Consider the following 114,440-nt stretch of genomic DNA (forward strand, 5'->3'; position numbering starts at 1 on the left):
GCGCGGTGAGTGCGCCCCGGTCCGCGGCGGCGACCCGCCCGGCCTGCGACAGCGCCTCCCCGACGAGCCGCCGGGCCCACATCGAGAGCCGGCCGGCCACCCGCGCGTCCGCCGCGATCGCGGCACGGATCTCGGCGGCGGCGAACTCGGCGTACCGGGACTCGTGCAGGACGTCGAGGACCAGCCGGCGCTCCGGCTCGTCGAGCGCCCCGGCGATCTCCTCCAGGAAGTCGTCGCTGATGGCGTCCCCGACGTACGCCTTCGTCACCGCCTCCAGCCAGTCCTTCGGCTCGGTCGAGTCGTGGTACGCCTGCAACGCGCCGACGTACGGCTGCATCGCCTCCTCGGGCAGCGCGCCGAGCGCGACGATCCGGTCGGCGACCCGCCGGTAGTTGGCCATCTCGGCCGCCGCCATCTCGCTGAGCGCGGCTCGACGCCGCAGGTCGGGGGCGAGTCGGGCGTCGGCGGCCAGCCGGTCGAAGGCGAGCAGTTCGCCGTACGCGACGAGGCCGAGCAGGTCGACGAGGGCGGGATCGGGCGCGGTCACCAGCGCACGCTACCGCCCGGCCGGGCCGCGCAGGGGGCGGGCGATTTCTGTGACCCAGGTCACTCCAATTGCCCCTGGACGCGTCCCGGTCAGCGGAATCGGGACGAGGTCGGGGCGGTTCAGGTAAGGTGAGGCAGTTGCCGTGGGCGCCGATCTGATCGAGACCGATCCGACCGACCGCCGACCCACGGAGCGCGTGCGGCCCGGTCCGGCTCGGCTCTCGCCCCCGACCGTGTGGCCCGCGCCATACCGTTCGCGCCCTGAGGACATGACGGGGCGCACCACGAGAGGGCACCCCCAAATCCATATGAGCGAGCAGATTCAGGACAACACGGGCCAGGAACTGGCCCCCACCGCTCCGGTCCGCCCGGAGGCACCCACCTTCGCCGAGCTCGGCGCCCGCGCGGAGACCGTCGAGGCGCTGGCCGCCGCCGGCATCACCCGCGCCTTCGCCATCCAGGAGTACGCGCTGCCGATCGGGCTGCGCGGCGTCGACCTGATCGGCCAGGCCCCGACCGGCACCGGCAAGACCCTGGGCTTCGGCATCCCGCTGCTGGAGCGGGTCTTCGCCCCCTCCGAGGGCGGTGACGGCGTCCCGCAGGCGCTGGTCGTCGTACCCACCCGCGAGCTGGGCATCCAGGTCGCCAAGGACCTCGCCGCCGCGGGTCGCACCCGGGGCGTCCGGGTGCTGCCGATCTACGGCGGCGTCGCGTACGAGCCGCAGATCGAGACGCTGCGCAAGGGCGTCGAGATCCTCGTCGGCACCCCCGGCCGGCTGCTGGACCTGGCCAAGCAGAAGCACCTCCGGCTCGACCGGGTGCACGCGCTGGTCCTGGACGAGGCCGACCGGATGCTGGACCTGGGCTTCCTCGACGACGTCGAGAAGATCCTGGCGATGCTGCCGGAGGACCGGCAGACGATGCTCTTCTCGGCCACCATGCCGGACCCGATCGTCGCCCTGTCCCGGCGCTTCCTGCGCCGGCCGGTGACCATCCACGCCGGCCACACCGCCGAGACCGGCCCGTCGCCGCAGACCCAGCAGCTGGTCTACCGCACCCACTCGATGAACAAGGTCGAGATCGTGGCGCGCATCCTCCAGGCGGAGGGCCGCGGCCTGACCATGATCTTCACCCGCACCAAGCGGGCCGCCGACCGGGTCGCCGAGGACCTCGACTTCCGCGGGTTCGCGGTCGCCGCCGTCCACGGCGACCTGGGCCAGGGCGCCCGGGAGCGGGCGCTGCGCGCGTTCCGGGCCGGCAAGATCGACATCCTGGTCGCCACCGACGTCGCGGCCCGCGGGCTCGACGTCACCGGGGTCACCCACGTGATCAACTACGACTGCCCCGAGGACCAGGACACCTACACCCACCGGATCGGTCGGACCGGCCGGGCCGGGGCGAGCGGCGTCGCGGTGACCTTCGTCGACTGGGACGACATGCCCCGCTGGCGGATCATCGACAAGACGCTCGGCCTGGAGATGCCCGAGCCGCCGGAGACGTACCACACCTCGCCGCACCTCTACACCGACCTGGACATCTCGCCGGACGTCAGCGGCACGCTGCCGACCGCCGAGCGGACCCGGGCCGGGCTGTCGGCCGAGGTCGAGGAGGACCTGGGCGGCACCGGCCGGCGCGCGGCGCGGCGAGCGCGGCTCGCGGCGCGGCGACGGTCCGGGGCGCGGCGAGCGCGGCGACGGCCGGGGCGAGCGCGGTGAGCGCGGCCGGGGTCGGAGCCGGGGCGGCGACGCACCCGCCGCGGACACCACGCCCACCGAGGCCAACGGCGAGGAGGGCACCCGTACCCCGCGCCGCCGGCGTCGTCGTCGGGCCGGCGAGGCGGTCTCCGGCGAGGCGACCACGGTGATCTCCGCCGAGGGCGGCACCGAGCCGGCCCCGGTGGCGGCCGCCGCCGAGGGTGAGGCGTCGACCAAGCCGCGCCGCCGCCGGCGCCGTCGTGGTGGTGCCTCGGGCTCCGGCACCGGTACGCCGGCCGAGGCGACCGCCGACTGACCCTGCGACTCGACATCCCCCGTGCCGTCCTCCGGTACGGGGGATGTTCGTTGTCCCGCCCTGCCCCGACCCGCCCCGGGACCCTCCGCAGAACCGTTGGTCCCGCCGGCAGTGCGTCGACGAGACCCGAAGGATGATGGAACGATGCCGGAACCGCTCGACGCCGCCCTGACCGAGGTACGCGCCCTGCTGCTCGATTCCGCCCTGACCCGGGCGGTCGCCGCCGGCAGGCGGAAGGGGCAGCGCCCCTCGGTGGTCCGCGCCGAGCTGCGGCCGGTCACCCTCAAGGCCGGCCCCCACCTGCAGATCGCCACCTCCGACGGCAACCGGCCGTACACCCGGAACGTGGCGCCCGGCGCGGAGGCCGACTCGGCGGTCGACGCGCTGCTCGCCGAACCGTTCGGCAACTGGCACGTGGAGACCGCCGACGTCACCCTGCAACTGCGGGTGACGAAGTCCGGCGAGGCGCAGGTGCACCGGGCGGCGGCGAGCCGACCGGCACCGGAGCCGGGCGGTCACGACCGGCCGAAGGACTACCTGCTCGACCCCGGCGATCCGATCTTCGCCGAGATCGGCGGCTCGGCCGCCAAGCGCCGCCAGGTGGACGCCTTCCTGCGGGCGCTGGCCGCCACCCTCCCCGACGACCTGACCGGCCCGCTCCGCGTGGTCGACCTCGGCTGCGGGAACGCCTACCTGACCTTCGCGGCGTACCGCTATCTCGGGCAGCGCGGGCTCGACGTGGAACTGGTCGGCGTGGACGTACGGGAGGACCAGCGGCGGCGCAACACCGAGCTGGCCGAGCGACTGGGCTGGGCCGACCGGGTCAGCTTCGTGGCCGGCACCATCGCCGACGCGGTCGTCGAGCCGGCACCGGACCTGGTGCTGGCCCTGCACGCCTGCGACACCGCCACCGACGAGGCGCTGGCCCGGGCGGTCCGGTGGGGGGCGCGCTGGGTGCTCGCCGCGCCCTGCTGTCACCACGACGTTGCGGCGCAGCTGCGCGCCCGATCCGCTCCGGCGCCGTACGAGCTGCTCACCCGGCAGGGCATCCTGCGCGAGCGGTTCGCGGACGTGCTGACCGACGCGCTGCGGGCCGGGCTGCTCCGGTCACACGGCTACCGGGCCGAGGTGGTGGAGTTCGTCGACTCCCGGCACACGCCGCGCAACCTGCTGATCCGGGCCCGCCGCACCGGCACGCCACCGACCGACACGCAGCGCGCGGAGTACCGGGAACTGGTCGACCAGTGGGGGATCACGCCCCGGCTGGAGACGCTGCTCGCCTAGCGCCGGCGGTCGGAGCCACCGCCGCGACCGCGGTCACCGCGGTCCAGGAGGGTGAGCCGCTCGCTGTCGGGGGGCAGCGTCGGGAACGGCACCACCTGGCCCGAGTGCTCGGCGTTGCCGGCGGCGGTGAAGGCGTTCCAGGAGATGTCGACCAGCAGCCGCTTCAGCTCGGCGTGCCGGACGGCGGCGTTGCGTTGGATCGCCAGCCGGACGCCGAGGAGCACGCCGACCAGCGTGGTGGTGGTCGCGCCGGTCGCGGCGAAGACGTGCGCGCCGCTGGCCGCGTCCTCACCGAGCACCAGCACCAGCAGCCAGATCCAGCAGCCCAGGGCGAAGACACCGGCCTTGACCACGAAGAAGAGGCTGACCGCACCGGGACGGTGGGGCACCGGACGGGCGGGCTCGGCCATGCTGCTCCTCATGTTCTCCGAGGGTGCCGCTGCGGACGCGGCGAACATCGATATTAGTTGACCGCGGGCAACCAACGCCGGGTGGCGTCCCGCCCACGGGACGTTCACACCGATGGGTCGGTTACTTCGGGCCTGCGCCGTACTAGGCTCTGGGACGCACCGTCCGGTGCCCCGGCCGGAAAGGGAAGGCCTCGCAGGGATGGGCTCCGCAGAGGTTTCGCCGCAGATGGCATTCGCGCGCTTCGTGCGGCGCGCCATCGACGACGCTCGGGAAGAGCGCGGCTGGACCGTGACCGACCTTGCCTCGCACACCGGCGTCGGTCGGTCCACCGTCTTCCGCTGGCTGGCCGGGGACTGGCAGGACTATCCCGAGCTGGCCAAGGTGCGGGGCTTCTGCGCCGCGCTGGACCTGCCGGTCGCGGCCGCCTTCCGCGCCCTCGGCCTGCCGGACGCCGGCCCCGCCCCGCGCCGCCGCGCCGAGGACGGCCCGGTGGAGGCGGACGTACGGGTGATCCTGGAACGGCTCGCCGACCCCGCGGTCCCCGCCGAGGAGAAGCACCACATCCGCGACCTGCTGCGCTACCTGGCCCGGCGCCCGATCCGGCGGGCCGGCTGAGCACGCCGGCCGGTCAGGGCACCGTGACGGTGAACGCGGCGGTCCGCACCACCCCGGCGACCTGGAAGTCCAGGAACATCCGGTAACGCCCCGGCCCGGGCGCGGTCAGCCAGAAGGTGACCGGGTCGCCGTCGCGCCGGGTCTCCGGGTGTACGTGCAGGTAGCCCAGGTCGCCCTCGCGGAGCGCGACCAGGTGGCCGTACGCGCCGAGGTAGGGCTCCAGCGGGGCGGCAGCGCCGCCCGTGGTGACCCGGAAGCGCAGCGGCACCGACTCGCCGAGCTTCGGGGTGCCCTGGTAGTCGACGGTGAAGGCGTCGACCGTGGCGGTGGTGGCCGGGGCGGGCAGCGGGCGGGGCGCGTACCCGCCGGGCGCGGTCAGGTCGACGCCGAGGGTCGCCGCGGTCTGCCGGCCGTCGTCGGCGACCACGGTGAAGTCCGCGTACGCCCGCCAGACGCCGGGCTCGGGCAGGGTCAGCGGCACCGTCCAGGTGCCGTCCGCCGCCATCGTCGGGTGCAGGTGCTGGAAGCCGGTGAGGTCGCGGCGCACCACGATCAGGTGCATCGGCTTGTCGTGCACCACCGCGAAGCGGGTCGCCGGCCGGCGACGCTCGTCGGTGATCCGGAACCGGAACTCCCCGGCCCGGCCGGCGGTGAACGCCACGGTCGACGGGTCGAGGGTGTAGCCGGCGGAGCTGACCGAGAGCCCGGCGCTGTCCGGGCCGGCCTGCTCGACCGTGGCGCCGCCGTGCGCGTGCGGGGCCGTACCCGGCGGGTGGGTGTGGCCACCACCGGCCGCCGCCGGGGCGGTGCCCGTGCTGGGCGGGGGCGGGTTCGCCCGGCCCAGGCCGAAGCCGAGCAGCACGGCGAGCACGAGTCCACCCACGACGAGCGCCAGTCGCAGCGTGCTGCGGTCCGGCACGGCGGACGGCTCCGCCACCGGGCCGGCCGGCTCGTGCCCGAGGACGGGCTGCTCGGTCATGGCCCCACCGTACCGGCGGACGTGCTGCCGGCCGGCGCACGACGGGTGACCGTGGCGGTCGTCGCAATCCCCCCTGACCGGGAACTTTCCCGCCGCGCCCGACGACCCGCGACCGCCAGGGCCGGACACCGCCCGAGGACCGACCACCCGACCCGACACCGCCGCAAGACCGACCGACCGACCGGACACCGCCGGAGGAGCGACGGCCCGGCCAACCGCCGGAGGGCCGACGGGTGCGGTCAGCCGGCGACGGCGAGGGCGAGCGGCAGCACGTCGGGGGCACCGGCCCGGCGCAGCAGCCGGGCCACCATGGTCATCGTCCAGCCCGAGTCGACCAGGTCGTCGACGAGCAGCACCGGCCCGTCCAGCCCGGCGAGCGCATCGGCCAGGTCGGCGGGGACGGTGAAGGCGTCGTGCAGGGCGCGTACCCGCTGGGCGCTGTTGCCGCGCGGCCCGCCGGCCCCGGCCGGACCGGTCGGGACCACCCGGCCGAGCAGCGGCAGCCGCCCGACCGTGGCGATCCGCTCGGCGAGCGTCCCCACCAGGGTGGGCCGGGTCCGGGAGCCGACGGCGACCACGCCGGCCGGGCGGCGCGGCCACGGGTCGTCGCCGTGCGCCCACGCCTTCAGCACCTCCACCACGGCCGCCGTCACGTCGTCCGGGACCGGCCCGTCGGTCGCCTCCGGCCCGACCAGGCCGCGCAGCCGCCCACCCCAACCCAGGTCGGACAGCCGGCCCACGGCCCGCCCGGGCAGCGCCTGCTCGCCGGGGGGAAGCTTCCCCTTCAGGGGTACGCCCACCGCCTCCAACCCGGTCGGCCAGAGCTTCTTCGGCGGCACCACCACCCCGGGGCGGCCCAGGAAGGTCTGCGCCGCAGTCAGGGCCGCGTCGGAGACCTCCGACGGGAACAGTGGACCGGCGCAGGTGTCGCACCGGCCGCAGTCGACCGCCCCGGCGTCGTCCAGGCACTCCCGCAGGTAGCGCATCCGGCAGCGGGACGTGGTCGCGTACTCCCGCATGGCCTGCTGCTCGGCGGTGCGTGCCTCGGCGACGCGGCGCAACCGGGCCTCGTCATAGACCCAGGGCTCGCCGGTGGCGAGCCAACCGCCGCGCACCCGGCGGACCGCGCCGTCCACGTCGAGCACCTTGAGCATCAGCTCCAGCCGGGTACGGCGCAGGTCGACGATCGGTTCGAGGGCCTGGGTGGAGATCGGCCGGTCGGTACGCAGCGCGGCCAGCACCGCCCGGACCTGCTCCTCCGGCGGGAAGGCGAGCGAGGCGAAGTAGCGCCAGATGGCCGCGTCCTCGACGCCGGGCAGCAGCAGCACCTCGGCGTGCTCGACGGCGCGGCCGGCCCGGCCGACCTGCTGGTAGTAGGCGATCGGCGAGGGCGGCGCCCCGAGGTGCACCACGAAACCGAGGTCCGGCTTGTCGAAGCCCATGCCGAGCGCGCTGGTGGCCACCAACGCCTTGATCTTGTTGTCGAGCAGGTCCTGCTCGGCGGCCCGCCGGTCGGCGTCCTCGGCCTGCCCGGTGTACGACGCGACGGACCAGCCCCGGGCCCGCAGGAACTCCGCCGTCTCGCCGGCCGCCGCGACGGTCAACGTGTAGATGATGCCCGAGCCGGGAAGCCCGTCCAAGTGGTCGGCGAGCCAGGCCAGCCGGTGCGCCGGGCTCGGCAGGTCGACCACGCCGAGCCGCAGCGACTCCCGGTCCAGGGTGCCGCGCAGCACCAGCGCGTCGCTGCCGGCGTCCGTGCTGAGCTGCTCGGCGACGTCGGCGGTGACCCGCTCGTTGGCGGTGGCGGTGGTGGCGAGCACCGGCGTGCGCTCGGGCAGGTTGCCGAGGAAGGTCCGCAGCCGGCGGTAGTCCGGCCGGAAGTCGTGCCCCCAGTCGGAGACGCAGTGCGCCTCGTCCACCACCAGCAGGCCGGTGGTGGCGGCCAGCCTCGGCAGCACGGTGTCCCGGAAGTCCGGGTTGTTGAGCCGTTCCGGGCTGATCAGCAGCACGTCCACCGCACCGGCGTGGATCTCCGCGGTGATCTCGTCCCACTCGTCGAGGTTGGCCGAGTTGATGGTCCGGGCGCGGATGCCGGCCCGCGCGGCCGACTCCACCTGGTTGCGCATCAACGCCAGCAGCGGCGAGACGATCACCGTCGGTCCGGCCGCCTCGGGACGCTCCCGCAGCAGGGCGGTGGCCACGAAGTAGACCGCCGACTTGCCCCACCCGGTGCGCTGCACGCAGAGCACCCGCCGCCGGTCCACCACCAGGGCCTCGATCGCCCGCCACTGGTCCTCGCGGAGCCGGGCGTGCTCGCCGGCCAACCGCCGCAGCACCTCCTCGGCCCGCTCCCGCACGCCCGCCCGCCCCTCACCCATCCGGCATTCCTACCACCGCCCACCCTCCCCCGCCCCCTCTCCCCGCCCCCGCGCCGGTGATCAGGAGGTTTGCGTCACGATCCGGGGGTGCCGGGGACGGAAACCTCTTGATCAACTCCGCTCGGTGGAGGCGGCGGGGGGAGGAAGAGCAGGAGGTCGCGGAGGGAGTCGGTGAGGGCCGCCGGGAGCAGGCAGCGGCCGGCCAGGTCCTCCATCGAGGCGTACGGGCCGTGCAGCCAACGGTCCGCGACGACCCGTTGGTACTGGTCGGGGGTGAGCCCGGGCAGGGTCGCGAGCACCGGGTCGGGCACGCCGTTGACGTCGACCAACCCACCGTCGTCGAAGACGCCGGGCAGGTCGGGGCGGCCGATGCCCAGGTCGTACCGGGCGGCCGGATAGTGGTGCAGCAGATAGCGGGCCTGTTCCCGGCGTACCCGCCGCTCGTCGGTGACCCGCCGGTCGTCGGCCCCGAAGAGCCTCCGCACCGCCGCCCAGACGGCCGGGCTGATCAGCACCACGTGGACGGCGCCCACCAGCCAGCAGAACCCGAGCGCGCCCACCACGTAGAACGCCTCAGCGTCCGTGCCCTCGTCGTTCCCGGACCGCAGCGCGAGGAAGAGCACGCTGGCGACCAGGGCGAGGTAGCCGAGCCCGGCCACCGCGAGCCGCCAACTCCGCCGCCACAGCGCGTACGCGAGGACCACCGCCCAGGTGAGCGAGCCGAACGAGAGCAGGGTGATGGCGGCACCGGTGACGGTCGCGCCGGCGCTCACCCACCACGGCAGCGGCCGCGGCTGGTGCCCGCCGGCGACGCGGGCGGCGGGACCGCTGCCGGCGGCAGCCCCGGGTGGGCGGCGTAGGGCGGCGGCAGCCCGGGCGCGAACCCGCCCGCGCCAGCAGGGTGCGGGTACGGCACGGGAGCGGCGCCGGCCTGCTGCGGGTACGGCACGGGAACGGCGCTGACCTCGACCGGGGCGGCACGGGAACGGCGCTGACCGACCGGGGCGGCACGGGAACGGCGCTGACCGGACCGGGCGGCACGGGGGCGACGTATCCCCTCCGGGCCGTACCGGATCGACGGCGACCGGTTCGGGCCGCGGGACCGGCGGCGACCGCTCCGGGCCGTACCGGATCGACGGCGACCGGTTCGGGCCGCGCGGGACCGGTGGCGACCGGGGTACGCGGGGCCGGTGGTGACGGCTCCGGCGGGTCCTCCGGCGGCGGCAACGGCGCCGGGGCGGGGACCGGCGGGGTGGGTGGCTCGGCCGGTCGGGACGGCGGGGTCAGCGCCGGGTCGGAGCGGAGGATCCGCCGGTGCAGCTCCTGGAGGACCTCACCCGGCTCGATGCCGTAGTCGTCGCGGAGCAGGTCGGCGAACTCCCGGTAGGCGGCCAGCGCCTCGGCCTGCCGGCCGCTGCGGTGCAGCGCGAGCATGAGCTGCTGCCGCAGCCGCTCCCGGACCGGGAACTCGGCCACCAGCTCCACCAGCTCACCGACCAGTTCCCGGTGCCGGCCGAGCTCCAGCAGCAGGTCGGCCCGGGTCTCCAGCGCGACGGCCCGCAGCTCCACCAGCCGGTGCCGGGCGGCCTCGAAGAACGGACCGGCGAAGCCGGTGAACGGTTCCCCCTGCCACAGCTGGAGCGCGGCGCTCACCTCGCCCAGCGCCGCGTCGGGAAGCCCTTCGGCGTGCCGCTGCCGCGCCCGGTGCACGCCCCGCTCGAAGCGGACCGCGTCCACCGCCTCCGGCCCGACCCGGAGCAGGTAACCGGCGTCGGTCAGGGTCAGCACCTGACCGGGGCTGCGCGGGGAGCGGTCCGGTTCGAAGACCCGGCGCAGCCCGGCGACGTACTTCTGCACCACGTTGGTGCCGTTGGCGGGCGGTTCCTCGGGCCAGACCGCCTCGACGATCTGCCCGGTGGACACCGGCCGGCCGGCGTTGAGCAGCAGCACCGCCAGCACGGCCCGCCGCTTGCCGGGGCCGAGATCGAGTTCCCGGTCGGCGTACCAGGCCTTCTGCGGCCCGAGGAGGTCGAAACGCAGCCGCGCCGACAGCGGCCCGGCACCGGCCGGTCCCTCCGGCGGCTTGGTTCCTGACATGCGCGTTTCCGCTCCTGACACCCCCGTGGTCGCCGGACGGCAGTGCCCGGCAGCCGGACGGCAGCATATCGGCAGCGGATCGGCCGTGCCCGGCCCCAGCATCGTCATCGGCAGGAGCCAGGCAACGAAGAAAGAGAACTGCGATGACACAGGCAATGGGCGGCACCGGCACGATCCGACGGATGGTCGGGGCGGTCGCCGTCGCGGTGGCAGCGAGCGCACTGCTCGGCGGCTGCGGGCCGGCCGGGGACCGGACGGACGGCGCAGCGGACACGCCGGCCACCTCGCCGAAGGACGCCCTGCTGGCGACCGTGCCGCAGGGTACGGAGGGGGCGTTCCGGTTCACCGGACGGGACGCGTCCAGCACGCTCAGCGGTCGGGTGGACCCGGCGTCGAAGGCGTTCGAGATGGTGACGCTGATGCCCGCCGACTCCGACGGCGTCACCACGAAGCTCTCCTTCCTGGTGATGGACGACAAGCTCTGGTTGAAGGCCAAGTTCACCGGCCGGCCGGGCCTGCCGAGGTTCCCGGACAAGTGGATGGAGCTGGACCGGTCCAGGCTGAAGGACGCCGCCGGCGCGCCCAGCTATGACGGGGCGGACCTGGGCAACGCCGGTCCGCTGATCCAGGCGGCCACCTCGGTGCAGGAGCAGGGCCCGGGGCGGTATGCCGGGGTCATCGACGTGACCGGCGGTGAGGCGGCGAAGGCGCTGGAGGACGGGGAGGCGGCGGCCCTCGGCGAGGCCGGCAGGCAGGTGCCGTTCACCGCGGTGGTGGGCCCGGACCAGCACCTCGCGTCGCTGACGCTGAAGATGCCGGCGGTCGGGAAGCGCAAGGCGTACGACTACGTGGTGAGCTACGTCGGCTACGGCAGCACCCCGAAGATCACCAGGCCGACGGGGAGCAAGGCGACGAAGGCGCCGGCCACGGCGTACGAGCTGTTGAACGGCTGACCCACCACTCGGCGGATGCCGGGGCGGCGGCCACACGGGGGGTCGCCGCCCCGGCATCCGCCGACCGGGGTGACCGGGGCGACCGCAGCGACCGGGGTGACCGGGGTGACCGGGGTGACCGTCGAGCGTGGGGTGGCCTCAGCGGCCGAGGACGGAGCCGCCGTTGACGCCGAGGACCTGACCGGTGACATAGCCGGCGGAGGGGCCGACCAGATAGCGCACGGCCGCCGCGATGTCGTCCGGTTCGCCGGCCCGGCCGACCAGGGTGGCCGCCACCCGGGCGGCGTGCCCCTCCGGGGTCATCCGGTCGCCGAAGAACTCGGTGTCGGCGACATAACCGGGGCTGACCACGTTGACCGTGATCTGCTCCTTGCCGAGCCGGGTGGCCAGGTCGTACGCCCAGCCGTGCAGCGCCGCCTTCGCCGCCGAGTACGGCCCGGCCCCGCCGCGCTGGGCGGCGATGGAGCTGACCAGGACCACCCGCCCACCGGGCCGCCGCAGCGCCGGCCGCAGCGCCTCGGTCAGCAGCACGGCGGTGAGCACGTTGGCGTCCAGGTTGGCCCGCCACCAGGCGGCCACGTCATCGAGGGTGTCGTCGGAACCGCCCAGGTAGCCACCGGCGTTGTTCACCACCGCGTCCACGGTCCGCTCCCCCACCGCATCCACCACCCCGGCGACCTGCCCCGGATCAGTGAGGTCAGCAGTCACCGCCCGAACCGCCGACGCCCGCCCGCACTCCGCCGAGATCCGCTCCGCGGTCGCCCGCAGCACGTCCCCCCGCCGCCCCACGATCACCACGTCGTACCCGTCGACCACGAGCCCCCGCGCCACGGCCGCCCCGATCCCGGTCCCACCCCCACTGACCACCGCCAACCGCTCGCCCACGCCCTGTCCCCTCCCACTCAGCTCCGTCGATCATGAGGTTAGCGGCGTCGACACCGGCGTGTCGCGCCGCCAACTCCATGATCAACGGGGTGACGGGGGGCGGCGGAGGGAGGTGAGGAGGGGGGTGAGGAGGGGGGTGAGGCGGGATTTGAGGCTGGTCAGGCCGCCGGGGAAGAAGTAGACGGCGAGGATGAAGACCGTGCCGAGGACGAAGAGGGGCTGGCTCAGCGGGCGGCTCAGCACCGCCGGGAGGGCGTTCACCGCGTCGCTGGTGCCGAAGGCGGTGAGGCGGTGGTCGAGGTACATGTAGAGGATGCCGCCCAGGACCGGGCCCCAGCGGGTGCCGGGGCCGCCGAGCACCACCATGACCAGCAGGGACAGGGTCAGCTCGGACGAGGTGACGTGCGGGCTCGCACCGCCCACGATCAGGCAGTAGACCACCCCGCCGGCCGTGGCCAGCCCGCCGGAGAGGGTGAACGCGACCAGCTTGAACCGGTACGGGTCGAGCCCCAGCACCCCGATCCGCCGCTCGTCGTCGCGCAGCCCGGCCAGCACCCGCCCGGTGGGCGAGCCGCTGACCCGGTGCACCACGAAGACCACCAGCGTCAGGTACGCCAGCGCCAGCCAGTAGAGGTTCACCGTGTTGGTCACCCCGACCAACACCGACGGCAGCCCGGACACGTCCAGCGGCAGCCCCTCCTCACCGCCGGTGAGCCCGCCGAAGTCCCGGGCCACCAGGATCGCCCCGACCTGCGCGAAGGCCAGGGTCACCATGGCGAAGGCGATCCCCACCGTACGCAGCGCCACCGCGCCGAGCAGCGCGGCGAGGATCGTCCCGCCGGTGACGGTGAGCAGCGCCGCCTGCCACAGCGGCAGTCCGGCCCGGGTGACCAGCACGTCGGTGCCGTACACGCCGGCGGCGAAATAGAGGGCGTGTCCGAAGGAGAGCATCCCGGTCCGCCCGAAGAGCAGGTCGTAGCCGGCGGCGAGCCCGCCGAAGACCAGGCAGATGGCGAGCAGTTGCAGGGTGCCCGGCGAGTTGAGCGGCCCTTCGAAGAGGCCCGGCAGGTTCACCGTCGAGTACGGCACGATCGCCGCCACCACCAGCGCGACCAGCGGCAGGAACGGCCGCAGCCCGGGCCGGCGGGGGCGCCCCGGGGTCAGCTCGTCGGGCACCCGCGCCGGGGGCGCCTCCACCACGGAGTCGGTCATGCCGTTGCCACCTTTCCGGCGAAGCCCTGCGGACGCAGCAGCAGCACCACGGCGAGCAGCCCGACCACGCAGAGGTCACCCAGGCCGGACGTGCCGTAGTAGTTGACGAACTGTTGCAGCAGCCCCACCGCGACCGCCGCGTACGCGGACCCGACGACCGAGCCCATCCCGCCGATCACCACCACGATGAAGGCGAAGATCAGCAGTGAGCCGCCCTGCCCGGGTGACACGGTGCCGAAGTAGACGCCGCCGAGCGCCCCGGCCAGCGCGGCGGCCGCCCCGCCGATGGCGAAGACCAGGGTGAACGCCTTGCGGACGTCGATGCCGAGCGCGGTGACCATCTCCCGGTTCTCCACCCCGGCCCGGATCACCAGGCCGTAGCGGGTCCAGCGGAGGAAGGCGAGCAGCGCACCGAGCACCAGCACCGCGGCGACGACCAGCAGCAGGCCGGCGTTCGGCACGTTCGCGCCGAGGACGCCGGTCACGTCCCGGGTCCAGGCGGGGCGCGGGAAGGGCCGCGCGTCCGCGCCCCAGGTGGCCTGGAGCAGCGCGACCCCGGCCAGCGACAGCCCGACGGTGACCAGCACCTGTTCGATGGTGCGGGAATAGAGCGGCCGGATCAGCACCAGCTCGACCAGCACCGCCACCAGCGAGCCGGCGAGCACCCCGAAGACGACGGCCAGCACGAAGCCGAGGCCGTCCGGGCCGGCCCCGGGCAGGTTGCCCGCCGCCCACCAGGTCGCGTACGCGCCGACGCCGAGGAAGAGGCCGTGCGCGAAGTTGAGCACGTCGGCCAAGCCGAAGACCAGGGAGAGCCCGGAGGCGACCAGGAAATAGAGCGCCGCCAGGCCCAGCCCGGTCAGCGTCAACAGGATCACCGTGCTCATGAGTGGACCTCCGAGGCGCCGACACCGAGCAGGGACTTCGTCAGCGCGGTCTCCAGCAGCAGCTCCTGCGCGTTCCCCGTCCAGGCCACTCGGCCGGCGGAGAGCACCACCGCGTCGGAGGCCAGCCGGCGCACCACGGCCAGGTTCTGCTCGACCAGCAGCACCGGCACCGTCTCGGCCACCCGTTCCAGCACCTCGGCCACCTCGGTCACCACCTTCGGCGCCAACCCCTTGGTCGGCTCGTCGACCAGCAGCAGCCGGTTGTCGTTGAGCAGCACCCGGCCGATCGCGAGCATCTGCTGCTGCCCGCCGGAGAGCGAGCCGGCCCGTTGCCGTCCGCGTCGGTCCAGCTCCGGGAAGAGCGCGAAGACCCGGTCGTACGCCGGGGTGGTGCCCCGCCGTTCGGCGAGCCGCAGGTTCTCCGCGACGGTGAGCCCGGCGAAGACGTCCCGGTCCTCCGGCACATAGCCGAGGCCGCCGCGGACCAGCCGGTGGGTGGGGCGGGCGAGCAGGCTCTGCGCGCCCATCCGGATGCTGCCGCGCACCTCGCCGCTGCGGGGGGTGAGCCCGACGATCGCGCGCAGCGTGGTGGTCTTGCCGACGCCGTTGCGGCCGAGCAGCACGGTCACCCCGGTCGGCGCGACGTCGAACGACACCCCCTGCAGGATGTGCAGCCCGGCGATCCGCACCGACAGGTCCTCGACGGCGAGGACGGGTTCGACGCTCATAGGGACTCCCCCAGGTACGCCTCCTGGACGGTGGCGTTGGCCATCACCGTGTCCGGCGTGTCGCAGGCCAGCAGCGCGCCGTGGTGCATCACGGCGATCCGGTCGGCCAGCTCCAGGATCACGTCCATGTGGTGCTCGACCATCAGCACCGACCGACCGCTGTCACCGGTCAGCGACTTGATCACGCTCACCAGTTCGGGCACGTCGGAGGTGCTGACCCCGGCCATCGGCTCGTCGAGCAGCATCACCCGGGGTTCGCCGGCGAGCAGCAGGGCGATCTCCAGCATGCGCTTCTCGCCGTGCGCCAGGGTGCCGGCCAGGGCCGTACCCCGGTGGTGCAGGCCGACCTGGTCGAGCGCCGCGTCGGCGGCGGCGGCCACCTCCCGGTCGGCCGCCGCCCGCCGCCACAGCTTCATCGAGCCACCCCGGTGCGCCTGTACGGCCAGCCGGACGTTCTCCCGCACGGTGAGCGACCCGAAGACCGAGGACGACTGGAAGGTACGTCCCAGCCCGAGCCGGGCCCGGCGGTGCGGCGGCAGCTCGGTGATGTCCTTCCCGTCGAGCAGGAGCCGCCCCTCGGTGGGCTTGCGCAGGCCGGTGATCAGGTTGAACAGGGAGGTCTTGCCGGCGCCGTTCGGCCCGATCACGCCGAGGAACTCCCCCGGGGCGAGGTCGAGATAGACGGAGTCGACGATGGCGACCTCACCGATCCGCCAGGTCAGACCGCGGGTGGCGAGCACTTCTCAGCCCTTCATCCGGGTGACCGGCGGGGCGGTCTCGTCACCGGTCAGGCTCTTCTGCGCGGCGGCCGTGAAGGCGGTGCCGCTGCCGGTGAGCTTGGCCTGGTACATCGGCTGGAGCAGCGCGTGGTCCTCGGCGCGGATGGTCATCGGCCCCTTGATCCCGTCGAACTGCCAGCCTTCGAGGGCCTTGACCATCTTGTCGACGTCGTCGCCCCCCTCGGACGCGGCGCGGACGACCATCTGGGCGGCGGCGAAGCCGTCCGGGTGGAACAGGTCGAGCGTCCCGCCGGGAATCTTCGCCTTGGCGGCCTTGGCGGCCTCGGTGTCGCTGGCCCCGTCGAAGTAGTGCGACAGGAAGGAGATCTTGGCGCCGGCCGCGCCGAAGGTGGGCCAGGAGGCGCGGATGTCCAGGCCGGTGACGACCGTGGTGGAGGCGAGCACGCCCTGCTGGTCCAGGGTCTGCCACATGGCCGGGGCGGTGGTGCCGGCCCAGGCGACGAAGAGCAGGTCGGGCTTGGCGGCCTTGATCTGGCTGGCGAACGGGGTGAACTCGGTGGCGCTGGCCGGGGCCCGGACGCTGCTGACGGTGGCACCGGCGCCGCCGATGACCTTCTTGACCGCGGCCTCGTTGGCGTCGCCGAACGCGCCGTCCTGGGCGAAGACGACGACCTTCTTGCCGGTCGCGTCGCCGATGAACGACTTGGCGGTCACCACGTCCTGGTACGACTGCCGACCCGAGCGGAACGTGTACCTGTTCGCCCCGGTCACCGCGTCGGTGGCGGCCGGGCCGGAGATGAAGAGCACCTTGTTCTGGGCGGCGATCGGGGCGACCTGGAGGGCCACGCCGGACGAGGTGGAACCGGCAATGATCTTCGTACCCTTGCCGATCAGGTCCTTGGCGGCGGAGACCGCCTTGGCCGGGTCGCCCGCGTCGTCGACCTCGGTGACCTCGACCTTGCGGTCACCGACCTTGCCGGTGCCCTTGGTGGCATAGTCCAGGCCGGCCTTGAACCCCTCGATGTACTGCTTGCCGTAGCTGGCCAGCGGGCCGGACTGGGAGTAGACCAGACCGACCTTGACCGGGGCGGTGTCACCACCGCCGGAGGCGGTGTCCTGCGGGCTGCCGCAGGCCGTGGTGGCGAGCGCCGCCGCCATCATCGTGGCGGCGGAGAGGAACACCCGCCGCGTGTGCCGGACCGTCATCGCGACTCCAGGTGAGGACAGGAAGCTGACTCAGTTGTCGGCTCACGCTAGAAGTGACGTCACCCACGGGCTATGTGGGCGTAACACACAAGTCATCGGGATCGGGTGGCCGCTCGTTACAAGCGTCGCCGTCACCGCGTAACCCCACCGACTCCGGATGGCCGCTGCCGCCACCGGTGACCGGGCCCGGGTGTCGCGCCCCGCCATCGTCAGCACAACGCCCGCACCCGCCTCGCGCCAGGCCCGCGCTCGCGCCGCGTCGCGCGGCAGGCCGACAGCGCTGGGTGCGTTGGTGGTCGCTCCGGCGTCAACGGACGCACCCCGAATCCCTCGACCGCACCGCGACACGGCGCGAGCCGGGGCAGGGTCGGGAACGACGGCGGCCCGGCGGGGCGGGTCGACGTGGCGTGGTGCGCCGCGCCGACCCGGATCCCACCGGGCCGTCCGTCGATCGGTCAGACGGTCAGCGACCTCCTGCGCCGCCAGGTGACCAGGAGCAGTGCCGCACCGCCGACCACGGCCAGCAGGCCGCCGCCGATGATCCCGGTCAGCTTGACGCCGGTGACCGGCAGGTGTCCTCCGCCGTGGTACCACGGCGGCCCGGGCTTCTTCACCGCCCGGTTGGTGAAGGTGCAGGTGATGTCCTGGCCCCGTTCCGGGGTGACCACCCCGTTCACCACCGGCACCGACTCCCCGCCGGCCAGCACGCACTCGGGCGGCCCGACCTGCTCGTATCCCTTGGGGCCGCCGGACTCGGTGAGCCGGTAGCCGACGCCCACCTGGACCCGTACGTCGGTGACGGCCGGGCTGCCGGTCCGGCCGCTGATCGGGGTCGCGCCGTTGAGCGGTGTCGCGGTGAGCAGCCAGTCGGTGGGCTTGGCCTTGCCGCCACCGTCACCGCCCCAGTTCCCGCCGCCGCCCGGGCCGCCACTCCAGTCGTCCATGCCGCCACTGCCGCCCGGGCCGCCGCCGCTCGGGCCGCCGCTGCTCGGGCCGCCGCTGCCATCCCAGCCGTCCTTGCCGTCGAGCAGCTTCTTGACCAGGGTCAGGTGGGCGCTGCCCGGGTCGAGCTGGCCGTTGCGCCAGGTGCAGGTGTAGCTCTCCCCGGCAGCGGGGGTGAACACGTCGTTCGGCGTCGGGATCGGCGTCTCGGTGCCGTTCAGCACGCAGGTCACCGGGCCCAGTTGCTCGTAGCCGGCCGGGCCCCCGGTCTCACTGAGGGTGTAGCCGACTCCGCCCACGGCCGCCACGTCGGTGACCGTCGCCTGGCCGCTGCGACCGCTGATCGGGGTCGCGCCCGACCCCGTCGGGGGGATCGCGTTCAACAGCCAGTCCTGCGGGGTGGCGGTGCCGCCGAAGTCGTTCTTCACCTGCTTGACCAGGGTCAGCCGGGCGGGCGCGGGCGGCGGGACGAACTGGTTACGGAACGTGCAGGTGACGTCCTGGCCGAACGTCGGGGTGAGCCGGTTGTTCGGCGTCGGCACCGGCGTGGACGTCCCGGTCAGCACGCACTGCGGCGTGCCGACCTGCTCGTAGTCCGCCGGTCCGTCTTTCTCCCCGAGCTGGTACGTCACGTTCGGGAACGCCTCCGCACCGGTCACCGCCGGGGTGCCGCTACGCCCACTGATCACGACCGGGACCGGGAGGTCGTTACGGGGCAGCGGTGCCGCCTCCAGGAGCCAGTCCTGGGGCGTCGCGGTACCGCCGCTGACCTCCTTCACCAGGGTCAGCTTGGCCGCCTGGGCCTGGTTGACCGCGGTGCAGACCGCCGTCTCGCCGAGCGGCACGCTGGCCACGCCGTTGGCGCCGGTGTAGGCCGGACCCACGGAGCCGTCCGCCTGCCGCAGCCCGCAGTTCCAGCTGCCGGTGGCCGGTGGGGTGATCACCGCACCGGTGTTCCTGACCTGGGTGAACCCGGGAACGGTGCTCTCGGCCAGCGAGTGGAGCACGCCCGGGGCGACGTCACCGGTCACCCCGTTGGTCCCCTCGACCACCGTGCTGCCCCCCGTGATCGCCTTCAGCGTCCAGGCGTCCAACGACGGCTCCGGGACGCCGTACGGGTTCTGCAGCTCCTTCGCCAGCGTCAGCCGGGTCGGGCAGGTCACCGTGTTGGTGACCCGGAAGGAGTTCAGGCCCGGCAGGGTGAGCACGACCGGCCCGACATCGCCGGTGACCGCTACGGTGCCGCAGTTGACCGGTAGCAGGTCCTTGTTGATCGTCTCGCCGATGGTCACCGTGGTGCCGGTGGCGAAGCTGTCGTACGGGGTGTTCCAGGCCGGGTCGTTGATGCCGCTGATCGCGAGGTCCGACTGGAACTCCACCGGCTGGTCCGGGTTCTCGAACGACGTGCCGTTGATGACCCAGGTCTTGTGCACCACGATGGTGGACCGCTGCTGTTCCGCCTCCCGGTTGAGGATCACGCAGCTGACGATGGCGGTGGCCTGGGCGTCCACCGTGAAGCCGTTGGCGCCGCTGTTGGTCACCGGGGTCGCCGTACCGTTCGCGGTGCAGGCCGCGTTGTCGCCACCCTGCTGTTCCAGGGTGAAGCCGGCCTTCGGTGTCTCCTCGAGGGTGACCGGCTTGCTGGTCACCCCGGTCAGGTCGACGTCGAAGTTCACCGCACCGGTGAGCGTGTCGGTGACCGCGCTGCCCGGGGTGACCCCGGTGGTGGTGGTGGATATCGTCCAGCCGCCGGCGGGTACCGCGTCGGCGACCGTGCCACCGGCCGGGATCACCTTCTTGACCACGCTGATGGTGCCGGCGCAGGCTTCGAGGGCGAGCCGGCGGAACACGGCGGCCAGTTCCTCGTACCCCGTCTGGATGTAGTCGGAGCCGGCCACCGGGCCTGAGATCGCGGCCAGGTTGTTGGCCGAGCCGGTCACGCCGGCGCCCACTCCGACGGCGACGACCCGGGTGCCCTCGGCCTTGACCGCGTTGGCCGAGAAGACGCCGTTCTCCACCTCCTTGAAGCGGGTGAAGTTGCCGGGACCCTGGGCCGGCGGCGGTCCGTACACCGTGGGGTTGCCGTCGGTCAGGATGATGACCGCGTCGTACGTGTTCGGCGCGGCGGCGACCTGGAAGAGACCGGCGTCCCAGTTGGTGGTGCCACCCGCGGTGAGTCCGTTGATCGCCGCCTTCACCGTGTTCGCGCCCGTGGTGTCGGAGACCGGCACCGGGTTGAGCACGGTGGCCGCGTTGGTGGCGAAGGTGTAGAGCCCGATCTCCGACGGGGTGCCGGTCAGGGCGTCCACGAAGCCGTTCGCGGCATTCTTCACGTCGGGCAGGTTGGGCGAGATGGAGCCGGAGACGTCGATCAGCAACGCGATGCTGAGGCCGCACTGCGACGGCAGGGGCGGGTTGTCGCGGGCGTCCGCCCACACCGCCCCCCGCGCGGTCCGGTTGGTGTTGCCGGTGGTGTTGACCGGGAACTGGTAGGAGACGTTGTTGGAGACCGCGCCGGTGAAGACGCCGTTGTAGGTGGTCGGCGTGGTGGTGCCGCCGCCCGTGTCGAGCGTCTCGAGCAGGCGCCAGCCACTGGGTGCGCTCCGCTCGATGATCCAGTAGCCCTGGTTGGTGCCGGTACGCCCCGGCACGTCGACGCTGCACGAACCGTCCCCGCCGGTGGTGCACGAGGCGGTCGGCGTGTCACCGGGGCCGGGCCGGGTGCCGGAGACACCCGCGTAGAAGTCGAAGACGGCGCCGGCGAGCGGCCCGACCAGGTCCTCGGCCTGGCGGTCGCCGCCCTTGTTGACGGTCAGCGTGGCGGTGGTCGGGCTGGCCGCGTGGGCCGGCTGCGCCGCGTGCGGCCCGACCAGCGGCAGTGCACCGCAGATCAGGGCCAGGGCGGCCGTCGCGCTCAGGCGTCGGCGCGCTCGCGTGATGATCGGAATGGACATTCATGAACCCCCGTGACGTCGTGCGGGACGACGCGACCCCTGACCCACCTCTCTCCGTGGGTCACGTTTCGACAGTATTGGGGTAAATGTCCGTTGCTGCCTGCACTTTCTCGATCGAGAGGATCTTTCCCATCCCGATGCCCGACCGCGCCGCACGGTCCGCAAAGGTGGCGAGACGCGGAAACCCGACCCGCCCTCCCCATACCGATGCTGGTGGCCCTACGAACTTGATGGCAAAGATGAATCACCTGCCCGGTGCGACGCGTGACGGGTGATTCATCTTTGCCATCAAGTCTGTAGCGTTCGCGGCACTCGCCCCGCCCCTGCCGGATGCACAGGCGCCGACGGCGCTGGTGACCCGTTCTTGCCTGTCCACCACTGGACCGTGCGGCCCGACGGACCACTCCGCCGGGCCGCCCTGATCAGCCGAGCGCCGGCCGATCGACATTCGTCAGGCCACCCGTCTCCGCCGCCAGGTGATCATCAACAGCGCCGCACCCGTGGCGGTGGCCAGCAGCCCGCCGCCGATGATCCCGGTGAGCCTCGGACCGGTCACCGGCAGCCGCTCACCCGGTTGCCACGGCGAACCGGGCTGCTTGGCCGACCGGTTGGTGAAGGTACAGGTGATGTCCTGATCCCGGTCCGGAGTGATCGACCCGTTCGCCACCGGCACCTCCGTCCGGGTACCCGTCAGCACGCACTCCGGCGGCCCGACCTGCTCGTACCCTGGCGGGCCGCCCGACTCACCGAGCCGGTAGCCGACGCCCACCCGGACCCGGACCCGGGTGACCTCCGGACTGCCCGACACCCCGCTGATCGGTGTACCGCCGCCGGCCGGCACGGCGGTCAGCGTCCAGTCCGTCGGATCGCCCGTGCCCCACACCTTCTTCACCAGGGTCAGCTGGGCCGCACCCGGATCGAGCTGGGCGTTGCGCCAGGTGCAGGTGTAACTCTTCCCGGCGGCCGGCGTGAAGACGCCGTTGGGTGTGGGCAGGGGAGTCCGGGTGCCGTCGAGCACGCAGGAGACCGGTTCCGACTCCGCATAGCCCTGCGGGCCGCCGGTCTCCCGGAGGGTGTAACCGACGCCTCCGACGGCCGTCACGCCGGTCACCTCGGCCTGCCCGCTACGACCGGTGATCGGCGTGCCGGAACCGGTCGGCGGGACGGCGGTCAAGACCCAGTCCTGCGGCTTCGCCGTGCCCCCGTACCCATTCTCGACCTGCTTGACCAGGGTGAGCCGGGCCGGCTCGGGTAGTACCGCCCGGTTGCGGAACGTGCACACGATGTCCTGGGTGCCCTGCGGCCGGATGATTCCGTCCACCACGTCCACTGTGGTGTCGGTGCCCGCCAGCACGCACTCCGGCGGGCCGACCGGCTCGTATCCCGGCGGGCCGCCCGACTCGGCCAGCCGGTAGGAGGAGAAGGGGTATGCATGCACCGGCGCCCGGGTCACCTCGGGGCTGCCCGAGACACCGCTGATCCCCCCTCCAATGCGTTCTTCCGTGGCGGTCAGGGTCCAGGCCTTCGGGTCGGCTTGGCCCTCCACCTTCTTGACCAGGGTCAGGTACGCCGGCCGGAAGTCCCGATACTGGATGCTGTCGAACATGCAGGTGACGCTGGATCCGTACGACATCGTCAAGTACCCGTGCGACAGGGGAATGTCTATGGACGTGCCGGTGTAGACGCAACGGGGATAGAACGGTGGTCCATAAAACGGCTCGTAGCCGTCCGGGCCCCTACTCTCGGTGAGGTCGTACTCAACCTCGGCCGCGGCGACCACGTCGGTCACCGCCGCCTCCCCGCTCCGGCCGGTGATCGGTGGACGGTCCCCGTACGGGGTGGCCGTCAGCACCCAGTCCTGTGGCGTCGCCGTCCCGCCGTAGATGTTCGCCACCCGCTTGACCAGGGTGAGGTGGGGCGGTGGGAGAGCCCGGTTGTGGAACGTGCAGGTGATGTCCTGGCCGTACGCCGGGGTGAGCTCGTCGTTCGGCGTGGGCACCACCGTCGATGTGCCGGTCAGCACGCACTGCGGCGGGCCGACCGGCTCGTAGCCGCGAAAGCGGCCCAAAAAGTCCTCCATCAGGTGGTACCTGACGGTGGGAACCACCTCGGCACCCGTCACCGACGGAGCCCCGGTCGGCCCGGAGATCCGGGGCGGGGTCGGCACGCCGTCGCGGGGCACCGGCACGGCCTCCAGCTCCCAGTCCCATGGACCTACCTCCGGGCCGCCGCCGGTCAGCACCTTGACGAGGGTCAGTCGGGTTGCCGGTGGGGCGGGAGCCGCTCGGGCGGATGGTGCCGCGTACGGCCCGATCAGCGCCAGCAGACTGCCGAGCAGGGCCGTCGCTGCGGTGGAGCGTCTTCGCGAGCGCGCGCCTCTCGTACGAAAAACAGACATTCAACGATTATCGAGCAATAAGTCACTTTATATATTGAATAGCCAGCTTCGTGGCCACACCCAGCGGCCTCGGCCGCCACCCGGGACCGGACGGCGGCCGAGGTATCCCGATCAGGCGAGGCCGGCGCGGGCGGCGACGGCGGTGTCCGGCTGGTCGGCGAAGGCGCCGTCCAGGCCGAGGCCGAAGAAGAGCTCGTACTCCGCGGTGATGTCGCCGCGGGCGTTCGGGTCCGCGCCGATCCGGAAGTCGACCGGCAGGAACTGGTTCTCCGCGCGGAACGTCCAGGCGTGCACGACCAGCTTCACCCGGTGCGCGTCCCGGACCAGGGTGGTCGGGGCGAGCAGCTTGCCGGCGGCGTCCCGCGGGACGATCAGGTTCTTGTTGACGCCCACGCCGTCGGCGTAGTCGGCGATCCAGGCCAGCCCGGCAGGAGTGGCCAGGTCGGCATAGCTGCGGCTGTCTCCGGCGGCGGTGAAGTCGTACGGGCGGCCGGTGGCGTCCATCAGCTGCACCAGCCGGACGTCGGTCAGGCCGTCGAGCTTGCGCAGGTTGGCGGTCTCGAAGGACTGGATGAAGACCGGGTCGTTGCGGTGGGTCAGCCCGTTCCGACGAAGCACCGCCACCAACGGCTCCTCCAGCGGCAGCCCGATCGAGGCGAAGTAGCTGGGGTGCTTGGTCTCCGGATAGACGCCGATGGTCCGGCCCCGGGCCTTCGACTCGGCCCGGGCCAGGTCGATGACCTCCTGGAACGTCGGCACCGGGAACTTCCCGTCGAACGCGGTGTTGGCCACCCGCACCTGGGGCAGCCGCTCCTTGGCCCGCAGCGTCCGCAGCTCGGCCAGGGTGAAGTCCTCGGTGAACCAGCCGGTCACCGCGACCCCGTCGATGGTCTTCGTCGCCTTCCGGGCGGCGAACTCGGGGTGCGCGGCCACGTCGGTGGTCCCGGAGATCTCGTTCTCGTGCCGGGCGACCAGCACACCGTCCTTCGTCGAGACCAGGTCCGGCTCGATGAAGTCCGCGCCCAACCGGATCGCCAGCCGGTAGGACTCCAGGGTGTGCTCGGGGCGGTAGCCGCTGGCGCCCCGGTGGCCGATCACGATGGGCCGCTGGGTGGCCCGGTGCCGGTCGGCGCCGGGCTCCGGGTCGGCCTGGGCGGCCACGGTCGGCACCACCACGGCCGCCGCGAGCAGCGCGCCGGCCAGACCGAGGGCGGAAAGGGTACGTCGCAACGCCGTCTCCTGTCGTCGAGGGATGCGCCCAGCAGACCGGTCGCGGTTGGCCACCAGTTGGTCGGTTCCTGACCTGCCGGTGAATCTCCGGACGGAAGATGACCTGGTGCGCCGCCTGCTCCGTCATCCCGTGCGGCTGGTGCCGCTCGGGTTCCTGGTGGCGATCCTGGTCGGTACCGGCCTGCTGATGCTGCCCTGGGCGACCAGCGAGCACCGGTACACCCCGTTCGTCGTGGCGCTCTTCACCTCCACCTCGGCCGTCTCGGTCACCGGGATGGCGATCAACGACACCCCGAATTACTGGAACGACTTCGGGCTGGTGATGATCACCGTGCTGACCCAGCTCGGCGGCCTGGGGATCCTGACCATCGCGGCCCTGGTGATCCTGGTGGTGTCCCGGCAGCTCGGCCTGCGCAACCGGCTGCTCGTGCAGGCCGAGACCCAGGAGTACGGCATCGGCGACGTACGCTGGCTGCTGGTGCGGATCGCGGCGACCGTCTTCGTCGCCGAGGCGGTGATGACCGCGGTCGTCACCGGCCGGCTCTGGCTGGCCTACGACTACCCGCTGGGCTCGGCGCTCTGGTCCGCCACCTTCCACTCGATCCAGGCGTTCAACAACGGCGGGTTCACCCTCTACAGCGACGGACTGGTGGCGTTCTCCCGGGACCCCTGGGTGGCGCTGCCGCTGGCGCTCGGGGCGATCCTCGGCGGCCTGGGTTTCCCGGCGCTCTTCGAGGCCGTGCGGACCTGGCGCCGGCCGGCCCGGTGGACGGTCGCCACCAAGCTCACCATCTGGGGCAGCTTCGTCCTGATCGGCGTCGGCTTCGGCGCACTGCTGCTCGCGGAGTGGACCAATCCCGCCACCATCGGCACCTACGACGCCCCGGGCAAGGCGCTGGCCTCGTTCACCCAGATCGCGTTGAGCCGCACCGGCGGCTTCGACGTGATCAACATCGGCCGGCTCCACGACGAGAGCTACCCCCTGCTGATCGTGCTGATGTTCATCGGCGGGGGCAGCGCCAGCACGGCCGGCGGCATCAAGGTCTCCACGTTCTTCCTGCTGGCCTTCGTCATCCGGGCGGAACTGCGCGGCGAGCCGGACGTCACGGTGGGCAACCGGCGGCTCGCCACGGCCAGCCAGCGGCAGGCCCTCACCGTGGCGCTGCTCAGCGTGGCGCTGGTGGTCGGCGGCACGGTGGCGCTGATCCTGCTCACCCAGCGGGTGCGCTACTACGCCGCGCTCTTCGAGGTCACCTCCGCGTTCAGCACCACCGGCCTCACCACCGGCCTCGCCGCGCGGCTGCCCGAACCCGGCGAGTACGTGCTGACCGCCCTGATGTACATCGGCCGGATCGGCCCGCTCACCCTCGGGTCGGCGATCGCGTTGAACACCCGACGCCGGCTGTACCGCTATCCGGAGGAGCAACCCATTGTCGGCTAGGAAGACGGACGACAGCGGCATCGTGGTGATCGGTCTGGGCCGGTTCGGCTGCCACCTGGCCGGCTCGCTGTCCCAGCTCGGCCATCAGGTCCTCGCCATCGACCGCAGCGGCGAGGTGGTGCAGCGCTGGGCGTCGCACCTGGAACGCGTGGTGCAGGCCGACGCCACCGAGGAGGGCGCGCTGCGCCAGTTGGGGGTCGCCGACTTCCGGCGGGTGGTGGTGGCCATCGGGGCGTCGGTGGAGGCCAGCGTGCTGACCGTGCTGGCCCTGACCGAGCTGGGCGTCCCGCAGATCTGGGCCCGGGCCACCTCGGAGAAGCACGCCAAGATCCTCGGCTCGGTCGGCGCGCACCACGTGGTCTTCCCCGAGGCGGAGACCGGCGAGCGGGTGGCGCACCTGATCGTCAGCAAGATGCTCGACTTCATCGAGTTCGGCGACGACTTCGCCATCGCGAAGGTCCGGGTGCCGGACGCCATGGTCGGCCGGCCGCTGCGCGAGCTGACCCCCGCCGACCGGTACGGAGTGATGGTGGTCGGGGCGAAGCTCCCGGGCGAACGGTTCCGCTACGCCGCGCCGGAGACGGTGCTGGCCGAGGGGAGCGTGCTGATCGTGGAGGGCAGCATCAGCGCCGTGCAGCGGTTCGCGGCGCTCAGCTGAGCGTCACTTGCCCTTCTTGCCCTTCTTACCCTTCTTGTCGTGACCGCCCCCCTTTCCCTCGGTCACTTTCCTTTTCCCTTACCACCGTCCTTGCCCTTGGGCTTCTTCTCCGGCTTGGCCCTGCTCCCGCCGGACGTGCCCGAGGAACGGGTGCCGCTGCTCTTCGTGGTGGCCTTCGCGGGAGCCTTTGCCGGCGCCTTCGTCGGCGCGGTCGTCGTCGGCGCGGTGGTCGGGATGGAGCCGGCCACCCCGGAGACCTGCACGTCACACGCCTGGTCGCCCAGCTTGAACCGCACCGGCAGCGGGTTCGCCCCGGTGTAGCTGCCGGTCAGGGCCACCTTCTGCGATCCGCCGGGCGCCAGTGCGGCGGTCCCGGCGGCCGGCCGGACCAGCACCGTTCGCCCCTCCTGCTGCACCGCCGGCTGGGCCTTCGTCACCGTCTGCCGGCCCGGGAAGGTGAAGCTCATCGTCCAGTCCCGCAGCTCCCGGCCGCCGGTGTTGGTCAGGGTCAGCTCGGCGGCGAAGTCCCGGCCCGAGTCGCGGCGCAGCGCGTAGTCGACCTCGCAGGGGGCCGGCTCGGCCAGCCCCATCCGCGCCTCGGTCGGTTCGATGCCACCGCTGGCCGGGCTGCGCGAGGTCAACCCCCACATCGTCGCGGTGACGGCGACCAGGCCGACGGCGGCCACCCCGGCCTCGACCTTGCGGCGGCGGGCCGCCGCCCGGCGCTCCCGGGTGCGTACCGCGGAGAAGGGCAGCGCGTCGGTCGCCGACGACCAGGGCAGGATCGTGGTCCCGGCGTTCTCCAGCAGCGCCGCGTCGAACTGACCGAGCGCCGGGGAGACCGGCACGATCGCCGCGATGCCGGCCGCGTCGGCGAGCGTACGGGCCACCTCGGCGGTGGCGGGACGGTCGGCGGGGCGCTTGGCCAGGCACCGGCCGACCAGCTCGGCGACGGCGTCGGGCAGGCCGACCACCTGGGGCATCGGGTCCGGTTCGTTGTACATGTGCGCGCGGAGCATCTGGGTGGTGGTGCTCGCCTGCCACGGCAGCCGGCCGGTGAGCATCCGGTAGAGCAGCAGGCCGACCGCGTACACGTCGGTGGCCGGGGAGACCTGGCCGTTGTCGAGGCGCTCCGGCGCCAGGTAGGCGGGGGTGCCGAGCAGCGCGCCGTCCGGGCCCTTCTCGCTCTCCCCCACCAGGGCCGAGATGCCGAAGTCGACGACCTTCACCCCGGTCGGGGTGAGCATCACGTTGCCGGGGGTCACGTCCCGGTGGACCACGCCGCGGGCGTGCGCGGTGGCCAGCGCCGAGGCGACCTCCGCGCCGATCGTGACGGCCTCCCGCCAGGGCAGCTGCCCGCCCCGGCCGAGCCGGCTGCTCAGCGGGCCGCCGTCCACCAGCTCCATCACCACGTACGGGACGGTCAGCCCGACCTGCTCGGACTCGCCGTAGTCGTACACGTTGGTGATGTTGGGGTGGCAGAGCCGCGCGGCGGCCTGCGCCTCGATCCGGATCCGGTGCCGGAAGGCCTTGTCGGCGGCCAGCCGGGAGGCGAGCACCTTGACCGCCACCTGCCGGCCGAGCACCTCGTCGTAGCCGCGCCACACCACCGACATGCCGCCCGCGCCGAGCTGCTCGATCAGCCGGTACCGCTCACCGAGCAGCTGCGCGCCGCCGTTCCTGACCGTTCCACCCATGGTGGGTGCAGTTGCCCCAGGCCGCCCCGGCTACACCTCAACGGTCGGAATCGGTCAGCAAAGTCACCCGATCAGGCGGTCGCGAGGAGTTGGTCCACCGGGGCGTAGTCGTCGGTGAGCACCAGCGCGTCCCCGACGTACGAGGTCAGCTCGTCGCCGTGCAGCAGCACCGCCGGCTCCGGCAGGCCGCGCAGCCGGACGATGATCCGCGACAGCGGCAGTGGCGCGTCCGAGGCGACGAGCAGGAAGTTCGCGCCGGCCTCACCGGCGATCGCCCACGGCGGCGCGATCAGCGCGACGTGGTGGAACTCGGCGGCCACGGTGGCCAGTTCGCTGCGGACGAAGCGGCCCGGCGGGGTGTCGATGACGTTCTGCACATAGACCCCGCCCGGCCGGAGCACCCGGCGGATCTCGCCGGCCATCTCCCGGGTCGCCAGGTGCCAGGGCACCACCAGGTGCCCGAAGGCGTCCCCGACGACCAGGTCCCGGCTGTCGGTCGGTTCACCGCCGAGCAGCACCCGGGCGTCCCCCACCCGGGCGCGCAGGTCGGGGCCGGTCCGCACGCCCAGCTTCCGCCGGTCCAGGTCGACCAGGCCGCCGTCGATCTCGAAGACCAGGTTGTCGGTGCCCGGCCGGGTGGCGGCCAGGTAACGGGGCACGGTGAAGCCGCCGCCGCCCAGGTGCAGGGCGTCCAGCCGCTGCCCGTCCGGCGCGGCCAGGTCCGCGACCAGGCCGATCCACCGGGTGTACGCGTACTCCAGGTGCGTCGGATCGGTCAGGTCGACGTACGAGTGCTGGGCCGAGTTCAGGTAGAGCACCCGCCCGCCGGCCCGCTGTGGATCGGCCACCACCCGCGCGCAGTGGTACGCGGTCTCCACGTCGCACGGGTTCGGGGCGACCGTGGCGAGCCCCGCGCCGGCCAGGCCGAGCACCGCCAGGGCCGCCTTCGCCCGCGCCGGACCGGGCAGTCCCGTCCCCGCCCGCCGCCGCAGGTACGCCCCGAGCCCCAGCCCGGTGAGCCCGAGCAGCGCCGCCAGCCCCAGCACGATCACCGTGCTGGACAGCGCCGCCACCAGCACGAAGCCGGTGACCAGGGTGGCGGTGATCCCGCCCAGCGTGCCGATGCCGGAGAGCCGCCCGACCACCTGCCCGGTCCGGCGCAGGTCGGCGAGCTGCAGCTTCACCACCAGCGGGGTGATCCCGGCCAGCAGCGCCGCCGGCACCAGCACGGCCAGCGCGGTCAGCATCAGCACGGCCCCGGCCGCACCACCGCGCAGCACCTCGCCGGTCCAGCGGACGACGGGGAGGGTGACCGCGGTGGCGATGCCGGCCAGCACCAGGGCCGGCGCCAGCAGGGTGCGCGGGTCCCGCCGGTCGGCCAGGAACCCGCCCATCCACGCCCCGTACGCGATGGCGGCGAGCGCCATCCCGATCACCGAGCTGGTGACCTGGAGGGTCACCCCGACGTACGGGCCGACGAGCCGGAGCGACACGGTCTCCAGCACCAGCACGGCCCCGCTGGAGAGGAAGACGAGGAACGCGGCGAGCCCGTTCGGCAGGCCGGCCGCCGGGGCCGGTACGGCCGGCGCGGACCCCACCACGAGGTCGGACGATGAGCTGCTCACCGTCGCGATGCTACGAGCGTTCGGCGCACTCCGGGTCAGTACATCGAAATATGAACATGGTTCGTGTGATCGGCGGCGGGACTGCCACCCCCGCTGTACGCCCGCCAACCGGTGTTCGGCATCCAGATCTGCCGGTACCAGATGACGTACATGATGCCCAGCCGGCTCGCGTTGTTCTTGGCCCACCGCGCCAGGCTGTCGCCGTACGCCTTGTCGCCGCCGGTGGCCGTGACGTCCTCGAAGCCGTCGGTCGCCGCGGCGAAGTCGCAGGCCCGCCCCTTCGGGTGCTCGCCGTCGCCACCGCTGCGGTGACAGGACGCGTAGCGCTTGTAGCCAGCCGCCTTGGCCTGCTGGAGCATGTGCAGGGTGCGCGGGGTGATGCAGCCGTCGGCCGGCGTCGGGTCGTCCACCGAGCAGGACTCGGACGGCCACGAGCCGTCGGAGTTGCGCGGGGCCGGCTTGGCGGAGGACGAGCCGCCGCTGAACCCGGCGCTGCTGCCCGAGCTGACCTTGGCCAGCGCGATCTCCGCGTCCCGCTTCTTCTTCTTCAGCGCGGCGACCTGCTTCTGCTGCTCCCGCACCTCGCCGTCGATGGCCGTCTTGGCCCGGGCCGCCTCCGCCCTGGCTGCGGTGAGGTCCCGCAGCCGGCCGCTGTCCCGCTGGGCCATCACCTCCAGCTCGGCGGCCCGGTTCAGGAACGCCTCCGGGTCGGCGCTGTCCAGCAGCATCGACACCGGCGTCAGCCGGCCCAGCCGGTACGACTGCACGGCCACCTCGCCGGCCTGCGCGGTCAGCCCGACCAGCCGTACCTCGATCTGCTTGAGCTGAGCGGTCAGCGCCACCTGGCGGCGCTTGGAGTTGTCCAGCTTGGCCTGCGCCTCGATGTGGCCCCGGGCGGCCGCGTCGAGGGCCTCCCGCAGCTGCTTGCTGCCACCCTCGTCGGGCGCGCCCGGCGGCGCGGCGACCGCCGGACCGGCCGGGGCGAGGCCGGCACCGAGCAGCAGCGCCGTGGCGGCCAGCAGAGCGAGCAACGGGCGGCGGATGAGTCTGGGCACGAAAGGGTCCTTCCGTCGACCGCCGGTCACAATACCGCCCGCCCCAGCGGAAAGCACGGGCCCCCTGTTAACGCATTCCGTTGTACAGGGGCCCCTTCTTAACAAGTGGGGAGCGGAGGAAGCCGGGGCGCGCGAGGGCTCAGCGGTCGAGGAGAGCCGACCGGACCTCGGTCCAGATCTCGTCGCTCGCCGCCACCAGCAGTCCCGGCGCGTCGTCGGCCGGGTGGTAGTCGGTGCCGTCGAAGCGCCGGGCCACCCCGCCGGCCTCCCGGACCAGCAACGTGCCCGGGGCATGGTCCCAGGGCAGCGTGCGCCAGAAGAGCACGAACTGCTGCGCACCGGTGAGGAGGTCCAGGTATTCCCGGCCGGCGCAGTGCTGACCGGGCAGCAGCTCCCCGATCCGCGCGCCGCCCGCCTCGGCGGCCCGCCGGGCGTCCGGCGGCAGGAACCGGGTCATCGCGGTGCCGCGCAACGCGCCGATCGCGGGCAGGGCGTCGTCGACCCGTACCGTCGTGCCGTCGAGGTGCGTGCCCGCGCCGACCCGGCAGACCGCCAGGTCGCCGGCGAGCGGGTCGAGGACCCAGGAGGCCACCGGCAGCCCGTCGGTCAGCAGCGCGATCATCAGCGCGAACGGGCGGCGGCCGGCGGCGAAGTTGGCCGTCCCGTCGACCGGGTCGACCAGCCAGACGTCGCCGCCGTCGCGCAGGTGCCGCAGCAGACCGGGATCGTCGGCGACCCCCTCCTCGCCGACCACCAGGGAGCCGGGGCGCAGCCGGCGCAGCCCGGCCGAGATCAGCTCCTCGGCCCGGCGGTCGGCGACGGTGACCACCTCACCGGGGGCCTTCTCGGAGATGTCGCCCTCGTCGAGCCGCCGGAACAGCGGCACCACGACCTGGGCCGCGACCTCCCGCAGCAGCGCGCCGACATCGTCCAGCAGGGTGTCAGCCACGCGGCGGGAGCTTGACCACGCTGACGAAGAACTCGTCGATCTGGCGGACCACCGAGATGAAACGCTCGAAGTCCACCGGCTTGGTCACGTAGGCGTTGGCGTGCAACTGGTAGCTGCGCAGGATGTCCTCGTCGGCCTGCGACGTGGTGAGCACCACGACGGGGATGCGGCGCAGCTCCTCGTCGTTCTTGATCTCCTCCAGCACCTCCCGGCCGTCCCGGCGGGGCAGGTTGAGGTCGAGCAGGATCAGGTCGGGCGTGACGGCGTCCGCGTACTCGCCCTCCCGGCGCAGGTAGGCCAGGGCCTCGGCGCCGTCGGAGACCACGGTCAGCCGGTTGCGGAGCTTGTGCTCCTCGAACGCCTCCTGGGTCATCAGCACGTCGCCCGGGTCGTCCTCGACGAGCAGGACCTCGATCGGGCTCTTGCCGTCTGCCGGCGCGGTCATCCCACGGTCTCCTTCATGCCACCCGTTGTACCGCCCTCGGCCGCTGCCTCGGGCGTGTCGCCGCGCGTCGAGGAGTCCGCCGGGTCGTCGGTACCGGCCGGCTCCGCGTCGGTCGCGGTCGCGTCATCCGTACGTGCCGCCTCGGCGGCCCGGGCGGCCTCGACGTCCTCCGGCAGCGCCGGGAGGGTGAACCGGATCGCGGTGCCCTCCTCGGTGCCGGTGTCCACCCAGACCCGGCCGCCGTGATATTCCACGATCTTCTTGACGATCGCCAGGCCGATGCCGGTGCCCGGGTACGCGTCCTTGGCGTGCAGCCGCTGGAAGATGACGAAGATCTTGTCGGCGAACTCCGGCTCGATCCCGATGCCGTTGTCCTGGCAGCTGATCTCCCACTCGTCGTCGACCAGCCGGGCGGAGACGTGCACCTTCGGCGGCACGTCCGGCCGGCGGAACTTGATCGAGTTGCTGACCAGGTTGGCGAGCAGGTTGGTCAGCAGCGGTTCCTCGCCCCGGATGGTGGGCAGCTCACCCCAGGTCAGCTCGGCGTCCGAGTACTGCCGGGCGGCCTCGGTCTGGCCCGCCACGTCGCCCATCACCTTGTTCAGGTCGACCTCGGTGAAGCCGGTGGTGAGCCGGCCGATCCGGGAGAACGCGAGCAGGTCGTTGATCAGGCGCTGCATCCGCTGCGCGCCGTCGACCGCGAAGGCGATGTACTGGTCGGCCCGCTCGTCGAGCTGGCCGGCGTAGCGCCGCTGGAGCAGCTGGCAGAAGCTCGCCACCTTGCGCAGCGGCTCCTGGAGGTCGTGCGAGGCGACGTACGCGAACTGCTCCAGGTCACGGTTGGAGCGGGTGAGCTCCTCGGCCTGCTTCTGCAGCTGGCTGTTGACCCACTCGATGCGCTCCCGGGCCTCGCGTACCTCGGCCAGCTCGCGGGCGATCTTCTGCCGCATGCCGTCGATGTCCTCGGCGAGCACCCGGAACTCGGGTGGGCCGGACCCTTCGATGTGGTGCTGGTAGTCGCCCGCGGCGACCTCCCGCACCTGCCCCACCAGCCCGGCCAGCGGCCGGATCAGCATCCGGTCCAGGGAGAGCACCATGACCACGCCCGCGATCGCCACCACCAGGGCGGCCACGATCAGCAGGACGACCAGCACGTTCCCGGTCTGGTTGACTTTGTCGGCGGTCTGCTGCCGGACCACCAGGATCTCGGACTGGAGTTGGGCGACCGAGGCCCGGACCCCGTCGAACTGCCGCCGCGTCTGGTCGGTGATGAGCGCCTGCCCGGCGGCCGGGCCGCTGCGCGCGGTCGTCGCGATCACCGGCTCGGCCACGTCCGCCCGCCACCGCGCCGCCTGCTGCTCGACGACCTGCAGCTCGCGCAGCACGCCCGGATAGTCGGCGGCCAACTGCTCCATCGTGGCGACGGTGTCCCGCTCCCGGGCCAGGCCGGCCTCGTACGGCGCCAGGTCCTTGCGGTCCGCGTTCACCGCGTACCCGCGCACGGAGGTCTCCTGGTCGAGCAGCGCGCTCAACAGCTCCTGCGCCTTTACCCGCAACGGGCCGGTCTTGAGCAGCACTGCGTCGATGTTCTGCCGGTTCTTGGCCGCGACCACCGCCTCGGCGGCGGCCAGCCCGAGCAGCAGCACCAGGACCACGCTGAGCAGCGCGACCACCCGGCGGCGCAGGGTCCACCCCTGCTGGTACGCCTTCACAGCAAGGTCTCCGTTCGCGACTGCGGGGCTCGCAGAACCGGCTCACTCCTCGCGCTCACCGAGCGATCTCCGTTCGTGACACGCTCACCGGCCGGTCCCCCGGGTGACCAGCAGCATGGCGACGTCGTCGGCGAGCGGGCCGCCGTTGATCTGCTCGGCGCGTCCGACCAGCCAGGCCGGCAGCTCGGCCAGGGGCACCGCCCGGTTCGCCGGGTCGGCGAGCAGTTCGGTCAGCCCCGCCACGTCGAGCCGGTCCTCGCCGTCACCCACCCGACCCTCGATCAGGCCGTCGGTGTACATCAGCAGGGACCAGTCATCGGTCTCGAACTCCAGGTCGAAGGCAACGGGGCGGCGCGGTCGTACGCCCAGCAGCAGGCCGCCCTTGGCCGGCACCGGCGCGACCCTACCCCCACTCAGCAGCACCGGCGGCGGGTGCCCGGCGAGTCGTACGGTGGCCCGGTCGGCGGCCAGGTCGAGGCGGACGGTGGCCACCGTGGCGAAGATCTCCTGGAGCCGGCGTTCGCTCATCAGCACCTGCTCCAGCGCGGGCAGCACCTCGTCGTCGGGTACGCCGGCCAGGATCAGGGCCCGCCAGGCGACCCGCAGTTCGACGCCGAGCGCGGCCTCGTCCACCCCGTGCCCGCAGACGTCCCCGACGATCAGGTCGATCCGGTCCGGCCGGGTCTGCACCACGTCATAGAAGTCCCCGCCGATCAGGGCGGCGTGCCGACCGGGGCGGTAGAAGGTGTGCACCGCGACCTGGTCGGTGGTCATCAGCGGCTGGGGCAGCAGGCCACGCTCCAGCCGGGCGGACTCGGCCTGGCGCAGCTCGACCTCGCGGAGCCGGCGGGCGTTCTCGTCGGCCCGCTTCCGTTCCACCGCGTAGCGCAGTGCCCGGGTCAGCAGGACCCCGTCGACCTGCCCCTTGACCAGGTAGTCCTGGGCGCCCTCGGCGACCGCGACGATGCCCAGGTGCTCGTCGGAGCGGCCGGTCAACACGCAGACCGCGGCGCCGCTGGACATCTCCAGCACCTGGCGCAGCCCGTCCAGCCCCTGTGCGTCGGGCAGGCCGAGGTCGAGCAGGACGCAGTCCACGCCCATCACCCGCTGGCGGGCCTCGCTCAGGCTGGTGGCGACCAGCAGGTCGATCATCGAGTTGGTCTCGGCCAGCAGCTCGCCGACCAGGAAGGCGTCACCCTCGTCGTCCTCGACCAGTAGGACCCGCAGCCGCTCGCCGGGTGGCAGGTTGGCGTGCCGGGCGAGCCCCCCGTGCGGGTACGACACCAGGGAGGAACCGGTCAGACCGGTCCCCCGGTGCGGCCGGGTCACCGCCGCGAGTCGCGGGAGGTCGCTGGTGATGTCGGGGCTCCTTCCGAGTGCCCTGCTGATCCTGTATCAGACAACGGTCGCACACAACACGACGGCGACAGCACGGAGCGGAACGGGCTGGCTCCCACCCGGCCAAGCGACGAAGCGGTCGGCCGATGTTACGCCGCGCCACTGGTCCGGTGGCCGGGACACCCGCCCGGCAGGGTTTCCCGTCTCCGGGGAGTCCCGCCGAGCGCCACGGAGGTGCAGGATGATCCCACCCCTGGCCCCACCCCCGAGGAGTCTCCCGTGGGCGTTACCCCCACCCGCCCCGCCGACCGGGCGCTGGCCCGGCCCGGCAGGCGGCTGCCCGCCGCGCTGGCCGCGCTGGCCGCGCTGCTCGCCGTCGGCGCCGGCACCCTGCTCGACCTGCGTCCGCCGGCACCCCGGCCGGCCGATGCGCCGGCCGGTGACTTCAGCGCCGCCCGGGCGTACGAGCAGGTGCGGGTGATCGCGGCCCGACCGCACGTCGCCGGCAGCCCGGCCAACGACCAGGTCCGGGAGCACCTGGTCGGCGTGCTGCGCGGGCTGGGCCTGGAGACCGAGGTGCAGGACACGGTGGCGCCGGAGGCCGGCCAGCTCAGCGGCGCGGCCGGCGGGGCCACGGTGGCGCGGGTCCGGAACGTGGTGGCCCGGGTGCCGGGGACCGCGCCGACCGGCCGGGTCTTCCTGGTCGCCCACTACGACTCGGTGCAGTCGGGGCCGGGCGGCAACGACGACGCCGCCGGCACCTCGACGATCCTGGAGGTGGCGCGGGCGCTGACCGCCGGGCCCCGCCCCCGCAACGACATCGTCCTGGTGCTCACCGACGCCGAGGAGGCCTGCCTCTGCGGGGCCGCCGCGTTCGCGCAGAGCCATCCGCTCGCCGCCGACGGTGGGGTGGTGCTCAACCTGGAGGCGCGCGGCTCCACCGGTCCGGTGATCATGTTCGAGACGTCCCGGGACAACGCGAAGCTGGTCGACGTCTTCGGCCGGGCCGCCCCGCACCCGGTGGGCACCTCGTTCGCGGTGGAGATCTACCGGGCGCTGCCGAACGACACCGACTTCACCGCCTTCCTGGACAAGGACTTCGTCGGGCTGAACTCGGCCTACATCGACGGCGGCGCGGTCTACCACACGCCGCTGGACACCCCGGCGGCGATGGACCGGCGCAGCCTCCAGATGCACGGCGACAACGCGCTGGGGCTGGCCCGCGAGTTCGGGCGTACCGATCTGAAGGCGCTGCGGTCGGACCACGACGCCACCTACTTCCCGGTGCCCGGCGGGCTGGTCCGCTATCCGGGCTGGCTGACCCTGCCGCTGGCGCTGCTCGCGGTGGCCGCGGTCGGCGTGCTCGGCTGGCTGCTGCGGCGACGCGACCGGGCCACCGCCGGCCGGCTGGCCGCCGGCGTCGGGCTGGCCCTGGTGCCCGTGGTGGCCGCCCCGCTGGGCGCCTGGCTGCTCTGGACGGCGATCACCACGGCCCGGCCCGGCTACGCCGAACTGCTCGACCCCTACCGGCCCACCTGGTACCGGCTCGCCGTGGTGGCGCTCGCCGCCACCATCCTGTTCACCTGGTACGCGCTGACCCGCCGCCGATTCGGGCCGGCCGCCCTCGCGTTCGGCGGGCTGGTCTGGCTGGCCCTGTTCGGGGTGCTGCTCGCGGTGCTGGTGCCCGGTGGGGCGTACCTGACGACCCTGCCGGCCCTGGCCGGCGCGCTGGCCGGACTCGCGGCCCTGACCACCCGGCTCGACGGCCCCTGGCCGGTGCTGGCGGTGACCCTGGCCGGCGCGGTGGCCGTGCTGATCCTGCTGCCCACCGTGGTGCTGCTCTTCCCCGCGCTCGGCATGGCGATGGGCGGCGTCGCGGCGCTCTTCGCGGTGCTGCTCGGGCTGGCCGCGCTGCCGGTGGTGGACCTGCTGCACCCGCAGGCCGGCGGCCAGCGCGGCCTGGGCGCGCTGCGGGCCCGCCGGCTGGGCGCGCTGCCGGCCGTCGCCGCCGGGCTCGCGGCCGTGGTGCTCGCCGGGGTCGGCCTGGTCGTGGACCGCTTCGACGCCGCCCACCCGGTGCCCACCCACCTGATGTACGCCCTGGACGCCGGCACTGGGAAGGCCCGGTGGCTCAGCCGGGAGGACGAGCCGCAGCCCTGGACCGCCGGGTTCGTCGACGACCGGGCGTCGGTGTCGGACGACTTCCCCGGCCTGGGCGACCCCGAACTGCGCGCCGGGCCGGCGCAGGCGGCGAACCTGCCCGCGCCGGCGGTGACAATGCTCTCCGACACCCGCGTGGGCGACCAGCGGGTGCTGCGGCTGCGGCTGGTCCCGCAGCGGCCGGTGCGCCTCGCCACCCTGCACCTCGACACCTCCACCGCCACCGTGCGGTCGGCAGTGGTGGCGGGCCGCGAGGTGCCGGTGAAGGCCCGCGAGGGTCGGTGGGGCTTCGGGGTCGTCTTCCACGCCCCGCCGCCGGAGGGCATCGAGGTCACGCTGACCCTGACCCCGAAGGCGGACCAGGTGGTGCTGCGCGCCATGGACGCCAGCGACGGCCTGACCACCGTCCCCGGTTTTCGTCCCCGCCCCGCCGACGTCGGCGTGGTCGGCTCCCACACCTCGGAGATGCTGGCGGTCGCGAAGACCTACACCTTCTGACCCTCACGACGGACGGCACGGCACCCGGAGCGGCGCGGCTCAGCGGGAGCGTGCGGTGAGCCAGTGCATGACGGAGTCGGTGACCGAGGGGTCGACCGGTTGGCGGACCTCCGTCCGGTAGGCGCGCAGCGACGGTGTTCCGGGCTGACGGCGCAGCACATGGGTGACGTCCGGCAGTCGGAGCGTCTCGACCGGTCCGCCGGCGTTCGCGGCGATCACCGCGAGGTCCGCCGGGTCGACCTGGAGGTCCTTGTCACCGGTCAACGCCAGCACGGGAGCGTGGATCCGGGCCAGGTCCGGCCGGGGATCGTAGGACAGGAACTCGCGGAACCACCGGGCGTTCACCCGCCGGCCGCCCACCCGGGCGACGTCGCCGGTGGTGGCGAGGATCTTCTCGTGGTTGCGCGCCACCTTGGCCACCAGATCGGTGCGGGTCAGCCGCAGCAACAGCCGGACCGGGGCCGGGAGGCTGGGCAGCAGGCGGGCCGCCTGCCAGCGCAGCGCCTCGGTACCGGGCCGGCCGGTGCCCGCGAGCAGGACCAGCCCGGCGACCGGGCCACCCCGGGCGGCGAGGGCGGTGGCGGTGAGGGCGCCCTCGCTGTGCCCCACCAGGAAGAGCCGCTCCGGGTCGACCTCTCCGGCGGCGGTGAGCGCCGCGAGGGCCGCCGCCGCGTCGTCGACGTTGTCGTGGAAGCCGGTACGCAGGAACCGGCCCGAGCTGGCGCCGACCCCGCGCCGGTCGTACCGGAGGGCGGCGATCCCGGCCGTCGCCAGGGCGGTGGCCAGGTCCCGCGAGATGCCCAGCGGGAGCCGGCGGTGGTTGCCGTCGCGGTCGAGCGGGCCCGAGCCGGGCAGCAGCAGTACGCCCGGATGAGGGCCGCCGCCGTCCGGCACGGTCAGCGTCCCGGCCAGCCGGAACGGGCCGGAGGTGAAGACCAGCTCCCGCTCGGTGCTCATCCGCGTACCGCTCCGGCCACCCGCTCGGGCTCGGCGGTGCCGATCAGCAGGCTGGCGTACGGCTGGCCGTCGAGGGTGATCCGCACAGCGGGCTGCCCGGCGCGGACGCTGACCAGCTCGCGGCCGGCGGCGCCCCGCCAGGTGCCGACCTTGCGCACGCCGGGGAGGCCGAGACCGGGAGCACGCAGACCGCGGGTGCCGTGCACGCCGTCGGCCACGATGCTGACCTCGCGGATCGCCGTGCGGGGCACCGTGAGGTCGCCGCGCAGGGCCCACAGCTTCTCGGCGGGGGTGAGGCGCACCCGGAGCAGTTCCGGGGTGAGCTCGATGGTCGCCATGAGGACTCCTCCGCTCGTATAATCTCTCCTACGAGAACGTTATCACCGATGAGAACGAAGGCGAGGGTGTGTGTCCACCGACACTGCCGAGCTGCTCCTGCACCCCGTACGGCTGCGCATCGTCCAGGCGTTCCTCGGCGGTCGCACGCTGACCACGAGCGAGCTGCGGGCCGAACTGCCGGACGTGCCGACGGCCACGCTCTACCGGCAGGTCGCCACGCTCGCCGGACACGACGTGCTCCGGCTCGCCGGGGAGCGCCGGGTACGGGGAGCGGTCGAACGCACGTACCGGCTCGACGAGGCGGCCGCCTCGGTCGACCCCGCGGCCGTCGCGCGGATGACCCCCGAGCAGCACCGACGGGCCTTCCTCACCTTCGTGGCCGGGCTGCTCGCCGACTTCGACCGCTATCTCGACGCCGGGGGCGGTGACCTGGCGCGCGATCTCGCCGGCTACCGGCAGAACGCCTTCCACGCCACCGACGCCGAGCTGGCCGAATTCGTCACCCGCCTCCGGGCACTCTTCGCCGAGTACGCCACCCTCGACCCGGGTCCGGACCGCACCCGGCGACTGCTCACCACCGTCCTGCTCCCCGCCCGGCCGCCGGCCGAGCCGGCTGAGTGAGGGTCCAGACTTCGGGCATGGAGTTCTTCTGTCACCACCGCGACCGGCGGGACTCGCTCACTCTGCGCCACGAGCTGCTGGAACAGCACTGGTCCTACATGGACCGGTACTCGGCGCAGATGATCGCCCGTGGCCCGACCTTCGGCGCCGACGGTGCCACCCCCACCGGCAGCGTGCACATCGTCGACCTGCCCGATCCCGCCGCCGCCCGGGACTTCGCCTTCGACGAGCCCAACTACCAGGCCGGCGTCTACCGGGACGTGCTGCTGCGCCGGTGGCGGAACCTGCTGGGATGCACCATGTGGGACTTCCCCGGAGGTCGGACCGGCGGCAACCGCTATCTGGTGCTCGGCCTCGGCGTGGAGGGGGCCACCGACCTCACCGTGCCACCGGGACGGGACGACCTGATCGCGTACGGGCCGCTGCTCTCCGACGACGGCCGCACCCGGCTCGGCACGGCGGCGCTGGTCCGGGCGGCGGACCCGGACGAGGCACGCGCCGTCCTGGGCCCGGACCGGCACGCCGACGTCGAGGTGCACAACTGGGCCTTCGGCGGACGGCCGTCCTGACACCCGCGCCGGTCTGCCAATGCCCGACGGTCCCGGTCAGGAGACGAGGTCGATGAGGAATTCCTGATCGCCGTCACCGGTGCAGGTTTCCTGGACCGCCTCGGCCTGCGCTGCCAGCTCGTTCGCCCGGATCCCGATGCACCACTCGCCCGACGCCGGACGGAGTCGGAAACCGCCGGCCACCGGCACGTCCACCGGCTCGATCCGGAACTCCTGGACCACCTGGTCGTGGTGACAGTCGTTCCAGGGCTCCAACATGTCCGCTGCCGGTCCGCCCCTGACGATCGTCAGGCAGCCGACGCCCTGCTGGGGGTGGACCCACTTGATGCGGTAGAGGCCGTCCCCCGCCCGTTCGATGACGGTCTCGGGCGACCCGGAATCACCGCAGGGCCGCTGAACCGCGACCGGTGACTCGTACCGCCGGGTGTGTTCGCGCCCCTCCGTCAGGCACAGCTGCGGAGTGCGAGCCGGACGGATGAGGGCAACGCTCTCCTCCGCGTCCAGCGCGAGCCGACGCTGGCCGCTCGTGGCAGCGGAGGCCCCACCGACCGGCTCGGCCCGGGACACCGGAGGCTGCCGCCGGTCCGGCAGGACGATGAGGGCCGCCACGGCGAGCAGGGCAGCCGTGGCCACCAGCAGTGGCACCGCTGCCCGACGCAGGTGGCGCGAGCGCGGCCCGGGCGATGCGGCCGGCGGCATCGGTTCGGGCTGTCCGGTGGACCCCGGCGCGGACTCCGCGACGACATCAGCGAGCCGGTCGCGGGCAGCCAGCCAGGGACCGACGTGCTCGGGCCCCGCGCAGGCGCGCACGAACGCGGCCAGGACCTCGGGCCTCGGCAGGCTCTGCCGACGCAGGATGTCCGCGATGGTGCTCCGCGCCAGGACGTCACCGGAGGCCGCCGCCTTCTCCTCCAACTGCCGGAACGTGTAACCGGACCGGTCCTTCAACTGCCGCATCAGCTGCACGAACTCGGCCGCGTCACGGCAGGTGTCCGGCCGAGGACCCAACGTATCCATCGACCCTCATGCTGCCGAAGATCGACGCCGAGTTCAACCCGCGCGGCAGGCGCCGCCCGGACGGCCGGCCCGGACAGGCCCTCTGAACAGCCTGGACAGTTCTCCGCCTGTCCCGGACAGGCCACGCCGTTGCCGGACATCAACTGCCCGGCAAGCCTTGAGATCGGGCCCGGCGGACCGGGTGGTCCGCATTCATCGATCGTCCGCACGAACGGGACGCCAGCGCGACGAACTCAAGGAGGAACACGAATGCGCCTGCGATCACGACTGCTCACCGTTCTGGCAACAACCTCACTTCTGCTGGGTGCCGCTCCCGCCGTGGCGTCGGCCCATCCTCAGTCGAACGCCACGATCATGGCTACCTGCTCCTACAGCGGCACCCATCCCACGATCCGTTTCGGCAGCTCCGGATCCGCGGTCGCTCATGCCCAGTGCCTGCTCCGGAACTTCTGGGGCTACAGCCTCACCGTCGACGGGGGTTACGGCATGGCCACCGCCGAGGCGGTACGGAACTTCCAGGTCAGGTGCAGCCTCGATGTCGACGGCGCGGTGGGGCCGCAGACCTGGAACGCGCTGCACCCCGACACCTCGCCCTGCGACTTCTAGCACCCGACCCGAAATCGAGAGGGGTAAGTTCGTGAAGATCAGAGGAGCAACGATCGCCGGCGGCCTGGCGCTGGCCGCCGCGCTCACCCTGTCGACGGCGACCGCGGCATCGGCCGCGGACAGCTGGCAACGCACGACCGACGTCGCGGACTCCACTTACAACAACGGGCACGCCAAGGTGTGCGCCACCGGCTCCCCGGTCGGCATCGCCTGCTTCCAGCCGTACGGCGAGTGGTTCTGGCTCCGCGACATCGACACCAACGGAGAGCCGGTCGTCGTGGAGTGGAACTACTTCGGAAGCGACGGCGCGCGGAACGGCGAGGCGTACTGGGACGGGGGTGCCGCTGCCGGCTGGACGAACCTCAACAAGAGCTACTACGACAACGGCAACATGCGCTTCCGGGTCTGCGAGGCGGACCTTTCCTATCCCAAGACAATCGTCTATGACACCTGCAGCAGCTGGTACACGGCCATCACCTGACCTGCCGGTCGTTCACGACCAGCCCGATCGACGGCGCGTCACCGGTGCCCCTGCCCCTCGGGCGGGGGCACCGGCGCTACCGTGCCCGGCATGACCGCCGACGGCTGGCTCACCGACACCCGAACGTCCTACGACACGGTGGCGGACAGCTACGCCGACCTGCTGCGCGGGGCACTCGCCGACGCGCCGTACGAACGGGCAGTCCTGGCCCTCTTCGCCGAACTGGTCCGCACCGGCGGCGGCGGACCGGTGGCCGACATCGGGTGCGGACCGGGCCGGCTCACCGCCCACCTGCACGACCTGGGCGTGGACGCCTTCGGCGTCGACCTCTCCCCCGCGATGATCGACATCGCCCGGCGCGACCATCCCCACCTGCGCTTCGAGGTGGGCACCATGACGGAACTGGCGCTCGCCGACTCGCCCGTCGGCGGCCTGCTCGCCTGGTTCTCCCTCATCCACGTCCCCGACGACGAGGTCCCCACCGTCCTCGGCCACTTCCACCGGGTGCTCCGTGCCGGGGCTCCCCTGCTGCTCGCCTTCCACGTCGGCGACGAGCACCATCTGAAGACGCGGGGCTACGGCGGCCACCCGATGAAGGTGTACGTCCACCGCCGGCCACCCGAACGGGTCGCGGCCTGGCTCGACGCCGCCGGCTTCACCGTCGAGGCCGAATTGCTCCACCATCCGCACAGCGCGTTCCTCTTCGCCCGCCGTACGCGGGAGCCGCCCGCCACTTCGCCGACGTGGAGTCGATCAACCACCCGGTAGAGCCCGGCGGGTCACTTCCAGCGGAAGTGGACGAAGAGGCGGCCGAAGTTCTTCGAGTCCTTCTCGACCCGGTGATAGAGCTGCTTGACGTCCTTCTGGTCGAGGAAGCGCAGCACCTTCTTCTTCAACGCACCGGAACCCTTGCCGGGAATGATCTCCACCAGGGTGGCCTTCTTCGCCACCGCCTCGTCCATGATCCCGCGCAGCGCACGGTCGATGTCGTGGCCCTTGTTGTAGATGTCGTGGAGATCCAGCTTGAGCTTCACCAGCCCATCGTAGGCGGGCCGGCGGGGCGGGCCCGGGGACGGCGACGGGCGGCCCCCGCAGGAGGCCGCCCGTCGCCGAACGGGTCAACGACCGCTGACCCGGCTCTCCACCCGGCGCAGCGCGGTCGTGTAGTCGGTGTTGGTGGCGTACATGGCCGCCGCGATGCGCAGGTGGCGCAGGGCGTCGGCGGGCCGGTTCAGCCGTTCCAGGGTACGGCCCAGCACGTGGTGCGCGTAGTGGTCGCTCGGGTCCCGGTCGACCAGCTCCCGCAGCTGCTCCTCGGCCCGGCTGAGCTGGGCCGACTGGAAGTACGCCCGGGCCAGCAGCTGCCGGACCGACGAGTTGCCGGGTTCCGCCTCGACGATCGGCTCGAGCAGTCGGGCCGCTCCGGCCGGGTCACCCGTTTCGAAGAACATGGTCGCCCGTCGGTACTCCGCCAGCAGATCCATCCGACCCACCTCCTCGTGTCGCGCCGCGCTTGTGTCGACGCTGGCACAACACCGCCGGAACCGCGAGTGTTCCTTGCCGACGTCCGGACCGCCGGGCCGCCGGACGAGCGGACGGAAGGGTGTCAGTGGGTCGGGTCGTACCGGTCGCCCACCAGGTCCCAGGCCCGGACACCGCCGACGATGCCGGCCGTGTTCGGGACGACCACCACGTCGTCACCCATCCGGGCCAGCTGCTCCGGCCGGATCAGCCGCGAGTTGCCGCCGCCCAGATAGAGCCGGTCCCAGCGGAAGACCGGACGCAGGCCCTCCACCACCTGCCGGATCCGCCGCGACCAGAAGGCGTCGCCGAGCCGTCGGCGTTCCGGCTCGCCGACGTACGTGTCGTAGGTGGTGCCCCAGCGGACCGGGGCGAGCGACAGCTCCACGTGCGGGGCGAGCGTCCCGCCGTCGAAGAGCGCGCTGCCCAGCCCGGTGCCGAGGGTCAGCACCAGTTCGCAGCCGGTGCCGGCGACCACGCCCGCGCCGTGCACCTCGGCGTCGTTGAGCACCAGCGCGGGGACCCCGAACGCCTCGGCGAGGGCGCTGCGGGCGTCGAAGCCGGACCACTCGGCCAGCAGGTCCGGGTCGATCCGGCTGCGCGGCCCGGCGCGGGTCACGTAGTGCGGGGTGGCGACCACCACGCCGTGCCGGATCATCCCGGGCATGCCGACCGTCACCCGCTCGGCCGCCGGCAGCCGGCCACCCAGGTCCAGCAGCGTCCGCACGAAGAGCGACGGGGGCAGCGGGTACGGCGTCGGCACCCGCAACGGCCGGGCCCGCATCGTCCCGGCGGCGTCCAGCACCGACGCCTTGATCCCACCGCCCCCACAGTCGATCGCGAGAGTGGTCACCACGGAAGTGAGTCTCCCTCACCCTTGTCGCGGGCGGGGCGCCGGTTATCCGATCGGCGGCGGGGCGGCCCGCCGGTAGGCTCGACCTCCTCATGAGCGCCACACTGATCATCAAGGACCTCGCCGCCGGCCACGGCGACCGGTTGCTCTTCGCCGACCTGAACCTCGTCGTCGCCCCAGGCGACGTGGTCGGGCTGGTCGGGGCGAACGGCGCCGGCAAGTCGACGCTGCTGCGGATCATCGCCGGCCTCCAGCCGGTCGAGGCGGGCGACGTCTCCCTCAGCCCACCCACGGCCACCGTCGGCCACCTGTCCCAGGAGCCGGAGCGCCGACCGGGCGAGACGGTACGCGACTTCCTGGCCCGGCGTACCGGGGTCACCGAGGCGCAGGCGACGCTGGACGCCGCCACCGAGGCGCTGACCGCGGGGGCGGCGGGCGCCGACGACGCGTACGCCGAGGCGCTGGAGCGCTGGCTCGCCCTCGGCGGCGCGGACCTGGAGGAACGCGCCGAGCAGGTCGCCGCGGAGCTGGGCCTGACCGTCGACCTGGACCACCCGATGACCGCCCTCTCCGGCGGCCAGGCGGCCCGCGCCGGCCTGGCCTCGCTGCTGCTCAGCCGGTACGACGTCTTCCTGCTCGACGAGCCCACCAACGACCTGGACCTGGCCGGGCTGGACCGGCTGGAGCGGTTCGTCACCGGGCTGCGCGCGCCCACGGTGCTGGTCAGCCACGACCGCGAGTTCCTGACCCGGACGGTCACCCGGGTGCTGGAACTGGACCTGGCCCAGCAGCAGACCCGGCACTACGGCGGCGGTTACGCGGCCTACCTCGAGGAGCGGGAGGTGGCCCGCCGGCACGCCCGCGAGGAGTACGAGGAGTACGCGGACACCCGCGCCGGGCTGGAGGAGCGGGCCCGCACCCAGCGCGCCTGGATGGAGAAGGGCGTCCGCAACGCCCGCCGCAAGGCCACCGACAACGACAAGCACGTGAAGAGCTTCCGGGGCCAGACCTCGGAGAAGCAGGCGGCGAAGGCGAAGCAGACCGACCGGCTGATCGAGCGGCTGGAGGTGGTCGAGGAGCCGCGCAAGGAGTGGGAGCTGCGGATGGAGATCGCCGCCGCGCCCCGCGCCGGCGCCGTCGTGGCCGCGCTCCGCGGTGCCGTCGTACGCCGGGGCGGCTTCACCCTCGGCCCGGTGGACCTGCAGATCGACTGGGCCGACCGGGTGGCGATCGTCGGGGCGAACGGCTCCGGCAAGAGCACCCTGCTGGCCGCGCTGCTGGGCCGGCTGCCGCTGGACTCCGGGCACGCCGCGCTCGGCCCCGGGGTGGTGGTCGGCGAGGTCGACCAGGCCCGGGGACTCTTCCTCGGCGAACAGCCGCTGCTGGACGCGTTCCGGCTCGCCGTACCCGAGCTGAACCCGGCGGACGCGCGGACGCTGCTGGCCAAGTTCGGCCTGCGGGCGGCGCACGTGCTGCGGCCGGCGGCGACCCTCTCCCCCGGCGAGCGGACCCGCGCCGCGCTGGCCCTGCTCCAGGGGCGCGGGGTGAACCTGCTGGTGCTGGACGAGCCGACGAACCACCTGGACCTGCCGGCCATCGAGCAGCTGGAACAGGCGCTCGCCGGCTATCCGGGCACGCTGCTGCTGGTCACCCACGACCGGCGGATGCTGGACGCGGTGAGCGTCAACCGGCGGCTGCGGGTGGACGCCGGACGGATCGCCGAGGATTGATCCCTGCCGAAGCGCTCCGCCGGGGTGACAATGACGCCATGCTCAAGTGGGAGTACGCGCTGCTGGTCCGGCGGCGGCAGGCCGCCACCACGGACATCGGCTGGGAGATCGTCTTCGTCTGGTACGGCCCGGACGGCTCGATGGTCGACGTCACCCCGTACGGCGACACCGCGCTGGCCCACCTGAACCGGGCCGGCGACCAGGGCTGGGAGCTGGTGGCGATGAGCGAGGACCCGTCGTTGCCCGGCAACAACGAACTGCACCGCTATCACCTCAAGCGGCCCAAGCCGGCCGCCCCGCAGCCCCGGCAACGGATGCGCGGCGCCCGCCGGACCATCTCCGGCTGAACGGCCCGCACCTCACGCCCGCCCGGACACCACCGACGCGACCGACGACCGGGCTGCGGTCCGGCGGGAGCCCGTGGCGACGGGGAAGGGAACCGGCGCGAGCCAGGCATATCGGGCGGCGATCCGGGTATGGCGCGGCCCGGAGGTGGCGCATGGTGGCGACCGGAGTGACCGCACCCTCGGCCGAGCGGCTGGCGGTGGCCGACGGCTTCCTCACCGAGGCGTGGGCCGACCTGGCCCGGCACGACGACCGGCTGCGCCCGCTGGCGGTGCAGGTGCGCTTCGATCGGGGCGTCGCGCACGTCGACGGCGAGGTCGGTGATCCGGCCGAGCTGCGGCTGGTCCGGGACCTCGTGGGGCGGCTCGCCGGGGTGCTCGGCGTCTGGTGCCGGGTACGCGTCGCCGGCCGGGACCCGGTGGTGGTGGACCTGGGCTGCGGCGGTCAGAAGCAGTGGCCGGGCAACCTGGGGCTGGACATCCATCCGGCGGCGGGGGTGGACGCGGTCGCCGACCTCTCCGGCTCGCTGCCGCTGGCCGACGACTCGGTGGACGTCTTCTTCGCGGTGCACATCCTGGAGCACCTGATCGACTTCCTGCCGCTGCTCGACGAGGCGCACCGGGCGCTCCGGCCGGGCGGCGTGCTGCACGTGATGAGCCCCTGGTGGCGGCACGTGAACGCGGTCGCCGACCCCACCCACGTACGCCTGCTCGACGTGCAGACCGTCAAGGGCATCTGCGGCCAGCGCCCACCCGGCACCCCCCGCTGGTACCCGCTCCACGCCGCCTGCGACGGCGCCTCCATCTTCGCCGACCTCACCCCCCTCTCCCCCCAGGACCCCGCCCCCAGCCCCACCCACCTGGCCCGCTTCTTCGACTGACCCACCCCACCCTTTCCGCGCCCCCAGCGTCCCCCTGCGGTGATCATGGGGTTAGCGGCGGGAAATGGGCACACCGACGCCGCCAACCCCATGATCAACGCGCGAAGGCAGCGGCACAGGGAGGGGGGAAGGGAGCGAGGGGTTAGGGGGTGGTGCTTTCGCGGAGGGCCAGGCGGTGGGGGGCGGTGAGTTCGCGTGGGGGGGCGTCGCGGTCGCCGTCTATGCGGCCGGCGAGGAGTTCCACCGCCAGCTTGGCGATGCGCTCCTTGTCGGGGGAGACCGTGGTGAGGGTGGGGACGGAGAAGCGGCCGTCCTCGATGTCGTCGAAACCGGCCACCGCCACGTCCTCGGGCACCCGGAGGCCGGCCTCGTGCAGGGCGCGCAGGGCGCCCAGGGCGAGGGTGTCGTTGAAGCAGAAGACCGCGTCGGGGCGTACCCCGGCGGCGAGCAGGTCACGCATGGCGGCGGCGCCGTCCGCACGGTGCCAGGCGAGTGCCGGGGCGACCAGCTCGTCGTCGTACGCGATGCCGGCCTCGGCCAGGGCGGCGGTGTAGCCGGCCAGGCGGAGCCGCGCGCTGGCCCCCTCGGGGGTGCGCTGCGAGCCGATGGCGGCGATCCGGCGGCGACCGAGCCCGACCAGGTGGGCGGTGATCTCGCGGGCGGCGGCCACGTTGTCGACCACCACGTGGTCGGCCGGGCCGTGGTCGACCCGCTCGCCGAGCAGCACCATCGGCATGTCGTCGAGGCCGGCGAGGTCGTCCGCGCTGAGCGCCAGCGGGCTGAGGATCAGGCCGTCGATCATGTGGTCGCCGATCCCGGAGGCGGCCTTGCGTTCCTGCTCCGGGCCGCCACCGGTCTGGTCGATCAGGACCGTCCAGCCGTGCGCGGCGGCCGCGGCGACGACGTGCCGGGCCAGCTCGGCGAAGTACGGGATGTCCAGCTCGGGGACGGCCAGCGCGATCACCCCGGTGCGGCCCTTGCGGAGGTTGCGCGCGGAGAGGTTGGGCCGGTAGTTGAGCTCGGCGATCGCCTGCTCGACCCGGGCCCGGGTGTCCGGTCGTACGTGCAGGTAGCCGTTGACCACGTTGGAGACGGTCTTCACCGACACGCCGGCCCGCTCGGCGACGTCCTTGAGCCTGTGTCGCACTGCCTTCCTCCCCGCTCTGCTGTCCGCACCCTACCGTGTCACGACCATGTCACGACCTCTTTACAACGTTGGTTACAACGTTGTACAAACCAGGGACACCGGTGACCGAGGTCACCCGTGACGAGCACGAGGAAAGGTGGCACCCCTTGCGGAGCGCACAGCTGACGATCGACCCGGCGTTCGCGATCGGACCGGCCGACCGCCGGCTCTTCGGTTCCTTCGTCGAGCACATGGGGCGCTGCGTCTACGGCGGGGTCTACGAACCGGGCCACCCGAGCGCGGACCCCCGGGGACTCCGGCGCGACGTCCTCGACCTGACCCGCGAGCTGGGCGTCTCCGTGGTCCGCTACCCCGGCGGCAACTTCGTCTCCGGCTACCGCTGGGAGGACGGCGTCGGCCCGGTCGGCGACCGGCCGCGCCGGCTCGACCTGGCCTGGAAGACGGTCGAGACCAACGCGTTCGGGCTGGACGAGTTCATGACCTGGGCCGGCGACGCGGGCGTCGAGCCGATGATGGCCGTCAACCTCGGCACCCGGGGCGTGCAGGAGGCCTGCGACCTGCTGGAGTACGCCAACCACCCGGGCGGCACCCAGCTGTCCGACCTGCGCCGCAAGCACGGTGCCGAGAACCCGTACGGGGTGCGGCTGTGGTGCCTCGGCAACGAGCTGGACGGCCCGTGGCAGGTCGGTCACAAGACCGCCGACGAGTACGGCCGGCTCGCCGCCGAGACGGCCCGGGCGATGAAGCTGATCGACCCGTCGATCAGCCTGATCGCCTGCGGCAGCTCCAACCGGCGGATGCCCACCTACGCCGCGTGGGAGGCCACCGTCCTGGAGCACACCTACGAGCACGTCGACTACATCTCCGCGCACACCTACTACGACCCCTCCGACGGCGACCGGGCCAGCATCCTGGCCTCGGCCGTCGACATGGACAACTTCATCACCGAGGTCGTCGCCACCGCCGACCACGTCGCCGCCAAGCAGCGGCACAAGCGCAAGCTCAAGCTCTCCTTCGACGAGTGGAACGTCTGGTACGAGTCCCGCCTCAAGGCCGACCTGGACCGGCGCGGCTGGGTGGAGGCACCCGCACTGATCGAGGACGATTTTACCGCCGTCGATGCCGTTGTGGTCGGTGACCTGCTGATCACGCTGCTCAGGCACGCAGACCGGGTGGGCGTCGCCTGCCAGGCACAGCTGGCCAACGTGATCGCCCCGATCCGTACCCGGACCGGCGGCCCGGCCTGGCGGCAGAGCATCTTCCACCCGTTCGCGCTCACCGCCCGGTACGCCCGCGGCACCGTGCTGCGCACCGAGCCGGTCGGCCCCACCTACGAGACGAAGAAGTACGGCGAGGTGCCCGTGCTGGACACGGTCGCCCTGCACGACGAGGAGTCCGGCGAGCTGACCGTCTTCGCGGTCAACCGGGGCTCAGACGGCCTGGACCTGCAGCTCGACCTGCGCGGCCTGCCAGGACTATCCGGTCAATCGCACCTGACCGTCGCCGCCGGGGACGACCCGGAGGCGATCAACACCGAGGCCGAGCCCGACCGGGTGACGCCCCGGGAACTCCCCACCCCCACCCCCGACGGCGATCGGTGCTCCGTGCGCCTGCCGGCGGCCTCCTGGAACGTGCTGCGCTTCGCCGCCCAGCGCTGACCAAGAAATACTTGATTCCGTCCCCCAAGGAGAACCCGCATGATCCAGAACGAAATGAGCCGGCGGCGCCTGCTCGGGCTCGGCGTCGGCCTCGGTGCGGCCGCCTCGCTGACCCTCGCCGGATGCGGCGGTGGCAGCGCCACCAAGTCCGGCGGCACCGCCAGCGGCAACGGCGGCAAGGACTACACCGGCCCCAAGGTCTCGCTGAACCTGTGGAACGGTTTCACCGGCGGCGACGGCGACATCTTCAAGAAGCTCGTCGAGCAGTTCAACTCCGAGCACCAGAACATCGCGGTGGCGGTCAACACGTACCGCTGGGAGGACTACTACAGCAAGCTCCCCGGTGCGGTCTCCAGCGGCTCGGGCCCGGACATCGCGGTCATGCACATGGACCAGCTCGCCACCTTCGCCGCCCGCGGCGTGATCACCGAGCTGGACGACGTGGCCAAGGCGCTGGAACTCAGCGAGGGCGACTTCGCCCCCACCGTCTGGAAGGGCGGCATCTACAACAACAAGCGGTACGGCATCCCGCTGGACATGCACCCGCTGGGCTTCTACTACAACAAGGCCGTCATGCAGAAGGCCGGACTGGACCCGAACAAGCCGCCGACCGACAAGGACGAGTTCACCGCGGCGCTGACCGAGCTGAAGAAGTCCGGCGTGCAGGGCTTCTGGATCAGCCCGTTCCAGTTCACCGGCGGCATGACCTTCTACTCGCTGCTGCACCAGTGGGGCGGCACCCTCTTCGACGCCGACGTGGCCAAGGCGACCTTCAACTCCGACCCGGCCGTCGAGGCGTGCACCTGGCTGGTCGACCTGATCAAGCAGGGCCACTCCCCGGCCAACGTCGGGCAGGACGCCGACTACCTGGCGCTCAAGAGCGGCAAGAACGCCTTCAACTTCAACGGCATCTGGCAGATCAACGACATCGCCAAGGACCCGAACGCGCAGATCGGCGTCGCCGAGGTGCCTCAGATCGGCAGCCAGAAGGCGGTCTGGGCGAACTCGCACAACTTCACCATCGTCAAGCAGCGCAGCGCCGATAACAACAAGGTCTCCGGCGCGAAGGTGTTCATCAACTGGCTCAGCGAGCACTCGCTGGACTGGGCAAAGGGCGGCCAGGTGCCGGCCCGTAAGCAGGTCCGCGAGAGCGCCGAGTTCAAGGGCATCAAGGACGTCTCCACCCTCGCCCCCGAGCTGGAGTACGCGGCCTTCCCGCCGGCCGCCCCCGGGCTCGGCGAGGTGCTCACCACCTTCTACACCTCGTTCAACGAGGCGGCGCTGGGCAAGAAGTCGCCGAAGCAGGCCCTGGACGACGGGGTCGCCAAGGCCAACAAGCAGCTCGAGGACAACCGCAAGAAGTACGGGAGCTGATCCCCCGTGGCGGACGTGATCGAGGTCGGGGCGGCGCACAGGGACGCGCCGCCCCCGGCGGGGTCGAAGACCCGCGGGGGCGCGACGAACCGGGGCAGTCGGGCGACCCCCTACCTCTTCCTCGCGCCGTATCTGGTCCTGTTCGGCGTCTTCGGCCTGCTCCCGATCATCTTCGGGCTCTGGCTCAGCGTGCACCAGTGGGACCTGCAACTGCCCAACCGGCCCTTCGTCGGGTTGGACAACTACAAGGACCTCTTCGACAGCGACTCGGCCATCTACGGCGACTGGTGGTCCAGCGTCCGGGCCACCGGGATCTTCACGGTCTTCTCGGTGCCGCTGCTGGTGGCCGTCCCGCTGGGGCTGGCCCTGCTGCTCAACCGGTCGTTCCCCGGTCGGACGTTCTTCCGGGCGGTCTACTTCGCCCCGTACGTCCTCGGGGTCGCGGTCATCGGCCTGCTCTGGCGCTTCCTGCTCGACGCCAACCTGGGCCTGGTCAACCGGCTGCTCGGAGCGGTCGGACTGCCGTCGGACACCCCGTGGGTGACCGACGTGCCGTGGGCCTGGGTGTCGCTGGTCGGGGTGACCGTCTGGTGGACCTCCGGATTCAACGCGGTGATCTACCTGGCCGGCCTGCAGGACATCTCGCCGGAGCTCTACGAGGCGGCGCGGATGGACGGCGCCAACGGCTGGCAGCGGTTCCGCAACGTCACCCTTCCGGGGCTGCGTCCGGTCATGCTCTTCGTGCTGACCACCACGATCCTCGCCTCGGCGAACGTCTTCGGTCAGTCGTACCTGATCACCCAGGGTGCGCCGGGTCAGCAGACCCGTACCGTGGTCTGGCGGATCGTGGACGAGGGGCTGCGGGACAACGACGCGGGGCGGGCCGCCGCGATGAGCATCATCTTCGCGCTGGCGCTGATCGTGATCAGCATCGTCAACTTCCGGTTCTTCCGGTTCCGGGAAGACTGAGGGGACGACCATGACGACACTCCGCCGCTCCGGCCGCTATGCGGTCCTGGTGCTGCTGGCCCTGGTGTTCCTCATCCCGCTGCTCTGGATGGTCATCACCTCGGTGAAGACCTACGGCGACGCGCAGCGGATCCCGCCGAGCATCGTGCCGAACCCGTTCTCCACGCACGGCTACGACCAGATCCTCGGCAACACCGCCAACCCGGTGCTGCGCTGGTTCCTCAACAGCATGCTGGCGGCCACCCTGCATGCGCTGCTGGTGCTGGTGACCGCCTCGATGGCCGCGTACGCGCTGGCTCGGATGCGCTTCCGCGGTCGGGGCCTGCTCTTCGCGCTCATCGTGGGCACCCTCTTCATCCCGCCCACCTCGCTGATCATCCCGAACTTCGTGATCGCCGACCGGCTCGGCTGGCTGGACACCCTCCTGGTGATCACCGTGCCGGGCGCGGCCAGCGCGTTCGGGGTGTTCTTCCTACGGCAGTTCTTCATCAGCATCCCCGCCGAGCTGGAGGAGGCGGCGGTACTGGACGGCGCCAACCAGTGGCAGATCTTCGTCAGGGTGCTGCTGCCGCTCTCCAAGCCCGCGCTGGCCACCCTGGCGGTGCTGTCGTTCCTGACCAACTGGAACGACTTCCTCTGGCCGCTCTATGTGCTGTTCAGCCCGGAGCGGCTGACCCTGCCGACCGGCCTGGGCCTGCTCCAGGGGTCGTACAACACCGATTATCCGGTGATCATGGCGGGGGCGGTGCTGGCCAGCGTGCCGGTGCTGATCCTCTTCGTGGCCGCCCAGCGGCACATCATCCAGGGCGTCTCCCGCAGCGGCCTGAAGGGATGACCGACCGGAGAACCCGGCGACGCGGCGCGGCGGCCCTGGCCGCCGCGCTGCTCGTCGCCGGTTGCGGCAGCCCCACACCCCCGTCGAGTACGCCGAAGGACGCGCGCATGTTCACCAACCCGGTGGTCCGCACCGACGCCCCCGATCCGCAGGCGATCCGGGTCGGCGAGACCTGGTACCTGTTCCACACCAACGCCGGCGGTCGGAACGTCCCGGTACTCACCTCACCCGACCTGGTCGAGTGGACCGAGGCCGGCGACGCGTTGCCGGAGCTGCCGGCCTGGGCCGACCCCGGCAAGACCTGGGCGCCGGAGGCGATCGAGCTGGCCCCCGACCGGTTCCTGCTCTACTACACGGTCGCCGACCGGAAGTCGGGGCGGCAGTGCATCGGGCTGGCCGTCGCCGACAAGCCGGTGGGGCCGTACCGGGACGACTCGACCGGGCCGCTGATCTGCCAGGCGGAGCTGGGCGGGTCGATCGACGCGAGCCCGTACCGGGACACCGACGGCAGCCTCTGGCTGCTGTGGAAGAACGACGGCAACGCCATCGGGGTGGACACCTGGCTCTGGTCGCAGCGCCTCAGCGACGACGGACGGCGCCTGGTCGGCACCCCGACGAAGCTGCTGAAGCAGACCGAGCCGTGGGAGGGCCCCCTGATCGAGGGACCGTTCTTCCACCGGCACGACGGGAAGCTCTTCCTCTTCTTCGCCGCCAACGCCTACGACAAGGACACCTACGCCGAGGGGTACGCGGTCTGCGAGGGCCCGACCGGCCCGTGCGTGAAGGCGCCGGAGAACCCGATCCTCAAGTCCAACACGGCGGCGACGGGCCCGGGCCACGCCTCGATCGTCGAGAAGGACGGCCGTACCTGGCTGCTCTATCACGCCTGGCCGCCCGGCCAGGAGGGCAGCACCGACCCCGGCCGCCAGGCCTGGCTCGACGAGCTGATCTGGGAGAACGGCAAGCCCGTCCTCGAGGGCCCCACGGGAACCCCCCAGCCCCGCCCGTGACCTGAACGGCGACATCGATCACGCCCCCGGCCCCGGAGCCCGCACTGGCCCCGGAGCCCGCACTTTCACGGAAAGAGTGGCTATCCCACGTGGGATAGCCACTCTTTCCGTGAATTAGGCGCCCCGCGAGGCGGGCACGCCTCGCGGGGCGGGAGGGGGAGGGGGAGGGGTCAGCGGGGGGTCAGTGGGGGGCGGGGGTGGGTTCCTCGGTGGCGGCCGCCTCGCGGCGGGCGAGGCGGTTCTTGCGGTAGCCGTAGCCGAAGTAGATGATCCCGCCGAGCACCATCCAGATCAGGAACCGGATCCAGGTCTCCACCGACAGGTTGAGCATCAGATAGAGGCAGGCCAGCGCCGACACGATCGGCAGCACCGGGGAGAACGGCACCTTGAACGGCCGGTCCAGGTCGGGCCGCTTGCGACGCAGGATCGGCACCGCGATGGAGACCAGCACGAACGCGCAGAGCGCGCCGATGCTGACCAGGTCGGCCAGCGCGGAGAGCGGCAGGAGGCCGGCGAGCAGCGCGACGCCGATCGTCATGATCGCGGAGATCCGGTACGGGGTGCCCCAGCGAGGGTGCACCTTGGCGATCGACGGCGGGATGAGCCCGTCCCGGGCGATGGCGAAGCCGATCCGGCCCATGGCCACCAGGTCGACCAGAATGACGCTGGTCAGGCCGGCGATGGCGGCGATGGAGACCAGGACGGCGGCCCAGCCGGCGCCGACCGCCTTGAAGGCGGAGGCGATCGGGGCGCCCTCGTCGATGTCGGTGTAGCGGACCATGCCGACCACGACCAGCGAGACGGCGATGTAGAGCACGGTCGAGATGAGCAGCGTGCCGAGAATGCCCAGCGGCAGGTCCCGGCGGGGCTTCCTGGTCTCCTCACCGAGGTTCGCCACCGCTTCGAAGCCGGTGTACGCGAAGAACACCACCGCCGCGGCGGTGAGCACGCCGGCGAAGCCGAAGACCGACGGCTCCATCCCGAAGATCGCCTGGGTGACCGGCTGCCGGATGCCGTCCTCGCCCCCGCCGGCCGGCTCGGCTGACGGGATGAACGGGCTCAGGTTGGCCGCCTTCACGAAGAACAGCCCGGCGACCACGATGAAGACGCAGATGGCGACCTTCACCAGGACCAGCAGGTTGGTGACCCGGGCGGACTCGCGGATGCCGACGATGCCGACCACGCCCAGGATCAGCACGATGGCGATCGCGCCGAGGTTGACGATGCTGCCCTCCTCGGCGAACCATGCGCTGGGCAGGTTGAACAGCGAGGCGAGGTAGCCGGACCAGCCCCGGGCGACCACCGCCGAGCCGAGCGCGAACTCCAGCAGCAGGTCCCAGCCGATGATCCAGGCGGCGATCTCGCCCATCGTCGCGTACGCGTAGGTGTAGGCGCTGCCGGCGGTCGGCACGCTGGCGGCCAGCTCGGCGTAGCAGAGCGCGGCGAGCAGGGCGACCAGGCCGGCGATGCCGAACGAGATCACCACGCCGGGGCCGGCGTGGTTCTTCGCCTCGATGCCGGTGAGCGTGAAGATGCCGGTGCCGATCACGATGCCGATGCCGAAGCCCATCAGGTCGACGGCGCCGAGCCGACGGCGCAGCCCGAGCCCGCCGTCGGAGCCGTCCGCGTCCCCCTGGGCCAGCACGTCCTTGATCGGTTTGGTCCGTAGCACGGACAACGCGATCACCTCTCCCACACCGTGCGACCACCACGGTGGCGGTCCGTGCGGGGCAAGCTACCCAGGCGTCCGCTCGGTCAATCCGGTACGGCAGGTGTCGGAATGGTCACGGAAACAGCTGTGTGCCCGGTCACCCCCGGCACCTTCGGCCCCACCTGCGCATCGATCCGTCCGGAGGTCTTGCGCCCGGCCGGGATTAGTGAAAGTTTCCTACCGACGTGGGATTTTCTGCGGCGAATCTTGCCGGATGCGCCTCGGGTCCGCCCGTCACCGGAACGTCCGACCGGGAGTCCAACGAAGGGACCGCACCGCATGAAGGCAACTCGGCTCAGGGCCGCCGGGCTGGCCGTGGCGCTGCTCGGCACGCTCGCCGCCGCCACGCCGGCCAGCGCCGCGGAGAACGCCACGGCGACCGCCCCCGCGACCACCTGCACCACCGACCCGGCCACCCCGCTGCGCCAGTTCCGCGCCATGTGGATCTCCTCGGTGGTCAACATCGACTGGCCGACCAAGGCCTCGCAGACCGCGCCGGACCGGATCGCCGCCCAGCAGGCGGAGTACCTCGGCTGGCTCGACCTGGCCCAGAAGCTGCACCACAACGCCGTCGTGGTGCAGGTCCGCCCGACCGCCGACGCGTTCTGGCCGTCGCCGTACGAGCCGTGGTCGGAGTTCCTCACCGGCACCCGGGGGCAGGATCCGGGCTGGGATCCGCTGGCCTTCCTGGTCGCCGAGTCGCACAAGCGGAACCTGGAGTTCCACGCCTGGTTCAACCCGTACCGTGTCTCGATGCCGGCTCCCGGCGGGGCCGGCGCGGATCTCGCCAAGCTGGCGCCGGACCACCCGGCCCGGCAGCACCCGGACTGGGTCTTCGCCTACCCGCCGGCCGGGGTCGCCGGCAGCCGGCTCTACTACAACCCTGGCATCCCGGAGGTCCGCGAGTTCGTCCAGACCGCGATGATGGACGCGGTCAACCGGTACGACGTCGACGGCGTGCACTTCGACGACTACTTCTACCCCTACCCGAGCGGCGCCTACCAGGTGCCGGACGACGCCACCTTCGCCGCGTACAACCGGGGTTTCACCGACCGGGCCGACTGGCGGCGGGACAACATCAACCTGCTGGTGCAGGAGATGGGCACGAAGATCAAGGCGGCCAAGCCGTGGGTGAAGTTCGGGGTCAGCCCGTTCGGCATCTGGCGGAACAAGTCGGTGGACCCGAACGGCTCGGACACCACCGGTTCGCAGTCCTACGACATCATCTCCGCCGACACCCGTAAGTGGATCAAGAACGAGTGGATCGACTACGTGGTGCCGCAGCTCTACTGGTACATCGGCCAGTACCCGGCCGCCGACTACGCCCGACTGGTGCCGTGGTGGGCCGAGCAGGTGCGCGGCACGAACGTCCAGCTCTACATCGGCCAGGCCGACTACAAGAGCGGTGAGCCGGCGTACGGGCCGTACTGGATGAACCCGCGCGAACTGTCGGACCACCTGACGCTCAACCGGTCCTACCCGGAGGTGCTCGGCAACGTGCACTTCTCCGCGGTGCAGGTGAAGGCGAACCGCCTCGGGGCCACCGACATCTACGCCGCCGAGCACTACTCCCGCCCGGCCCTGGTGCCGACCATGTCCCAGCTGCCGTCGAAGCCGCTGCTCGCCCCGGTGGTGACCCGCAGCCAGCGGCAGGACGACGGCGTACGGCTGGACTGGCGGCAGCCCGCCGACGGTCAGGGCCCGCTCGGCACCGCCACCTCGTACGCGATCTGGCGCTTCGACGGCGCCGCCATCGCGGACCGCTGCGACTTCGCCGACGCCGGCCACCTGCTCGGCACCGTACGCGCCACCGACGGCGCCGTGCAGTCCTGGCTGGACACCTCGGCCGCGGCCGGCCAGGAGTACACCTACTACGTCACCGCGCTCGACCGGAGCTGGAACGCCGGTCCGCCCAGCCCGCCGCGCTTCGTGCGGTAAGGCAGGGCCTGCACACACACCTGGGGGGGAGTGACGGCGCCCGGGACTCGTGACGAGTCCCGGGCGTCGTCGGTGTCCGGAGTGGGCTGGCAAGAGTGTCGGTGTTTTTCAGCGGATTTCACCAATAGTTCGCGATCGACGTTTCGGGACGTCGGGCCGGCGATCGACACTGATCGACGTCGGCCATCCACCGACCGCCCGCCGTACCGCAGACCCCCGCGGAGGAACCCGTGTCCCGACGTCTCGTCACCAGTCTCGCCGTGGGCGCGCTCGCGCTGCTCACCACCCTCGGCCTCGCCGCGCCGGCGAGCGCCGCCGTGAGCACCAGCCAGAAGCTCAGCGTGCTGTCCAGCTGGACCCAGACCAGCGCCACCAGCTACAACGCGTGGAACGCGGCCCGGCTCAACCAGGGCGCCTGGTCCGCGTACGCCTTCAACTGGTCCACCGACTACTGCTCGTCCAGCCCGGACAACCCGCTCGGCTTCAAGTTCAACCTCTCCTGCTACCGGCACGACTTCGGCTACCGCAACTACAAGGCGATGGGCCAGTTCTCCGCCAACAAGGACCGCATCGACAGCTCCTTCTACGCCGACCTCAAGCGGGTCTGCGCCACGTACAGCAGCGCGCTCCAGCCGGCCTGCTACAGCCTGGCCTGGACCTACTACCAGGCGGTCCACGTCTTCGGCTCGATCGCCGCGGTCCAGCAGTCCGACCTCGACCGCGCCGCCCGCCTCAAGCCCACCGCCGTCAACTGACCCCCCTCCCACTCCCACCCCCCACCCCACCCCACCCCCGCCCCGCTGTGTTGATCATGGGGTTAGCGGCAGTAGTGGAGATCGATTCCGCCGCTAACCCCATGATCAACGCGATGAGGAGGGGAGGTGAGGGGGAGGTGAGGGGCAGGCAGGGTGGGGTGGGGGGTTAGGCGGGGTGGGGGTTGGCGGTGGGGTGGTGGGAGAGGGGGGCGGTGCGGGTGGCGGGGGTGTGCGGGGGACTGAAGCGGGGAGAGTCGGCGGCCAGGTCCGGGTGCTCCACGCGGAGGGCGAGGGCTGCGGCCTCCGCCAGGGCCAGCTCGCCGCCCTCCCCGTACGCCGCGTCGAAGGCCGCGTCGCCGAGCACCCGACGCAGCTCCGCCTGCCGCGCCAGCCAGTACGGACCGTAGAGGCCTGGGGTGGCGCGCAGGTTCGCCCGGGTGGCCTGCGCCGCCCCGAACAGCCGGGCCGCGGTGACCGGCTCGTCGCCGAGCGCGCAGCGCACCGCGATCGCGTTCACCGTGTCGCAGGCGCGACCCAGATAGCCGTGGCTCATCCGGGAACGGAGCGCCACCTGCAGGTGCTCGTGCGCCGCGACCAGGTCACCCCGGGCCAGCGCCACCATCCCGAGCAGCATGTCCACCGACCGCCGGCCCCGCTCCACCGGCCGGGCCGCCTCCACCGGGCGGGCCCCGCCGAGCAGCTCGGCCGCCTCGTCCAGCGCGCCCCGCCGCCACAACAGCTCGGCGAGGTTGTAGATGGCGATCAGCGCGTCCGGGACCACGTCCTGCTGCCGGGCCCAGTCGATCACCTCGCGGCAGACCCGCTCGGCTTCGGCGAACTGGCCCAGGTCCACCAGCGGGGCGGCCCGACCGGCCAGGACGCGGGCCAGTAACCCCAGGTCACCGGCCTGCCGAGCGGCCGCCTCCGCGCGCTGCGAATAGCGCAGTTCCTCGGCGAACTCGCCGTCCGCGCCGGCGTGCAGCGAGTGCATGTGGTACGCCGCCGCCAGCTCCGCCTCCGGGATCTCCTCCCCGGTCTCGGCGAGCCGGCCATAGAGCCGGAACAGCCAGAGCCGCCCCTCCCGGGCCAGCCCGCGCTCCCGCCACCACTGGTCCAGCCCACCGGCCAGCCGCAGCCCCAGCCGGGCGCTGCCCCCGGTGGCGCACCAGCGCAGGGCGGCCCGCAGCTCCCCGGCGAGCGGGTCCAGCGCGTACAGGGAGAGGGTGACCGGCCGGCCGTCCGGGCCCAGGTGGGCGCGTTCCAGTGCGTGCCGGGACCAGGCGACGTGCCGGTTGCGGGCCTGCTGCTCCTCCCCCGCCTCCACCAGCCGGCGGGCCGCGTACGCCCGGATCGGGTCGAGCATCCGGTAGGTGCTGCCCGAGGCGTGCGGGTCGGCCAGCACCATCGACTTGTCCACCAGGACCGACAGCGGGTCGAGCGGGTCCTCGTCGAGCAGCCACTGCACCGTCGGCAGGTCCACCGGGCCGGCGAAGACCGCCAGCCAGCGCAGCAGTCGCGCCGAGCGCGCCCCCAACGTCCGGTACGACCAGGTGACCGTGGCCTGCATGGTGAGGTGCCGTTCGCTGGCAGACCGGAGCACCGCCCGGGACGCCGGGCTGGGCGGTGGAGCCCCCGCCGCGGCGGCCACCAGGTCGACGGTGTCCTGCTGGTTGCCCGCCCAGCCCTGCTCCACCGGCGGCTCCGGGGCGGCCCGCCCGGCGTCCAGCGTGCCGAGCATGTCGTCCAGGCGTTCGGCGAGCTGCCCGACCGAGAGCACCCGCAGCCGGGCCGCCGCCAGCTCGATGGCGAGCGGCACCCCGTCCAGCCGCCGTACCACCCGGCGCAGGTCGGCCTGCTCCGTCGGGTCCGGCGGCCGGCCGCCCCGGGCCGCCGTGGTCCGCTCCAGCAGCAGGGCCACCGCGTCGCTCTCCGCGCCGTCGGGTCGCGGGTCCACCGAGAGCGACGGGATCCGCCACACCACCTCGCCGGGCAGGCCGAACGGCTCCCGGCTGGTGGCCAGCACCCGGACGTCCCGGCCGCCGGCGAGCAGCCGGGAGATCACCTCCGCCGAGGCGGCCGGCTGGGCGTCGCAGGTGTCCAGCAGCACCAGCATCCGGCGGGTCGCCGCGTACTCGACCAGGGTGTCCACCATCCGCCGGCCGGGCTCCGGACGGAGCCCGAGCACGGCGGCGATCTCGAACGCGACCAGCCCCGGGTCGGTCACCGCGGCGATGTCGACGAACCAGACACCGTCCGGATGGGACTCGACGACGCCGGCGGCCAGCTCCACCGCCAACCGGGTCTTGCCGGTGCCGCCCGCGCCCAGCACGGTCACCAGCCGGTGCCCCTCGACCAGCCGGCCCAGCTCCGCCCGCTCGGCCTCCCGGCCGACGAACGAGGTGGCCTGGGTGGGCAGGTTGTGCGCCACCGCGTCGGCGGTACGCGGTCGCGGGAACATCCGCTCCAGTCCCGGGGCGACCAGCTGGAACAGCCGCTCCCGGTCGTCGAAGCCGCGCAACCGGTGCAGCCCGAGGTCCACCAGGGACGCCCCGGCCGGCAACGGGACGGCGTGCCGTGCGGTGGTGCCCGAGCAGAGCACCTGCCCGCCGTGCGCGGCGGCGGCCACCCGGGCCGCCCGGTGCACCTCGGGACTGGCGTACTCGCCGTCGCGGGGTTCGGCGTACCCGGTGTGCAGGCCCATCCGCACCCGGGGCGCGGCCTCCGGGGTGGGCCAGTCGTGCGTGCTCAGCGCCCGCTGCGCGGTCAGGCAGGCGGTCAGCGCGGCCGTCGCGTCGGCGAAGGCGAGGAAGAAGGAGTCCCCCTCGGTCAGCAGCTCCGCGCCGTCCGTGGCGGCCAGGGTGTCCCGCAGCAGCCGGCGATGTTCGCGCAACACCGGGCGGTAGCCCGGACCGAGCAGCTGGGCCAGCCGGGTGGAGCCCTCGATGTCGGTGAACACGAAGGTCACCCATCCGCTCGGGAGGTGGATCCGTGACGACATGCGTGGAACCTCCGCCCCTGACGTCGGCTTCATGCTGCCCTATGGTCGCGTCGTCACGCATCGTGAGAACGGCCGGGCAGGTTCCGACTCAACGTGCCAGTGCCACCGACCGCCGGCAACCGGCCGGTCGACCACCGGGACGAGGCGGCCGGGCCGTTCAGCAGCCGCAGCCACCCCCGCAGCAACCGCCGCCGGACGGTGCGGACGGACCGCCGACGGGACCGCCGCCACCGCGCCCGGTGACCGCGACGGTGGAGAGGAGTTTGACCGTGTCGGCGTGTCCCTGGGGGCAGGACGCGGGGCTGCCGGCCTCGGCCATCGGCCGGTTGACCTCGAAGGTGTCGCCGCAGGCGCGGCAGCGGAACTCGTACCGGGGCATGTCCACAGCGTACGACCGAGGCTGACGGGCCGGCGGACATGGGTGATACTCGACGCGTGGTGGACGGCGAGGAGAGCGTGACGGTTCGGCCCCTGCGACCGGCCGCGCCGCCCGCCGGCCCCGCGGCCGAAGCCGGCCCCAAGGCCGGCCGCCAGGCGGACGCCGTCCGGAAGGCCGACCCGAAGGCGAAGGCCGACCCGAAGGAAAAGGTCGACCCGAAGGCTAAGGCCGACCCGAAGGAAAAGGTCGACCCGCAGGAAAAGGTCGACCCCGAGGCGAAGGCTGACCCCGGGGGAACGGCCGGGACCGGCACGGTCGGTGGGCGGCGTCGGCGGATCCCGTACGCGCACGCGCTGCGGATGCCGCCCCGGCAACTGGCCGTCGCCGCGACCCGCGCCACAAGGTCCTGGTCGCGTCGCCCCAGCGGCCGGGTCGCCCTGTCCGGGCTCTTCCTGCTGCTCCTGGTCGCCGGCACCGGCGCGGCCGGCGTGCTGCTGGTGCCCAGGGCCGCGCCCCGGCCCGAGCCGGTGGCCGTGGACGCCACCGCCACCGGCTCCGTCGACGGCGTACCCTCCGGTGGCGCCCTGCCCGGGGCGACCGGCACCGCCGTGCCCTGCCCGGGGCGACCGCGCTGCCCGGCGGCACCCTTCCGCCCGCGACCGCGCTGCCGGGCGGGGGCGGCCCACCGGGCCGGTGGTCGGCGCGGTGCCGACCGGCCGGCCGGCGGACGCCCTGGCCGGCTGGGCGCAGCAGATGAGCACGCGGACCGGCATCCCGACGGTGGCCATGCAGGCGTACGGCTACGCCGAGCTGGTGCTGGGCCAGACGCACCGGTCCTGCCAGCTCAGCTGGACCACGCTGGCCGCGATCGGCTACGTGGAGTCCGCGCACGGCTCGGCCAACGGCGCCACCCTCTCCACCGACGGACGGGCCGTGCCGGAGATCATCGGCGATCCGCTGGACGGGCAGGGCGGCCGGTCCCGGATCCTCGACACCGACAAGGGCAGACTCGACCGGGACAGCACCTACGACCGGGCGATCGGGCCGATGCAGTTCATCCCCACCACCTGGGCGCAGATCGGCGCGGACGCGGACAACGACGGCCGTGCCGACCCGCACGACATCGACGACGCCGCCCTCGCCGCCGGCAACTACCTCTGCGCGGGCGGCCGGAACATGACCATCTCCGGCGACTGGTGGGGCGCCATCCTCTCCTACAACGACGTCCGCCGGTACGCCCAGGCCGTCTTCGACAAGGCCAACGAGTACGGACAGGTCAGCCGTACGTGAAGTGATCGTCCGCATACATTGGAGGACTGGACACTTCCCCCCGGCAGCCGTTGACGGCAAGCTAGACGGGTGATGGTGCGCGAGTGGGATCCCAGGACCGCGTCGTCCGCCGAGATCGCGTCGCTGCTGGACACGCTCAACGCGGTGCTGGCGGCCGACCTCCCGCAGGACCCGCCGTGGCGGGAGAGTTCCCTGCGGGAATACCTCGCCGAGGTGATGCCCGGTGAGCGGCGGATCTCCTGGGTCGCCCAGGCCGAACCGGCGACGGACGGCACCCCGGGGGCGATCCTCGGGCACGTGCACGTGCTGCTCCTCGGCGACATCGGCGTACTGGAGGTGCTCGTGCACCCCGCCGTCCGGCGGACCGGACTGGGTCGCACGCTGGTGAAGCTCGCCGCCCGGCGGGTGTGGGACGAGGGCTTCCAGTCGATCGGCGTCGAGGTGGTCGGGGACACCCCGGCGGTGGCGTTCTACGAGGCGCTCGGCTTCACCCGGGAATACGTCGAGACCCGCAGCGTGCTCGACCTGGGCGCGGTGGACTGGCCGGCGCTCACCGAGATGGCCACCGGCATCGGCGCCGGCTACCACCTGGAGTTCTGCCCCGGCGGTCCGCCCGACGACCTGATCGAGGCGTACGCGCGGGCCAAGGCCGAGGTGCGCGACGCCGACGACGGCGACCTGCGCCCCAGCTCCTACGACCCGGAGCGACTGCGGGACAGCCTCGACACCCTGCACCGGCGCGGCATGAAGCCGTACATCGTGCTGGCGCTGCACGAGCAGAGCGGGGAGGTGGCCGGGCTGACCGAGGTGGTGGTGCCCGCGCAGCACCCCACCCGCGCCGACCAGTACGACACGATCGTGGTGCAGGACCACCGGGGTTACGGCATCGACCGGGCGATCAAGGCGCGGATGCTGCTGGAGCTGCGCTCGGCCGAGCCGGAGCTGGCCGAGGTGCAGACCTGGAACGCGCAGGCCAACGAGGCGATGCTCAAGGTGAACGCCGAGTTGGGCTACCGACCGGACCGCGAATGGTGCGAATACGGCGTCGACGTGGCCGAGCTGGTGCACCGCCTGGACGCCACTCGTTGACTCCTGTTCACCGAACGGCCTGCTCGGGGGATGGACGCCGGACAGGACCGCCCCTTAACGTGCGTTAGTTCCCGTCCACCCATCGTGGAGGCTTCATGCGCCCGCGCCGCACACTCGCCGCGCTCGCGACCACCGCCGCCGTCACCGTCACGGCAATCGGCGTCGCACCCCCCGCGGCCAGCGCCGCGCCCACCGACCTGTTCATCTCCGAGTACGTCGAGGGCTCGTCCAACAACAAGGCGATCGAGCTCTTCAACGGCACCGGCGCACCGGTGGACCTCACCGCCGGCGGTTACCAGCTCCAGTTCTTCTTCAACGGCGCCACCACCTCGACGAACGTCGCGCTGAGCGGCACCGTCGCCGCCGGTGACGTCTTCGTCTTCGCCGCCTCCTCGGCCGCCCCGGCGATCCTCGCCCAGGCCGACCAGACGTACGGCTCGTCGCTGTTCAACGGCGACGACGCGATCGTGCTGCGCAAGGGCACCACCGTGCTGGACTCGATCGGCCAGGTCGGCGTCGACCCGGGCACCGAGTGGGGCACCGGGCTCACCAGCACCGCCGACAACACCCTGCGCCGCCTGGCGTCGGTCAGCTCCGGTGACACCGACCCGTCGGACGCCTTCGACCCGGCCGCCCAGTGGGCCGGGTTCGCCACCGACACCTTCGACGGGCTGGGCAGCCACTCCGTCGACGGCGGCGGCGGACCGGTCGACCAGCCGGCCACGCTGACCTGCGGCGGCGCGCTCACCGTCGAGGCGGGCGGCACGGCCACCCGCGACGTCACCGCCACCGACGCGGACGACACGATCACCGACGTGGCGATCGCCGTCGACCCGACGCCGGCGGCCGGCTCGATCAGCCGTACCGCCTTCACGCCGGCCGGCTCGGTCGGCGGCACCGCCACGGCCACGCTGACCGCCACCGGGCTGCCCGCCGGCTCGTACGCGGTGACCGTGACCTCGACCGACGCTGACGGCGGCACCGCCACCTGCACGGTGACCGTGCAGGCCACCAGCGTGCTGTCGGTGGGCGAGGTGCAGGGCCGCACCGGCGACGACGAGAACGGTCGCACCGACCGCTCGCCGCTCGCCCCGGCCAGCGGCAACGGCACCAGCTCCACCCTCTACGACGTCCGCGGTGTGATCACCCAGAAGTCGCTCACCCGCACCTCCGCCGGGGCCGACCAGTACGGCTTCTATCTGCAGAGCCGCACCGGCACCGAGGACGGCGACCCGCTCAGCTCGGACGGCATCTTCGTCTTCACCGGCTCGTTCACCACGCTGATCGGTGGCTACGCGCCGACCGTCGGCGACGAGGTGGTGCTGCGCGGCCGGGTGTCGGAATACTTCAACCAGACCCAGCTCTCCAGCGCCTCGCTGGTCCGCAAGCTCGACTCCGGGCTGGACGTCGACACGGCCGTCCAGGTCGACGACGCCACGCCGCCGGCCGACGCGACCGGCGCCGACCTGTTCTGGGAGCGGCACGAGGGCGCCCGGCTGCGGGTCCGCTCGGGCAGCGGGGTCTCCGCGCCGCGGCACATCTACGCCTCCACCGCCGACTCCGAGATCTACGTGGTGGACCGCGAGGACCCGATCATGAAGCGGACCGACCCGTACGCCCGCCGGGTGTTCCGGGACGCCCACCCGCTGGACGACATCCCCGGCACGCTCTTCGACAACGGCAACAACCAGCGCATCCTGCTCGGCGCGGGCGGGGTGAAGGCGACCGCCGGTGACTCGACCGCGCTGCTGCCGGAGGCCCGCACCTTCGACACGCTGACCGAGGACGCCTACGGCGCCATCTCGTACGCGTTCAGCAAGTACAGCGTGCAGCCGGAGCAGCTGACGCTGACCGGTGGCGCGGACCCGTACGCGAACAACCCGCCGCAGCCGGCGAACCGCAACACCGAGGTCGCGGTGGCGACCTACAACCTGGAGAACCTGTACGACTACCGGGACGACCCGTTCGACGGCTGCGACTTCGCCGGTAACTCGGGGTGCACCGGGGTCAGGCCGCCGTTCGACTACGTGCCGGCCAGCGAGGCCGAGTACACCGCGCGGCTGGGCGTGGAGGCACGGCAGATCATCACCGCCCTGCAGAGCCCCGACCTGGTGATGGTGCAGGAGGCCGAGGACCAGGACATCTGCTCGGTCGCCGACGGCAAGCTGGTCTGCGGTGACACCGACAACGCCGACGGCGCGCCGGACACCATCCAGGAGCTGGCGCTCACCATCGCCGCGAACGGCGGCCCCGCCTACGCCGCCGCGTACGACCGGACCGGCGCGGACGCCCGGGGCATCACCTCGGCGTTCCTCTACCGCACGGACCGGCTGACGCTGGCCGAGGCGACCGCCACCGACCCGCTGCTGGGCTCCGCCCCGACGGTGGACTACCGCTCGGCGGGCCTGCCGGCCAACGCGGACGTGCAGAACCCGAAGGCCCTCAACGCGGTGCTGCCGGACGACGTGGACCGCTCCACCGGCGTGGACGGCGTCAACGTCTACACCCGGGCCCCGCAGCTCGGGAAGTTCACCGTGGCGGCGGCGCCCGGCTCGACCGAGCACTACACGCTCTGGGCGCTGAGCAACCACTACTCGTCCGGTCCGGACAGCCGGGTCGGGCAGCGGCGGGAGCAGGCGGCCTACGGTGCCGCGCTGGTCAAGGCCATCGAGGCGAGCGACCCGAACGCCCGGGTGATCTACGGCGGTGACCTGAACGTCTTCCCGCGCCCGGATGACCCGATCGCCACGGAGGCGAACCCGACCCCCTCGGACCAGCTCGGTCCGCTGTACGGGGCCGGGATGCACAACCTCTGGGACGACCTGGCGGCGGACGTGCCGGCGGCGGCGTACTCGTACACCTTCAGTGGGCAGGCGCAGACGCTGGACAACCTCTTCGTCAACGACAAGCTCCACGACGACCTGGTGCAGATCCGCGCGGCGCACATCAACGCCGACTACCCGACGGACACCGAGGGCCTCGGTGACCGGGGGGCCAGCGACCACGACCCGCAGGTGGCCCGGTTCCGTTCCCGGGCGTCGCTGAGCGTCGCGGACGCCACGGTGGTCGAGGGGAACAAGGGCAACACGACCCTGAACTTCACCGTGACGGTGTCCCGGCCACTGTCGGAGTCGGCGCTGATCTGCGCCGTCACCTACGGCACCACCGCGCAGCCGGGTTCGGACTATGACCCGTACGTCGGCTGCCGCACCCTGGCGGCCGGGCAGACGTCGCTCACCTTCCCGGTGACCGTCCACGGTGACAAGAAGCCGGAGGCGAACGAGCAGCTGAAGCTGCTCGTGACCGGCGTGCCGGGGCTCCGGGTGGTCGACGGCGTGGCCATCGGCACCATCACCAACGACGACTGACGACCGGTCCACGAAGCGGCCCGTCGTCCGGCTCACCAGCCGGGCGGCGGGCCGATCTCGTGTACGCCCCGGCGCGGCAGGGGCGGTCGCGGCGCGCCTCGGTACTTCGCCACCCGCACCTCCCACTGGCTGCGCCGGCGTAGCGCGTCCCGGACCGCCCGGTCGCGGTAGAACGTCTCCGGCGGCCGGGCCAGGCCGTACCGGTCGGCCCACCACTCCCCCGGCTCAGGATCGGTGACGACGTCCAGGTGGGACGGATACCGACGCTCGGCACCGTCCCGCAGGTCGGCGCGGTCGCGCATGGGTTTGAGCACCCGGCCCGCATCGTCGACCACGGCCAGCCGGAAACCGGCCACGCCGATGATGCGGCGGAGCACGGCGATGCTCGGCGTCAACGAGCCCGCCTCGATGCGTCCGATGGTCGTCGGGTGCACCCCGACGAACCGCGCCAGCTCCCGTTGGCTCGCGTCGGCCCGGCGACGCACCGCGCGGACGATACCGGCGGCGGGCCACGGGGTGTCGAGAGGCTCGGTGAGCAGTGCCGGCGGCTCGCGGGGCACGTCGGCGGTCGTTCCGCTGCGTGTCGCTGCCGTCCCGGCCTCCGGCTCGGGTGGCTCGGGTCGCTCCGTCGGCTGCGATGATTCCGGCCGTTTCGGGCTGTCGGGGTCGGTCACACCGCAAGCCTCACGGCCGACAGCTGCCGTGACAACCTCGCCGGTGCCGCCTGTGGACAACCGATCCGGCTGTGGATAACCCGCCGGGCTCGCCGCCGATCACCCTGCCTGCGGACTCGCCTTCCGAACACCTGCACAGTCACTGACGGTGAGACTCACCATGCGTAACGGCTTGCGACTCGTCCAGCACTAGATCCTCACCTGGAAACGGACAAGACGGGCAAATGACCGGGTCTGCCCCGCCGTCCACCTCTCACTTCGGCTCCCTTTGCTCTGCAGCCATCGACGCACCGGAAGCTCTCCGTCACCGCTGCGCTAATGGCTGCAGAGCAAAGGGAGGCGCGATGGTGGGGAGCGGGCGCGCCCACCAGTACAGAGAGTGATGAAACCGAACGGCGCAGGCGGCGTGGGCAGCGTCCACCAGGTCAGGCACGGACCAGCGCCCGTCCGCCCACGCCGTCCGCTCCGGCGACGCCCCCTGCGGCGACAGCGCGGTCCGGCGCCAGCGCGGCCGGTCGCGACCGGACGCTCGCCGAGACCCGCTGGTCACCGCTCAGTAGCGCTGGCGGAGCAGTCCGGCAGCCTCGACGGCCCAGTAGGTGAGGATGATCTGCGCGCCGGCCCGCCGGATCGAGGTGAGCGTCTCCAGCATCACCTGCTCCCGATCGATCCAACCGTTCGCGGCGGCCGCCTCGACCATCGCGTACTCGCCGGAGACCTGGTAGGCGGCGACCGGGACGTCGACCGCGGCCCGGACGGCGGCGACCACGTCGAGGTAGGGCAGGGCCGGCTTGACCATCACCATGTCGGCGCCCTCGGCGACGTCCAGCTCGACCTCGCGCAGCGACTCCCGCAGGTTGGCCGGGTCCTGCTGGTAGGTGCGCCGATCGCCTTCCAGGCACGACTCCACCGCGTCCCGGAACGGACCGAAGAAGGCGGAGGCGTACTTCGCGGCGTACGCGAGCACGGCGACGTCCTGGTGCCCGGCGGCGTCCAGGGCCCGGCGGACCACACCCACCTGGCCGTCCATCATCCCGGACGGCCCGACCACGCCGACCCCGGCGTCCGCCTGGGCCACCGCCATCTCGGCGTACGCCGCCAGCGTGGCGTCGTTGTCGACGCCGCCGTCGGGGGTGAGCAGGCCGCAGTGCCCGTGCGAGGTGAACTCGTCCAGGCAGAGGTCGCTCATCACCACGGTGGCGTCGCCTACCTCGGCGACGACGTCGCGGATGGCGACGTTGAGGATGCCCGCCGGGTCGATGCCACCCGAGCCGGTCTCGTCCCGCTGCGCCGGCACCCCGAAGAGCATGATCCCGCCCACACCGGCCTGGACCGCCTCCACGGCGGCCTTGCGCAGCGAGTCCCGGGAGTGCTGGAGCACCCCCGGGAGCGACGCGATGGCCCGCGGCTCGGTCAGCCCCTCCTTGACGAACATCGGCACGACCAGCTCGGCCGGGTCGACGCGGGTCTCGGCGACCAGCCGCCGCACGGCCGCGTTACGGCGCAGCCGGCGGGGCCGGATCTCGGGGTACGGCATGACGGGCCTCCCGGAACGATCAGCGGAACCTCAGGGCGGTGGGCCCCTGCACCTTCGAGCCGCGGCGCTGCTTCGCCGGCATGGCGGCGAGCTTCTCGCGCAGCTCGACGGCGTAGGCGGCCAGCGCCTCCACCAGGTCGGGCACCGAGGCGTGCTGAGGCTGGACGTCGACCCGCAGGCCGAACTCCGTCGCGGTCTCGGCCGTCTTGGGCCCGATCACTGCAACCACGGTACGGGCGTGCGGCTTCCCCGCGATACCGACCAGATTGCGCACTGTCGAGGAGGACGTGAAGAGCACCGCGTCGAACCCGCCCGACTTGATCGCGTCGCGGATCTCGGCGGGCGGCGGGGCGGCCCGGACGGTCCGGTACGCGGTCACGTCGTCGACCTCCCAGCCGCGCTCGGTGAGCCCGGCGGCGAGGGTCTCGGTGGCGATGTCGGCGCGCGGCAGCAGCACCCGGCCCACCGGGTCGAGGATCTCGTCGTGCGGCGAGAACTCGGCCAGCAGCCCCTCGGAGGACTGCTCGCCGGACGGGACCAGCTCCGGCTGGATGCCGAAGGCGCGGACCGCGTCGGCGGTCGCCTCGCCGATGCAGGCGATCTTGACGCCACCGAAGTGCCGGGCGTCCAGGCCGTGCTCGGCGAACTTCTCCCAGACCGCGCGGACCGCGTTCACCGAGGTGAAGATCACCCAGGCGTACCGGCCGTCGACCAGGCCCTTGACCGCCCGCTCCATCTGGGCGGGGGTACGCGGCGGCTCGACCGCGATGGTCGGCACCTCGCACGGGATCGCCCCGTACGCGCGCAGCCGGGCACTCATCGCGCCGGCCTGCTCCTTGGTGCGGGGGACGAGCACCTTCCAGCCGTACAGCGGGCGGTTCTCCCACCAGCTCAGCCTGTCCCGCTGGCCGACACCCTCGCCCACGGTCAGCACCACCCGGCCGGTGAAGCCGAGCGCCGCCGCGACGAACGAGTCCACGGTCGACGTGGTGGTGTACTGCGTCTCGCCGGTGCCGTCGCCGGTCACCCCGACGCCGGTCGTGCCGTCCACCCCGGCGGCCAGCAGGCCGTCCCGGATCGCGGCCAGGTCGCCCGCGTCCACGGCCAGGGCGAGCGAGCCCCGGCCGACGGCGGCGGCCAGCGCGTCGAAGTCCAGCGTGCTGACGTCCTCGACGTCGGCGGCGGTCCGTACGCCCGGCAGCGGCACACCGGCGTAGGTGGCCACGCCCTCGGCCTGGCCGACGCCCGGGACCACCTCGAAGTGCGCGGCGGTACGCGCCACCGCCTGCACCTCCTTGACCACGGAGTCGTGCCCGAAGGGGTCACCGGCGACCAGGTGCACCGCGTTCAGCCCGGAACGGGCCGCGGAGATCAGCACCTTCGCCACGTCCCCCGGTACGCCCTCGGCGGGGCTGAACTGGGCGTCGGACCTGGCCTGGGCGCGGACGGCGTCGAGCAGCGACTCGGGGACTCCCCGGTCGTACACCACCTGGTCGGCGTCGACCAGGGCGTCGTGCGCCCGGCGGGTCAGCAGGCCCGGGTCGCCGGGTCCGGCCCCGACGAACGCGATGCGGCCTACGGGCTTACGGGTGCGGGTCATTCTGTGCTCCCAAATTGCTGGGTCCCCGGGCCGGCGTGTCCTTCGTGGCCGAGGATCGAGTCGGCGCCGAGCTCGAGGAGTTCGGCGGCGAGTGCCTTGCCGATCTCCGCCGCGTCGGCGGGCGTTCCGGTGCGGGACAGCCGGAGGTCACGAGTACCGTCCGGGCTGATCACCGCCCCGCGCAAATAGATCTCATCACCGTTGTCGCCTTCGGCGAGTTCGGCATAGGCGGCGACGGGTGCGCTGCACCCGGCCTCCAGGGTGGCCAGCAGCGCCCGTTCCGCGGTGACCGCGGCGCGGGACGGTGCGTGGTCGAGCACCGCGAGCAGCTCGACCAGGTCCGGGTTGTCGCTCCGGCACTCCACGGCCAGCGCGCCCTGGGCGGGCGCGGGCAGCATCAGCATCGGGTCGAGCGTCTCGGTGATCACGTCGGTCCGGTCGAGCCGGGCCAGTCCGGCCCGGGCCAGCACGACCGCGTCGAGGTCGGCGTCCGGGCCGAGCACCCGACCGAGCCGGGTGTCGACGTTGCCCCGGATCGGGGTGACCTCCAGCTGCAGGCCGAGCGCGTGCAGCTGGGCGATGCGGCGCAGCGCGCCGGTGCCGACCACCGCACCCGGCGGCAGCTCGGCGAGCGTACGGCCGCCCTTGGCGACCAGCGCGTCCCGCGGATCCTGCCGGGGTGGCACCGCCGCGATGTGCAGCCCGGCGGCGCCCGCCGTCGGCAGGTCCTTGTACGAGTGGACGGCGAGGTCGATGGTGCCGGCGGTCAGCGCGTCCCGCAGGGCGGAGACGAAGACACCGACGCCGAGCCGGTGCACCGGGGCGGACGAGCGGTCCCCGGCGGTCACCACCTCGACCAGCTCGACCGTGCGACCGGTGGCCGCGGTGAGGGCCTCGGCGACCTGGCCGGACTGGGCCATCGCCAGGGCGCTGCCCCGCGTGCCGAGGCGCAGGGGGGCGGTCATCGCGTACCTCCGGTGGACGGGACGTCGGCGGCGTCGAAGGACGACCGTCCGTCGGTGGTGGTGCCGGCCGGCCAGGTGGCGTCGGCACCGGGGTCGGCCGGCTCGGGCGCGGCGTCGACGACGTCGGGCACCGTGTCGACCGGGGAGGTCTGTGGCACCTCCAGGTCGAACAGCTCGCGCAGCAGGGCCGCGTACTGATCGCCGCCCGGCTCGGCGGCGAGCTGGCGGACCCGCACGGTGGGCTGGTGCAGCAGCCGCTGCACCACGCGGTGCACCGTCCGGGCCACCTCGGCGCGCTGGTCGTCGGTGAGGTCCGGGCGACGCTGGGCCAGCCGGCGCAGCTCGGCGGTGACCACGTCGTCGGCGCGCCCGCGCAGGGCGGCCACGGTGGGTGCCACGTCGGCGCCGCGCAACCAGGACAGGAACGCCTCGACCTCGCCCGCGACGATCCGGGTCACCTCGGCGGCGTCGGCGGTGGCCGGCCCGTCGGCGAGCACGCCGGCCAGCCGGTCGATGTCGATCACCTCGACCCCGGCCAGTCCGGCCACGCCGTCCTCGACGTCGCGCGGGACAGCGAGGTCGAGCAGGACCAGCGGGCCCCGGTCGGCGTCCCGGCGGGCCAGCGTCCGGGTCACCACGTCCCTGGTGAGCACCGGTTCGGTGGCGGCGGTCGCGGCCACCACGATGTCCACTGCGGAGAGCGCGGTGACCAGTTCGGCCATCGGGACCGCGGTGGCGCCGTACGACTCGGCCAGCCGGACGGCACGCGCGGCGCCGCGGTTGGTCACGGTGAGCGGCCCGGCGCCCAGCCGGGACAGCGTCGCCACGCCCAGCGAGCCCATCGCGCCGGCCCCGACGACCATGGCGGGCCGGCCGGCCAGGTCACCGTCGAGCAGGTCCGCGGCCAGGTCGAGGGCCGCGGTGACGACGCTCTGACCGGCCCGGTCGATGTTGGTCTCGGCGTGCGCGCGCTTGCCCACCCGCAGCGCCTGCTGCATCAGCTCGTGCAGCAGCCGGCCGGCGGCGTCGGCGCCGCCGGCCCAGTGGTAGGCGTCCCGGAGCTGGCCGAGGATCTGCGCCTCGCCGACGACCATCGAGTCCAGGCCGGCGGCGACCCGGAAGACGTGGTCGACGGCGGCGGCGTCGTAGTGCACGTAGAGGTGGTTGGCGAACGCACCGGGCGGCGCCCCGGCCTGCTCGGCCAGGACCGCGCAGATGTCACCGAGGCCGCCGTGAAAGCCGGTGACCGAGGCGTAGACCTCCACCCGGTTGCAGGTGGAGACGAGGACGGCCTCGTTCACGTACGGCTGGGCGACGAGCCGGTCCAGGGTGCGGGTGAGTTCGGTGGGGGCGACCGCCAGCTGCTCCAGGACGGCGACCGGAGCGGTGCGGTAGGACGCGCCGACGACGAGCAGTTTCACGTGCCGATCGCCTCCTGGGTGTCGGTGGCCGCGAGTCCGCCGGGCAGGGCGGCCAGGGCGGTCCCGCCGGTGGCGGGGAGCGCGGTCAGCGACGCCTTGCGGTGCTCGTGGAAGGACAGGATCTGCAGCTCGATCGCGAGGTCGACCTTGCGCACGTCGACCCCCTCCGGCACCGAGAGTACGCACGGCGCGAAGTTGAGGATGCTGGTCACGCCGACGGCGACGAGCTGGTCGGCGACCGCCTGGGCGGCCGGCGCCGGGGTGGCGATGACGCCGATCGAGATCGACTCCTCGACGGCCGCCCGGGGCAACTCGTCGACATGCCGTACGACCAGGCCGTTTATCTGTTCGCCGACGCGCGACGGGTCCGCGTCGAAGAGGGCGGCGATCCGGAAGCCGCGGCTGGTGAAGCCGTCGTAGCCGGCGAGGGCGTGACCGAGATTACCCACCCCGACCAGGGCGACCGCGCGGCATTTGGTGAGCCCGAGCACCGAGGAGATCTGCTCGACCAGCAGGGCCACGTCGTAGCCGACACCCCGGGTGCCGTACGAGCCGAGGTGCGACAGGTCCTTGCGGAGCTTCGCCGAGTTGACCCCGGCGGCGTTGGCCAGGCCCTCGCTGGACACCGTCTCGTGGCCGCCGTCGGCGAGATTGTGCAGGGCACGGAGGTATTCCGGGAGCCGCGCGACGGTCGCCTCGGGCAGGTCCGGGAGCGCCGGTACGGCACCGGCGCGGCCGGGCGCGCCTGGGTGACGGTGCTGACTCATGAGACTCCGTGCGGTGCGATCCTCGACCAGCGTCGGCGGCCGGTCGTTTCGGGACTCCCGCTGGCGACCGTTGTTGCCGGCTGTGCTAGCAGGGCGCGTCGAAACTACAGAGTAGGCGCTTGTGAAGACGTGCACAAATCGCGATCTTGCTGGCCCGCGACGCGCCTCCACCTGCCCCTCCATTCCACAAGATCGATCTGACGCACTCCGTCGGCGCCGCTCGGCGATTATTGCTCAATCCCGACTTCTCTGACCAATCGCGCGCGCTCCGTCGCGCTGTGTCACCGACGATCTGGGGTGAGCCTCACTCCCGGGGCCGCCCGGTAGGGACAGCCCCACCTCCGACAGGCCGGTGTACGGGATGGGTCGCGGGCGCGTACGCCCATAGCCTCGGAAGCATGACCGCCCTTCCCCTGGCCAGCGTGCCGGCGCCCGCCCGCGGCATCACCCGACAACTCCTGAGCGACTCGCAGTACGTGCTGCTCGGACTGCCGCTGGCCGTCGTCAGCTTCGCCGTCATGGTGGTGGGGATCGCACTCAGCGCCGGACTCCTGGTGACCGTGCTCGGCCTGCCGGTCCTCGCCGGCACCCTCTACGCCGCCCGGGGACTCGCCGACCTCGAGCGGCTGCGGCTGCCCGCCGTGCTGCGCCAGCCCCGGGTCCGCCCCGCGTACCGGACGCCCGAACCGGGCGCGAAGGCGTGGCGGCGGATCTTCCTGCCGATGCGCGACGCGCAGTCCTGGCTCGACCTGGTGCACGGCCTGTTCAAGCTGGTGCTCGCCATCCCGACCTTCGTGCTGACCGTGGTCTGGTGGGCGCTCGCCGTCGCCGGCACGCTCTACGCGGCGTACGACTGGGCCATCCCCCGCGGCCCGGACGACCAGGACCTCAGCCAACTGCTCGGGATGGGCGACGGGGCCGTGGCGCGGATCGCGGTGAACACCGCCATCGGGCTGTTCTGCCTGTTCACCCTGCCGCTCCTGGTACGCGCCTGCGCCCTGCTCCAGGCCGGCTTCGCCCGCTCCCTGCTGACCGGGGTGGCCGAGATGCGCAACCGGATCACCACGCTGGAGGAGCAGAAGCGGGCCGCCGTCTCCGCCGAGGCCACCGCCCTGCGCCGACTGGAACGGGACATCCACGACGGCCCGCAGCAGCGCCTGGTCCGGCTCGCCATGGACCTGAGCCGGGCCCGGCAGCAACTCGCCGCCGACCCCGAGGCGGCCCGCCGCACCCTGGACGAGGCCGTCACCCAGACCCGGGACACCCTCGACGAGCTGCGCGCCCTGTCCCGGGGCATCGCCCCGCCGATCCTGGTGGACCGGGGGCTGCCCAGCGCCCTGGCCGCCCTCGCCGGCCGCGCGCTGGTGCCGACCGAACTGGCGGTGGACCCGGACCTCGGCACCCCCGGGGGACGGCTCGACCCGGCGGTGGAGAGCACGGCGTACTTCGTGGTGGCCGAGGCCCTGACCAACGTGGCGAAGCACAGCGGGGCCGCCGCGTGCCGGGTCACGGTCAGCCGCGCCCCCGACCGGCTGGTGATCAGCGTCTCCGACGACGGCGTGGGCGGCGCGCATCCGGCCAAGGGGCACGGGCTCGCCGGCATCGCCGACCGGGTGCGGGCCACCGGCGGCACCCTGGAGGTGGACAGCCCGGTCGGCGGCCCGACCGAGATCCGCGCCGAACTTCCCCGCTGACCGGATCTGATCGGGCCGCCCCGGCTGCGGGTGACCGCCGGGCGGCCACCGGTCCCCGGGCTGTCCTGCCGGACCGCACGGCTCGGGCCTCCCGGACCGCAGAACCACGGCCGGCCTCCGGACCGCACCGGCTCAGGGCCGGCCTTCCGGACCGCACTACCGGGACGGCCTCCTGGCCGCTCAGGTCTCCCGGGTCCGCGAGCACGGCCGGCCTGCCGGACGAGCACGGCTGAGGGGCGGCCTGCCGGGCCCTGCGAAGCGCACCGGACGTGATAGACACCGGATCATGCGAGTGGTGATCGCGGACGACGCCGTACTGCTCCGGGAGGGGCTGTCCCGGCTGCTGACCGAGTCGGGGCACCAGGTGGTGGCCGCTGTGGGCGACGGTGACGCCCTGGTCGAGGCGGTGGTGGCGCACCGGCCCGACGTCTCCGTGGTGGACGTCCGGATGCCACCGTCGCACACCGACGAAGGGTTGCGCGCGGCCGTCGAGGCGCGCCGGCTGGTGCCGCGTACGCCGATCCTGGTGCTCTCCCAGTACGTCGAGGTGTCGTACGCCGACGACCTGCTGGCGACCACCGGCGGGGCCGGCGGCGGCGGGATCGGCTACCTACTCAAGGACCGGGTGGCCGCGATCGACGAGTTCCTGGACGCGCTGACCCGGGTGGCCGGCGGCGGGACGGTGCTCGACCCGGAGGTGGTCGGCCAACTGCTGGTCCGCCGCCGCCGGGACGACCCGTTGCGGGAACTCACCCCGCGCGAACGGGAGGTCCTCGGGCTGATGGCCGAGGGCCACTCCAACACCGCCATCGCCCGCATCCTGGTGGTCAGCGACGGCGCGGTGGAGAAACACGTCCGCAACATCTTCACCAAACTCGCCCTGCCCCCCGACGCCGACCAACACCGCCGAGTCCGAGCCGTCCTCACCTACCTCCGCCCCTAACCCCCTCCCCACCCTCCCACCCACCATTTCCACTGTTGATCATGGAGTTAGCGGCACTCATGGAGATCAACTTCGCCGCCAATCCCATGATCACCGGGGCCAGGGGGCGGGGGTGGGGGGGGTGGGGGGTGGGGGGTGGGGTGGGTCAGGGGAGGGTGGTGGCGAGGGTTACGGCTCGGGTGAGGGTGTCGGCGGTGGGGTGGCCGGAGGCGCGTAGGCGGGTGGGGTCGGAGAGGCCGCCGGTGTAGAGGACGCAGCGCGCCCCGACCGATCCGGCGGCGTCCGCGTCGTCGATCGAGTCGCCGATCAGCACCACCTGCTCGCCGTCGAGGCCCAGCTCGGCGAGGTGCTTCTCCAGCCACCCGGCCTTGAACCCGCCGCCCACGGTCCCCCGCAGCCCGTCGACCCGGGTGAAGTGGGCGGTCAGGCCGTAGGTGTGCACCGTCGGCACCAGCTCGTCGTGGAACCACATGGACAGCAGTGACTGGCTGCCCGGCCAGGCCGCGATGGCGGCGGTCGCGTCGGCGGCCAGCGCGCAGCTGGTCAGCCCCGCCCGGTACGCGTCGTGGAAGATCCGGTCCAGCTGCTCGAACGCCTCGTCGTCGACCGCCCGACCCAGCATCTCGGCGTAGTAGTCGGCGATCGGGCGGCGGAAGCGCGCCCGGTGCTCGTCGGCGCTGACCGCCGGCCCGCCGGCGCTGGCGAAGGCCACGTTGGTGGCCTGGACCACCAGGCTGAGGTCGTCGAGCAGGGTGCCGTTCCAGTCCCACACCAGGTGGTGGCGAGCAGGGGTCATCGCAGCACCATAATCGAGCCCGTCGAGCCCGCCGGCAGCCAGCCCGTCCACCCCACTGGCGGCCCGTGCCGCGTGGGGCACCGTCAGCGGCTCAGAGCTGCGGGGTGGTCAGGTCGCGCAGCAGCCGTTCCTCCTCCACCCGCCAGTAGCCGTGCTCCTTGCCGTCGAGCAGCACCACCGGCAGCCGGTCGCCGTACTCCCGCTCCAGCTCGACGTCGCCGGTGACGTCCTTCTCCAGCCAGCGGTCACCGGTCACCGCCACCACCCGGTCGAGGGCCGTCTTGGCGTCCTCGCAGAGGTGGCAGCCCGGACGGGTGATCAGGGTGAGCCGGGCGTCACTGGACATCGGAAACCTCCGTGCGGGTCTCGGGCGGCGCCGCGGGCGCCGGCACCGGAGGCGCCGACGGGCGGAGCTGGGTCTTGCGTACCTTGCCGATCGCCGAGTAGGGCAGCGCGTCGACGAACTCGACCCCGGTCGGGCACTTGAAGCGGGCCAGGTTCCGGGCGCAGTGGGCCAGCAGCTCCTCCCCCGTCACCGTGGCCCCCGGTGCCCGAACCACGTACGCCCGGACAGTCTCCCCGGTCCGCGGGTGCGGCACACCCAGGACCGCGGACTCGGCCACCCCCGGGTGCGTTTCGAGCACCAGCTCGACCTCGTGCGGATAGACGTTGAAGCCGTTCACCAGGATCAGCTCGCCGAGCCGGTCGACCAGGAAGAGGTCCCCGTCGTCGTCGGCGTACGCAACGTCACCGGTGGCCCACCAGCCGGCGGCGTCCGGGCCGCCCCGACCGTCCGGCCAGTAGCCGGTGAAGAGGTTCGCCCCCCGGACCACGATCTCGCCGGGGTCGGTGCCCGTGTCGACGTCGGAGATGTCCAGCTCGTCGGGCTCCTCCTCGGGCACCGGCGCGCCGTCGCGCCACAGGTCCGCCCCGTCGGGGCCGACCAGGCGCAGCGCCACGCCGGGCAGCGGCCGGCCGATCGAGCCGGCCTTCGGCGTGCCGCCGACCAGGGTGGAGGTGAGCACCGGCGCGGTCTCGGTCAAGCCGTAGCCGACGTGCACGGCACGGCCGGTGAGCTGCGCGAACCGCGCCGCGACGGCCGGCGGGAGCGGCGCCGCGCCGCAGACCGCGACCCGCACCGACGCGGTCGCCGCGGCCAACTCGGCCCCGGCGTCCGCCCAGGCCAGGAACATCGACGGTACGCCGACCAGCACGCTGACCCGGTGCCGGGCGATCTCGGCGAGCGCCCCGCCCGGACCGGGCTCGTCGACGAGCACCCCGGTCGCACCATGGTGGACCACGGCACCCAACCCCGAGTTCAGCCCGTACGCGTGGAACAGCGGCAGCGCCAGCAGCACGATGTCGTCGGGGCCGACCACCGGCGGGCTGATCCGGGCCACCTGCTCGTGGTTGGCGGCCAGCGCGCGGTGCGGCAGCATCGCGCCCTTGGGCCGGCCCTCGGTGCCGGAGGTGTAGAGGAGCACGGCCAGGTCCTCGCCGCCCCGGTGGGGGAAGCCGACCGGCCCGGTCGGGTCGGTCACCGGCGGGGCGGTGTGCACGGCGGTCAGCGCGGGCAACTCGGCGGCCAGGCCGGCGACCCGGTCGCGCACCTCCGGCGTGCAGATCAGCACGGTCGCGCCGGAGTCGGCGAGCACGTGCCGCAACTCCCGCGCGGTGTAACCGGGGTTGACCGGCACCGCCACCAGACCGGCCCGCAGCACCGCGAGACAGCCGACCACGAAGTCCGGGGTGTTGCCGAGCGCGAGCGCGACCCGCGGTGGGTGCCGGTCGGCCGGCGTCGCGGCGGGCACGCCGGCGGCCAGGGCGCGCGCGGTGGCGGTCACCGCGGCGTCCAGTTGGGACCAGGTGAGGGTCTGCTCCCGCCAGTGCAGCGCGGGGCGGTCGCCGTGGGCGACGGCCGCCCGCCGGAGCCGGTCGGCGAGGTTGGGCGCGGAGCTGTCGACTGCGTCCTGCACGGTCGCTGAGTCTGGCACAGCCGCCCACCGCCCGGCCATGCCCGTACGCCGAATGGGGGTGACGGCGAGCGTGGTCCCGCCGGACGGACCGCCCCGGGCGGCCGGCCGACCCCGGCGGGGTGACCGCGACGGACGTCCCGCCGCGACACGCCGACGGGCGCCGGCAGTGCCCCCGACCAGGACTTTCCACTCCGGACCAGCTCCCGGCCGCAAAGTCAACCGCACACGACGGACAACCGGTCCGCCAGTCGCATGACCGGAAGGGAAATACTTCCGCCCTGTGTAACGGACTTGCCACGCACGGGTGACGTTGGCCCTATCATCACTCGGGTCAGCTCACCCCATTTGCCGTGAGTTGACACCCCTCAGCCCGAGGAGGCCCCCGTGCCTGTGAGCGCATTGGACCAGCACCTCAAGGTGACCTGCCGCCCGGCGGCGGGTCCCGGAGCGGCCCGGCCCGGTCCCGCCGCGTCGTCGCGACGACCGGCGCGGCCCCGCCCTGCGCGGAACGGGGAGGCCCGGTGAGCGCCTTCGGTTGGACCGAACGGCCGGCCGGCCTGACCGGCCCGGCACCTCGGGCAGCGGTCAACGAGCGGCTGGATCCGGCGGAGAACGGCTCCGGGCTCGCCCTGCGCGGCGAGGGGCGGCGGCTGCGCAACCGGTCGCACCACAACGAGGCACCCGCCCGACCGGCACAACCCGGCGGCAACGCGCTGCCGGCCGCCGGCCGGGTCGGCACGTCGCCGCGCCCCCATGCCCGTGCAGGGCCGCCGGTCCGGCGAGCCGCCGGCGGTGAGCGACCCGTCGGCGGGCGAGACGGCCGTGTTCCCCACGGTCCCGGCCGGTGACACGGCGGTGCTGCCCGCGGTACCGGCCGAGGCCGCACCACCCGCCACCACCGCGACCGGCTATCCGAGCCGGCCCGACCCGTCCGACCCCGCCACCGAGGTGTGGTCCCTGGTCGAGCGGGCCCAGGCCGGCGAGGCCGAGGCGTTCGGCCTGCTCTACGACCGGTACGTCGACACGGTCTTCCGCTTCGTCTACTTCCGGGTGGGCAACCGGCAGCTCGCCGAGGACCTGACCTCGGACACCTTCCTGCGCGCGCTCAAGCGGATCGGCAGCTTCACCTGGCAGGGCCGGGACCTCGGCGCGTGGTTGGTGACCATCGCCCGCAACCTGGTCGCCGACCACTTCAAGTCCGGCCGCTACCGGTTGGAGGTCACCACCGGGGACGTGCTGGACGCCGACCGCGAGGACCGCGGGCCGGAGGGCAGCCCCGAGGCGGCGGTGGTGGAGCACATCACCAACGTCGCCCTGCTCACCGCCGTCAAGCAGCTCAACCCGGAGCAGCAGGAGTGCATCGTGCTCCGGTTCCTGCAGGGCTTCTCGGTGGCCGAGACGGCCCGGACGATGGGCAAGAACGAGGGCGCCATCAAGGCCCTGCAGTACCGGGCCGTACGGGCCCTGGCCCGGCTGCTGCCCGACGGCTTCCAGCCCTGACCCACCGCCGCTGACCCGCCACCGTGACGGGGGCGGGCGACCCGTCACGCCAACGTGACGGCAATCACTCTTCGTGATTTCGCCTCCGTCGGCCCCGTAACCGGCACCCGGCGCGGACCGTTTCTCCGGGTGCGACCAGTGGTTGTCCCGGCGTCCCCCGGGCCACCCGGTCCGGTGTACGCGGGTCGCCCGGTCGGGCCGTCCCGTCGGCGTCACGCTCCCACCGGTCGCTGGTGACGACTACGGCCGACCGGCCGTGACCAGCGAGAAGGGGGTGCCTGCGGTGGACAACAACCTCTTCTCCCGTCGGCGTGCCGAACGCTTCGCGCAGCTTCTCGACGAGGCCAACGGCGGGCGGCGGCACCACGTACGGTCCCGGGCCGACGAGGAACTCGCCGCGCTCGTCGCGCTCGGTCAGCAGCTCACCGCCGACCGGCCCGACGTCGAGGTCGGGACGGAGTTCCGTACCGGTCTCCGGGCGATGCTGGTGGCCACCGCCGAGCGGGAGGGCATCGGCAACCCGGCGAAGCCGACGACCGAGACCGGCGCCGCCGGGCGTGGCTCGTTCCTGCCGGCGGTCACCGCCCGGCGGGCCCGGGCCCGGGGCGCGATCCTGGTCGGCGTGGCGGCCGGCGCGGTCGCCCTCTCCGGCATCTCCGCGGCCAGCGAGAACGCGGTCCCCGGTGACGCCCTGTACGGCATGAAGCGCTCCACCGAGCGCGCCCAGCTCGCGCTGGCCAGCTCCGACATCAGCCGGGGCCAGCTCTTCCTCGACTTCGCCCGCACCCGACTCGACGAGGCCGCCACGCTGCGTGGTGACCGGATCGGGTTCAGTGCCGTCCTCGACGACATGGACGCCGACACCCGCCAGGGCGTACGCCTGCTGACCGGTGTGGCGGCGCAGCGCTCCGACCCGGCGGCCCTGGACACGGTCACCACCTTCCTCACCGGGCAGCGGCGGGCGGTCAGCGGCATGCTCGACCGGGACGACCACGCCGAGCGGGACCGCACCCGGCGTTCGCTCGCCCTGCTCGACGCGATCGGCAGGCGTGCCACCGCGCTCCGCTCGGCGATCGCCTGCGGCCTGCCGGCCCCGACGGCCAGCGACATGCTCGGCCCCACCCCGGCCAGCTGCCCCGGCGACCGCTGATTTTCTCCTGGACCGCTCGGCGCGGCCCGACAGCCGTCCACGCCACACTTCCCCGCACGGGCAACCGACCGGCACCGCCCCCCGGCTACGCTCGCTGTGCAGGACGGTTCGCGGTCGTCGTACGGGGAGGGAAGTCGCGTGGTCCGCACCCGCAAGGTCACGGTCAGCACCGACGTCCACGGTCACACCGCCGGTTGGTCGGAGACGCCCGAGGCGCCCCCGGCCACCCCGACGCCGGATCCGGGCGCGGCGGCCTTCTTCGACGTGGACAACACGATGATGCAGGGCGCCTCGATCTACTGGTTCGCCCGCGGGCTGGCCGCCCGGAACTACTTCACCACCGGTGACCTGGCCCGGTTCGCCTGGCAGCAGGCGAAGTTCCGGCTGCTCGCCACCGAACACGCCGGTGACATGTCGCAGGCCAAGGAGGCCGCGCTCGCGTTCATCCACGGCTGGCGGGTCGACGACGTGGAACGGCTCGCCGAGGAGATCTTCGATGAGCTGATGGAGCCGCGGATCTGGGCCGGCACCCGCAAGCTGGCGCAACGCCACCTGGATTCCGGCCAGCGGGTCTGGCTGGTCAGCGCCGCCCCGGTGGAGATCGGTCGCGTGATCGCCACCCGGCTCGGGCTGACCGGCGCGATCGGCACGGTGGCCGAGGTGGTGGACGGGGCGTACACCGGCCGGCTGGTCGGCGACCTGATGCACGGGCCGGCGAAGGCCGAGGCGGTCCGCCAGCTCGCTGCGGTGGAGGGGCTGGACCTGACCCGCTGCGCCGCCTACAGCGACTCCGCCAACGACCTGCCGATGCTCTCCACGGTGGGGCACCCGGTGGCGGTCAACCCCGACGCCGCCCTGCTCCGGCAGGCCCGCGAGCACGGCTGGGAGGTGCGGGACTTCCGCACCGGGCGGCGGGCGGTGAAGATCGCCGTACCGTCGACGGCCGCCGCCGGGCTGCTCGCCGGGGCGGTCACCGCCGGGCTCGCGCTGCACCGGCGCCACCGCACCCCCTGACGGCGGGTCAGGGACCGAACGGGTCGGGGCGTCGTTCCAGCAGCTTGTGCAGGGTGTGCTGGATGGTCTCCCGGACCTGGTCGGCGAGGTTGAACACGACCAGCGGGTCGTCCGCCGAGTCGGTCAGGTGCGCGGTGGGGATCGGCGGGCAGAACTCGATCAGCCACTTGCTGGGCAGCGGCACCATGCCGAGTGGCCCGAGCCACGGGAACGTCGGCGTGACCGGGAAGTAGGGCAGCTTCAGCAGCCGGGCCAGCGGCTTGATGTCGGCGAGCATCGGATAGATCTCCTCGCCACCGACGATCGCCACCGGCACGATCGGGGTGCCGGTACGCAGCGCCGCCGAGACGAACCCGCCCCGGCCGAACCGCTGGAGCTTGTAGCGGTCGGAGTAGAGCTTGCCGACGCCCTTGAAGCCCTCCGGGAAGACGCCGACGAGTTCACCGTTGCCGAGCAGCCGCTCCGCGTCCGGGTTGCAGGCCACCGTGCCGCCGGTCTTGCGGGCGATCTCCGAGACCACCGGCATCCGGAAGACCAGGTCGGCACCGAGCAGCCGCAGGTAACGCCGGGCGGGGTGCTGGTCGTGCAGCGCGGTGGCGAGGATCAGCGCGTCGAGCGCGACCGTGCCGGAGTGGTTGCCGACCACCAGGCCGGGCCCGTCGGTGGGCACGTTCTCCAGGCCGCTGACCTCGGTGCGGAACCAGTCCCGGTAGAGCAGCCGGACCAGCGGGTGGAAGACGGCGTCGGTCAGGTCGGGGTCGAAGCCGAACTCGTCGACCTCGTAGTCGCCGGAGAGCCGCCGGCGCAGGAAGGCCAGCCCGCCCGCGACCCGCCGGTCCCAGTGGTCGTGCCGGTCCGCCACCGCCGGCCCGGCGGGTGCCGCCGGCCGGTCGTCCGTCCCCGCCGGCTCCGGCTCCGCCGACGCGGCCGGTTCGTCGGTCGCGGCGGTGTCCGGCTCGTCGAGCGGTGCCGGGTCGGCGGCGGCCACCGTCGCCCGGCGGTGTCCGTTGCGCCGCGCCGGCTCCGCATCCGGTCCGGCCACGGTCAGCGGTACGTCGTAGCGGGCGTCGCCCCGCTCGTCCCGGCCGGTCACGGGCGCTCCCGGACGGCCGAGCGGACCTGCCGGATGCCTTCCAGCACCAGCGCCTCGGCCACGCTCAGCTGGTCCCGGGTCACCACCACGCCGCCGTGGTGCGCGCGGATGAAGTCCTCGAACGCGGCGGCGGTGGTACGGGGCGTGAAGCCGTACTCCTGCTCCAGTCGACTGGTGTCCACCACCCGACCGTGCACGAAGAGGTCCACCTGGTCCAAACCGTAGCGGCCGAAACCGAGGCTGCGGGCGACGGCGGCGGCGCCGGAGAGGCCGGGCTCCAGCACCGGCATGGCCACCCGGCCGGCCCGCCGGATCGCCTGGGACAGGGAGAGCACGCCCGGCCCGGCGACGTTGTAGGTGCCCGGATGGTCCTCGACGATGGACCGGTGCAGCACCTCCAGGGCGTCGTCGAAGTGCACGAACTGGAGCCGGGGGTCGCGGCCGAAGACGGTGGGCACCACCGGCTGGGAGAAGTAGCGGGTGAGCGTGGTGTCGGCCGTGGAGCCGATGAACGGCGCGAAGCGCAGCACCGTGGCGGTGACGTCGGGCCGGCGGCGGCGGAAGCCGCGGACGTACCCCTCGATGTCGAGGATGTCGCGGCCGAAACCGCCGCGCGGCACCTCGCGCGGCTCGGTCTCCTCGGTGAAGACGGCGGGGTCGCGGAACGACGCGCCGTACGCGGCGGTCGAGGAGCGGACCACGAGCTTGCGCAGCCGGGGCGCCCGCTGGCAGGCGGCGAGCAGCTGCATGGTGCCGATGACGTTCTGTTCCTTCATGGCCGACCGGCCGCCGTGCTGCGGGTCGGGGGCACTGACCAGGGCCAGGTGGACGACGGCGTCGACGTCGAGGTCGGCGAGGAGGCCGCCGAGGGAGTCCAGGTCGAGGCGGACCCGTTCGACCCGGTCGAGCAGGTCGGTGACCTCGGGCCCGGGAGTGGTCGGGTCGACGCCGATGACCCGCTCGATGCGGGGGTCGGCGGCGAGCCGGGCGGCGACGTGGGCGCCGAGATAGCGGCCGACCCCGGTCACGACGACGACCCCCGGAGCACCTGGGGTGCCACCGGGGGTCATGTCGTGCGCCTCGCCCGGCAGGCGGGATCGAGCCGGGACGTGCGCGGCCTGATCACCTGAGCCTCCGAGAGTCGACAGTTGGCAAGTGGTGCCGGAAGCCGGGCCGTAGCCCGGCCCCGGTCACTTGCCGAGACGGCGACGCTGGACGCGGGTCTTGCGCAGCAGCTTGCGGTGCTTCTTCTTAGCCATGCGCTTGCGGCGCTTCTTGACCACCGAGCCCATACGACAGCCTTTCGATGCAACGTGCGGGGCGGACCGGGCGACACCACCACGGGTGGCGTCGGTGACCGCGTGCGGACAACGGACCGGACCAGCGTGTGGTGGGCAGGGCGCACCAGCGTGCGGTCACGGTCGGGCTCCAGGGTAGCCGGAGTGCGTCAGCAGGACCAACGCGCCCCCGTCGATGCCCGTTTACGTCGCACTCGCCGCAGCGTGCGGCGGTGCGTCAGGCGGTTTCCTGGAAGGCGCCCCGCAGGTATTCGTGCACCGCGTGCTCGGGGACCCGGAACGACCGGCCGACCCGGACGGCGGTGAGCTCACCGCTGTGCACGAGACGGTAGACCGTCATCTTGGACACCCGCATGACCGTCGCCACCTCGGCGACGGTCAGGAACCTGACATCCGACAGTCGAGCGTCGGACTGCGACCCGGCCATGGCTCACCGACCCATTCCCATGCCCGGCGCGTGCCGGGGCCGGCGGGATCGTCCCGTCGGAACGGCAACGCGCGTGTTACCAGTACGGTAGCGGGGCGGTTGTGACCGGCGCGATCCCTTCCTGCTGTTGATCATGGGGTACTGGCCGTTTTCCCAGTGTTGACCAGGCGTTTTACCCCCGGTTGAGTTCCTCGTCCCGTTGCCGGGACCGCTCCCGGCCCGGGCGACCGGGCCCGCTCACTCGGCGCGCAGCGCCACCACCGGGTCGAGCCGGCCGGCCCGCTGCGCCGGGACCACCCCGAAGACGATGCCGACCGCGGCGGAGACGCCGAAGGCGAGCGCCAGCGACCACCAGGTGATCGCGGCGGGGATCGGGGAGAACGCGTCGACCAGCAGGGCGGTGCCCACCCCGAGGGCCATCCCGGTCAGGCCACCGATGGCGGTGAGCAGGACCGCCTCCAGCAGGAACTGCACGCCGATGTCCCGGGGCCGCGCACCGACCGCCTTGCGCAGCCCGATCTCCCGGGTCCGTTCCCGGACGGAGACCAGCATGATGTTGGAGACGCCGACGCCGCCGACCAGCAGCGAGATGCCGGCGATCGCGGCCAGCACCCCGGTGAGCACGCCGAGGATGTCGCCGAGCACCCCGAGGATCTGCTGCTGGGTGACCGCGCTGAACTCGGTGTCCGGGTGCCGGCGGGACAGCTCGGCGGTGATCCGGTCGCCCAGTTCGCCGATCCGTTCCCGGTCCGGTGCCTTGACCGCGATGCCGTCGACCCGTTGGGTGCCCCAGAGCCGCTGCGCGGCGGTCACCGGCACGTGCACCTCGTCGTCGCGGTCCACGCCGAGGCTCTGCCCGAGAGGCGCGAAGACACCGATCACCCGGAACCGCACCCCGGCGAGCGCCACCTGCTGGCCGAGCGGTTCCCGGTCGGGGAAGAGGGCGGTGGCCACGGACGCGCCGAGCACCGCCACCCGCCGGCTGGTGTCGACGTCGGCCCGGGTCAGGTAGCGGCCCCGGGCCAGCGACCGGGTGAAGACCGCCGGGGTGGTCTCCAGCACACCCTGGACGGTGGTGAAGTCGGAGCGGTTGCCGGCCCGCGCGGTGGCGCCGGAGGCGACGGTGACCGCCACCCGGGACGGGTCGCCGACCACCCGGGTGACCGCGTCCACGTCCTTGAGGGTCAGCGGCGAGACCACCGGGGCGGTACCGACGTCGATCTTGCCGGGCACCACCAGGAGCAGGTTGGAGCCGAGCCCTTCGACCTGCCGCTCGACCTGCTGCTTGGTGCCGGTGCCGATGGCGACCAGGATCACCACCGAGGCCACCCCGATGATCACGCCGAGCATGGTCAGCGCGCTGCGCATCCGGTTGGCCCGCAGCGCGTCCAGCGCCACCCGCCACGCCTCGGCCACCCTCACCGGGCACCTCCCGCCGGCCGGTCCGCGTCGGGTGCCGGTCCGTCGCCGGCCGCCGGCTGTCCGCCGGTTCCGCCGACGGTGGTACGCGCGGAGAGCGCCGCCCCGCGCGGAAGGCGTCCGGTGGCTCCGGCGGCGCCACCGGAGCCACCGGACGGGTGCCCCGGACCGCTTCCGGACGCGGACCGGGGCTCCGCGCTGGGAGCGGCGTCCAGTGTCGCAGGTCGACCGTCGGGGTCCGACGGCGGTGGATCATGAAGCGGGCCGGCGGTCGCGGTGACCGTGTCGGATCGCACGAGCCCGTCCCGGACGGCGATCTGCCGGCGGGCCCGGGCGGCCACCTCCTGGTCGTGGGTGACCATCACCAGCGCCACCCCGGACTCGGCGTTCAGCCGTTCCAGCAGCTCCAGCACCGCCTCACCGGTCACCGTGTCCAGGTTGCCGGTGGGCTCGTCGGCGAGCAGCACCGCCGGGTCGGTGACCAGTGCCCGGGCGATCGCCACCCGCTGCTGCTCGCCGCCGGAGAGCTGGTTGGGCCGGTGGTGCAGCCGGTGCCCGAGCCCCACCCGGCCGAGCATCGCCGCCGCCCGTTCCCGCCGCTGCCGCGCGCCGACCCCCCGGTAGACCAGCGGCAGCGCCACGTTGTCCACGGCGGACGTACGGGGCAGCAGGTGGAACGCCTGGAAGACGAAGCCGATGGTCTCGTTGCGCAGGGTCGCCAGCTCCGGGGCGGTCAGCGTCGCCACGTCCCGGCCGCCGATCACCAGCCGGCCGCCGGTGGGCTTGTCCAGCCCGCCCAGCAGGTGCATCAGGGTGGACTTGCCGGAGCCGGACGGCCCGATCACCGCCACGTAGTCACCGGCGGCGATGGTCAGCGACACCCCGCGCAGCGCCGGCACCGACACCCCGTCCAGCTCGTACGTCCGGGACACGTCGACCGCCTCGATGGCCGGCACCCCGTCCGGCAGGACGGTGTTCACCTCAGCTGCTGACCGTCGCGGACCTGGTCGGCGCCCCGGACCACGACCCGGTCGCCGGCCTGCACGCCGCTGACGATCTGCACCAGGTCCTGCCCCTGCACACCCAGCGTGACGGGCACCCGGTCCGCCTTCCCGTCCCGCAGCACCCAGACCGCGTCCCGACCGTCGGCGGAGAAGACCGCCGAGGCGGGTACGGCCACCGCGTCGGCGGCCTCGCGTACCCGGAGGTGGACCACGGCGTTCATGCCGGGGCGCGGGGTGGGGGCGGCCTCGCCCTCGCCGAGGCGACCCGCGCCGAGGGCCAGCCGCACCCGATAGGTCACTCCGCCCCGGGCGGAGCTGCTGGGCAGCACGTCGACCGAGCGGACCCGGGCGTCGTAGGTGGCGCCGGTGACCGCGTCCAGCTCGACGGTGGCGGTCAGCCCGGCGCGGACCAGCAGCACGTCCGTCTCGTCGACCTGGGCGAGCAGCCCCAGCTCGCCGAGGTCGACGACGGTGAGCACGGGCGTGCCCGCGGTGACCCGGCCACCGGCCGGCACGGCGTCGTCCACGCCGGGCGGCGGGCCACCCTGGGCGGGCGCGAACGCCGACGCGTCGACCCCCGTCCCACCCGGACCGGCCGCGCCCAGCAGACCGGCCAGGTCGGTCGACCCGGTGCCGGTACGGGTGCCACCGGGCTGCACCACCCCGTCGACGGGCGCCCGCAGGGTGAGCGCGTCGACGGTCGCCTTCGCCAGGTCGTACGCCTGCTGGGCCTGGAGGCGTTGGGCGCTGGAGAGCGCGCCGACGGCGGAGTTCAGCCCCGCCACGCCACGCTGCACCGCGGCGACCGCGCGGTCGGCGGCGCGGGCGGCCGAGGCGTACTGCTGCTGCGCGGACTCGACCTGGAGCAGCAGCGCGGAACGCAGCTTCGCATCGCCGATCTTCCCGGCGGCGGTCGGGCCGCGGCGAACGCGTCGGCGGCGGCCCGGTCGGTGCCGCGCCGGCTGCCGCCCAGGTCACCGACCCCGACGCCCCGGCCGGCGCGCTTCGCGGCGCGGAGCGCGTCGCGGGCCTGCCGGAGCCGGTCCTGGGCGGACGGTGAGCTGATCACCGCGAGCACCTGCCCCCGGCGTACCCGCTGTCCGGGCTGGACACGCAGGCTGGCGAGGGTGCCGTCGGCGGGGGCGGTGAGGGTCGCGGCGGATCGGGCGGTCACCGTGGCCGGGGCATCGATCACCTCGGCGACGGCGGACCGGCCGACCGGGGCGAGCGTGACGGAGGACTTCTCGTCACCGCAGGAGGCGGCGGTGGTGCCGGTGAGGGCGACGACGGCGAGGAGGGCGGTGAGCAGGCGGGGCCGCGTGGCGATCGAGGGCCGCGGCGAGTGGGTGCGGGCCACCCGACCCATGCTACGACCCGTCGACGGGTGTCGACGTCACGGCCGGGCCTCGGTCCGTGGTCAGCCGACCACGCCGCGGACGTAGGCGACGCAGTCGTCGTGCAGCGTGGACCACTGCTCGCCGAAGACCCGCTCGGACGCCTGCTCGACGGGGTCCCGGTCGTGGATCACCGCCCGGAAGAAGTCCAGCAGCCGCTGTTCCCCGTACCGGTCGACGAGGTGCCGGACGGCCAGGTAGCCGATCCCGTAGCTGCCGCCCACCCGGTCGTCGGCCGCGTTGTCGGGCGGGGCCAGCCCGTCCAGCCGGCCGTTCCACCCGCTCCCGACGAGTTTCCGCACCTCGGCGAGCCCTTCGTAGCGCCGCACCGGTTGGCCGTCCGCGCCGGCGTACTCGGCGAGTCCCTCCACCAGCCACCAGTTGGCCCGGCCGGAATAGCCCCGGTCGGGCAGCGAGGCGGCGTGGGTCAGCTCGTGCCGGAGCAGGTCGTCGGCCCCGGCGGAGGTCAGGCTCGCCGCGTTCAGCACCACGTCGTGGTGGCCGCCGCCGACGCCGACCGCGTAACCGGCCGTCCACGCGGGACGACCGCCGCCGTACCAGCGGGACCATTCGTCCCGACCGGCGTAGAAGACCAGATAGCGGTCGGGTGGCGCGGTGCCCACCGCGTACAGGTCGGCGACCTTCGCCGCCGTTTCGGCCTGGGTGAGCAGGGCGGGCAGCCGGGCCCGCAGTGCGGGCGTGGTGGCGACGACGGTCCGCTTCCCGAACGCCACCGCCAGGTCGCTGACCTCCCAGGGCCGGGCACCGGCCGGCGCGGCCCGGGACTCGTCGAACGCGAGCAGCCGGGGCTGCTCACCGGCCTCCCGCCAGCGGGTGCCGATCACCACCGTGGCCGGCGTGCACTCCGGCACGACGAAGCAGTAGCCCACGCTGACCGGCAACTCCCACTCCCCCGGTCGGCCGGCCACCGCGTGGGCGCCTCGTCCGCCGCCGGCCGCCACACGGTCACCCGGAGCGCCCGCAGCGCCGCGTACCGCCGGGTCAGGCCGGCGCGGGCCGCCGGCTCCGCGACGGCGAGGAACCCGGCCCGGTCGCCGCCGAGCAGCGCCGCGGCCTGCCGGTCGAGTTGCGCGGTGATCCGCGTGCCGAGGCGACGGGCCGCGGCGGTGGCCGCGTCGTCGCCGGTGGCCGACCGGCCGGCCGCGTCACCGACCAGCCCGACCAGGAGTACGGCGGGCAGCGCGCAGCTCAGCAGCACGACCACCGCCGCGAGCGCCGCCCACCACCCCCACCGCCGCCGACGCTGCGGCTGCGGCTGCGGCTGCGGCTGCGGCTCAGCTTTCTGGGCCGCAACGGGTTCGTCGACCGGGGCCAGCGCGGGGGCGGGAACCTGTGCGAGGGCCGGAACCTGCGCGGGGGCCGGTATCTCCGCGAGGGCGGGAGCCTGCGCGGGAGCCGGGGCGGGCTGAAGGATCGGTGCCCGGCGGGAACGGGGAACGTCCGTGCCGGTGGCGACCGTCTCACCGCCCGGGCGCGGTCCCGGAGCTGTGGCCCCTTCACGTCCGGCAGTCGGATCATCGGCTTCGGGCGGCGCAGTGTCCGTGGTCACCTCACCGGGCTGCTGGTCGCCGTCAGTCACCGGCGAAGGGTACGACCAATCGGGCGATCCGGTCCAGACCAACCCGCGCGTCCGGGACGCGCGGTGACAATCGCTCTTCGGGAGCGGACGCAGTCGGCTGCCTACGAACTTGAACGCATTGGTGAATCACCGACCGCCGGCAGCGCTCGAGGAGAGCGGTGATCGACTGATTCATTGATGTAATCAAGTTCGTAGGCAGTAGAGCGGCCCCTCCGTTCCAGTCGGCCGCGACAGGCCGGCGGGCCGAGCCGATCGGAGCGAACCGGACCCACCAGACCAGGCCGAACCGACCGGACCGGACCAGGCCGAGCCAGGCCGAGCCAGGCCGAGCCAGGCCGAGCCAGGCCGAGCCAGGCCGAGCCAGGCCGAGCCAGGCCGAGCCAGGCCGAGCCAGGCCGAGCCGAGCCAGGCCGAGCCGAGCCAGGCCGAGCCGAGCCGAGCCGAGCCAGGCTGAGCGGGCTTGGCCGGGGGCGGAGCAGGTCGGGCCGTGAGCAGGTCAGACGGGGTCGCCGGCGAGGCGGAGCAGGGTCTTGTCGACCGCCCAGAGCACGACCAGCAGGGTGGCCGGCACCGGGTGGCCGGCGAGCGCGAGCAGCACGCCGCCGGTGACGAAACAGGCGGCCTGCACGGCGAGCTTGCCGGGCGCCGGCAGCGCCACGGCGGCCCTCGGTGAGCAGAAGACGCCCCAGACGACGGCGATCAGCAGGGGCGCACCGATGCCGGCGACGAGGCGTACCGGCCACCCCGCGTCGAGGGTGAAACCCCACCAGCCGGCGGCGGCGAGCATCGCCAGCTCCAGCAGGAACGCGAGGGTCGACAGCAGGGCCTTCATGAGGAACTCCAGTTTCGGAACGCGGTGTCCAGGACGGCCACCAACTGGTCGAACGAGCGGTCGATGCCGTGGGGCAGGCCGAATCCGCCGGCCGCCTCCAGGGTGATGAAGCCGTGCACCGCGCTGCGGAAGATCCGGGCGGCGTCGACGGCGTCGTCGCCGGTCAGGCCGTACCCGATGAGGATGGCGTAGATCGCGTCGAGCGCGCGGCGGCCGGCCGCGACGTGGTCGGGGTCGCCGGCGTCGGGCACCTGCTGGGCCGCCGGGTAGCGGCCGGGGTGCCGGTGGGCGTAGTCGCGCCAGGCGGCGGCGACGCCGCGCAGCGCGTCCACCCCGGCCCGTCCCCCGGCGGCGGTGGTCATCTCGTCGGCGAGTTCCGCGAGGGCCAGCGCACCGAGTCGCTGGTTCAGCGCGTCGACGCCGCGGACGTGCTTGTAGAGGCTGGGCAGGGCGACGCCGAGCCGGCCGGCGAGCGCGGCCAGGGTGAGCCGGTCGTAGCCGACCTCGTCGGCGAGCCGGGCGGCCTCGCGGACGACGGTCTGCGGCGTCAGGCCGGCCCTAGGCACCGGAGGTCACCGCGAGGAACTCGACGAGCTGGGCGGCGGTGGCCGCCGGCTGGTCGGCGTGCGGGTAGTGGCCGGAGTCGTCGATCATGCGCGCCTCGGCGGTGGTGAACTGCCGGCGGGCGGCCCGCGCCTCCGCGCCGGGGTCCGGGAAGTCGGGGTCCTTCGTACCCATCAGGACCAGGACCGGCTGGCGCACCTCGCCGGCCCGCGCGGTCCAGTGCGGCGCGACCGGCGCGACCACCCCGCGCACCGCGTCCATCCGGCCGCGCAGCGCCGCCACCAGCTCCTTGCGGTACGCCGCGTCGTCGGCGGGCCGCGCGGCGGGGAAGAGCGTCTTGTGGAACATGCCGAACAGCCGGGGGCTGCGCAGCACCACCGCCTGGACGGCCCGCAGGACCGCGTTGGGCTTCGGCTCGGCGACGAACGGGCTGAGCTGCACGATGCCGTTGACCAGCTCCGGCGCGTCGGCGGCGGCGAAGACGACGGCGGCACCGCTGGACGAGCTGCCGACCAGGGTGGCCGGGCCGCCGCCGAGGGCACGCACCACGGCCAGCAGGTCGGCGCCCACCTCGGCCGGTGCGTACGTCGGCCAGTGCGGGCTGGAGTCGCCGTGCCCCCGCACGTCGACGGAGGCCACCCGGTGACCGGCCTGGACCAGGAGCGGGATCAGGTGGCGGAAGGACCGGCGGTTCTCTCCCATGCCGTGCGACAGGACCACCAGCGGCCCCTCCCCGTGCACCTCGTACGCAATGGTTCCGTCGTCGCGCGCCAGCTGGCTAATCATCATAGCCAAAAAGCTAATACACTTAGCTTCACTGCGTCAACCCCTGCCCGAAACGCAGAAGGGCCGACGGGAAACGCTTCCCGTCGGCCCGTGCGACCGGTCGAGCTACTTCTTCGAGACCAGGGCCCGACCGAAAAACATGAGGTTGGCCGGGCGCTCGGCCAGCCGGCGCATCAGATAGCCGTACCAGTCCTCGCCGTAGGGCAGGTAGGTGCGGACCGTGTAACCCTCGCCCACCAGGCGGGCCTGCTCCTCGGGGCGGATGCCGTAGAGCATCTGGAACTCGAAGCGGTCCGGGCCACGGTCGAACCAGCGGGCCCGGTCCTCGCCGATGGCGATCAGGCGCGGGTCGTGAGTGGCCAGCATCGGGTAGCCCTCGCCGGACATCAGCACGTTCAGGCAGCGCACGTACGACTTGTCCACCTCGCGGGCCGACTGGTAGGCCACCGACTCGGGCTCCTTGTAGGCCCCCTTGCACAGCCGCACCCGCGACCCCGACCCGGCCAGCTCCCGGCAGTCCGACTCGGTCCGCCGCAGGTACGCCTGGAGCACCGCACCGGTCGCCGGGAAGTCCTTCCGCAGCTTGGCCAGCACGTCCAGGGTCGAGTCGGTGGTGGTGTGGTCCTCCATGTCCAGGGTGACCGTGGTGCCCGCCGCGTCGGCCGCCACGCAGATCGCCCGCGCGTTGTCGTAGGCGAGCTGCTCGTCGAACTTCTGGCCGAGGGCGGAGAGCTTGACGCTCACCTCCGCCGCCGGGGTCAGGCCCGAGCCGTGCAGCATCGACAGCAACTTGAGGTATTCGTCCCGGGTGGCGTTGGCCTGCTCGGGGGTGACGGTGTCCTCGCCGAGGTTGTCGAGGGTGACCGCAAGGCCGTCGGCGACGAGTTCGCGGGTCGCGCGCAACGCGTCGTCCGTGCCGGCGCCGGCGACGAACCGGCGGACGACGTCCCGGGTGAAGGGAGCCGTCGCGACGAGCCGCTCGACCTGGGATGACCGGGAGGCGGCGAGGATGACGGAACGGAGCATGAGCCGAGCGTAACGCCCGCCCACCGCCCCCCGCCCGGCGGCGGCGGCGAACGTGACGCAGGGTTGCCGGGGGTCCCACGGCTGGCGGTGATCGGCTACAACGTTCACGTGGACCCACGCCCCCGACGCCGACTCCGGTCGGCCACCGTGCAGCTCGGCGCGCTGACCGCTCTCGCGCTCGCCCTCTCCGGCTGCAACAACGGCTACGACGACGACGATGACGACTGCGCGCTGGGCCCGGCCGGCGGTGGCGGCGACACCGTGGCGGTGGCGCTGCGGCTGCCCGCACCGGCCGCCGCCCGGACCGCGCCGGAACCGGTCGCCGCGCCGGTGCCGGAGCGCGGCGGGTTCGGCACCCACCTCGCCTCCTGCGGCGGCTGAGGTGCGGCGCGAGGCCAGCACCCCCCGCCCCGACTGGGACGACACCATCCGCTCCCAGGGCCTGGTGTACGTCGACACCGAACTGCCCGACGGCGAGATCATGTCCTACTGGGACGAGACCGCCGCGTACGCCTTCGAGCTGGACGAGGTGCTGCGGCTGGAGGAGGCGACCGAGGAGCTGCACCGGATGTCGGTGGCCGCCGCCGAGCACGTGGTGGCCCGCCACCGGTACGCCGAGTTCGGCATCCCGGCCTGGGCCGCCGAGGCGGTGGCCCGCTCGCTGCGGGAGGCGCCACCGACGCTCTACGGCCGCTTCGACCTCTGGTACGACGGCTCCTGGCCGCCGAAGCTGCTGGAGTACAACGCCGACACCCCGACCTCGCTGGTCGAGGCGGGCATCATCCAGTGGTTCTGGCTGGAGGAGACCCACCCCACCGCGGACCAGTGGAACAGCCTGCACGAGCGGCTCGTCGGTGCCTGGGCGAAGATCGGCGCCGGCCTGCACGACCGGCGGGTGCACGTGGTCTGGTCCAACGAGGAGGAGTCCGGCGAGGACCAGATCACCGCCGGCTACCTGGCCGAGACCGCCCGCCAGGCCGGGCTGGACGTCACGCTGCTGCCGATCCAGCAGATCGGCTGGGACGGCCGGCGCTTCGTCGACGCCACCGACCGTCCGGTCACCACCTGCTTCAAGCTCTATCCGTGGGAGTGGATGCTGGCCGAGCCGTACGGGCCGCTGGCGCTGGAGCCGGGCACCCCGACCACCTGGATCGAGCCGGCCTGGAAGCTGCTGCTGTCCAACAAGGCGCTGCTGGCCGTGCTCTGGGAACTCTTCCCCGGCCACGACTACCTGCTCCCGGCGTACCTGGACTCGCCGCGCGGGATGTCGGAGTACGTGGCGAAGCCGCTGCTCGGCCGGGAGGGCGGCTCGGTCCGGATCGTCACCGGCGACACCGAGTTCACCAATCCTGGCATCTACGGCGACGAGGGCTTCTGCTATCAGGAGTTCCGGGCGCTGCCGGAGTTCGCCGGCAACCGGACCGTGCTGGGCAGCTGGATCGTCGACGGCGAGTCCGCCGGCGTCGGCGTACGGGAGAGCGAGAGCCTCATCACGGACGGTTACGCGCGGTTCCTCCCGCACTACATCGACACGCCGCGCACCCCGTGAGTCGTCTACCGTTGGTGTCGTGAACTTCGACGCGTACGCCCGGACCGGCGTTGACCTCGTCAACGCCCGCCTGGACGACCTCGACGACCTGCGAGCCCTCTTCCCCGACGAGAACGCGTGGATGCGCGACGAGGTCGCGGAGCGGGACCTGGCGATCTTCCGGCGGGCGCAGAAGCGGCTCCGCGACGTCTTCGAGTACGGCACCTCGGGGCGGGACACGCAGGCGGTGGCCGAGCTGAACGCCATGCTGGAGGCGTTCCCGGTGCAGCCGCGCATCTCCGGCCACGACTCCAGCGACTGGCACATGCACGTGACCAGCCGGGGCGCGTCGGTCAGCGCCGAATACCTGGCCGGGGCGGCCTGGGGCCTGTCGGTCTGGCTGTGTGAATACGGCAGCGCCCGGTTCGGGGTCTGCGCCGACGACCGGTGCGGCAACGTCTATCTGGACACCTCGTCGAACTGCTGCCGGCGGTTCTGCTCGGAGCGCTGCGCCACCCGCTCGCACGTGGCCGCGCACCGGGCCCGCAAGCGGGCCGCCGTCGGCGAACAGGTCACCGTCACGTCGACCGCCGACGCCCTGACCCCGGTCAGCTGACCCCCGCCCGCACGGGGCGCGTCAGGCGTCGACCGGGGACGGGGCGGTCAGGTTGGCGCGGGCGAACTCCAGGGCCTCGCGCAGGTCGGCCTCGCGTACGGCCCGGCTCTTCGCGCCCCGGGTGGTGACCTCCACCGCGACCGAGCCGGTGAAGCCCCGCCCGGCGAGCGAGCGCAGCAGCTCGGCGCAGGGCTGGCTGCCGCGCCCGGGCACCAGGTGCTCGTCGCGCCCCTCGCCGGTGCCGTCGCCGAGGTGCACGTGGGCCAGGCCGGCGCCCATCCGGTCGGCCATCGCCAGCGCGTCGGTGTGCGACGCGGCGCAGTGCGACAGGTCGAGGGTGTAGGAGGCGTACCCGGTGTCGGTGGGGTCCCAGCCGGGGACGTACGGGACGAACTGCCGGCCGGCCATCCGGACCGGGTACATGTTCTCCACCGCGAAGCGCAGCCCGCCGAACTGGCCGGCGATCCTGTCGAGGCCGTCGGCGAAGTTCCGCGCGTAGTCCCGCTGCCAGGTGAACGGCGGGTGCACCACGACGGTGGGTGCCTCCAGGGTCTCGGCCAGCTCGGCGGCCTTGCGCAGCCGCTCCCACGGGTCGGGGCTCCACACCCGCTGGGTGACCAGCAGGCAGGGCGCGTGGACGGAGAGCACCGGGACGCCGTAGTGCGCGGAGAGCCCGCGCAGCGCGCCCGGGTCCTGGCTGACGACGTCGGTCCAGACCATCACCTCGACGCCGTCGTAGCCGAGCGCCGCGGCGAGCTGGAACGCCGCCGCGGTCCGCTCAGGGAAGACCGAGGAACTGGAGAGGAGCACCGGGACGCGGGAAGTCACACCCCTCAGGGTAGCCGCCCCCGGCGCGGAGCATCCGGACGAGCACCCGCAAAGCGCCCAGACCGTACGGCGCGGATCACATCGGCGCGAGCTGATCCAGCCGGCGGAGGATGACGCCCTCCCGCAGCGCCCACGGGCAGATCTCCAGGGTCTCCACGTCCAGCCGGCGCAGCACCGCCTCGGCCACCACCGCCCCGGCCAGCAGCTGGTGGGCCCGGCCGGTGCTGACCCCCTCCAGTTCGGCCAGCTGTGCCGGTGGGATGTGCCGGATGAAGCCGAGCACCTGCCGCAGCCCGGTACGGGTGAGGCTGCGCCGGGCCCACAGCCCGGCGTTGGACGGGGCCGCGCCGGCCAACCGGGCCAACATCCGGAACGTCTTCGAGGTGGCGACCGGTCGCTCCCAGCCCACCTCGGTCAGCTTCTCCAGCACCGGGTCGAGCAGCTCGTCGACGTACTCCCGGAGTTCCTCCACGGCCTCGGCGGGCGGCGGCAGGGTGCCGGCCGGATCGACCCGCAGGCGCTCGCGGCTCAGCCGCCCCGCGCCCAGCGGCAGCGACACCGCCACCGCCGGGTCCTCGTCGATGCCGGCCGCGAGTTCCAGCGACCCGCCGCCGATGTCCATCGCCAGCAGCCGACCGGCGGACCAGCCGAACCAGCGCCGGACCGCGAGGAAGGTCATCCGCGCCTCGTCCGCGCCGGAGAGCACCGCCAGCCGTACGCCGGTCTCCTCGCGGACCCGGGTCAGCACCTCGGCGGCGTTGGTGGCGTCCCGGACCGCGGAGGTGGCGAAGGCGAGCAGGTCGTCGGCGTCCAGGCCGTCCGCCGCCGCGCGGGCCATGCTGACCGCCTTGACCAGCCCGTCCGCGCCCGCCTCGGTCAGCGCGCCGTCCGGGCCGATCTGCTCGGCGAGCCGGAGCACCACCTTCTCGGAGTGTGCCGGCCAGGGGTGGGCACCGTGGTGGGCGTCGACCACCAGCAGGTGCACCGTGTTGGAACCGACGTCGAGGACACCCAGTCGCATGCTGAAGACCCTAGGGCCAACACGTTTCGGCGGCTCGCCAGCCGGTCGGGGTCACCCCGCGTACGCTGGGCCGGGTGACAGGCCAGATCGAGCTGCAGGTGCTGGTGGACGACCCCGACGACCCGCGGAGCCGCGAGGTGGGGCTGGACTTTCCCCGCGAGTGGATCGAGTTCACCGACCCGGCGGACGAGAAGCATCTCGTCCGGGCCGACCTGACCTGGCTGCTGTCCCGCTGGACGTGCGTCTTCGGCAAGGGCTGCCACGGCATCGTCGCCGGTCGGGCCCAGGACGGCTGCTGCTCGCACGGCGCGTTCTTCACCGACGCCGACGACGAGAAACGGGTGAGGGCGGCGGTGAAGCGGCTCACGCCGGAAACCTGGCAGCACTTCCGCAAGGGCTTCAAGAACTGGACCGAGAACGACACGATCGACGGCAAGAACCCGGCCCGGCGGACGGCCACCCGGGCCGTCGACGCGCCCTGCGTCTTCCTCAACGACGCCGACTTTCCCGCCGGGGGCGGCTGCGCGCTGCACGCCCAGGCGCTGCGCGACGGGGTGCACCCCCTGGAGTACAAGCCGGACGTCTGCTGGCAGCTGCCGATCCGCCGGGACCAGGACTGGCACGAGCGCCCCGACAACACCAAGGTGCTGATCTCCACGCTGACCGAGTTCGACCGGCGGGGCTGGGGCGCGGGCGGGCACGACCTGGACTGGTGGTGCACCTCCTCCACCGACGCGCACGTCGGCGCCGAGCCGATGTACGTCTCGTACGGCCCGGAGTTGACCGCGCTGATCGGCGCCCCGGCGTACGCGAAGCTGGCCGAGCTCTGCGGCGCCCGGCTCCGCCAGGGCCAGGTCGCCCCGCACCCCGCCAGCGAGTAAGGAGGGGCCCCTTGTTAACGCCTCCGGTATAGGAAGGGGCCCCTGTTAACAACCGGGAGCACGGGCTCAGCCGAGGGCGGCGTCGACCAGGGCGCGGGCGGTGCGCTTCGCCGCCTCGGCGACGGCCGGGTCGGCGTCGAGCACCCCGCCGGCCAGTCCGCCGTCGAGCAGCAGGGTGAGCTGCCGGGCGAGCAGTTCCGGTTCGGCCGCGCCGGCCCGCCGGGCCAGGTCGGTCACCCAGGCCCGGACCACGTTCTTGTGTTCGACCGTACGGGCGTGCACCGGGCTGCCGGCGGGCGACTCGGCGGCGGTGTTGATGAACGCGCAACCGTGGTAGCCCTCCCGTCGGCAGGCCCCGGTGAGCGCGTCGAACATGCCGACGAGCTGCGCCCGCGGCTCGTCCCCGGCGTCCCGGGCGGCCGACCGCAGCGCCCCGAACCACGCCTGGTCGACCTTGTCCAGATAGGCCAGGACCAGGTCGTCCTTGCTGGGGAAGTGCTTGTAGAGGGTGGCCTTCGCGACGCCCGACTCGGCGATCACCGTGTCCACCCCGACCCCGCGCGGCCCGTACGCGTAGAAGAGCCGGAACGCGGTGTCCAGGATGCGCTCCCGGGCGGAGCCGGCAGGGGTACGCGGCGCGGGCATCGGCGGTCCTTCCTCGGGGTGGCCCGGAGAAGTCTACAGACGGGTCCGTCTCCCCCGGCCGTCAGGACGTGACCGCGCACACCATCGCAGTAGACAGACCTGTCTGTTAGTGTCGGCGTCGACGAGCGCGAGGCATCGGCATCGCGCGATCAACCGGAGGACGGATCGACATGCGCATCGCAGTACTGGGCACCGGCATGGTCGGCCGGGCGATCGCCGGACGGGCGGCCGAACTGGGCCACGAGGTGACCGTCGGCACGCGGGACGCGACCGCCGCCCGCGACGACTGGACCGAGTGGGCCGCCGCCCACCCCACCGTCACCCTGGCCGGCTACGCCGACGCCACGGCGGGCGCGGAGCTGGTGGTGAACGCGACCAGCGGCGACGGCTCGCTGCCCGCGCTGACCGCCGCCGGCGAGGAGAACCTGGCCGGCAAGGTGCTGCTCGACATCGCCAACCCGCTCGACTTCACCAACGGCTTCCCGCCCACCCTGTCGGTGCTCAACGACGACTCGCTGGGCGAGCGGATCCAGCGGGCGTTCCCGCGGACGAGGGTGGTGAAGGCACTCAACACGCTCACCGCCGACCTGATGGTCCAGCCCCGGCAGCTCGCCGACGGCGACCACAGCGTCTTCGTCTCCGGCGACGACGCGGCGGCGAAGACGCTGGTGACCGAGCTGCTCACCAGCTTCGGCCACACCGACGTGATCGACCTCGGCGACATCGGCACCGCCCGTGGCACCGAGATGCTGCTGCCGCTCTGGCTGCGCCTCTACGGCCGGCTCGGCACCGGCATCTTCAACGTCAAGGTCGTCCGCTGAGCTGAGCTGTTAAGAAGGGGCCCCTGCTATACCGAATGCGTTAACAGGGGGCCCCTCCTTACCTCTCACGGCTCGAACTTGTAGCCCAGACCGCGCACGGTGACGATGAAACGCGGCGCGGACGGCTCCGGCTCGACCTTCGAGCGCAGCCGCTTGACGTGCACGTCCAGGGTCTTGGTGTCACCGACGTAGTCGGCGCCCCAGACCCGGTCGATCAGCTGCCCCCGGGTCAGCACCCGGCCCGCGTTGCGCAGCAGCAGCTCCAGCAGCTCGAACTCCTTCAGCGGCAGCTGCACGGCCGCTCCCTCGACGGTCACCACGTGCCGCTCGATGTCCATCCGCACCGGGCCGGCGGCCAGCGTCGGCGCGCCCGACTCGGCGGCCTCGGCGGTCTGCCGGCGCAGCACCGCCCGGATCCGGGCCACCAGCTCCCGCGGCGAGTACGGTTTGGTCACGTAGTCGTCGGCGCCGATCTCCAGGCCGACCACCTTGTCGATCTCGCTGTCCCGCGCGGTGACCATGATGATCGGCACGTGCGAGCGCTGCCGGAGTTGCCGGCAGACCTCGGTGCCGGACATCTCCGGCAGCATCAGGTCGAGCAGCACGATGTCGGCGCCGGTCCGGTCGAACTCGGTGAGGGCGTCCGGCCCCGTCGCGGCGACGGAGACCTCGAAGCCCTCCTTGCGGAGCATGTAGGACAGGGCGTCGGAGAACGATTCCTCGTCCTCGACCACCAGTACGCGGCTCAACGGGTGTTCCTTTCCTGTGGTTCAGGCCTGCCGGAACTCGGCCGGCCCGGCCTCGATCCCAGCGGAGGCGAGTGTCGCCTCCAGGTCGTCCGGGGGGCTGGCGGGCAGCCGTAGGGTGAACGTCGACCCGCCCCCAAGAGTGCTCGACACGTCCACCCGACCGCCATGGTTGCTCGCGATGTGCTTGACGATGGCCAGGCCGAGGCCGGTGCCGCCGGTGGAGCGGGACCGCGCCTGGTCGGCCCGGTAGAAGCGCTCGAAGATCCGGTCGACGTCGGTCGGGGCGATGCCGATGCCCTGGTCGGTGACGGCGATCTCGACGACGTCCTCGGCCCGCCGGGCGGTCAGCCGTACGCAGGTGTCCTCGCCGGAGTAGTTGATCGCGTTCTCCACCAGGTTGGCCACGGCGGTGGCGAGCTGGCTGTCGCTGCCGTACACGGTCAGGCCGCGCTCGCCCTCGACGGCCACCTCCACCCGGCGGGCGGCGGCCGCGGTCCGGGTCCGGTCGAGCACCTCGGCGATCACCCAGTCCACCGCGACCGGCTCCGGCGGCGGCTGCGGCTCCGCGCCCTGGAGCCGGGTCAGTTCCAGCAGCTCCTGCACCAGCCGGCCCAACCGGGTCGACTCGTGCTGGATCCGCTCGGCGAACCGGCGGGCCGCCAGCATGTCCTCGGAGAGGCCGGCGGCGTCCTCGTCGGCCGGCTCGGTGGCGTCGACCAGCGCCTCGGCGAGCAGCTGGAGGGCACCGATCGGGGTCTTCAGCTCGTGGCTGACGTTGGCCACGAAGTCGCGGCGGACCCGGGCGAGCCGGTGCGACTCGGTCACGTCGGCCGCCTCGACGGCGATGTAGCCGGCACCCAGCCCCATCGCCCGCAGGTGCACGCCGAGCGGGTTGACCCCGGCGTTGTCGCGGCCCCGCGGCAGGTCGAGCTCGATCTCGCGCCGCACGCCGGTCCGCCGCACCTGGCCGGCCAGGGTACGGATCAGCGGGTGCGCGGCGATCGAGCCGGGGGCGGCACCGGTACGCAGCAGGCCCATCGCCCGGGCGGCCGGGTTCACCAGCACCGGCACGTCGTCCGGGTCCAGCACCACCACGCCGGCCCGGAGGGAGGCGATCGTCTTGCGGCCGAGCCCGGGGAGCCCGGCCTGCTGGTCGTCGGGAATCGCGAGCCTCCCTGAGCTCCGGCGGGAGCCGGTGCTCCCCGGCGACGCCACCCGGCGCCACCTTGCCCTCACGGGCCCGGACAGCAGCAGTCCGGCGACCAGTCCGGTCACCAGAGCCACGGCCACGATGGCCGCCACCGCCCATTCCACCTGGCGATCGTAGGGTCATTGTTAACCTGGCTATCGCCCAGAACGGGACGAACCACTCTCACTTCCGGGAAAGTTCACCCCGCGTCCCCGCGTCGTTCACCGGCGTTCACCTCCGGTCCTGTTCCCCCGGCCTACCGTGGGTCGCGCACCTGCTCAACCCGTGCGCCGGCGTCCGAACCGGGACCGGCGGCCACCGACCACAGGACGTGATGATGCGCGACGAGTTCCGGGCCGACCTCCAGATCGTCAGCCAGCTGCTGGTGGACATGGCGGAGGCCATCCGCGCCGCCATGCGCCAGGCGACCCGCGCCCTGCTCACCGCCGACCGGCAGGCGGCCGAGACGGTGATCCAGCGGGACGCCGAGATCGACGAGCTGTACCGGCACGTCGAGGAGCGGGTCTGCGACCTGCTCGCCCGGCAGGCGCCGGTCGCCTCCGACCTGCGCGCCATGATCACCGCGCTGCACGTCGCGGCCGACCTGGAGCGGATGGGCGACCTGGCCGACCACGTCGCCAAGACGGCCCTGCGCCGGCACCCGTCCCCGGCCGTACCGGCCGAGCTGCGGGCGATCTTCACCGAGATGGCCGCGGTCGCCGACCGGATGGCCGAGAAGATCGGCACGGTGCTGGCCAAGCCCGACGCCGACCTCGCCGCCGAACTGGACCGCGACGACGACGCGATGGACGACCTGCACAAGAGCCTCTTCGCCGTGCTGCTCGGCGACGACTGGCCGTACGGGGTGGAGACGGCGATCGACGGCACCCTGCTCGGTCGCTTCTACGAGCGCTTCGCCGACCACGCGGTGAACGCCGGCGAGCACGTGGTCTATCTGATCACCGGCGAGACCTCGCCCTCGGCGGGCTGACCGCGAAGGAGGGGCCCCTTGTTAACACACGTGTGTTAACAAGGGGCCCCTCCTTACATCTCAGCGGCCCTGGTTGGCGACCGCGGCGGCGGCGGCCTTCGCGGCCTCCGGGTCGAGATAGGTGCCGCCCAGGGTCTGCGGGCGCAGCTGCGGGTCGAGGTCGTAGCGCAGCGGGATCCCGGTGGGGATGTTCAGCTTGGCGATCGCCTCGTCGGAGATCTGGTCGAGGTGCTTGACCAGGGCGCGCAGCGAGTTGCCGTGCGCCGCCACCAGCACCGTCCGACCGGCCAGGATGTCCGGCACGATCGAGTCGTACCAGTAGGGCAGCATCCGCTCGACGACGTCCTTGAGGCACTCCGTGCGCGGCATCAGCTCGGTGGGCAGCAGCTTGTACCGGGGGTCGCCGACCTGGGAGAACTCGTCGTCGTCCGCGATCGGCGGCGGCGGGGTGTCGTAGGAGCGGCGCCAGAGCATGAACTGCTCCTCGCCGTACTCCTCGAGGGTCTGCTTCTTGTTCTTGCCCTGGAGGGCGCCGTAGTGGCGCTCGTTGAGCCGCCACGACCGGCGCACCGCGATCCAGTGCCGGTCGGCGGCGTTCAGCGCCAGCTCGGCCGTGCGGATCGCCCGGCGCATCACGCTGGTGTGCACCACGTCCGGCAGCAGGCTGTGCTCGCGCAGCAGTTCGCCGCCGCGCCGCGCCTCCGCCTCGCCCTTGGCGGTCAGGTCGACGTCCACCCAGCCGGTGAAGAGGTTCTTCGCGTTCCAGTCGCTCTCGCCGTGCCGCAGCAGGACCAGCGTCCCGACGGTGGGCCCTTCGCTCGCAGTCATGCCGATCATCCTGCCGCACGCCGTCGGCGGACACGCGGGGACCGGCGGTGACGACCACCACGTGGAAAAGCGGGTGACCGGCGTTCCGCCCCGGCACTAGGTTGTAAGGCGCTAGAGATACATCGGTCATTACCGAAGCGGGGGCGTCGGCATGCGGACGGTACGGAGCTGGTTCCGGGACACGACAGGCGGCCTGCCCCGGGACTTCTGGTATCTCTGGGCCGGCACGCTGGTCAACCGGCTCGGCTCGTTCGTGCTGGTCTTCCTCGCCATCTACCTGACCCGGGAACGTGGCTTCTCCCCCGCCCAGGCCGGCCTGGTGCTGGGGCTGTGGGGCGTCGGCGGCGCGGTCGGCACCACCGTCGGCGGCACCCTCACCGACCGGTGGGGGCGGCGACCCACCCTGCTCACCGCCCACCTGGGCGCGGCGGCCATGATGCTCGCCCTCGGCTTCGCCCGCCCCCTCTGGACGGTCGCGGCCGGCGCCCTGCTGCTCGGGCTCTTCGCCGAGGCGGCCCGGCCCGCGTTCGGCGCCATGATGGTCGACGTCGTGCCGGCGAAGGACCGGCTGCGCGCCTTCTCCCTGAACTACTGGGCGATCAACCTCGGCTTCGCCTGCGCCGCCGTGCTGGCCGGGCTCGCCGCGCAGGCCGGCTACCTGCTGCTCTTCGTGGTCGACGCGACCACCACCCTGGTCACCGCGCTGATCATCTTCACCCGGGTACGGGAGACCCGGAAGGTCACCGCCACTGTCGTGGTCCGCACCGGGCAGCCCGGGGCGCTGCGGACCATCCTCGCCGACCGGGTCTTCCTCGGCTTCGTGCTGCTCAACCTCTTCGCCGCGCTGGTCTTCCTCCAGCACATCTCGATGCTGCCGATCGCCATGGGTGACTCCGGCCTGAGCCCGGCCACCTACGGCTCGGTGATCGCGCTCAACGGGGTGCTGATCGTCGCCGGCCAGCTCTTCGTACCCCGGCTCATCCGGGGCCGGAGCCGTTCACACGTGTTGGCCCTGGCCTCGGTGGTGATGGGCGTCGGCTTCGGCCTGACCGCGTTCGCGGACACCGCCTGGCTCTACGGCCTCACCGTGCTGATCTGGACGGTCGGCGAGATGCTCAACTCGCCCTCCAACGCGACGCTGATCGCCGAACTCTCCCCGGCCGCGCTGCGCGGTCGCTACCAGGGCGTCTTCTCCCTCTCCTGGCAGGCGGCCGCAGCGGTCGGCCCGGTCCTCGGTGGACTGGTCCGGGAACATGCCGGCAACAGCGCGCTCTGGCTGGGCTGCGCCGTGGTCGGCGGGCTGGCGGCGGTCGCCCACCTGGTCTCCGGGCCGGCCCGCGAACGGCGGGCCACCGAACTGCGAACCCCGGCCGCCCCGGTCACCGTCGCCCCGCCGGCAGCCGCGCCCGCGCCGGTCCCGGCCACCTCCTGAGTACGCCCACCGCACCCCACCGTCGCGCCGACCGGCCGCCCGCTCTACGGTCGGAGGCGTACCGGTTAACAAACCTTCCTGGAGGACGGGTGCGCGGGCTGCGGCGCTGGTGGGACGACACGGCCGGCGGGCTCCCCACCACCTTCTGGTACCTCTGGTCCGGGCTGCTGGTCAACCGGGCCGGCGCGTTCGCGGTGCTCTTCCTCTCGCTCTACCTCACCGACGCCCGCGGCGCGTCCGAGTCCCTGGCGGGCGCGGTGGTCGGCGCGTACGGGGCCGGCGGGGCGGTCGGCGTGCTGCTCGGCGGGGTGCTGGCCGACCGGTGGGGCCGCCGGGCCACGCTGCTCGCCGCCCACCTCGGCGCGGCCGGGCTGATGACGGCGCTCGCGTTCAGCCGACAGCTCGCGGTGATCGCGGTACTCGCCGCGCTGGTCGGGGTGGTCCACTCGATGCCCAGCCCCGCCTTCGTGGCGGCGATCGTCGACGTGGTGCCGGAGCACCGCCGCTCCCGCGCGTTCAACCTGCAGTTCTGGGCGTTCAACCTCGGCATGGCGGTCGCCTCGCTGCTGGCCGGCGTGCTCGCCGAGGCGAGCTTCCTGGCTCTGTTCCTGGTCGACGCCGCCGCCACCCTCGCCGCCGCGGTGATCATCGCGGTGAAGGTCCCCGAGACGCTGGTCCGGCGACGCCCGCCGGCCACCCTCCCGGCCGCGTCGTCCGCGCGCCGGCCGGGGCTGGCCACCGCGTTGACCGACCGCACCTTCCTGGTCTTCGTCGCGCTGACCTTCGTGCTGGCCGTGCTGACCATGCAGACGTCCACGATCATGCCGCTGGCGATGCGCGCGGACGGCCTGGGCCCTTCGGCGTACGGGCTGGTGGTGGCGCTGGGCGGGACGCTGATCGTGGTCGGGCAACTCTTCGTGCCCCGGTTGATCGAGGCGTACCGGAAGGCCACCGTGCTGTCGGTCTCGACCGGGCTGATGGCGCTCGGCTTCGGCGCGCTGGCGTACGCCGACGACCTGCCGGTCTATCTGGGCGCGGCGGTGGTCTGGACCATCGGCTCGATGCTCGCCGCCCCGCCGAACGCGCAGATCAACGCCGAACTGGCCCCACCGGAGCTGCGCGCCCGCTACCAGTCGGTCTTCTACCTGACCTTCCCGGCGGCCTCGTTCGTGGCACCGGCGCTCGGCGGGCTCAGCCTCCAGCACCTCGGCGAACGGCACTGGCTGATCGTCGGCGGCCTCGGCGTGGTGGCAGCGGTCGGGCACCTGCTCGCCGGGCCACCCCGCGAACGCCGGGTCGCCGCCCGCCACGCGCTGCGGCCGCAGCGGCCCGAAGCGGCATCCGGGGCTGGACGGCGCTGAGCGCCCACCTCGACCCCCGTCGTGGTGGGCGCTCGCGCCGTGCTCCCGGCGGCGGCGGGCGACCCTCACCCCCGTAAGCGTCGCCCGCTCGCGCCGCCGGTTCAACGAGTGGCACCGTCCCCCAACGGCGTGCCCCACCCGTCCTTCGCGCCTCGCTTGCGCGGATCTGATCGATCCGCCGCTCCCCCGAACGATTCCAAGCGTGGCGCGGTGCAATAAAGTTAGTTCGACCGTATTCCGGATTCAACTCAGATCGCTGTCTCGCCCGTCACAGCACCGGTGTCCGGCATCCGACTGTTCCTGCTCCGGGCCTCGGGCTTGCCAACAGCGGGTTCCCGTCGGCAATTCCGGTAAACCTCAGGCGTCCTCCCGATCCGGGTTCTCGGTGCGGAAGAAGTTGCTCTGCCGGCCGTCGCGCAACTGCTCCTGGTAGATCAGGTTCAGCCCGCGCGAGTCGAAGGTCCGGAACCAGTCGTCCCAGCTGATCTCCCGGATCCGGCTGCTCTCCCGGTAACCCGGGATGTTGAAGGTGAGCACCCCCGGCCGGCCCTCCCGCTCGGTGCCGGCGATGGTGGCCGGTTTGGCGTTGCGGGCCCGCGCCCAGCGCTGGATCACCTCGTGGTTCGCGGTCACCAGGCTCCGACCGGGACGCTCCGGACGATCGGCGGGCGAGGTGATCTGCTGGGACGACGACACCGAACGGGCGGAGGAGCGACCCGTCCTGACCGGGGTCCGCGCCGCCGTACCGCCGGCTGCGGCGCGGGTGCCGGCGGCCTTTGCCGGCGCGGCGCGCGTACCCCCGGCCGGGCGCGGAGCCCGGGCGGTCGTCGCGGCGCGGGAGCGGGACGGCGTCGCCTTCTTCGCGGCGGACGCCTTCCGGGCCGGCGCGGCCTTCGCCCGCGCGCCCGACGCCTTCGCGGCCGGGGTGGCCTTGGCCCGCGCCCCGGAAGCCTTCGCGGCGGGCGCCGCCTTGGCCCGGGACGGTGCGCTCCGACGCGCCCCCGTGGTCTTCTTCGCCGCGGTCGCCTTCCTGGTCGCCGACGCCCGGCCCGCCGGACCGGTGCTCCGGCGGGCGGCCCCACCGACCCGCCCCTCCGACCGCAGCGTGCGGGCCAGGGTTTTCACCAACTCCGGCTTGCGCAGCGCGGAGATGCCGGACACCCCGCGCCGGCGGAGCTGGCCACGGATGTCGTCGACCTTCATCCGCGAGATCTCGGATTCGGAGATGCCCGGCGTGCCCGGGGTCTGGTTGCCGGCTTGCCGCTTGGTGCTGGTCGCAGTCGCGCCGCGACCTGAGCTGTTGCGCTGAGCCATGGGACACACGCTCCTCGACAGTCCGTCCTCGGCGCGCGGTGGATCCCAGTGCCGCACCGCGCGGTGCGGCATACCCGTCAGGACGGGTCCGAACCTCCGGCGGACGTCGGAACGCTCCCGGCCGCCTCCCCGGACGGCTCGAAGAGGTGCGCGAAGGCGGCCAGGTTCGCCGTCGACTCGCCCCGCTTGACCCGCCACTCCCACTCCCGGCGGATCGAGCTGCCGAAGCCGATCTCCAGCATCGTGTCGAAGGACTCGTCGGAGTAGGTGAGCACCGCGCCGAGCAGCCGGTCCAGCTCCGCCTCGTCCACCCCGGCCAGGTTGACCCGCCCGGTCAGATAGACGTCGCCGACGGTGTCGATGGAGAACGAGACGCCGTACATCCGGGCGTTGCGCTGCAGCAGCCAGGCCCAGAGCTCCTCGCGGCGCTCGTCGGGCTGGCGCATCACGAACGCCTCGACCCGCAGCGCGTGCTCGCCGACGATCAGGTTGCAGATCGTCTTGAGCTTGTGCGTGCCGGGCAGGGTCACCGCGTACGACGCCTCGCCGGTGGACTCCCACTCCAGTTCCCGCTCGGCGCAGACGGACTCGATCAGGGCGGCGACCTCGCTGCTACGGCTCATCGCACCCACTCTACGACCGGCCTCCCCGCCGCGCCCTGTACGCCGGCGCTCACCAGGAACAGGCGGCGAGGCGGTTGGCGAGCCGGCCACGGTGCTCGGCGATCGCCTCGCCGTAGACGGCGAGCAGGCCGGAGGCCGTGCGCTGCCAGGAGAAGTTGCGGGCGTGCCGCTCCGCGCCCCGACCCAGGGCCGCCCGGCGCAGCCGGTCCGGCAGCAGCGCGGCGAGCGTACGGGCCCAGTCGACCGGGTCGTGGCCGTCGATGAGCACCCCGCTGACGCCGTCCCGGACGGCGGTGACCAGCCCGCCGACGGCGGCGGCCAGCACCGGCGTACCGCAGGCCTGGGCCTCCAGCGCGACCAGCCCGAACGACTCGTTGTACGACGGCACCGCGACCAGGTCGGCGGCCCGGTAGAGCGCCGGCAGGGCGTCACCGGTCTGCGGCGGCAGGAAACGCACCCGGTCGGCGACACCGAGCGAGGCGGCCAGCTCGATCAGCGCGGTCGGCCGGTCCAACCCGCTGCCGCTGGGGCCGCCGCAGATCACCACGGACAGCTCGTCGGCGCGAGCGGGATCCCGCTCGCGCAGCGCCGCGACCGCCCGGATCAGCACGTCGGGGGCCTTGAGCGGCTGGATCCGGCCGACGAAGGCCACCACGTACCCGTCGGTGGGCAGCCCCAGCCGGCGGCGGGCGGCGAGCGCCGCGCGCTGCCGGTCGCCGGCGGCCGGGCGGAACCGGTCCAGGTCGACGCCGGGCTCCACCACGGCGACCCGGGCCGGGTCGGCGTCGTAGCGGTCGAGCAGGTCGCGGGCCTCCACGCGGGTGTTGGCGACCAGCCGGTCGGCCTCGGCGACCACCTGCTCCTCGCCGATCACCCGGGCCTTCGGCTCGGGCCGGTCACCGGCGGCGAGCTGGGCGTTCTTCACCTTGGCCAGGGTGTGCGCGGTGTGCACCAGCGGCACCCCCCAGCGCTCCTTGGCCAGCCAGCCGACCTGACCGGAGAGCCAGTAGTGCGAGTGGATCAGGTCGTAGTGGCCCGGCGGGCGGGCCGCCTCGGCGCGCAGCACGCCGGCGGTGAAGGCGCAGAGCTGACCGGGCAGTTCCTCCTTGGTCAGCCCCTCCAGCGGGCCGGCGGTGACGTGCCGGACGTGCACGCCGGGCGACATCTCGACCACCGGCGGCAGGTCACCCGAGGTGGCCCGGGTGAAGATCTCCACCTCGACGTCGGCCTCGGCCAGCCGGCGGGCCACCTCCAGGATGTAGACGTTCATCCCGCCGGCGTCGCCCGTGCCGGGCTGGTGCAGCGGCGAGGTGTGTACGGAGAGCGTGGCGATCCGCCGGGGCCGCGGCCACGGCAGGGCACCTCGCTGACGACCGATACCGGTGTGCAACTCCGCCACGTCCGCTCCCTCTGTCACGGTTGATGCCGTCCCGCACGACCGGCGCTCTTCGGTCAACCTCCGCGCCGGATGTCATCTTCCCCATCGGGCTTCGGAAATGCGTGCCGCCCGGCTCCGGGCGTGACGGACCTCATCACGGCACGGGGAACAGGGCCGGGAGAGAATGGCCGGATGAGCTCAGTCGCGATCGTCACCGGGGCGTCCAGCGGGATCGGCGCGGCCACCGCCCGCCGGCTGGCCGCCGAGGGTTTCCACGTGCTCGCCGCCGCGCGGCGTACCGACCGGTTGGCGGCGCTGGTCGCCGAGATCGAACGGGCCGGTGGGACCGCGACCGCGGTGGCCTGCGACGTCACCTCCGACGAGTCGGTCGCCGGCCTGGCCGAGGCCGCCGCCGCGGCGCCGGGGCCGGTCACCCTGCTGGTCAACAACGCCGGCGGGGCCCGCGGCCTGGACCCGGTGGAGTCCGGCTCGGTGGGCGACTGGCAATGGATGTACGACGTGAACGTGCTCGGCACGCTCCGGGTCACCCAGGCGCTGCTGCCCGCGTTGGTGGACTCCGGCGCCGGCACGATCGTCATCGTCAGCTCCACCGCCGGCTTCACCGTCTATGAGGGCGGCGGCGGCTACACGGCCGCCAAGCACGCGCAGACGGCGATCGCCGGGACGCTGCGGCTGGAACTCTCCGGCCGCCCGGTCCGGGTGATCGAGATCGACCCCGGGATGGTGAGGACCGACGAGTTCGGCCTGGTCCGCTTCGACGGCGACGCCGACCGGGCCGCCGCCGTCTACGCCGGGGTGGCCGAGCCGCTGGTCGCCGACGACGTGGCCGACTGCATCGCCTGGTGCGCCACCCGCCCGCACCACGTCAACGTGGACCGGCTGGTGGTGCGCCCGCTGGCCCAAGCCGCCCAGCACAAGGTGCACCGGGTGAGCTGAGGTGACCGCACGACGGCCGCTCGGGGTGGTCACCCGGGGGACGACGAATCCGAACCGGCTGCGCCGGGTGGACAACTGGATCGTCGAGACCTGCGGGGACGCGCTGCGGTCGGCGGCCGACCCGCTGGTGGTCGACCTGGGCTACGGCGCCACCCCGGTCACCGCGGTCGAGCTGCGGGCCCGGCTGGCGGCCGGGGTCCGCGCCGACGTCCGGGTGGTCGGGCTGGAGATCGATCCGGTACGCGTCGCCGCCGCCCGGCCCGCCGCCGACCCGCCGTGGTTGACCTTCGCCCGGGGCGGTTTCGAGCTGGCCGGCCTGCGTCCCGCCCTGGTCCGCGCGTTCAACGTGCTCCGCCAGTACGACGAGTCCGAGGTCGCCGAGGCGTGGCGGACGGTCACCGACCGGCTCGCGCCGGGCGGGCTGCTGGTCGAGGGGACCTGCGACGAGTTGGGCCGGCTCGGCAGTTGGGTGCTGCTCGACGCGGAGGGGCCGCGCACCTTGACCCTGGCGGCCCGACTGACGACGCTGGAGAGCCCCGCCCAGCTCGCCGAGCGCCTACCCAAGGCGCTGATCCACCGCAACGTCCCCGGTGAGCGCATCCACGACCTGATCCGCGCCCTCGACGACGCCTGGCAGTCGTCCGCCGCCTACGCCCCCTTCGGCCCCCGCCACCGCTGGGTGGAGGCGGTCCACGCCGTCCGCGCCGCCGGCTGGCCCGTCCAGGATCGCCCCCGCCGCTGGCGCCACGGCGAACTCACCCTCCCCTGGCCCGCGGTGGCCCCCACCCCGGGTTGATCAGGAGGTCGGCGGCGCTGTCGGTGTCGACCTCGCATCGCGCCGCCAACTCGATGCTCACCGCAGCAGGGGTCCCGGGTCCACGCCCTTTGACCGGCGGCCTGCGAGGTGCCCCGGATCTGCTCCGGCAGGCAGGTCCTCGCTGCACACCGTCGCGACGATGCAATCACTCAAGGTGACGCTGACGCAGCGTCACCGCACGACCTTGGATCAGCTCGCGGGAGGAAATCAAAAACCCCTTAAAGGGTACGAAACTCTCACCTGGCCGGAGCCGACCGTCCCTTCTTCTCTCCCTTTGCTCTGCAGCCACCGACGCATTAGTTACAGAGCGTCCCCTGATGCGTCCATGGCTGCAAAGCAAAGGGCAGCGGCGAGGGGTTGCCGGGCGGGCAGGCGATCACCCTGAGTCAGGTCCCGAACAGCGGCGTCGGGTGGGTCAGACGGTGCAGTTGACGAGGACGGGTTCGGGGTGGAGGGTGACGCCGAAACGGTCGTGGACGCCGTCGCGGATCTCGCGGGCCAGGGCGAC

101 protein-coding genes and 4 pseudogenes (2 of these 105 running past the window's edge) are annotated in these 114,440 nt (G+C 73.2%); 41 read left to right on the forward strand and 64 right to left on the reverse strand.

Translation table 11 applies throughout. The features are described 5' to 3' along the window. Positions 1–547 carry the 5' portion of a ferritin-like fold-containing protein gene (locus tag MRQ36_RS09760; protein ID WP_242794551.1) on the reverse strand. The gene continues 98 nt to the left of window position 1, outside the view, so the window shows 547 of its 645 coding nt (coding positions 1–547); the start codon lies at positions 545–547; its stop codon lies off the left edge, out of view. 307 nt (positions 548–854) lie between these two features. Between MRQ36_RS09760 and MRQ36_RS09765 the strand changes: the two are divergent. From MRQ36_RS09765 to MRQ36_RS09770, 3 genes and pseudogenes are all read left to right on the forward strand, one after another. Beyond that, positions 855–2,392, forward strand: a pseudogene (locus MRQ36_RS09765) (DEAD/DEAH box helicase); the annotation flags it as partial. Between the two features lie 14 nt (positions 2,393–2,406). Further along, a complete protein-coding gene (locus tag MRQ36_RS34410; protein WP_374251230.1) occupies positions 2,407–2,556 on the forward strand; it encodes a hypothetical protein in 150 nt (49 codons plus the stop codon). Positions 2,557–2,700: 144 nt separating this feature from the next. Next, the gene (locus MRQ36_RS09770; protein WP_242794552.1) at positions 2,701–3,840 is read left to right on the forward strand and encodes an SAM-dependent methyltransferase; all 1,140 of its coding nucleotides are present in this window, start codon (positions 2,701–2,703) and stop codon (positions 3,838–3,840) included. Here the strand turns inward: MRQ36_RS09770 and MRQ36_RS09775 are convergent. After that, positions 3,837–4,262, reverse strand: a complete 426-nt coding sequence (locus MRQ36_RS09775; protein WP_242794553.1) for a hypothetical protein — start codon at positions 4,260–4,262, stop codon at positions 3,837–3,839. The two genes, MRQ36_RS09770 and MRQ36_RS09775, sit on opposite strands and share 4 nt — an antisense overlap. Before the next feature lie 187 nt (positions 4,263–4,449). Here MRQ36_RS09775 and MRQ36_RS09780 point away from each other — a divergent pair, with 187 nt between their 5' ends. After that, a complete protein-coding gene (locus tag MRQ36_RS09780; protein WP_242794554.1) occupies positions 4,450–4,866 on the forward strand; it encodes a helix-turn-helix domain-containing protein in 417 nt (138 codons plus the stop codon). A gap of 13 nt (positions 4,867–4,879) precedes the next feature. Here MRQ36_RS09780 and MRQ36_RS09785 read toward each other — a convergent pair whose 3' ends face one another. The 4 genes from MRQ36_RS09785 to MRQ36_RS09800 form a co-directional block, all read right to left on the reverse strand. Next, entirely contained in the window at positions 4,880–5,845 is a 966-nt protein-coding gene (locus tag MRQ36_RS09785; RefSeq protein ID WP_242794555.1) for a hypothetical protein, read from the reverse strand. 239 nt (positions 5,846–6,084) lie between these two features. Further along, positions 6,085–8,223: a RecQ family ATP-dependent DNA helicase gene (locus tag MRQ36_RS09790; RefSeq protein ID WP_242794556.1), complete on the reverse strand. Its 2,139-nt coding sequence runs from the start codon at positions 8,221–8,223 to the stop codon at positions 6,085–6,087. Between the two features lie 74 nt (positions 8,224–8,297). Beyond that, positions 8,298–8,882, reverse strand: a complete 585-nt coding sequence (locus tag MRQ36_RS09795) for a helix-hairpin-helix domain-containing protein (protein ID WP_242794557.1) — start codon at positions 8,880–8,882, stop codon at positions 8,298–8,300. Then, positions 8,797–10,320: an AfsR/SARP family transcriptional regulator gene (locus MRQ36_RS09800; RefSeq protein WP_242794558.1), complete on the reverse strand. Its 1,524-nt coding sequence runs from the start codon at positions 10,318–10,320 to the stop codon at positions 8,797–8,799. The genes MRQ36_RS09795 and MRQ36_RS09800 overlap by 86 nt, the downstream gene beginning before the upstream one ends. A 143-nt stretch (positions 10,321–10,463) precedes the next feature. Here MRQ36_RS09800 and MRQ36_RS09805 point away from each other — a divergent pair, with 143 nt between their 5' ends. Further along, positions 10,464–11,273 carry a hypothetical protein gene (locus MRQ36_RS09805; protein ID WP_242794559.1) on the forward strand — a complete coding sequence of 270 codons (810 nt, stop codon included), beginning with the start codon at positions 10,464–10,466 and terminating at the stop codon, positions 11,271–11,273. 138 nt (positions 11,274–11,411) lie between these two features. Here MRQ36_RS09805 and MRQ36_RS09810 read toward each other — a convergent pair whose 3' ends face one another. The 9 genes from MRQ36_RS09810 to MRQ36_RS09850 form a co-directional block, all read right to left on the reverse strand. Continuing rightward, on the reverse strand, positions 11,412–12,158 hold the full coding sequence (locus tag MRQ36_RS09810) for an SDR family NAD(P)-dependent oxidoreductase (RefSeq protein ID WP_242794560.1): 747 nt from the start codon (positions 12,156–12,158) through the stop codon (positions 11,412–11,414). A gap of 81 nt (positions 12,159–12,239) precedes the next feature. After that, on the reverse strand, positions 12,240–13,370 hold the full coding sequence (locus MRQ36_RS09815; RefSeq protein ID WP_242794561.1) for a branched-chain amino acid ABC transporter permease: 1,131 nt from the start codon (positions 13,368–13,370) through the stop codon (positions 12,240–12,242). Then, positions 13,367–14,257 (reverse strand): branched-chain amino acid ABC transporter permease, encoded by an 891-nt coding sequence (locus MRQ36_RS09820; RefSeq protein ID WP_242794562.1) that lies wholly within the window; start codon positions 14,255–14,257, stop codon positions 13,367–13,369. The genes MRQ36_RS09815 and MRQ36_RS09820 overlap by 4 nt, the downstream gene beginning before the upstream one ends. Continuing rightward, positions 14,254–14,985 carry an ABC transporter ATP-binding protein gene (locus MRQ36_RS09825; protein ID WP_242794563.1) on the reverse strand — a complete coding sequence of 244 codons (732 nt, stop codon included), beginning with the start codon at positions 14,983–14,985 and terminating at the stop codon, positions 14,254–14,256. Before MRQ36_RS09825 ends, MRQ36_RS09820 begins: the two co-directional genes overlap by 4 nt. Further along, positions 14,982–15,725 carry an ABC transporter ATP-binding protein gene (locus MRQ36_RS09830; protein WP_242794564.1) on the reverse strand — a complete coding sequence of 248 codons (744 nt, stop codon included), beginning with the start codon at positions 15,723–15,725 and terminating at the stop codon, positions 14,982–14,984. The genes MRQ36_RS09825 and MRQ36_RS09830 overlap by 4 nt, the downstream gene beginning before the upstream one ends. 3 nt (positions 15,726–15,728) lie before the next feature. Further along, positions 15,729–16,931: a substrate-binding domain-containing protein gene (locus tag MRQ36_RS09835; RefSeq protein ID WP_242794565.1), complete on the reverse strand. Its 1,203-nt coding sequence runs from the start codon at positions 16,929–16,931 to the stop codon at positions 15,729–15,731. Positions 16,932–17,386: 455 nt separating this feature from the next. Continuing rightward, positions 17,387–20,827, reverse strand: coding sequence for a VWA domain-containing protein (locus MRQ36_RS09840; protein WP_242794566.1), 3,441 nt, complete (start codon positions 20,825–20,827; stop codon positions 17,387–17,389). Positions 20,828–21,278: 451 nt separating this feature from the next. Beyond that, the gene (locus MRQ36_RS09845; RefSeq protein ID WP_278187466.1) at positions 21,279–23,225 is read right to left on the reverse strand and encodes a hypothetical protein; all 1,947 of its coding nucleotides are present in this window, start codon (positions 23,223–23,225) and stop codon (positions 21,279–21,281) included. 111 nt (positions 23,226–23,336) lie between these two features. Continuing rightward, positions 23,337–24,455 carry a glycerophosphodiester phosphodiesterase gene (locus tag MRQ36_RS09850; RefSeq protein WP_242794568.1) on the reverse strand — a complete coding sequence of 373 codons (1,119 nt, stop codon included), beginning with the start codon at positions 24,453–24,455 and terminating at the stop codon, positions 23,337–23,339. 106 nt (positions 24,456–24,561) lie between these two features. Between MRQ36_RS09850 and MRQ36_RS09855 the strand changes: the two genes are divergently transcribed. Continuing rightward, positions 24,562–25,896, forward strand: coding sequence for a TrkH family potassium uptake protein (locus MRQ36_RS09855; RefSeq protein WP_242794569.1), 1,335 nt, complete (start codon positions 24,562–24,564; stop codon positions 25,894–25,896). Next, on the forward strand, positions 25,886–26,554 hold the full coding sequence (locus tag MRQ36_RS09860; protein ID WP_242794570.1) for a TrkA family potassium uptake protein: 669 nt from the start codon (positions 25,886–25,888) through the stop codon (positions 26,552–26,554). The genes MRQ36_RS09855 and MRQ36_RS09860 overlap by 11 nt, the downstream gene beginning before the upstream one ends. A gap of 62 nt (positions 26,555–26,616) precedes the next feature. On the opposite strand, the gene MRQ36_RS09865 is transcribed toward MRQ36_RS09860, so the two are convergent. The 7 genes from MRQ36_RS09865 to MRQ36_RS09895 form a co-directional block, all read right to left on the reverse strand. Further along, positions 26,617–28,251 (reverse strand): serine/threonine-protein kinase, encoded by a 1,635-nt coding sequence (locus tag MRQ36_RS09865; protein WP_242794571.1) that lies wholly within the window; start codon positions 28,249–28,251, stop codon positions 26,617–26,619. Positions 28,252–28,322: 71 nt separating this feature from the next. Then, positions 28,323–29,876 carry a fused MFS/spermidine synthase gene (locus MRQ36_RS09870; protein ID WP_374249921.1) on the reverse strand — a complete coding sequence of 518 codons (1,554 nt, stop codon included), beginning with the start codon at positions 29,874–29,876 and terminating at the stop codon, positions 28,323–28,325. A gap of 35 nt (positions 29,877–29,911) precedes the next feature. Beyond that, positions 29,912–30,931, reverse strand: a complete 1,020-nt coding sequence (locus MRQ36_RS09875; protein WP_374249922.1) for a coiled-coil domain-containing protein — start codon at positions 30,929–30,931, stop codon at positions 29,912–29,914. A 139-nt stretch (positions 30,932–31,070) separates the two neighbouring features. Continuing rightward, positions 31,071–31,880 (reverse strand): inositol monophosphatase family protein, encoded by an 810-nt coding sequence (locus MRQ36_RS09880; RefSeq protein ID WP_242794572.1) that lies wholly within the window; start codon positions 31,878–31,880, stop codon positions 31,071–31,073. Beyond that, positions 31,873–32,325, reverse strand: coding sequence for a response regulator (locus MRQ36_RS09885; protein WP_242794573.1), 453 nt, complete (start codon positions 32,323–32,325; stop codon positions 31,873–31,875). The genes MRQ36_RS09880 and MRQ36_RS09885 overlap by 8 nt, the downstream gene beginning before the upstream one ends. Beyond that, on the reverse strand, positions 32,322–34,037 hold the full coding sequence (locus MRQ36_RS09890; protein ID WP_242794574.1) for an ATP-binding protein: 1,716 nt from the start codon (positions 34,035–34,037) through the stop codon (positions 32,322–32,324). Before MRQ36_RS09890 ends, MRQ36_RS09885 begins: the two co-directional genes overlap by 4 nt. A gap of 84 nt (positions 34,038–34,121) precedes the next feature. Continuing rightward, positions 34,122–35,366: a PP2C family protein-serine/threonine phosphatase gene (locus tag MRQ36_RS09895; RefSeq protein ID WP_242794575.1), complete on the reverse strand. Its 1,245-nt coding sequence runs from the start codon at positions 35,364–35,366 to the stop codon at positions 34,122–34,124. Between the two features lie 288 nt (positions 35,367–35,654). Between MRQ36_RS09895 and MRQ36_RS09900 the strand changes: the two genes are divergently transcribed. Beyond that, positions 35,655–38,033: a M28 family peptidase gene (locus MRQ36_RS09900; RefSeq protein WP_242794576.1), complete on the forward strand. Its 2,379-nt coding sequence runs from the start codon at positions 35,655–35,657 to the stop codon at positions 38,031–38,033. Between the two features lie 39 nt (positions 38,034–38,072). On the opposite strand, the gene MRQ36_RS09905 is transcribed toward MRQ36_RS09900, so the two are convergent. Both MRQ36_RS09905 and MRQ36_RS09910 read right to left on the reverse strand, forming a co-directional pair. Beyond that, entirely contained in the window at positions 38,073–38,990 is a 918-nt protein-coding gene (locus MRQ36_RS09905; RefSeq protein ID WP_242794577.1) for a S9 family peptidase, read from the reverse strand. Further along, complete coding sequence (locus MRQ36_RS09910; protein WP_242794578.1) at positions 38,987–39,328, reverse strand: hypothetical protein; 342 nt, start codon at positions 39,326–39,328, stop codon at positions 38,987–38,989. Before MRQ36_RS09910 ends, MRQ36_RS09905 begins: the two co-directional genes overlap by 4 nt. Positions 39,329–39,398: 70 nt before the next feature. On the opposite strand from MRQ36_RS09910, the gene MRQ36_RS09915 reads away from it, so the two are divergent. Next, a complete protein-coding gene (locus MRQ36_RS09915; protein WP_242794579.1) occupies positions 39,399–39,950 on the forward strand; it encodes a helix-turn-helix domain-containing protein in 552 nt (183 codons plus the stop codon). 17 nt (positions 39,951–39,967) lie between these two features. Continuing rightward, positions 39,968–40,519: a YciI family protein gene (locus tag MRQ36_RS09920; protein WP_242794580.1), complete on the forward strand. Its 552-nt coding sequence runs from the start codon at positions 39,968–39,970 to the stop codon at positions 40,517–40,519. Between the two features lie 36 nt (positions 40,520–40,555). Here the strand turns inward: MRQ36_RS09920 and MRQ36_RS09925 are convergent, their stop codons facing one another. Then, positions 40,556–41,536, reverse strand: a complete 981-nt coding sequence (locus MRQ36_RS09925; protein WP_242794581.1) for an XRE family transcriptional regulator — start codon at positions 41,534–41,536, stop codon at positions 40,556–40,558. A gap of 354 nt (positions 41,537–41,890) precedes the next feature. Between MRQ36_RS09925 and MRQ36_RS09930 the strand changes: the two genes are divergently transcribed. The 3 genes from MRQ36_RS09930 to MRQ36_RS09940 all read left to right on the forward strand — a co-directional run bounded on the left by MRQ36_RS09930 (position 41,891) and on the right by MRQ36_RS09940 (position 43,391). Continuing rightward, entirely contained in the window at positions 41,891–42,142 is a 252-nt protein-coding gene (locus MRQ36_RS09930) for a peptidoglycan-binding protein (protein ID WP_242794582.1), read from the forward strand. Between the two features lie 31 nt (positions 42,143–42,173). Further along, positions 42,174–42,623: a hypothetical protein gene (locus tag MRQ36_RS09935; RefSeq protein WP_242794583.1), complete on the forward strand. Its 450-nt coding sequence runs from the start codon at positions 42,174–42,176 to the stop codon at positions 42,621–42,623. A 90-nt stretch (positions 42,624–42,713) separates the two neighbouring features. Continuing rightward, on the forward strand, positions 42,714–43,391 hold the full coding sequence (locus MRQ36_RS09940) for a class I SAM-dependent methyltransferase (protein WP_242794584.1): 678 nt from the start codon (positions 42,714–42,716) through the stop codon (positions 43,389–43,391). 11 nt (positions 43,392–43,402) lie between these two features. On the opposite strand, the gene MRQ36_RS09945 is transcribed toward MRQ36_RS09940, so the two are convergent. From MRQ36_RS09945 to MRQ36_RS09955, 3 genes are all read right to left on the reverse strand, one after another. After that, the gene (locus tag MRQ36_RS09945) at positions 43,403–43,657 is read right to left on the reverse strand and encodes a Smr/MutS family protein (protein WP_013288724.1); all 255 of its coding nucleotides are present in this window, start codon (positions 43,655–43,657) and stop codon (positions 43,403–43,405) included. An 84-nt stretch (positions 43,658–43,741) separates the two neighbouring features. Beyond that, on the reverse strand, positions 43,742–44,107 hold the full coding sequence (locus MRQ36_RS09950) for a M48 family metallopeptidase (RefSeq protein WP_242794585.1): 366 nt from the start codon (positions 44,105–44,107) through the stop codon (positions 43,742–43,744). Between the two features lie 122 nt (positions 44,108–44,229). Beyond that, positions 44,230–45,000: an ROK family protein gene (locus tag MRQ36_RS09955; RefSeq protein ID WP_242794586.1), complete on the reverse strand. Its 771-nt coding sequence runs from the start codon at positions 44,998–45,000 to the stop codon at positions 44,230–44,232. 89 nt (positions 45,001–45,089) lie between these two features. Between MRQ36_RS09955 and MRQ36_RS09960 the strand changes: the two genes are divergently transcribed. From MRQ36_RS09960 to MRQ36_RS09970, 3 genes are all read left to right on the forward strand, one after another. Continuing rightward, a complete protein-coding gene (locus MRQ36_RS09960) occupies positions 45,090–46,727 on the forward strand; it encodes an ABC-F family ATP-binding cassette domain-containing protein (protein ID WP_242794587.1) in 1,638 nt (545 codons plus the stop codon). Between the two features lie 38 nt (positions 46,728–46,765). Next, positions 46,766–47,074 carry a hypothetical protein gene (locus MRQ36_RS09965; RefSeq protein ID WP_242794588.1) on the forward strand — a complete coding sequence of 103 codons (309 nt, stop codon included), beginning with the start codon at positions 46,766–46,768 and terminating at the stop codon, positions 47,072–47,074. A gap of 152 nt (positions 47,075–47,226) precedes the next feature. Beyond that, on the forward strand, positions 47,227–47,952 hold the full coding sequence (locus tag MRQ36_RS09970; protein ID WP_242794589.1) for a methyltransferase domain-containing protein: 726 nt from the start codon (positions 47,227–47,229) through the stop codon (positions 47,950–47,952). A gap of 142 nt (positions 47,953–48,094) precedes the next feature. Here the strand turns inward: MRQ36_RS09970 and MRQ36_RS09975 are convergent, their stop codons facing one another. Further along, entirely contained in the window at positions 48,095–49,099 is a 1,005-nt protein-coding gene (locus MRQ36_RS09975) for a LacI family DNA-binding transcriptional regulator (protein WP_242794590.1), read from the reverse strand. Between the two features lie 146 nt (positions 49,100–49,245). Here MRQ36_RS09975 and MRQ36_RS09980 point away from each other — a divergent pair, with 146 nt between their 5' ends. Genes MRQ36_RS09980 through MRQ36_RS10000 form a run of 5 tightly spaced genes read left to right on the forward strand, consistent with a single transcriptional unit; the run spans position 49,246 to position 54,945 of the window. Then, entirely contained in the window at positions 49,246–50,757 is a 1,512-nt protein-coding gene (locus MRQ36_RS09980; protein ID WP_242794591.1) for an alpha-N-arabinofuranosidase, read from the forward strand. 39 nt (positions 50,758–50,796) lie between these two features. Continuing rightward, positions 50,797–52,131 (forward strand): ABC transporter substrate-binding protein, encoded by a 1,335-nt coding sequence (locus MRQ36_RS09985; RefSeq protein WP_242794592.1) that lies wholly within the window; start codon positions 50,797–50,799, stop codon positions 52,129–52,131. A gap of 6 nt (positions 52,132–52,137) precedes the next feature. Further along, complete coding sequence (locus MRQ36_RS09990) at positions 52,138–53,100, forward strand: carbohydrate ABC transporter permease (RefSeq protein ID WP_242794593.1); 963 nt, start codon at positions 52,138–52,140, stop codon at positions 53,098–53,100. Positions 53,101–53,110: 10 nt separating this feature from the next. Continuing rightward, positions 53,111–53,935 carry a carbohydrate ABC transporter permease gene (locus MRQ36_RS09995; protein ID WP_242794594.1) on the forward strand — a complete coding sequence of 275 codons (825 nt, stop codon included), beginning with the start codon at positions 53,111–53,113 and terminating at the stop codon, positions 53,933–53,935. Then, a complete protein-coding gene (locus MRQ36_RS10000; protein ID WP_242794595.1) occupies positions 53,932–54,945 on the forward strand; it encodes a glycoside hydrolase family 43 protein in 1,014 nt (337 codons plus the stop codon). Before MRQ36_RS09995 ends, MRQ36_RS10000 begins: the two co-directional genes overlap by 4 nt. 181 nt (positions 54,946–55,126) lie before the next feature. Here MRQ36_RS10000 and MRQ36_RS10005 read toward each other — a convergent pair whose 3' ends face one another. Further along, a complete protein-coding gene (locus MRQ36_RS10005; protein WP_278187467.1) occupies positions 55,127–56,623 on the reverse strand; it encodes an amino acid permease in 1,497 nt (498 codons plus the stop codon). 312 nt (positions 56,624–56,935) lie between these two features. Here MRQ36_RS10005 and MRQ36_RS10010 point away from each other — a divergent pair, with 312 nt between their 5' ends. Next, complete coding sequence (locus MRQ36_RS10010) at positions 56,936–58,594, forward strand: glycoside hydrolase family 10 protein (protein WP_242794596.1); 1,659 nt, start codon at positions 56,936–56,938, stop codon at positions 58,592–58,594. Between the two features lie 230 nt (positions 58,595–58,824). Further along, a complete protein-coding gene (locus MRQ36_RS10015) occupies positions 58,825–59,349 on the forward strand; it encodes a phospholipase (protein ID WP_242794597.1) in 525 nt (174 codons plus the stop codon). 166 nt (positions 59,350–59,515) lie between these two features. Here MRQ36_RS10015 and MRQ36_RS10020 read toward each other — a convergent pair whose 3' ends face one another. Together MRQ36_RS10020 and MRQ36_RS10025 are read right to left on the reverse strand one after the other, a co-directional pair. Then, positions 59,516–62,347 (reverse strand): adenylate/guanylate cyclase domain-containing protein, encoded by a 2,832-nt coding sequence (locus tag MRQ36_RS10020; protein ID WP_242794598.1) that lies wholly within the window; start codon positions 62,345–62,347, stop codon positions 59,516–59,518. Positions 62,348–62,504: 157 nt separating this feature from the next. Beyond that, complete coding sequence (locus MRQ36_RS10025; protein ID WP_242794599.1) at positions 62,505–62,726, reverse strand: zinc ribbon domain-containing protein; 222 nt, start codon at positions 62,724–62,726, stop codon at positions 62,505–62,507. A 705-nt stretch (positions 62,727–63,431) separates the two neighbouring features. On the opposite strand from MRQ36_RS10025, the gene MRQ36_RS33870 reads away from it, so the two are divergent. The 3 genes from MRQ36_RS33870 (at position 63,432) to MRQ36_RS10040 (ending at position 68,473) form a co-directional block, all read left to right on the forward strand. After that, a complete protein-coding gene (locus MRQ36_RS33870; RefSeq protein WP_242794600.1) occupies positions 63,432–64,016 on the forward strand; it encodes a lytic murein transglycosylase in 585 nt (194 codons plus the stop codon). Positions 64,017–64,088: 72 nt separating this feature from the next. Then, positions 64,089–65,105 carry a GNAT family N-acetyltransferase gene (locus tag MRQ36_RS10035; RefSeq protein WP_242800985.1) on the forward strand — a complete coding sequence of 339 codons (1,017 nt, stop codon included), beginning with the start codon at positions 64,089–64,091 and terminating at the stop codon, positions 65,103–65,105. A 95-nt stretch (positions 65,106–65,200) separates the two neighbouring features. Further along, positions 65,201–68,473, forward strand: coding sequence for a lamin tail domain-containing protein (locus MRQ36_RS10040; protein WP_242794601.1), 3,273 nt, complete (start codon positions 65,201–65,203; stop codon positions 68,471–68,473). A 32-nt stretch (positions 68,474–68,505) separates the two neighbouring features. Here MRQ36_RS10040 and MRQ36_RS10045 read toward each other — a convergent pair whose 3' ends face one another. The 6 genes from MRQ36_RS10045 to MRQ36_RS10070 form a co-directional block, all read right to left on the reverse strand. Continuing rightward, entirely contained in the window at positions 68,506–69,033 is a 528-nt protein-coding gene (locus MRQ36_RS10045; protein WP_242794602.1) for a helix-turn-helix transcriptional regulator, read from the reverse strand. A 667-nt stretch (positions 69,034–69,700) separates the two neighbouring features. Then, positions 69,701–70,684, reverse strand: coding sequence for a porphobilinogen synthase (gene hemB / locus MRQ36_RS10050; protein ID WP_242794603.1), 984 nt, complete (start codon positions 70,682–70,684; stop codon positions 69,701–69,703). Between the two features lie 19 nt (positions 70,685–70,703). Beyond that, complete coding sequence (locus tag MRQ36_RS10055; protein ID WP_242794604.1) at positions 70,704–72,284, reverse strand: uroporphyrinogen-III synthase; 1,581 nt, start codon at positions 72,282–72,284, stop codon at positions 70,704–70,706. Continuing rightward, positions 72,281–73,249: a hydroxymethylbilane synthase gene (gene hemC / locus MRQ36_RS10060; protein ID WP_242794605.1), complete on the reverse strand. Its 969-nt coding sequence runs from the start codon at positions 73,247–73,249 to the stop codon at positions 72,281–72,283. The genes MRQ36_RS10055 and hemC overlap by 4 nt, the downstream gene beginning before the upstream one ends. Beyond that, a complete protein-coding gene (locus MRQ36_RS10065; RefSeq protein WP_242794606.1) occupies positions 73,246–74,670 on the reverse strand; it encodes a glutamyl-tRNA reductase in 1,425 nt (474 codons plus the stop codon). Before MRQ36_RS10065 ends, hemC begins: the two co-directional genes overlap by 4 nt. Next, positions 74,667–75,437: a redox-sensing transcriptional repressor Rex gene (locus MRQ36_RS10070; protein ID WP_242794607.1), complete on the reverse strand. Its 771-nt coding sequence runs from the start codon at positions 75,435–75,437 to the stop codon at positions 74,667–74,669. The genes MRQ36_RS10065 and MRQ36_RS10070 overlap by 4 nt, the downstream gene beginning before the upstream one ends. A gap of 398 nt (positions 75,438–75,835) precedes the next feature. Between MRQ36_RS10070 and MRQ36_RS10075 the strand changes: the two genes are divergently transcribed. Next, positions 75,836–77,131 carry a sensor histidine kinase gene (locus MRQ36_RS10075; RefSeq protein ID WP_242794608.1) on the forward strand — a complete coding sequence of 432 codons (1,296 nt, stop codon included), beginning with the start codon at positions 75,836–75,838 and terminating at the stop codon, positions 77,129–77,131. Positions 77,132–77,417: 286 nt separating this feature from the next. After that, positions 77,418–78,074, forward strand: coding sequence for a response regulator transcription factor (locus MRQ36_RS10080; protein WP_242794609.1), 657 nt, complete (start codon positions 77,418–77,420; stop codon positions 78,072–78,074). A 145-nt stretch (positions 78,075–78,219) separates the two neighbouring features. Here the strand turns inward: MRQ36_RS10080 and MRQ36_RS10085 are convergent, their stop codons facing one another. From MRQ36_RS10085 to MRQ36_RS10095, 3 genes are all read right to left on the reverse strand, one after another. Further along, on the reverse strand, positions 78,220–78,870 hold the full coding sequence (locus MRQ36_RS10085) for an HAD family hydrolase (protein WP_242794610.1): 651 nt from the start codon (positions 78,868–78,870) through the stop codon (positions 78,220–78,222). Positions 78,871–78,961: 91 nt separating this feature from the next. After that, on the reverse strand, positions 78,962–79,216 hold the full coding sequence (locus tag MRQ36_RS10090; RefSeq protein WP_242794611.1) for a glutaredoxin family protein: 255 nt from the start codon (positions 79,214–79,216) through the stop codon (positions 78,962–78,964). After that, the gene (locus MRQ36_RS10095; protein ID WP_242794612.1) at positions 79,206–80,885 is read right to left on the reverse strand and encodes an AMP-binding protein; all 1,680 of its coding nucleotides are present in this window, start codon (positions 80,883–80,885) and stop codon (positions 79,206–79,208) included. Before MRQ36_RS10095 ends, MRQ36_RS10090 begins: the two co-directional genes overlap by 11 nt. 482 nt (positions 80,886–81,367) lie before the next feature. On the opposite strand from MRQ36_RS10095, the pseudogene MRQ36_RS10100 reads away from it, so the two are divergent. From MRQ36_RS10100 to MRQ36_RS10110, 3 genes and pseudogenes are all read left to right on the forward strand, one after another. Beyond that, positions 81,368–82,346: pseudogene (locus tag MRQ36_RS10100) on the forward strand (ECF subfamily RNA polymerase sigma factor, BldN family). Positions 82,347–82,629: 283 nt separating this feature from the next. Then, positions 82,630–83,496 carry a DUF5667 domain-containing protein gene (locus tag MRQ36_RS10105; RefSeq protein WP_242800987.1) on the forward strand — a complete coding sequence of 289 codons (867 nt, stop codon included), beginning with the start codon at positions 82,630–82,632 and terminating at the stop codon, positions 83,494–83,496. A 138-nt stretch (positions 83,497–83,634) separates the two neighbouring features. Continuing rightward, complete coding sequence (locus MRQ36_RS10110; protein WP_242794613.1) at positions 83,635–84,510, forward strand: HAD family phosphatase; 876 nt, start codon at positions 83,635–83,637, stop codon at positions 84,508–84,510. A 7-nt stretch (positions 84,511–84,517) separates the two neighbouring features. Here the strand turns inward: MRQ36_RS10110 and MRQ36_RS10115 are convergent, their stop codons facing one another. From MRQ36_RS10115 to MRQ36_RS10175, 13 genes and pseudogenes are all read right to left on the reverse strand, one after another. After that, positions 84,518–85,372 carry a lysophospholipid acyltransferase family protein gene (locus MRQ36_RS10115; protein WP_242800989.1) on the reverse strand — a complete coding sequence of 285 codons (855 nt, stop codon included), beginning with the start codon at positions 85,370–85,372 and terminating at the stop codon, positions 84,518–84,520. Positions 85,373–85,599: 227 nt separating this feature from the next. Further along, positions 85,600–86,673 (reverse strand): NAD-dependent epimerase/dehydratase family protein, encoded by a 1,074-nt coding sequence (locus tag MRQ36_RS10120; RefSeq protein WP_242794614.1) that lies wholly within the window; start codon positions 86,671–86,673, stop codon positions 85,600–85,602. A gap of 120 nt (positions 86,674–86,793) precedes the next feature. Then, on the reverse strand, positions 86,794–86,895 hold the full coding sequence (locus MRQ36_RS10125) for a 30S ribosomal protein bS22 (protein WP_007465623.1): 102 nt from the start codon (positions 86,893–86,895) through the stop codon (positions 86,794–86,796). A 223-nt stretch (positions 86,896–87,118) separates the two neighbouring features. Next, entirely contained in the window at positions 87,119–87,328 is a 210-nt protein-coding gene (locus MRQ36_RS10130) for a helix-turn-helix domain-containing protein (RefSeq protein WP_046564428.1), read from the reverse strand. 237 nt (positions 87,329–87,565) lie between these two features. Beyond that, a complete protein-coding gene (locus MRQ36_RS10135) occupies positions 87,566–88,750 on the reverse strand; it encodes an ABC transporter permease (protein WP_242794615.1) in 1,185 nt (394 codons plus the stop codon). Positions 88,751–88,848: 98 nt separating this feature from the next. After that, positions 88,849–89,727: pseudogene (locus MRQ36_RS10140) on the reverse strand (ABC transporter ATP-binding protein); the annotation flags it as partial. Further along, positions 89,724–91,117, reverse strand: a pseudogene (locus MRQ36_RS10145) (efflux RND transporter periplasmic adaptor subunit). The pseudogenes MRQ36_RS10140 and MRQ36_RS10145, both read right to left, overlap by 4 nt. Before the next feature lie 51 nt (positions 91,118–91,168). Then, positions 91,169–92,047, reverse strand: a complete 879-nt coding sequence (locus MRQ36_RS10150; protein ID WP_242794616.1) for a hypothetical protein — start codon at positions 92,045–92,047, stop codon at positions 91,169–91,171. After that, on the reverse strand, positions 91,987–92,370 hold the full coding sequence (locus MRQ36_RS10155) for a hypothetical protein (RefSeq protein ID WP_242794617.1): 384 nt from the start codon (positions 92,368–92,370) through the stop codon (positions 91,987–91,989). Before MRQ36_RS10155 ends, MRQ36_RS10150 begins: the two co-directional genes overlap by 61 nt. A gap of 871 nt (positions 92,371–93,241) precedes the next feature. Further along, on the reverse strand, positions 93,242–93,577 hold the full coding sequence (locus MRQ36_RS10160) for a YrdB family protein (RefSeq protein ID WP_242794618.1): 336 nt from the start codon (positions 93,575–93,577) through the stop codon (positions 93,242–93,244). After that, positions 93,574–94,143: a TetR/AcrR family transcriptional regulator gene (locus MRQ36_RS10165; RefSeq protein WP_242794619.1), complete on the reverse strand. Its 570-nt coding sequence runs from the start codon at positions 94,141–94,143 to the stop codon at positions 93,574–93,576. The genes MRQ36_RS10160 and MRQ36_RS10165 overlap by 4 nt, the downstream gene beginning before the upstream one ends. Continuing rightward, positions 94,136–94,930: an alpha/beta fold hydrolase gene (locus MRQ36_RS10170; protein ID WP_242794620.1), complete on the reverse strand. Its 795-nt coding sequence runs from the start codon at positions 94,928–94,930 to the stop codon at positions 94,136–94,138. Before MRQ36_RS10170 ends, MRQ36_RS10165 begins: the two co-directional genes overlap by 8 nt. Positions 94,931–95,032: 102 nt before the next feature. Continuing rightward, positions 95,033–95,953 (reverse strand): proline dehydrogenase family protein, encoded by a 921-nt coding sequence (locus MRQ36_RS10175; protein WP_242794621.1) that lies wholly within the window; start codon positions 95,951–95,953, stop codon positions 95,033–95,035. 108 nt (positions 95,954–96,061) lie between these two features. On the opposite strand from MRQ36_RS10175, the gene MRQ36_RS10180 reads away from it, so the two are divergent. From MRQ36_RS10180 to MRQ36_RS10190, 3 genes are read left to right on the forward strand one after another with little or no spacing between them, the layout of a single operon-like run. Continuing rightward, a complete protein-coding gene (locus MRQ36_RS10180) occupies positions 96,062–96,334 on the forward strand; it encodes a hypothetical protein (RefSeq protein WP_242794622.1) in 273 nt (90 codons plus the stop codon). Position 96,335: 1 nt separating this feature from the next. After that, a complete protein-coding gene (locus MRQ36_RS10185; RefSeq protein ID WP_242794623.1) occupies positions 96,336–97,502 on the forward strand; it encodes a glutathionylspermidine synthase family protein in 1,167 nt (388 codons plus the stop codon). Between the two features lie 19 nt (positions 97,503–97,521). Beyond that, complete coding sequence (locus tag MRQ36_RS10190; protein WP_242794624.1) at positions 97,522–98,097, forward strand: CGNR zinc finger domain-containing protein; 576 nt, start codon at positions 97,522–97,524, stop codon at positions 98,095–98,097. Positions 98,098–98,118: 21 nt separating this feature from the next. Here MRQ36_RS10190 and MRQ36_RS10195 read toward each other — a convergent pair whose 3' ends face one another. Both MRQ36_RS10195 and MRQ36_RS10200 read right to left on the reverse strand, forming a co-directional pair. Beyond that, positions 98,119–98,925, reverse strand: coding sequence for a sugar phosphate isomerase/epimerase (locus tag MRQ36_RS10195; RefSeq protein WP_242794625.1), 807 nt, complete (start codon positions 98,923–98,925; stop codon positions 98,119–98,121). Between the two features lie 76 nt (positions 98,926–99,001). Further along, a complete protein-coding gene (locus MRQ36_RS10200; RefSeq protein ID WP_242794626.1) occupies positions 99,002–99,946 on the reverse strand; it encodes a Ppx/GppA phosphatase family protein in 945 nt (314 codons plus the stop codon). Between the two features lie 74 nt (positions 99,947–100,020). On the opposite strand from MRQ36_RS10200, the gene MRQ36_RS10205 reads away from it, so the two are divergent. Continuing rightward, positions 100,021–100,827 (forward strand): hypothetical protein, encoded by an 807-nt coding sequence (locus MRQ36_RS10205; protein WP_242794627.1) that lies wholly within the window; start codon positions 100,021–100,023, stop codon positions 100,825–100,827. 66 nt (positions 100,828–100,893) lie between these two features. On the opposite strand, the gene MRQ36_RS10210 is transcribed toward MRQ36_RS10205, so the two are convergent. After that, positions 100,894–101,472: a TetR/AcrR family transcriptional regulator gene (locus MRQ36_RS10210; protein WP_242794628.1), complete on the reverse strand. Its 579-nt coding sequence runs from the start codon at positions 101,470–101,472 to the stop codon at positions 100,894–100,896. 170 nt (positions 101,473–101,642) lie between these two features. Here MRQ36_RS10210 and MRQ36_RS10215 point away from each other — a divergent pair, with 170 nt between their 5' ends. Further along, entirely contained in the window at positions 101,643–102,293 is a 651-nt protein-coding gene (locus MRQ36_RS10215) for an NADPH-dependent F420 reductase (RefSeq protein WP_242794629.1), read from the forward strand. A 65-nt stretch (positions 102,294–102,358) separates the two neighbouring features. Here MRQ36_RS10215 and MRQ36_RS10220 read toward each other — a convergent pair whose 3' ends face one another. Both MRQ36_RS10220 and MRQ36_RS10225 read right to left on the reverse strand, forming a co-directional pair. Continuing rightward, the gene (locus MRQ36_RS10220) at positions 102,359–103,042 is read right to left on the reverse strand and encodes a response regulator transcription factor (RefSeq protein WP_242794630.1); all 684 of its coding nucleotides are present in this window, start codon (positions 103,040–103,042) and stop codon (positions 102,359–102,361) included. Between the two features lie 21 nt (positions 103,043–103,063). Further along, positions 103,064–104,335, reverse strand: a complete 1,272-nt coding sequence (locus MRQ36_RS10225; RefSeq protein WP_374251107.1) for a sensor histidine kinase — start codon at positions 104,333–104,335, stop codon at positions 103,064–103,066. Between the two features lie 233 nt (positions 104,336–104,568). Between MRQ36_RS10225 and phoU the strand changes: the two genes are divergently transcribed. Beyond that, the gene (gene phoU / locus MRQ36_RS10230) at positions 104,569–105,222 is read left to right on the forward strand and encodes a phosphate signaling complex protein PhoU (RefSeq protein ID WP_242794632.1); all 654 of its coding nucleotides are present in this window, start codon (positions 104,569–104,571) and stop codon (positions 105,220–105,222) included. A gap of 60 nt (positions 105,223–105,282) precedes the next feature. Here phoU and MRQ36_RS10235 read toward each other — a convergent pair whose 3' ends face one another. Continuing rightward, positions 105,283–106,050, reverse strand: a complete 768-nt coding sequence (locus MRQ36_RS10235) for a phosphoglyceromutase (RefSeq protein ID WP_242794633.1) — start codon at positions 106,048–106,050, stop codon at positions 105,283–105,285. 151 nt (positions 106,051–106,201) lie between these two features. Between MRQ36_RS10235 and MRQ36_RS10240 the strand changes: the two genes are divergently transcribed. Together MRQ36_RS10240 and MRQ36_RS10245 are read left to right on the forward strand one after the other, a co-directional pair. Then, entirely contained in the window at positions 106,202–107,482 is a 1,281-nt protein-coding gene (locus MRQ36_RS10240; RefSeq protein ID WP_242794634.1) for an MFS transporter, read from the forward strand. A gap of 89 nt (positions 107,483–107,571) precedes the next feature. Continuing rightward, positions 107,572–108,843 carry an MFS transporter gene (locus MRQ36_RS10245; RefSeq protein ID WP_242794635.1) on the forward strand — a complete coding sequence of 424 codons (1,272 nt, stop codon included), beginning with the start codon at positions 107,572–107,574 and terminating at the stop codon, positions 108,841–108,843. A gap of 357 nt (positions 108,844–109,200) precedes the next feature. Here MRQ36_RS10245 and MRQ36_RS10250 read toward each other — a convergent pair whose 3' ends face one another. The 3 genes from MRQ36_RS10250 to mshA all read right to left on the reverse strand — a co-directional run bounded on the left by MRQ36_RS10250 (position 109,201) and on the right by mshA (position 112,179). After that, positions 109,201–110,157 carry a hypothetical protein gene (locus MRQ36_RS10250; protein ID WP_374249923.1) on the reverse strand — a complete coding sequence of 319 codons (957 nt, stop codon included), beginning with the start codon at positions 110,155–110,157 and terminating at the stop codon, positions 109,201–109,203. A gap of 77 nt (positions 110,158–110,234) precedes the next feature. Continuing rightward, positions 110,235–110,780 carry a YbjN domain-containing protein gene (locus MRQ36_RS10255; protein ID WP_242794636.1) on the reverse strand — a complete coding sequence of 182 codons (546 nt, stop codon included), beginning with the start codon at positions 110,778–110,780 and terminating at the stop codon, positions 110,235–110,237. A gap of 49 nt (positions 110,781–110,829) precedes the next feature. Beyond that, positions 110,830–112,179, reverse strand: a complete 1,350-nt coding sequence (gene mshA / locus MRQ36_RS10260) for a D-inositol-3-phosphate glycosyltransferase (RefSeq protein ID WP_242794637.1) — start codon at positions 112,177–112,179, stop codon at positions 110,830–110,832. 171 nt (positions 112,180–112,350) lie between these two features. Between mshA and MRQ36_RS10265 the strand changes: the two genes are divergently transcribed. Both MRQ36_RS10265 and MRQ36_RS10270 read left to right on the forward strand, forming a co-directional pair. After that, positions 112,351–113,115 (forward strand): SDR family oxidoreductase, encoded by a 765-nt coding sequence (locus MRQ36_RS10265; RefSeq protein WP_242794638.1) that lies wholly within the window; start codon positions 112,351–112,353, stop codon positions 113,113–113,115. A 1-nt stretch (position 113,116) separates the two neighbouring features. Continuing rightward, positions 113,117–113,911 carry a class I SAM-dependent methyltransferase gene (locus tag MRQ36_RS10270; protein ID WP_242794639.1) on the forward strand — a complete coding sequence of 265 codons (795 nt, stop codon included), beginning with the start codon at positions 113,117–113,119 and terminating at the stop codon, positions 113,909–113,911. Positions 113,912–114,347: 436 nt separating this feature from the next. Here the strand turns inward: MRQ36_RS10270 and MRQ36_RS10275 are convergent, their stop codons facing one another. Beyond that, positions 114,348–114,440 carry the 3' end of a UDP-N-acetylmuramate dehydrogenase gene (locus MRQ36_RS10275; RefSeq protein ID WP_308194795.1) on the reverse strand. Its footprint extends 999 nt past the window's final position, so 93 of the gene's 1,092 nt are visible here — the last part of the coding sequence; its start codon lies off the right edge, out of view; it ends in the stop codon at positions 114,348–114,350.

The sequence above is a fragment of the Micromonospora sp. R77 genome (assembly GCF_022747945.1).
GTDB lineage: Bacteria > Actinomycetota > Actinomycetes > Mycobacteriales > Micromonosporaceae > Micromonospora.

Coding starts and splice junctions, on each gene's coding strand:
- hemC (WP_242794605.1), bottom strand. CDS start 73,249: ATGACCGCCCCCCTGCGCCTCGGCACGCGGGGCAGCGCCCTGGCGATG.
- MRQ36_RS10250 (WP_374249923.1), bottom strand. CDS start 110,157: ATGGCTCAGCGCAACAGCTCAGGTCGCGGCGCGACTGCGACCAGCACC.
- MRQ36_RS09930 (WP_242794582.1), top strand. CDS start 41,891: ATGGCTACCTGCTCCTACAGCGGCACCCATCCCACGATCCGTTTCGGC.
- MRQ36_RS10020 (WP_242794598.1), bottom strand. CDS start 62,347: ATGTCGTCACGGATCCACCTCCCGAGCGGATGGGTGACCTTCGTGTTC.
- MRQ36_RS09805 (WP_242794559.1), top strand. CDS start 10,464: ATGACACAGGCAATGGGCGGCACCGGCACGATCCGACGGATGGTCGGG.
- MRQ36_RS10210 (WP_242794628.1), bottom strand. CDS start 101,472: ATGCCCGCGCCGCGTACCCCTGCCGGCTCCGCCCGGGAGCGCATCCTG.
- MRQ36_RS09865 (WP_242794571.1), bottom strand. CDS start 28,251: ATGGGTGGAACGGTCAGGAACGGCGGCGCGCAGCTGCTCGGTGAGCGG.
- MRQ36_RS09995 (WP_242794594.1), top strand. CDS start 53,111: ATGACGACACTCCGCCGCTCCGGCCGCTATGCGGTCCTGGTGCTGCTG.
- MRQ36_RS09790 (WP_242794556.1), bottom strand. CDS start 8,223: ATGGGTGAGGGGCGGGCGGGCGTGCGGGAGCGGGCCGAGGAGGTGCTG.
- MRQ36_RS09775 (WP_242794553.1), bottom strand. CDS start 4,262: ATGAGGAGCAGCATGGCCGAGCCCGCCCGTCCGGTGCCCCACCGTCCC.
- MRQ36_RS10055 (WP_242794604.1), bottom strand. CDS start 72,284: ATGACCCGCACCCGTAAGCCCGTAGGCCGCATCGCGTTCGTCGGGGCC.
- MRQ36_RS10200 (WP_242794626.1), bottom strand. CDS start 99,946: ATGCGACTGGGTGTCCTCGACGTCGGTTCCAACACGGTGCACCTGCTG.
- MRQ36_RS09905 (WP_242794577.1), bottom strand. CDS start 38,990: ATGAGCACCGAGCGGGAGCTGGTCTTCACCTCCGGCCCGTTCCGGCTG.
- MRQ36_RS09800 (WP_242794558.1), bottom strand. CDS start 10,320: ATGTCAGGAACCAAGCCGCCGGAGGGACCGGCCGGTGCCGGGCCGCTG.
- MRQ36_RS10070 (WP_242794607.1), bottom strand. CDS start 75,437: ATGAGTCAGCACCGTCACCCAGGCGCGCCCGGCCGCGCCGGTGCCGTA.
- MRQ36_RS10085 (WP_242794610.1), bottom strand. CDS start 78,870: ATGACCCCTGCTCGCCACCACCTGGTGTGGGACTGGAACGGCACCCTG.
- MRQ36_RS09835 (WP_242794565.1), bottom strand. CDS start 16,931: ATGACGGTCCGGCACACGCGGCGGGTGTTCCTCTCCGCCGCCACGATG.
- MRQ36_RS09840 (WP_242794566.1), bottom strand. CDS start 20,827: ATGTCCATTCCGATCATCACGCGAGCGCGCCGACGCCTGAGCGCGACG.
- MRQ36_RS10235 (WP_242794633.1), bottom strand. CDS start 106,050: ATGACTGCGAGCGAAGGGCCCACCGTCGGGACGCTGGTCCTGCTGCGG.
- MRQ36_RS10075 (WP_242794608.1), top strand. CDS start 75,836: ATGACCGCCCTTCCCCTGGCCAGCGTGCCGGCGCCCGCCCGCGGCATC.
- MRQ36_RS10130 (WP_046564428.1), bottom strand. CDS start 87,328: ATGGCCGGGTCGCAGTCCGACGCTCGACTGTCGGATGTCAGGTTCCTG.
- MRQ36_RS10265 (WP_242794638.1), top strand. CDS start 112,351: ATGAGCTCAGTCGCGATCGTCACCGGGGCGTCCAGCGGGATCGGCGCG.
- MRQ36_RS10175 (WP_242794621.1), bottom strand. CDS start 95,953: ATGCTCCGTTCCGTCATCCTCGCCGCCTCCCGGTCATCCCAGGTCGAG.
- MRQ36_RS09815 (WP_242794561.1), bottom strand. CDS start 13,370: ATGACCGACTCCGTGGTGGAGGCGCCCCCGGCGCGGGTGCCCGACGAG.
- MRQ36_RS10035 (WP_242800985.1), top strand. CDS start 64,089: ATGGTGCGCGAGTGGGATCCCAGGACCGCGTCGTCCGCCGAGATCGCG.
- phoU (WP_242794632.1), top strand. CDS start 104,569: ATGCGCGACGAGTTCCGGGCCGACCTCCAGATCGTCAGCCAGCTGCTG.
- MRQ36_RS10010 (WP_242794596.1), top strand. CDS start 56,936: ATGAAGGCAACTCGGCTCAGGGCCGCCGGGCTGGCCGTGGCGCTGCTC.
- MRQ36_RS09970 (WP_242794589.1), top strand. CDS start 47,227: ATGGTGGCGACCGGAGTGACCGCACCCTCGGCCGAGCGGCTGGCGGTG.
- MRQ36_RS09770 (WP_242794552.1), top strand. CDS start 2,701: ATGCCGGAACCGCTCGACGCCGCCCTGACCGAGGTACGCGCCCTGCTG.
- MRQ36_RS09845 (WP_278187466.1), bottom strand. CDS start 23,225: ATGTCTGTTTTTCGTACGAGAGGCGCGCGCTCGCGAAGACGCTCCACC.
- MRQ36_RS10170 (WP_242794620.1), bottom strand. CDS start 94,930: ATGATGATTAGCCAGCTGGCGCGCGACGACGGAACCATTGCGTACGAG.
- MRQ36_RS09785 (WP_242794555.1), bottom strand. CDS start 5,845: ATGACCGAGCAGCCCGTCCTCGGGCACGAGCCGGCCGGCCCGGTGGCG.
- MRQ36_RS10120 (WP_242794614.1), bottom strand. CDS start 86,673: ATGACCCCCGGTGGCACCCCAGGTGCTCCGGGGGTCGTCGTCGTGACC.
- MRQ36_RS10000 (WP_242794595.1), top strand. CDS start 53,932: ATGACCGACCGGAGAACCCGGCGACGCGGCGCGGCGGCCCTGGCCGCC.
- MRQ36_RS10215 (WP_242794629.1), top strand. CDS start 101,643: ATGCGCATCGCAGTACTGGGCACCGGCATGGTCGGCCGGGCGATCGCC.
- MRQ36_RS10095 (WP_242794612.1), bottom strand. CDS start 80,885: ATGGCCGGGCGGTGGGCGGCTGTGCCAGACTCAGCGACCGTGCAGGAC.
- MRQ36_RS10080 (WP_242794609.1), top strand. CDS start 77,418: ATGCGAGTGGTGATCGCGGACGACGCCGTACTGCTCCGGGAGGGGCTG.
- MRQ36_RS10090 (WP_242794611.1), bottom strand. CDS start 79,216: ATGTCCAGTGACGCCCGGCTCACCCTGATCACCCGTCCGGGCTGCCAC.
- MRQ36_RS09985 (WP_242794592.1), top strand. CDS start 50,797: ATGATCCAGAACGAAATGAGCCGGCGGCGCCTGCTCGGGCTCGGCGTC.
- MRQ36_RS09960 (WP_242794587.1), top strand. CDS start 45,090: ATGAGCGCCACACTGATCATCAAGGACCTCGCCGCCGGCCACGGCGAC.
- MRQ36_RS09940 (WP_242794584.1), top strand. CDS start 42,714: ATGACCGCCGACGGCTGGCTCACCGACACCCGAACGTCCTACGACACG.
- MRQ36_RS09780 (WP_242794554.1), top strand. CDS start 4,450: ATGGGCTCCGCAGAGGTTTCGCCGCAGATGGCATTCGCGCGCTTCGTG.
- MRQ36_RS09910 (WP_242794578.1), bottom strand. CDS start 39,328: ATGGCGACCATCGAGCTCACCCCGGAACTGCTCCGGGTGCGCCTCACC.
- MRQ36_RS09920 (WP_242794580.1), top strand. CDS start 39,968: ATGGAGTTCTTCTGTCACCACCGCGACCGGCGGGACTCGCTCACTCTG.
- MRQ36_RS10255 (WP_242794636.1), bottom strand. CDS start 110,780: ATGAGCCGTAGCAGCGAGGTCGCCGCCCTGATCGAGTCCGTCTGCGCC.
- MRQ36_RS10160 (WP_242794618.1), bottom strand. CDS start 93,577: ATGAAGGCCCTGCTGTCGACCCTCGCGTTCCTGCTGGAGCTGGCGATG.
- MRQ36_RS10125 (WP_007465623.1), bottom strand. CDS start 86,895: ATGGGCTCGGTGGTCAAGAAGCGCCGCAAGCGCATGGCTAAGAAGAAG.
- MRQ36_RS09925 (WP_242794581.1), bottom strand. CDS start 41,536: ATGGATACGTTGGGTCCTCGGCCGGACACCTGCCGTGACGCGGCCGAG.
- MRQ36_RS09820 (WP_242794562.1), bottom strand. CDS start 14,257: ATGAGCACGGTGATCCTGTTGACGCTGACCGGGCTGGGCCTGGCGGCG.
- MRQ36_RS09885 (WP_242794573.1), bottom strand. CDS start 32,325: ATGACCGCGCCGGCAGACGGCAAGAGCCCGATCGAGGTCCTGCTCGTC.
- MRQ36_RS10240 (WP_242794634.1), top strand. CDS start 106,202: ATGCGGACGGTACGGAGCTGGTTCCGGGACACGACAGGCGGCCTGCCC.
- MRQ36_RS09825 (WP_242794563.1), bottom strand. CDS start 14,985: ATGAGCGTCGAACCCGTCCTCGCCGTCGAGGACCTGTCGGTGCGGATC.
- MRQ36_RS09965 (WP_242794588.1), top strand. CDS start 46,766: ATGCTCAAGTGGGAGTACGCGCTGCTGGTCCGGCGGCGGCAGGCCGCC.
- MRQ36_RS10040 (WP_242794601.1), top strand. CDS start 65,201: ATGCGCCCGCGCCGCACACTCGCCGCGCTCGCGACCACCGCCGCCGTC.
- hemB (WP_242794603.1), bottom strand. CDS start 70,684: ATGCCGTACCCCGAGATCCGGCCCCGCCGGCTGCGCCGTAACGCGGCC.
- MRQ36_RS10025 (WP_242794599.1), bottom strand. CDS start 62,726: ATGCCCCGGTACGAGTTCCGCTGCCGCGCCTGCGGCGACACCTTCGAG.
- MRQ36_RS09950 (WP_242794585.1), bottom strand. CDS start 44,107: ATGGATCTGCTGGCGGAGTACCGACGGGCGACCATGTTCTTCGAAACG.